Here is a 109754-nt window from a genome sequence, read left to right as displayed (position 1 = left end):
CGCCGCCAGCAACGCCGCTCGCGAACCATGGATCAGCAGGGTGCGCACGTACACGTTGCCCTGTCGGCTGATGTGTCCTAGCTTGCGCCGGTCGCCGCTGCTGAACTCGCGCGGAGTCATGCCCAGCCAGGCGCTCAGTTGGCGACCACTGGCGAAGCGCTCGGGCTGGCCGACCGCGGTTTTCAGCGCGCTGGCGGTCAGCACGCCGATACCGCTGACTTCGTCGAGCTTGCGCACGATGGCATCGTCGGCGTGCCAGCGGGCGAGTTGCTGTTCGCACTCGTCCATGCACTGCTCGTACAGGTTGATCTCCGCCAGGACGATCTGCAGCTGGCCGCGCAGGGCCACCACTTCCGGTTGCTCGACCAGTTCATGAGCGCTACGCAGGAATGCCGCCGTCGCTGCCGGCGCTTCCAGGCCCATCTCCCGAAAGATGCCGCGCAGCAGGTTGATGCGCTGGGTGCGGCTCTTCTTCCAGGTCTTGCGCAGACCGTGCAGTTGCTGGAGCTGTTGCTGCTCGTGAGTCTTCACCGGCACCGGGTGGATGCCCGAGCAGCGTGCGGCTTCGAGGATGGCGTCGCAGTCGTTGCGGTCGGTCTTGTTGCGGCGGCGGTAGGGGCGCACATAGCGCGCGTGCAGCAGCGTCACCTTGTGCCCCAGCGCCTGGGCGAAACGCCCCCAGTAGTGCGCCGTGCCACAGGCTTCCATCAGCCACTCGACCGGCTCGGCCTGCTCCTGTATATATCGGCGAAACGCCTCGCGATTCAGCCGCTTGCGCTGACTCACCTGCCCGGCACGGACGCTCTCGGCAACCTGGTAAACGGACTTGGCCAAATCCACTGCAATCTGCTTGTACATCGCTGGAACCCTCCGAACGCCATTCTCGACACCGCTGGTGCGGGTAAGTGTGGTGCAGGGAGAGTCCATTACAGCACTCGAGCCGACTCGCGTCGGCAAGCCGCCGCTCGCGACTCAGCTTCAATGTTAGGGTCAAAACAAATAACGGAGTACCACGCACATGGAAGTCAGATGCAACTCACTAAATGAAGTCCGTGAAAATGTCGATAGAATTGATCGTGAAATCGTTACGCTACTCGCTAAGCGCGGCAACTTTGTCACTCAAGCAGCATCATTCAAAAAAACAACAGACGAAGTAAAAGCACCCAATCGAGTCGAGCAAGTTATTGCAAAAGTTACAGCGCTTGCACAAGAGCAAGGTGCGAACCCTGTGGTAGTAGAAAGCGTCTATCGCGCTATGATATCGGCGTTCATTGAGGCAGAGTTAAAAGAGCACTCTCTGCTTAACGCACATAGCGGCAACCCTAACTAGTGGTTCAAATCGCTCGCTTCGCTAACTGGAACGGGCTAAAGCCCGCCCCTTAACCAAACCTTAGAGTCACTTCGATGCTTCAGCAGACTGACATCCAGCAGGCGGTTCAGGCGTATCGTGAGACTGTCGCACGAGCAACAGCGGTTGCTAACGGCGCAATACTCCCTGAGCCTGTATTCATTCGGTTTTGTACTCGCGCTATCGCACAGGATTACGTGAAGGAGAAGAGCCAGAAAATCCCGACCGGGAAGCGCCGCGAAGATGAGGGCTCGGAGTTTATCTACGTGTTTTCAATTTCAGAGCAGAGCGATGCCGGAAGCCAGGACATCGCAGCAGCGTTTGAAGCGGGGCGCCAACTGCAAGCTCAGGAAGACTATCCGGGCCAAAAGAACCTTTGCCAGTTGAATGGTGCCACAGCGGAACGTCGGGCGATCTATGTCGGTAGGTCCTACAGCCCAAGAGAACGATTCAAACAGCACCTTCTCGAAAGTGTCGGCGGCACATACGCAATCCACTTCCAATCTTGGAGCAGTGAGCTTCACCTGCACGTGGATTTTTTCTGTTATCAATTTCGCGGCCTAGGCGATCTTGCTGCTCAGGTGCTTGAGGACGGGTTGTGGGATCACCTGAGGCCCATTTTGGGGAAGCGCGGTGCAAGGTGAATCTAACATGGCGTATATGGACTCTCCCCACAAGTAGTGAGTAAAGCCATACCAACCCTGTCGTCAGTGCGGTTGCATTCGTATATCCGGCCTTTGCTGGGCGTTACCGCCCGGGCCACTCTGTAGTTCGCGCAACGGGGGCCAAGCGTTCAATCGATCACGGGGATCATGATTGTTATCGGCCTTGTTCCGCCGCAGGACTCGCCTGTTCCGACAGTGTCGCTTTTCACCACAACCACAAGAAAAACCGCCTCCCGATTACCCGGCCCGCCGTCAGGCGGGCTTGCTGCTCTGCCAGTCGCCGCTGAAACGTCGTTCGTGGCACCACACCGCCCAGCAGATCCGTACCAGTTTGTTAGCCAGCGCCACCGCCGCCTTGTTGTGGCCGATGCAGGCGGCCGTCTCTACTGCCCAGCGTTGCAGCCGGGTCAACCGCTCAGGCGCTCGTCTGTGCAATCGTTGCGCCGCCAGCAACGCCGCTCGCGAACCATGGATCAGCAGGGTGCGCACGTACACGTTGCCCTGCCGGCTGATGTGTCCCAGCTTGCGCCGGTCGCCGCTGCTGAACTCGCGCGGAGTCATGCCCAGCCAGGCGCTCAGTTGGCGACCACTGGCGAAGCGCTCGGGCTGGCCGACCGCGCTTTTCAGCGCGCTGGCGGTCAGCACGCCGATACCGCTGACTTCGTCGAGCTTGCGCACGATGGCATCGTCGGCGTGCCAGCGGGCGAGTTGCTGTTCGCACTCGTCCATGCACTGCTCGTACAGGTTGATCTCCGCCAGGACGATCTGCAGCTGGCCGCGCAGGGCCACCACTTCCGGTTGCTCGACCAGTTCATGAGCGCTACGCAGGAATGCCGCCGTCGCTGCCGGCGCTTCCAGGCCCATCTCCCGAAAGATGCCGCGCAGCAGGTTGATGCGCTGGGTGCGGCTCTTCTTCCAGGTCTTGCGCAGACCGTGCAGTTGCTGGAGCTGTTGCTGCTCGTGAGTCTTCACCGGCACCGGGTGGATGCCCGAGCAGCGTGCGGCTTCGAGGATGGCGTCGCAGTCGTTGCGGTCGGTCTTGTTGCGGCGGCGGTAGGGGCGCACATAGCGCGCGTGCAGCAGCGTCACCTTGTGCCCCAGCGCCTGGGCGAAACGCCCCCAGTAGTGCGCCGTGCCACAGGCTTCCATCAGCCACTCGACCGGCTCGGCCTGCTCCTGTATATATCGGCGAAACGCCTCGCGATTCAGCCGCTTGCGCTGACTCACCTGCCCGGCACGGACGCTCTCGGCAACCTGGTAAACGGACTTGGCCAAATCCACTGCAATCTGCTTGTACATCGCTGGAACCCTCCGAACGCCATTCTCGACACCGCTGGTGCGGGTAAGTGTGGTGCAGGGAGAGTCCATTACAGCACTTAACTTCGCTCACTTCGTTCGCTGGACAGTCAAGCGCTTCGCGTTTGCCTGTCCGTTAGCTTAATCGTTATGCAGCCGGACATGAATAGCGAACAGCTCTACCAGAACGCCATGCAGCTGGACTCGAAAGGGGAGTATCAGAGGTCTATCTCCATCTATAAGGAGCTAGCCAAGATCTCTAACGATCCTCGACACCTCATTGCATATGGTGTTTGTTTGCAGAGGCTGGGTCATTGGAAACAGTCCATCGCACCTCTTGAAAAAGGAATTTCCCTTCGCCCGTATTACTGCGAAGGTGATGCGCGTCTTTTCTTGGCAAAAGCATTTTTCAACTCAGGGAAGAAGAAATTGGCGGCGGTTGCAGGAACTGAGTGCAACACGGTTATTGGAGTGAAGCAGGTGCCTCATGATGCTTGGCCATCAGCTCGGTCATGACCTCGATGGGGCACTTGAAGCCGAAGCGCTTGCGCGGTCGGATGTTCAGTTCGTAGGCAATCGCATCCAGTTGCTCCTGGCTGTATTCCGACAGATCCGTACCCTTGGGCAGGTACTGCCGGATCAATCCGTTGATGTTCTCGTTGCTACCACGCTGCCAGGGACTGTGCGGGTCGCAGAAGTAGATCGCCACGCCGGTCTTCTGGGTGATCTCCGCATGGCGTGCCATCTCCCGTCCCTGGTCGTAGGTCATGCTCTTGCGCGCCGCCAGCGGCATGCGATTCAGCGCCGCGCTGAACCCCTCCACAGCCGAGGTCGCCGTCGCATCGCTCATCTTTACCAGCATCAGGTAGCCGCTGGTGCGCTCCACCAAGGTGCCTACCGCCGAGGCGTTGGCCTTACCCTTGATCAGATCGCCTTCCCAGTGGCCGGGCATCACGCGATCCTCGATCTCCGGTGGGCGCACGTGGATGCTGACCATGTCGGGGATCTGACCACGTCGATCTACCCCGCCAGAGCGCGGACGGCGGGTGGTTTTGCCTTGCCGCAGGCAGATGATCAGCTCCTTGCGCAGCTCGCCGACCGGCAAGGCGTAGATCGCGTTGTAGATCGTTTCGCGGCAGACGTAGGCGTCTTCGAAGTTCGGGAGTTCCATGGCGCGGAGCTTGCCGGCAATCTGCTCGGGAGAAAAGCGTTTTCGCAGCAGGTGGACGACCAGCTCGAACAGCTCGTTGCCGGGCACCAGCTTTTGCCGAGGCCGGCAGGACATGCGGCGTTCACGCATCGCTCGCTGGGCATGCTGGGTGGCGTACTCGCCCTGGGCGCTGCGGTTACGGCGGATCTCGCGACAGATCGTCGAGGGGCTGCGGTTGAGCATTCGGGCAATGGCCCGCTGGCTCATGCCGCGCAGCAGACCGACCTGGATGTTGGAGCGCTCTTCAATGCTGAGTTCGTGGTAAGACATGGCAACACCGTACCGGAAAGGTCAGGTGTTGCACTCAGTTTTTGCCGCCGCCGGCCATAAAGCAGTGGCAGCACGTGGCTGAAATGCAGCCTGAGTATCCAAGCTATGAGTCAGTGCAAAATGAAGCAAAGAATATGCTTTCTGAGTATGCATAACAAACGTATATGGACTCTCCCCACAAGTGGTGAGTAACCTGTTCCAACCCTGTCGTCAGTGCGGTTGCATTCGCATATCCGGCCTTCGCTGGGCGTTGCCGCCCGGGCCACTCTGTAGTTCGCACAACGGGGGCCAAGCGCTCAATCGATCACGGGGATCATGATTGTTATCGGCCTTTTTCCGTTGCAGGACTCGCCTGTTCCGACAGTGTCGCTTTTCACCACAACCACAAGAAAAACCGCCTCCCGATTACCCGGCCCGCCGTCAGGCGGGCTTGCTGCTCTGCCAGTCGCCGCTGAAACGTCGTTCGTGGCACCACACCGCCCAGCAGATCCGTACCAGTTTGTTGGCCAGCGCCACCGCCGCCTTGTTGTGGCCGATGCGCGCGGCCGTCTCCACTGCCCAGCGTTGCAGCCGGGTCAACCGCTCAGGCGCTCGTCTGTGCAATCGTTGCGCCGCCAGCAACGCCGCTCGCGAACCATGGATCAGCAGGGTGCGCACGTACACGTTACCCTGTCGGCTGATGTGTCCTAGCTTGCGCCGGTCGCCGCTGCTGAACTCGCGCGGAGTCATGCCCAGCCAGGCGCTCAGTTGGCGACCGCTGGCGAAACGCTCGGGCTGGCCGACTGCTGTTTTCAGGGCGCTGGCGGTCAGCACGCCGATGCCACTGACTTCGTCGAGCTTGCGCACGATGGCGTCGTCAGCGTGCCAGCGGGCGAGCTGCTGCTCGCATTCGACCATGCACTGCTCGTACAGATTGATCTCGGCTAGGACGATCTGCAGCTGGCCGCGCAGGGCCACCACTTCCGGCCGCTCGACCAGCTCATGAGCGCTACGCAGGAATGCCGCAGTTGCTGCCGGCGCTTCCAGGCCCATCTCTCGGAAGATGCCGCGCAGCAGGTTGATGCGCTGGGTGCGGCTCTTCTTCCAGGTTTCACGAAGACCGTGCAGCTGCTGGAGCTGTTGCTGCTCGTGCGTCTTCACTGGCACCGGGTGGATGCCCGAGCAGCGTGCGGCTTCGAGGATGGCGTCGCAGTCGTTGCGGTCGGTCTTGTTGCGGCGGCGGTAGGGGCGCACATAGCGCGCGTGCAGCAGCGTCACCTTGTGCCCCAGCGCCTGGGCGAAACGCCCCCAGTAGTGCGCCGTGCCGCAGGCTTCCATCAGCCACTCGACCGGCTCGGCCTGCTCCTGTATATATCGGCGAAACGCCTCGCGATTCAGCCGCTTGCGCTGACTCACCTGCCCGGCACGGACGCTTTCGGCAACCTGGTAAACGGACTTGGCCAAACCCACTGCAATCTGCTTGCACATCGCTGAAACCCTCCGAACGCCACTCACGGCACCGCTGGTGCGGGTAAGTGTGGTGCAGGGAGAGTCCATTACAGCACTCAAGTCGTTCGCTTCGCTCACTGGGACGGGCTAAAGCCCGCCCCTTAGCTTATACGTTAGAGGTTTCAATGGCTCGGAGTAAAACCCCTGCTTTCGCCATTGCTCTTTTAGTAGCAACTGCCTGTGCAGTTGTCTTCGCCATTTTCGGCGGGCTGAGTAATGGCTTCACGCCAAAAAACATTGCTGGGTTCGCGGCGTTCGGTGCCATTATTGGCGCTGTTGCAGCCCCCTACATTGAGCCTGAGTCGTTTAAATACCCTATTACTTGGCAGGTATGCTGCTCTGTTCTAGGTTGTCTATTAGTTGCTCTTTACTTGCGTGCAGGCTTGGAAGGGTATGCGCTAGCTGCCATGGTTGGTGTGATTCTTGGCTACACCGCCCCATACTGGGTTAAGCATATTCAGGCACCGTAGAGGTAACCTCTAACAATGTATATGGACTCCTCCCACAAGTGGTGAGTAAAGCCTGCCACCCCTGTCGTCAGTGCGGTTGCACTCGTATATCCGGCCTTCGCTGGGCATTGCCGCCCGGGCCACGCTGTAGTTCGCGCAACGGGAGCCAAGCGCTCAATCGATCACGGGGATCATGATTGTTATCGGCCTTGTTCCGCCGCAGGACTCGCCTGTTCCGACAGTGTCGCTTTTCACCACAACCACAAGAAAAACCGCCTCCCGATTACCCGGCCCGCCGTCAGGCGGGCTTGCTGCTCTGCCAGTCGCCGCTGAAACGTCGTTCGTGGCACCACACCGCCCAGCAGATCCGTACCAGTTTGTTGGCCAGCGCCACCGCCGCCTTGTTGTGGCCGATGCACGCGGCCGTCGGGTGCTCCGCTTTTACTCCAGGGTGATCGCAGCTGCATTCAATCGCTCGGCTTCATGGCCTTCTGCGCCCTGTCTGCCCTGGCCATGTACCCGCTGTTCGTCAGGCTGGCCGGAGGCCGGAAGGATCGGCGAGCGTCGCCGCCCTGAACTTCGGCAGTGCCATGGCGCGGCGTCTGGCCAAACTCCGGCAAACCCCGTACCTTCCCCCTCCCCTTTCCCCGGCCACCGCCGCCAGCCCTTGCCGGAGCCCGCCCGTGCCTGTTTCCGACCCGCTCTCCCCGCCCGCCCCATCGACGACCAACCCGCTTACCGAGATCTACCGCGACGACTGGCTGCTGGCCGTGCACAAGCCGGCCGGGCTGCTGGTGCATCGCAGCCCCATCGACCGCCACGAGACCGAGTTCGCCCTGCAGTACGCCCGTGCGCTGAACGGCGGCGAGCACGTCTACCCGCTGCACCGGCTGGACCGGCCGACCTCCGGGCTGCTGCTGTTCGCCCGCGACCCGGCCACCGCCAGCACGCTGGGCAAGGCGCTGATGGCCGGCGAGATGCAGAAGACCTATCTGGCCATGGTCCGCGGCTGGACCGCCGAGGCGGGGGTGATCGACCATCCGCTGCGCGAGCACGCCACCGACCGCCGCGACAAGGACGAACAGCCGCTGCGCGAGGCGCTGACCCGCTACCGCCGGCTGGCGACCACGGAGATCCCGGTGGCCATCGAGGGCTATCCCGCCAGCCGCTATAGCCTGGTCGAGCTGCAGCCGGAAACCGGCCGCAAGCACCAGCTGCGCCGGCACATGCAGCACATCAGTCACCCGATCATCGGCGACACCAACTACGGGCGCACCCGCCACAACCACTACTTCGCCGAGCGCTTCGGCCACGGCCGGCTGATGCTGGCGGCCACCGGCCTGGCCTTCCGCCACCCAGCCAGCGGCGCGCTGCTGCAGCTGCGCGCGGCGCCGGAAGCGAGCTTCCTCCAGGTGCTGTCGATCTTCGGCGCGGCCCTGCCGGCGCTGGACGGTCGCTGAGCCGCGCACACGCCGGAGCGGCGCGCTTTGCTACGCTCCAAGGCGAAGACCACGGCCGCCCGGACCGGGCGAGGACAAGCGCATGGCCATTTCCCCCATCCCGGTGGACCAGCGGGTGATCGACATCGACTCGCGGCGGTTCGCCTCCATCGAAAAGGCACTGGTCGAGCTGATCACCAACGCCGACGACAGCTACGGCCGGCTGGAAAAGGCCGGCGTGGCGACCAGCGGCCAGGTGCTCGTCCAGTACGAGCGCCACCAGGCCGGCGCGCTGCTGATGGTCACCGACCAGGCCGAGGGCATGGCCTTCGCCCAGGCGCGGGCGATCCTCGCCTACGGCGCGGCGCACAGCACCCTGGCGCGCGGCGAAGGCGGCGGCCGCGGCTATTTCGGCCGCGGCCTGAAACAGGCCATCTACGGCCTGGGCTACGGCTGGATCGAGACCATCCATGCCGGCCGCTACGCGCGCATCGAGCTGTTCCGCGGCGAGAACGGCGGCTACCTGTTCGACGACGGCGACGGCGACCGCCCGGTCCGCGACAAGGACCGCACCCGGCTGGGCATCGCCGGCGACGGCACGCGGGTCGCCATCGTCATCGAGAACTCGCACACCAACATCTCGCAGTTCCGCTCGGTGCTGCAGTCGGTGACCGACAACATCTACCTGCGCGACGTGCTGCGCCGGCGCCAGGTGGAGCTGGTGCACCTGCAGCGCGGCCGGGAGGTCGAGCGCAGCGGCCCGCTGCGCTACGTGGAGCCGCCCGCCGAGCTGCTGCTCGGCCCCGACCTGGCCGGGCAGTTCGTCCACGAGGGACGCGCCTATCCCTTCGCCCTGACCCTCAAGCGCGCCCTCGACGCCGAGCTGAGCAGCCGCGGCGACGAGCGCAGCAACGGGCTGGTGGTGCTGTCCGGCACGGCAGTGCTGGACTGCCAGCTGTTCGACTACGAGAACCAGGTGGGCACCGAGTACCTGTTCGGCAGCGTGGACTGCCCGGCGCTGATCGAGCGACTCGGCGCGGGCGTGGCGGTGATCAGCGACGAGCGCGAGGGAGTGAACCTCAAGGAGCCCCTGGTGGCGGCCTTCGCCCGGGCGGTCAGCGCGCTGCTCGCACCCTGCGTGGAGGCCGAGCGCGAGAAGCTCAGGCACCTCGACCACGCCACCGCCTCGGGGCGCACCAGCCAGATGATCGAGCACCTGCTCGAGCGGATGAGCCGGGCGGCCATCCAGGACATGGGCATCAGCCTGCCGCCCCCTGGCGCGCCGGCCGCCGCGCAGCATCCGGCGCTGCGCTTCTCCACGCCCTTCTACTACCGCCAGAGCGGCCATCCCTTCCACGTCAGCCTGCTGGTCGATGCCGCGCAGCTGGCCGCGGACGAGGTGCTGCAGGTCGCCTACGCCCTGCCGGAGGGCATGCGCATCGACCCGGCGCCGACGCAAATCCCCGCCTCCAGTCTGGGCGGACAGCCGCGCCTGGAGTGGACGGTGGTGGCCGATGCCGCCGGCAGCCGCGGCGAGATCAGCGTGCGCGCCGGCAGCCACTGGGCCTGGTGCGAGCTGGTCGCCGCCGAGCGGGAGGCCGGGCACCGCCCGCATGTCGCCGGCCTGCACGCCGCCCACGCCGCGCCGCCACGCACGCCGCACGACCACGGCGAGCTGATGTTCACCGGCTACGAGTTCCGCCAGCTCGACAACGAGCTGGACCGCGCGGTGTACAGCGTCGCGGAGCGCAAGATCCTGATCAACACCGCGGCGCCGACCGTGCAGCTGTACGTCGACGGCCGCGGGCATTTCCGCGACAGCGCGCGGCTGCTGCTGGCCGAGCTGTTCATGGAGGTGATCGCCGACGAGCTGGCGCGCCGCAGCCTGGCCAGGACCGGCCAGGCCCAGGACGCCGAGGCCCTGCACCGGGCCAAGCTGGACATCGTCCGCCGCTACGGCAGCGAGATCCACCGCTCGTTCCTGGTCGGCTGAGGGCGCTCGCTACAGGCCGCGCGCCAGCGCCTCCTGCAGCGGCATCACGGTGACGCTGACCTCCGGGTCGTGGCTGCCGCCGCCGAGGATCACCCCGCGCAGCGGCGAGACGTCGCCGAAGTCGCGGCCCCAGGCCAGGGTGATGTGCTCGCGGCCGGGGATCAGGTTGTTGGTGGGGTCGAAGTCGACCCAGCCCTGGCGCGGGCACCACACCGAGATCCAGGCGTGCGAGGCGTCGGCGCCGATCAGCCGCGGCTTGCCGGGCGGCGGCTGGGTCAGCAGGTAGCCGCTGACGTAGCGCGCCGCCAGGCCGCGCGAGCGCAGGCAGGCGAGCATCAGGTGGGCGAAGTCCTGGCACACCCCGCGCTTCTCCTCCAGCACCTGCGCCAGCGGGGTCGCCACCTGGGTGGCGGCGGCGTCGTAGGTGAACTCGCGGAAGATCTTCGCCATCAGCGCATCGACCGCCAGCAGCAGCGGCCGGCCGGGCAGGAAGCAGTCGTCGATCCAGTCGCTGAACAGCTGCTTGAGGTTCACGTAGGGCGACTGGAAGCGGTAGCGGGCGGCTTCCAGCTCCTCGCAGGTGAGTTCCTTGCCGGAGTAGCTGAGGCCGAGGCAGACCTCCTCCCAGGGCGGCGAGTCCTGCAGGCGCAGCGCCGGCCGGGCGAGCACCTCGACCTGCAGGCGGGCGCTGACGCGCAGTTCGTCGTGGGGCCGCTCGAAGGCCAGGCGGGTCAGCGGATTGCCGAACACGTCGAGGCCGTCGCTGCGCCGGGTCGGCTCCGGGCTGACCAGCAGCTCGCGGGCGTGGCAGCGCTGCCAGGGGCTCGGCCGCGGCCACAGGTGGGCCAGTTGCTCGGCCAGCGACACCGGCGCGGCGTAGTGGTAGTGGGTGTCGTGGAGGATGAGGTAGTGGGCACTGTTCATAGCGACTGGGTCTGCTGGCTGGCGTCGACGTGGACGAAGAAACGCAGGCCGAGCTGGTCGGACAGCTGGCCGGCGGCGCTGGCGACGGACTGCAGCAGGGCCGCCAGGTCGCCCAGCGCCGCGGCGTCGGCGTCGCTGCAGGCAGCCTCCAGGCGCGCGAGGTCCCAGGCGTTCAGGCGGGCGTCGATCCCGGCCAGGTCGGGCAGGGTCGCCAGCTCGAAGCGTTCGCCTAGGATCTCCAGCGAGCGGTGCAGCTGGCGCAGCTGGAACACCGCAGCGTGCGGGTTCTGGCCGTCGAGCAGGAGCAGGTCGAGCACCGGGATCAGCTGGGCGCTGGCCAGGTAGCGGGTGCGGTAGGTGATGCTGCTGTTGCCCAGCTCGAGCAGCCAGCCCAGCGCCGCCGGGTCGCGCGCCGCCGGGGTGGCGAGCAGACCGGCGATGCTCTCGACGAGGAACTGCAGGCGCTCGATGCGCCGGCCGATCACCAGGAAGCGCCAGCCGTCGTCGCGGGTCATGTCGTCGAGGGCGAAGCCGGACAGCGCGGCCAGCGACATCAGCAGGCGGTCGAGGAACTCCAGCAGGTCGCCGGGATCGACCTCCTCGCGGTCGAGGGCCTGCGCCTCCTTGTGCAGTTCGACCAGCGCCTGCCAGTTCTCCCGCGACAGCTTGCCGCGCACGCTGGCGGCGGCCCACTGCAGGCGCTGCAGGTTGGCGCGCAGGCTGAACGGCCAGTCCTTGCCGACCACCGCCTGCACCAGGCGCTGCTCCAGGCTCAGCTCCTCCTCCGCCTCGCCATCGTCGCCGTCCTCGCCCGGCGGCCGCGCGTCGGGCAGCAGGCCGAGGCCCTGGGCCACGCTCACCGCGGCCTGCAGGGCGGCGGGATCGTCGCCGTCGTCGACGTAGCGGGCCAGCATGATGCGCAGCAGGCGCGCGCTGCCTTCGCAGCGGTCGCAGTAGCGGCCGAACCAGAACAGGTTCTCCACCAGCCGCGACGGCAGGTAGGGGTCGCTGCGCACCACGTCGGCCACGCCGAGCGAACGCACCCACTGCCAGGGCTCGCTGCTGGCGTGGCGAGCGCCGAGCACCCAGGTGTCTTTGCTGGCGCCGCCGCGCTGCATCGACAGGGTGGTGGCGCCGGCGCTGGCGGCCACCCGGGTCAGGCCGCCGGGCATCACCCGGTAGCCGTCCGGGCCGGCTACGGCGAACAGGCGCATGCCGATCGGCCTTGTGCCCAGGCCGCCGTCCGCGGCCTCCCAGACCGGAGCATGGGAGAGCAGCGGGCGTTCCTGGCCGACGTAGGCGTAGGGACGCTGGCGGATGCGCTCGGCCAGTGCGGCGCGCTGCGCGGGCTTGAGGTCGGGACCGAACTGCGGCACGAACTGCTGCGAGGGAAAGGCGCCGCGGAACAGCAGCTGGTCGAGCTTGTCCAGCGCCTCCTCGCACACCGGCGGCTCGCCGCACCACCAGCTGGCGATGGACGGCAGCAGCAGCTCCTCGCCGAACAGCCGCTCGCAGATGCCGGGCAGGAAGCCCGGCAGGCCGGGGGACTCCAGCACGCCGCTGCCCAGGGCGTTGGCCACCAGCACGCGGCCCTGGCGCACCGCCTCGAGCAGGCCGGGGACGCCGAGCGCCGAGTCGCTGCGCAGCTCCAGCGGGTCGCAGAAGTCGTCGTCGAGGCGGCGCAGCAGCGCGTGCACGCGCTTGAGGCCGCCGAGGGTCTTCAGGTAGACGGTGGCGTCGCGCACCGTCAGGTCGCTGCCCTCGACCAGCGGATAGCCGAGCTGGCGCGCTAGGTAGAGGTGCTCGAAGTAGGTCTCGTTGAAGCGTCCGGGGGTGAGCAGCACCACCAGCGGCGTCTCGCCGCCCGCCGGCGCCTGGCGCGCCAGGGTCTCCTGCAGGGTGCGGAAGTAGCCGACCAGATACTGCACGCGCAGGTCGCGGTACAGCTCGGGGAAGGCGCGCGAGACCAGTTGGCGGTTCTCCAGCGCGTAGCCGGCGCCGGAGGGCGCCTGGGTACGGTCGGCGGTGACCCACCAGCGGCCGTCCGCCGAGCGCGCCAGGTCCACCGCGTAGACGTGCAGCCAGGTGCCGCCCGGCGGCTGCAGGCCCTGGCACGGCCACAGGTAGTTGTGGTGGCCGTAGACCAGGTCGGCCGGCAGCAGGCCCTCGGCCAGCAGTCGCTGCGGTCCGTAGATGTCGGCCAGCACGGCATTCAGCAGGCTGGCGCGCTGCGCCACGCCGGCGGCCAGCTGCTGCCATTCCTCGGCCGGAATGATGTTGGGCAGCAGGTCCAGCTCCCAGGGCCGGTCGGTGCCGTCGGGGTCGGCGTAGACGTTGTAGGTGACGCCGTTCTCCAGGATCTGCCGGGCCAGCAGCGCCTGGCGCTGGTCCAGCTGCGCCGGGCTGCAGCGCTGCAGGTGGGCGAGCAGCGCCTCCCAGTGCGGGCGTACCTTGCCCTGGGCATCGAGCAGTTCGTGGTAGACCGCGGCGTTGCGCGGGTAGTCGGCAAGCAGGTGGGGCATGGGGTACTCGATGAACATCCTGTTGTCATGCATCCCCATGCCCCGCTCGCGGGGCTGGGTGGGACGAGGGTAGCAGCCCTCGCGACGCGGCGTCCCGCGACCAACGGCGGAGGGCGGCGAACCGCAGAGCGTAGGGTGGGTCAGCCGCGCAGCGGCGTAACCCACCCTACGTTACTCACACCCTGCGCAGGTCGAGGGTCATCGGCAGCTCGCGGTTCGCCAGCGGCTGCGGCGCCTCGACGCGACCCGGGGTGTGGCCGTGGCGGAAGAAGCGCGCCAGGCGCCGGCTTTCCGCCTCGTAGGCGTTGACCGGCAGGGTCTCGTAGTTGCGCCCGCCCGGGTGGGCGACGTGGTACTGGCAGCCGCCGAGGGAGCGCTGCATCCAGGTGTCGACCAGGTCGAACACCAGCGGCGCGTGCACGCCGATGGTCGGCTGCAGGCAGGAGGCCGGTTGCCAGGCGCGGAAGCGCACGCCGCCGACGAACTCGCCGACCGTGCCGGTGGGCGTCAGCGGCACCGGCGCGCCGTTGCAGGTCAGCACGTAGCGGTCCGGGGCCATGCCATTGATCCGCACCTGCAGGCGCTCCAGCGAGGAGTCGACGTAGCGCACGGTGCCACCGGCAGCGCCCTCCTCGCCCAGCACGTGCCAGGGCTCCAGCGCCTGGCGCAGCTCCAGCTCGATGCCCTGCACGGCGAAGTCGCCGAGCTGCGGGAAGCGGAACTCGAAGTGCGCGGCGAACCACTCGGGGCGGAAGGCATAGCCGGCCGCATTGAGCTCGTGCAGCACGTCGCGGAAATCCTGCTCGACGAAGTGCGGCAGCAGGAAGCGGTCGTGCAGCTCGGTGCCCCAGCGCACCAGGCGCTGCGGCCGGTACGGCTCGTTCCAGAAGCGCGCCACCAGCGCGCGCAGCAGCACCTGCTGGGCCAGGCTCATGCGCGCATGCGGCGGCATCTCGAAGGCGCGCAGCTCGAGCAGGCCGAGGCGGCCGCTGGCCGAATCCGGCGAGTACAGCTTGTCGATGCAGAACTCGGCGCGGTGGGTGTTGCCGCCGACGTCGACCAGCAGGTTGCGCAGCAGGCGGTCGACCAGCCACGGCGGGCAGTCGGCGCCCGGCTCGGGCATCTGCGCGAAGGCGATCTCCAGCTCGTAGAGCGCGTCGTTGCGCGCCTCGTCGACGCGCGGGGCCTGCGAGGTCGGGCCGATGAACAGGCCGCTGAACAGGTAGGACAGCGACGGGTGGTTGTGCCAGTAGCCGATCAGGCTGCGCAGCAGGTCCGGGCGGCGCAGGAACGGCGAGTCGGCCGGGGTGGCGCCGCCGAGCACGAAGTGGTTGCCGCCGCCAGTGCCGGTGTGGCGGCCGTCGATCATGAACTTCTCCGACGACAGCCGGGTCAGGCGCGCCGCCTCGTAGAGGAACTCGGTGCGCTCGACCAGCTCGTCCCAGCTGGCGGCCGGGTGGATGTTGACCTCGATCACCCCCGGGTCGGGGGTGACGCGGAAATGGATGAGGCGCGGGTCGGCCGGCGGCTCGTAGCCTTCCAGCATCACCGGGCAGCGCAGCTCGGCGGCGGTCGCCTCGATGGCGGCGACCAGCTCCAGATAGTCCTCGAGGCGCGCCAGCGGCGGCATGAACAGGTACAGGCGGCCGTCGCGCGGCTCGGCGCACAGTCCGGTGCGCACGATGTGCGCGGCGGACTGGAAGGGTTCCGGCGCGGCCTCGGCGCTGGTGCTGGCGGGGCCGTTCAGGCCACTGGCCGCAGCCGGCGACGCGGCGGCGGCGGTCTGGTGCGGGGCATGGCGCAGCTGCTCGCGGATCGCCGCATGGGCCGGCAGCGGCGGGAAGCTCTGGTTGGGGTCCGGCGCCTGCACGTAGGGGTAGTCGCTGCTGCTCACCCACGGCTGCGAATCCAGCGGCAGGCGGTAGCCGAGCGGCGAGTCGCCGGGGATCAGCCGGCAGTGTTCCTCGCGCAGGAACCAGGGGCCGGACTGCCAGCGCGCAGCGTCGGCGCTGCGCGCCAGCGGCAGGATATGGCCGACCACCTGCTCCAGGCCCTGCTCGAACACCTTGCGCAGGCGCTCGCGCTCCAGCGGGTCGGCGAGACGCGCGTCCTCCGGGGTGACGTTGGCCGGCAGGCGGCGCTCGCGCCACAGGTAGTACAGCCAGTCCTCGTAGGCCGGGAAGGCGTACTCGCCGGACAGGCCGAGGTGGCCGGCCAGGGTGGCGAGGAAGCGCGCGGCGAGGCGCTCGTCGGCGCCGTAGTGCCGGCCCTCGTCGGCGAGCAACTGGCGGTCGCGCCACACCGGCTCGCCGTCCCTGCGCCAGAAGCAGTTGAGCGACCAGCGCGGCAGCTGCTCGCCGGGATACCACTTGCCCTGGCCGAAGTGCACCAGGCCCTGCGGCGCGTAGTGCTCGCGCAGGCGGTGGAACAGCTCGGCGGCCAGGCGGCGCTTGTTGGGGCCGAGCGCGGCGGTGTTCCACTCCTCATCGTCCGGGTAGTCGATGGCCACGAAGGTCGGCTCGCCGCCCATGGTCAGGCGCACGTCGGCGGCCTGCAGGTCGACGTCGACCTGGCGGCCGAGGGCGTCGATGGCCTGCCACTGATCGTCGCTGTACGGCAGGGTCACCCGCGGCGCTTCCCAGATGCGCTCGACGCGCATCTCGTGGGCGAACTCCACCTCGCACTTGTCGACCCCGCCGCTGATCGGCGCCGCCGAGGACGGCTCGGGGCTGCAGGCGACCGGGATGTGCCCCTCGCCGGCGAACAGCCCGGAGGTGGGATCGAGGCCGATCCAGCCGGCGCCCGGCAGGTACACCTCGCACCAGGCGTGCAGGTCGGTGAAGTCCTCCTCGGTGCCGCTCGGGCCGTCGAGGGCCTTGACGTCGGCGGTGAGCTGGATCAGGTAGCCGGAGACGAAGCGCGCGGCCAGGCCCAGGTGGCGCAGCAGCTGCACCAGCAGCCAGGCCGAGTCGCGGCACGAGCCCGAAGCCTTCTCCAGGGTCTGTTCGGGCGTCTGCACGCCCGGCTCCATGCGGATCAGGTAGCGGATGTCGTTGGACAGGCGCTGGTTGAGCGCGACCAGGAAGTTGACGCTGGGCGTGGGCTCACGGTCGATGCCGGCCAGGTAGTCGGCCAGCCGCGGGGTGGCCGGCAGCGCCTGCAGGTAGGGGTCCAGCTCGCGGCGCTCGCCCTCGGTGTAGGCGAAGGGGATCTTCTCGGCATAGGGCTCGAGGAAGAAGTCGAACGGGTTGAACACCGCCATCTCGGCGACCAGGTCGACCTCGATCTTCAGCTCGTCGGTCTTCTCCGGGAACACCAGGCGGGCCAGGTAGTTGCCCTGCGGGTCCTGCTGCCAGTTGATGAAGTGGCCTTCCGGCAGCACCTTCAGCGCATAGGAAAGGACGCGCGTGCGGCTGTGCGGCGCCGGGCGCAGACGGACGATCTGCGGCCCGAGATTGACCGGGCGGTCATAGCGGTAGTGGGTGACGTGATGCAATGCGACATGGATCGACACGACGGCCTCCTGCGTGCCAGAACAGTAACCCGGCTAGGCAAGACTTGTGCCGACATCCGCAAGCTGTCGTTCGCCGGGGCCCGAGGGTTTGGATAAAGCACCAATATGAAGCGAGTTGCAGACCACGAAAAAGAGCGCGCACAACAATAGCGCATTCGGCTCACAGCGCCACGGCCAGCGCCACCAGCACTCCGCACTCCAGCAGCTCGAGCAGCGCCCCGGCGCTGTCGCCGGTGGTGCCGCCGAGGCGCTGCAGCAGGGCGCGGCGGACCAGCACGAACAGCGCCGCCGCCACCGCCACGGCGAGCAGCCCGGCCCAACCGGCCAGCAGGCAGGCCAGCACGCTGGCGAGCAGCACGCGCCAGCCGGCGCGCTGTGGCACATGGGCGGCCAGCGCGCTGCCCAGGCCGCCCTCGCGCACGTAGGGGGTGCCGAGCAGCAGGAGCAGCACGCCGGCGCGGCCGAGCAGCGGCGCCAGCAGCAGCGCCGCCCAGGCGCCGGCCTCCAGCAGCGCCCACAGCGCGGCGAACTTGAGCAGCAGCAGCAGCACCAGCGCGGCGACGGCCATCGGCCCGCAGCACGGGTCCTTCATCAGCGCCAGGGTGCGTTCGCGGTCACCGTAGCCGCCCACCCAGGCATCGACCGTATCGGCCAGGCCGTCCAGGTGCAGGCCGCCGCTGGCCAGCACCCACAGCGCCAGCAGCAGCGCCGCCGCCAGCGGGACAACCACGCCGGACAGCAGCCAGGCGGCGGCGAGCAGCACGGCGCCGAGCAGCAGCCCTACCAGCGGATACCACAGCAGCGAGCGGCCGAGCTGCCGGGGCGCGGGCATGCCGGGCAGGCGGATGGGCAGGCGGGTGAGAAATTGCAGGGCGATCAGCAGGGGCAAGGGCAGGTTCACGGGGACATTCCGCAGGGTGGGTTGGACGAAACGGGCGCCACCTTAACCGCAGCGGCTGCGCAACGCCAAATGCTCCATGCCGGGGCAGCGGCGCACCAGCGGCGTGCCCCGCTGCGAGGCAGCCCGCCGGAGCGGCACCGGCCGTTTCCCGCAATGCCGCGCCACGCGCGGCCTGCGGAAAACTGGCACGCCTTTCGCTAGGAACCTGGCGTGCAGGAGCCACCCGCAGGGGTATGCGGCACCACAATCTGCAAATGGCCGACTAGGGTTCCGGCCCGCGATCCAGGGATCGCGGGCGGCTGGTCCGAGAGTCGGCGACCTCCAGCGAGGTTACACGGCGGGACAAAAGCCCGGGAGACGAACGACGTATCCGTTACGCCGCCCCGCTCCTGCCGCCCCAACCGACCCGGAGGAACACCATGCGCAAGCCCCGCCTTCTCGCTGCCCTCGCCGCCAGCCTCGCCGCCGCCCTCAGCTTCGGCGCCCAGGCCGCCCAGAAAGACCAGTTCAGCGTCTGCTGGACCATCTACGCCGGCTGGATGCCGTGGGAGTACGGCGCCAGCCAGGGCATCGTCGACAAGTGGGCGAAGAAGTACGGCATCGACATCGACGTGGTGCAGCTCAACGACTACGTCGAGTCGATCAACCAGTACACCGCCGGCCAGTTCGACGGCTGCACCATGACCAACATGGACGCACTCACGATTCCCGCTGCGGGCGGCGTCGACTCCACCGCGCTGATCGTCGGCGACTTCTCCAACGGCAACGATGGCATCGTCATCAAGGGCGAGAACAGGAGCCTGGCCGACCTCAAGGGCCAGCCGGTCAACCTGGTCGAGCTGTCGGTGTCGCACTATCTGCTGGCCCGCGGCCTGGAGCGGGTGGGCCTGGCCGAGAAGGACATCCAGGTGGTCAACACCTCCGACGCCGACCTGGTCGGCGCCTTCGCCAGCGACGAGGTCAAGGCGGTGGCCACCTGGAACCCGCTGCTCGCCGAGGTGGCCGCCGCGCCCAAGGTCAGCAAGGTGTTCGACTCCAGCCAGATTCCCGGCGAGATCATCGACCTGATGGTGGTCAACAGCGAGACCCTCAGGGACAACCCGGCGCTGGGCAAGGCGCTGACCGGCGCTTGGTACGAGATCATGGCGACCATGAGCGCCGACACGCCCGCGGGCAAGGCCGCCCGCGAGCACATGGCCAAGGCCTCCGGCACCGACCTGGCCGGCTTCGAGGCGCAGCTGGCCGCCACCCGGATGTTCTATTCGGCCAGGGAGGCCGTGGAGTTCACCACCAGCCCCCGCCTGCGCGAAACCATGGGCAAGGTCGCCGACTTCTCCTTCGCCCACGGCCTGCTCGGCGAGGGCGCACCCAGCGCCGACGCGGTGGGCATGAGCTTCGCCGGCGGCCTGACCCGCGGCGCCGCGGACAACGTCAAGCTGCGCTTCGAGCCCGGCTACATGCAGATGGCGGCGGACGGCCAGCTCTGATCGCCCCGGTAGGGTGCGCCGTGCGCACCAGCCTCTCGACCCGGTGCGCACGGCGCACCCTACCGTCGCTCTCGAACGCCATGAGGTAACCCCATGCGCCTGATCAACCGACAACCCGGCCGCAGCCGCCTGCTGCTGGTGCTTCTGCCCTTCGCCCTGCTGCTGATGGCCTACTTCAGCGGCTCGGCCAGCCGGCTGGCCGACAACCCCAACGACAAGCTGCTGCCCGGCGCCACGCAGATGGCCGCGGCGGTCGAGCGCCTGGCCTTCACCCCGGACAAGCGCAGCGGCGACTACCTGTTCTGGCGGGACACCACCGCCAGCCTGACCCGCCTCGGCCTGGGCATCGGCATCGCCGCACTGGCCGGCCTGTGCCTGGGCATCGCCGCCGGCAGCCTGCCGCTGCTGGGCGCACCGCTCTCGCCCTTGCTCACCGTGCTGTCGATGGTGCCGCCGCTGGCCATCCTGCCGATCCTGTTCATCGCCTTCGGCCTCGGCGAGCTGGCCAAGGTGATGCTGATCGTTATCGGCATCACCCCGGTGCTGGCGCGCGATCTGGAGCAGCGCGCCCGCGAGATTCCCGCCGAGCTACTGATCAAGGCGCAGACCCTCGGCGCCAGCACCTGGACGCTGATCCTGCGCGTGGTGCTGCCGCAGCTGCTGCCGCGCCTCTTGATCGCCCTGCGCCTGGTGCTCGGCTCGGCCTGGCTGTTCCTGATCGCCGCCGAGGCCATCGCCGCCACCGACGGCCTCGGCTACCGGATCTTCCTGGTACGCCGCTACATGGCAATGGACGTGATCCTGCCCTACGTGCTGTGGATCACCCTGCTCGCCTGGCTGACGGATCTGGGCCTGCGCCAGCTCACCCGGCTGGCCTTCCCCTGGTATGAAGGAGCCAAGGCATGAGCTTCATCGAGGTCAAAAACATCTGGCAGGAATACGGTGACCAGGTGGTCATCGAGCGCCTCAACCTGAGCATCCGGGAAGGCGAGTTCTGCACCCTGGTCGGCGCCTCCGGCTGCGGCAAGTCGACCTTCCTGCGCCTGCTGCTCGGCCAGGAGCGCCCGAGCCGCGGCGAGATCCTCCTCGACGGCCAGCCGCTGGCCGGCGAGCCGGACGCCAGCCGCGGCATCGTGTTCCAGCGCTACACGGTGTTCCCGCACCTGTCGGTGCTGGACAACGTCGCCCTCGGCCTGGAGCTGCCGCGCGCGCCGCTGCTCGGCCGGCTGTTCGGCGCTGCCAAGCGCGAGGCGCGCGAGCAGGCCGCGGCGATGCTCAGGAAGGTCGGCCTCGGTCACGCGCTGGACAAGTACGCCACCCAGCTGTCCGGCGGCATGCAGCAGCGCCTGGCCATCGCCCAGGCGCTGGTGATGAGGCCGCGCGTGCTGCTGCTCGACGAGCCGTTCGGCGCCCTCGACCCGGGCATCCGCAAGGACATGCACGCCCTGCTGCTGGAGCTGTGGCGCGAGACCAACCTCACCGTGTTCATGGTCACCCACGACCTGTCCGAGGGCTTCAGCCTCGGCACGCGCCTGCTGGTGTTCGACAAGGTGCGCGTCGACCCGCACGCGCCCGGCGCCTACGGCGCGCGGGTGACCTACGACATCCCCCTCAACGCCGACCGCCGCGCCGCGCGCGCGGCCGTCGACGCCCTGCCCGCGCACATCGGCGCCGGGCTGCAAACCGCGCTGTAAAGGAGCTACCCATGACTGCATCCCTGACCCTGCGCCCGACCCTGTACGAGGAACTCGTCCCCGGCGGCGGCCATACCTCCTTCGTGCTCAAGCGCGGCCAGGTGCTGCGCATCACCGACCTCGAAGGCGGCGCCAACGTCAGCCTGCTGCTGCTCAACGCCTTTGAGAAGAGCGAGCGCCTCAACCTGCCGGACACCCTCAAGTGCCAGCACACCGCCAAACTGACCGCCGGCCACTGCCTGTACTCGGACATGGGCCGCGTGCTGGCGGCGATCACCGCCGACACCTGCGGCTGGCACGACAGCTTCGGCGGCGTGCTGAATGCCGCGGAGACCCGCGAGAAGTACGGCCAGGGCCGCTACCAGGAGCTGCGCAACGCCTTCTACCGCAACGGCACGGACAACCTGCTGGTGGAGATGGGCAAGTGGAACCTCAACCTGCAGGACCTGCTGATGCCTCTCAACCTGTTCAGCAAGGTCACGGTGGACGAAGGCGGCGCCTTCGCCTTCGAAACTGGCAACTCGCGCGCCGGCGACTACGTCGAGCTGTACGCGCCGATGGACAGCCTGGTGGTGCTCACCGCCCTGCAGCATCCGCAGGACCCCAACCCGGTGTACTCGCCCAAGCCGGTGCAACTCACCTGGCACCGGGTGGAGAGCGACGGCATCAGCGTGCTGTGCCGCACCTCGCGCCCGGAGAACGGCCGCGGCTTCCACAACACCGAACGTCTGTATATCTGAGGACCCGACATGAGCCTCGTCGCAAGCTCCCTGCATCCCGAAACCGCCGTGTTCCGCCACGTGATCCCGGCCGGCGAACCCTACCTGTTCGAGGTCAAGGCCGGGCAGACCGTCCGCCTGCTCGACCTGGAAGGCAACCAGGCGGTAGACACCCTGTTCTTCTCGGCGCGCAATCCGCGTGAACGCTACGACCCGCAGCGCACCCTGCGCCGGCAGAACAACATCTACCTGACCACTGGCACGGTGCTGTATTCCAATCTCGGCAATCCGCTGCTGACCATCGTCGCCGACACCTGCGGCCGCCACGACACCCTCGGCGGCGCCTGCGCGCAGGAGAGCAATACGGTCAGATACGCCCTGGACAAGCGCTACATGCACAGCTGCCGCGACAACTTCCTGCGCGCCAGCCTCAGCGACGGCCGCCTGGAGAAACGCGACATCGGCGCGAACATCAACTTCTTCATGAACGTGCCGGTCACCCCCGAAGGCGGCCTGACCTTCGCCGACGGCATCTCCGCGCCGGGCAAGTATGTGGAGCTGAAGGCGCATATGGACGTGATCGTGCTGATCTCCAACTGCCCGCAGCTGAACAACCCGTGCAACGGCTGGAACCCGACGCCGGCCGAGGTGCTGGTGTGGGACTGAGGCGCCCCACAGCGGTGCAAGTCGCCAGCCACGCACAGTCGCAGGGCAGGCAGCCCCCGAAAATGGCCGTCACAGGCCGCTAAACGGGCTGGCCCGCAATTTGCTGTGTTGATTGCACCGTGCTCGCCTCGGCCAGCACGCTCCTGAATCCGCTCGCATCGAGCCTCCAACCACGGACGACCGTGGTGCAGAAGATTTCCGGCGGGACGACCCGCCACTGCATGGGGCTTCCTCCATGTTCGCCAAACTCCTGATCGCCAACCGCGGCGCCATCGCCTGCCGCATCCTGCGTACCCTGCGCGCCCTGAACGTCGAGGGCGTGGCCGTCTACTCCGAAGCCGACGCCGCCAGCCTGCATATCCAGCAGGCCGACGAGGCCTTCTCGCTGGGCGAAGGCCCGGCCTCCGCCACCTACCTGGTGGTGGAGAAGATCCTCGCCGCGGCCAAACAGAGCGGCGCCCAAGCCATCCACCCCGGCTACGGCTTCCTCTCCGAGAACGCCGCCTTCGCCGAAGCCTGCGAGGCCGCCGGCATCGCCTTCGTCGGCCCGACGCCGGAGCAGCTGCGCGTGTTCGGCCTCAAGCACACCGCAAGGGCTCTCGCAAAACAGCACGACGTGCCGCTGCTGGAAGGCACCGAACTGCTGGACAGCCTCGATGCTGCGCTGAAGGCCGGCGAGCAGGTCGGCTACCCGGTGATGCTGAAGAGCACCGCCGGCGGCGGCGGCATCGGCATGCGCGTATGTCGCAGCGCCATGGAGTTGTCCGAAGCCTTCGAGGCGGTCAAGCGCCTGGGGCAGAACAACTTCAGCGACTCGGGCGTGTTCATCGAGAAGTACATCGAGCGCGCCCGCCACCTGGAAGTGCAGGTATTCGGCGACGGCCAGGGCGAGGTTCTGGCCCTCGGCGTGCGCGACTGCTCGGTGCAGCGGCGCAACCAGAAGGTGCTGGAGGAAACCCCGGCGCCCAACCTGCCGGCCGGCATGGCCGAGGAACTGTGCGCCGCGGCGATCAAGCTGGCCAGGGCGGTCAATTACCGCAGCGCCGGCACCGTGGAGTTCGTCTACGACAGCGAGGCCGCACGCTTCTACTTCCTCGAAGTGAACACCCGCCTGCAGGTCGAGCACGGCGTCACCGAGCAGGTGTGGGGCGTCGACCTGGTGCGCTGGATGATCGAGCTGGCCGCCGGCGACCTGCCACCGCTCAGCGAGCTGGCCAAGGGCCTCACGCCCAGCGGCCACGCCATCCAGGCGCGCCTGTACGCCGAGGACCCGGGCCGCGACTTCCAGCCCAGCCCCGGCCTGCTCACCGCGGTCGAGTTCCCGGTGGCCGACGGCCAGCGCCTGCGCATCGACACCTGGGTCGAGGCCGGCTGCGAGATCCCGCCCTACTTCGACCCGATGATCGCCAAGCTGATCGCCTGGGCGCCGAGCCGCACTGAAGCCAGCGCGGCGCTGGACCGCGCGCTGGCCGACTCGCTGCTGTACGGCGTGGAAACCAACCGCGACTACCTGCGCCAGATCATCCAGGATGCCCCGTTCGCCAGCGGCTCGCCCTGGACCCGCTGCCTGGAAGGCCTCGCCTACCGCGCCAGCACCTTCGAGGTGCTTTCCGCCGGCACCCAGACCACGGTGCAGGACTGGCCCGGCCGCCTCGGTTACTGGGCGGTCGGCGTGCCGCCGTCGGGGCCGATGGACGACCGCGCCCTGCGCCTGGGCAACCGCCTGCTCGGCAACCCGGAAGGCGCCGCCGGCCTGGAAATCACCATGAGCGGCCCGCTGCTGCGCTTCAACACCGATGCGGTGGTGGCGGTGACCGGCTCGGCCATTCCCGTCGCCCTCGACGGCGTGGCGCAGCCCATGCACACCGCACTGTTCGTCCCAGCCGGCGGTACCCTCGCCCTCGGCACCATCGCCGGCGCCGGCGCACGCTCTTATCTGACCGTGCGCGGCGGCCTGCAGCTGCCGGACTATCTGGGCAGCAAGAGCACCTTCACCCTCGGCCAGTTCGGCGGTCACGGCGGCCGCGCCCTGCGCGCCGGCGACGTGCTGCACCTGGCGCCGCTGGCCGACGCCAGTGCCGGCGCCGCGCTGCCGGCAGAACTGTGCACGCCGCTGCCGGCGGTGCGCGAAATCCGGGTGATCTACGGCCCGCACGGCGCGCCGGAATACTTCACCCCGGCCTACATCGACACCTTCCTCGCCAGCGACTGGGAGGTGCACTTCAACTCCAGCCGCACCGGCGTGCGCCTGATCGGCCCGAAACCCGAGTGGGTGCGCGACAGCGGCGGCGAGGCCGGCCTGCACCCGTCGAACATCCACGACAACCCGTATGCGATTGGTGCCGTGGACTTTACCGGCGACATGCCGGTGATCCTCGGCCCGGACGGCCCGAGCCTGGGCGGCTTCGTCTGCCCGGTGACGGTGATCGAGGCCGACCTCTGGCAGCTCGGCCAGCTCAAGGCCGGTGACCGGGTGCGTTTCGTGCCGGTGAGCCTCGACAGCGCGCGCGAACTGGCCCGGGCGCGCCGTGAAGAGTGCGTGGATCTCGCGCCGGCGGCGGTCGAGTGGCAGGCAATCGCGCCGCAGTCGCCCATCGTCCTGGATATCGGTGAGGACGACACCCGCCTGGTCGCCCGCCTGTCCGGCGACACCCATCTGCTGCTGGAGATCGGCCAGCCGGAGCTGGACCTGGTGCTGCGCTTTCGCGGCCATGCGCTGATGCAGGCGCTGGAAGCCGAGGCGCTCGCCGGGGTGATCGACCTGACGCCGGGCATCCGCTCGCTGCAGGTCCACTACCAGCCGGAAACCCTGCCGCTGGCCAGCCTGCTGGAAACGGTCGCCGGGCTGTGGGACGCGGTGTGCGCCGCGCAGGATCTCCGGGTGCCGTCGCGCATCGTCCACCTGCCGCTGTCCTGGGACGACCCGGCCTGCCAGCTGGCCATCGACAAGTACATGACCACGGTGCGCAAGGACGCGCCCTGGTGCCCGAGCAACCTGGAGTTCATTCGTAGGATCAACGACCTGCCGAATCTCGACGAGGTCTACAGGACCGTGTTCGACGCCAGCTACCTGGTGATGGGCCTCGGCGACGTGTACCTCGGCGCGCCGGTGGCCACCCCGCTCGACCCGCGCCACCGCCTGGTCACCACCAAGTACAACCCGGCACGCACCTGGACCGCGGAGAACTCGGTGGGTATCGGCGGCGCCTACATGTGCGTGTACGGCATGGAGGGCCCCGGCGGCTACCAGTTCGTCGGCCGCACCCTGCAGATGTGGAACCGCTACCGCGAGGTCGCGGCCTTCCGCGGCAAGCCCTGGCTGCTGCGCTTCTTCGACCAGATCCGCTTCTACCCTGTGTCCGCCGAGGAGCTGCTGCAGATCCGTCGCGACTTCCCGCTCGGCCGCTACGAGCTGCGCATCGAGAACAGCGAACTGGCCCTGGCCGACTACCAGCAGTTCCTCCAGGACGAGGCCGAGGGCATCGCCGCGTTCCGCGCCCAGCAGCGCGGCGCCTTCGCCGCCGAGCGCCAGCGCTGGATCGACTCCGGCCAGGCGCACTTCGAGGTGGAGGAAGTCGGCCCCGACCTCGGCGAGGACTCGCCCCTTGGCGCCGGCCAGCACGGCATCGACAGCCACATCGCCGGCAACCTCTGGCAGGTGCAGGTGAGCGAGGGCGAAACGGTCGCGGCCGGCGACGTGCTGGTGATCCTCGAGTCGATGAAGATGGAGATCCCCCTCACCGCGCCGGTCGGCGGCGTGGTCCGCGAGGTGCGCGTGCAGCCCGGCTCGCCGGTGCGCGCCGGCCAGCGGGTGGTGGTGCTCGAGGAGGCCTGACCCCGCTGATCGTTCCCACGTCGAGGCGTCGAACCGTCCGCGTGGGAACGCAGCCCGGACGCTCCAGCGTCCAGAAGCGGGCCCCCACGCCGGAGCGTGGGAGCCATCGGAAACATTCCCGGTGGAAAAGGCTGCGCCGTTTTCCACCCTACGCCGGCAGGCGCCCCATGCCTCGCCCAGGCCAACAAGGAACCCGACCATGCCCCACGAATTCGACCTGCGCCTCGACGCCCTGTGCGCCGCCTATCTCGATGGCCGCACTACCCCGCGCCAGCTGATCGAAGCGCTGCGCGCCAAGGCCGCGGCGCTCAACCCGGAATTCAAGCTGTTCATCCACCTGCTGACGCCCGAGGAACTGGAGCCCTATCTGGCCGCCCTCGACGGCAAGGCGCCGGGCGAGCTGCCGCTGTACGGCGTGCCCTTCGCCATCAAGGACAATATCGACCTGGCCGGCGTGCCGACCACCGCCGCCTGCCCGGCCTTCGCCTATGTGCCGGAAAGCAGCGCCACCATAGTCACGCAGCTGATCGCCCTCGGCGCCGTGCCGCTGGGCAAGACCAACCTCGACCAGTTCGCCACCGGCCTCAACGGCACCCGCTCGCCGTACGGCGAATGCCGCAACAGCGTGCATCCGGACTACCCGGCCGGCGGCTCCAGCTCGGGCTCCTCGCTGGCCGTGGCCCTCGGCGTGGCCAGCTTCGCCCTCGGCACCGATACCGCAGGCAGTGGCCGGGTGCCGGCGGCGCTGAACAACCTGGTCGGCCTCAAGGCGACCAAGGGGTTGATCTCCACCGCCGGGGTGGCGCCGGCCTGCCGCACGCTGGACTGCGTCACCTTCTTCACCGCCACCGCCCGCGAAGCCAGCCGGTTGCTGGCGCTGACCGCGAAACTCGACCCGCGCGACGAATACAGCCGCGCCAACCCGCTGTGGAACGACGCCTCGGCCTTCGGCACGCCGCGCCCGTTCCGCTTCGGCGTGCCGCGCGCGCAGGACCTGCAGTTCTTCGGCTGCAGCGAAGGCCCGCTGCAGTTCGCCAGCGCCGTGCGCCAGCTCGAAGCCCTCGGCGGCGAGGCGGTGGAGATCGACTTCTCGCCCTTCCTCGAAGCCGCGCGGCTGCTCTACGAGGGGCCGTGGGTGGCCGAGCGCTACAGCGTGGCCAGCGAGCTGCTGGAAACGAATCCCGAGGCGGTGCTGCCGGTGATCCGCGCGGTGCTGGCCCAAGCGCCGAGCGCCACGGCGGTCGAGGCGTTCCGCGCCCAGTACCTCCTGCAGGCGCTCAAGGCGCAGTGCGACCGCATCCTGGCCGGGCTGGACTGCGTGCTCACCCCGACCATCGGCCGCCCGGTGACCCTCGCCGAGCTGCACGCCGAGCCGGTGCTACGCAACTCCGAGCTGGGCTGGTACACCAACTTCATGAACCTGCTGGACTACGCCGCGGTGGCGGTGCCGAGCGGGGTGATGAGCAACGGCCTGCCGTGGGGCGTGACCCTGTTCGGCCGCGCCTTCACCGACCAGTACCTGCTCGGCATGGCCGACGCCGTGCAGCGCCAACACGCCCTGCCGCTGGCAGGCGGCCGGGCCATCGACCTGCCGGCGCCGGCCAGCACCGCGCGCAACGATCTGGCCCGCGTGGTGGTGTGCGGCGCGCACCTGGCCGGCCTGCCGCTCAACTGGCAACTGGTGCAACGTGGCGGCCGGCTGGTCGAGGCCACCCGCAGCGCGCCGGCTTACAGACTGTATGCGCTGGCCGGCGGCCCGCCGCTGCGCCCGGGCATGCTGCGCGTTGCCGAAGGCGGCGCGGCCATCGCGGTGGAGGTCTGGGAACTGCCGAGCGCGGAGCTGGGCTCCTTCCTCACCGGCATCCCGGCGCCGCTGGGCCTGGGCAAGGTCGAGCTGGCGGACGGGCGCTGGGAGACCGGCTTCATCTGCGATGGCTGGGGCCTGGCCGGCGCCGAGGACATCAGCCATTTCGGCGGCTGGAAGGCGTGGTTGCAGACCCGCGGCTGAAGGCTTGCCAGGGCCGGACCAGCACCGCATGCTGGCCGGCCATCTCCGCATAGCTGCCCGCCATGACCGACTCCGACCCTCTGCATTGCCCGCTGTGCGGTCGCCCCAACCGCTGCGGCCAGGCCGATCCGGTCAGCCGCGACCAGCCGTGCTGGTGCTTCTCCGCCGAGATCGCCGCCGAGGCGCTGCAGCGCATTCCACAAGCAGCACGCGGGCGTAGCTGCCTGTGCGCGGACTGCGCGCGCGGCGCCACCCGCGCCACGAGCGACCGGGACGGCTGACGCGGGGCTCAGTCCTCGACCAGCACCAGCCCCGCGCCGACCCGCAGGCGCTGCAGGGCGCCGTGGCCCACCTCCACCTGCAGCAGGTCGCGACGCGGCAAGCCGCGGGCGCGGGCCAGCAGCAGGCGCATCACCCCGCCGTGGGTGACCAGCAGCAGGTGGCGGCTGGCAAAACGCTCATGCAGGCGTTCGACCGCGTCGAGCACCCGCGCCTCGAAGTCGAACAGCGGCTCGCCGTCCGGCGGGGTGAAGGCGTAGGGATCGGCCCAGAAGCGCCCCAGCCCCTCGGCGTCGCTCGCCATCAGCTCGGCGGCGCTGCGCCCGTCCCAGGCGCCGAAGTCCAGTTCGCGCAGGCCGCTCTCCAGCTGCAGCGGCAGGCCGTGGCGCGCGGCCAGCTCGGCGGCGAAGGTGGCGCAGCGCTGCAGCGGCGAGCTGACCACCGCCTGCCAGGGCGTAGCGCCTTCGACCGCGTCGCGCATCTGCGTCCAGCCGCGCGCGGTCAGGGCATCGTCGATGCGCCCGCGCAGGCCGCCGCCCTGCTCGGTCTCTCCGTGGCGCAGCAGGTCGAGGATCATGGCGCGCGGTCGCTGACCTGGGCCTCGGCGAAGGTCGCCATGCCGCCGTGCAGGCTGCAGGCCAGGCGCAGCAGCGGCACTGCCAGCGCCGCGCCGCTGCCCTCGCCCAGGCGCAGGCCGAGATCGAGCAGCGGTTCGGCCTTGAGCGCCTGCAGCACGTGGCTGTGCCCCGGTTCGGCGCTGCGGTGGCCGAACAGCAGCCAGGGCCGGCAGGCGGGATTGAGGCGCACCGCGCACAGCGCGGCGACCGTGGTGATGAAGCCGTCGACCAGCACCGGCAGGCCGTACTGGCCGCAGGCGACGAAGGCGCCGGCCAGCGCGGCGATCTCGAAGCCGCCGAGGCGGCGCAGCGCCTCGAACGGCTCGGCGCAGTCGCGCTGATGCAGCAGCAGGGCGCTGTCGATCACCCGCTGCTTGCGCGCCACGCCGGCCTCGTCGAGGCCGGTGCCGGCGCCGGTCAGCGCCAGCGCCGGCAGGTCGAGCAGCGCGCAGCCGAGCGCCGCCGCCGCGGTGGTGTTGCCGATGCCCATCTCGCCGCCGATGTACAGCCCGGCATGCACCTGGCGCGCGCGCTCGACGCTGGCGCGCCCGGCGGCCAGCGCCGCCAGGCACTGCTCCATGGTCATCGCCGGGCCGTGGGCGAAGTTGGCGGTGCCGGGGCCGAGGGCGTAGCTGTGCACGCCGCCCAGCAGCTCGCCGCCGCCGGCGGTGCCGAGGTCGATCACCTCCAGACGCGCGTGCAGCTGGTGGGCCAGCACGCTGATCGCCGCGCCGCCGGCGACGAAGTTGTGCAGCATCTGCCGGGTCACCGCTTGCGGGTAGGCGGACACCCCCTCCTCGACCACCCCGTGGTCGCCGGCGAACACCGCGATCCACGGCTGTTCGAGGTGCGGGCACTCGCGGCCCTGCAGCGCGGCCAGCTCGATGGCCAGCTGCTCGAGGCGACCGAGGGCGCCGGCCGGCTTGGTCAGCCGCGCCTGACGCTGCTCGGCCTTCTGCCGGGCCACATGGTCGATGGGCTGGCAGGGTGCCTGCCACCAGGGTTCGTTCATGGCGCATCCCCTTTGAGGATCATGGGCAGCCCTGCCACACAGAAGGTCACGCGCTGCGCGCGCTCGGCCAGGGCCTGGTGCAGCCAGCCGGCCTCGTCGACGTAGCGGCGGGTCAGCTCGCCGAGCGGCACCACGCCGAGACCGGTCTCGTTGCTGACCAGGACGATGCGCCCGGGCAGCCCGGCGATGCCGTCGAGCAATGCGTCGCGCTCGCGAGCCAGAGCGGAACTGTCATCAAGCAATAGCAGATTGGTCAGCCACAGGGTCAGGCAGTCGACCAGCAGACAGCGGTTTTCCGCCGCGTGGTCGCGCAGCGCCTGCATCAGCTGGACCGGCTCCTCCACCAGCGCCCAGCCGGCCGGACGGCGCGCCCGGTGGTGGGCGATGCGTGCGGCCATCTCGCCGTCGCCGGGCTGGGCGGTGGCGAGGTAGGTGACCGCCAGGCCGGACTCGATGGCCAGGCGCTCGGCCAGGCGGCTCTTGCCGGAGCGGGCGCCGCCGAGGATCAGTTCAAGCATCGAGGGTCTCTCGGTGGGTTAAGGGTAGGGTGCGCCGTGCGCACCAAGGTGTATTCATGGCGGTGCGCACGGCGCACCCTACGTCAATCCGCACAGCTGGCGCAGCCGCGCGGTGTCCAGATGCATCTCGACCAGGTCGGCCAGGCGCTCGATGTCGCGCTCGCGCAGGGCATGGTAGTCGGGCGTCTCCACCTCGCGCAGACCGGCCCAGCGCAGCAGCGCGCTGCACGCCGCCGGCGACTCGAACAGGCCGTGCAGGTAGGTGCCGAGCACCTGGCCGTCGACGCTCAGCGCACCATCGCCGCGGCCGTCGTCGAGGCGCACGACCGGGTTTTCCAGCCCGGCGCCGCGGCTGACGCCGGCGTGGATCTCGTAGCCGCGGACCGCGGCATCCTCCAGCGCCAGCCAGCCGCGCACGTTGCGCAGCTGCTTCTCGGCCTCCAGCACGGTGTCGATGTCCAGCAGGCCGAGGCCGCGGCTGCTCCCCGGCGCGCCCTCCAGGCCGAGCGGATCGGCGATCTCGCCGCCGAGCATCTGCAGCCCGCCGCAGATGCCGAGGACCTTGCCGCCGTAGCGCAAGTGGCGCCGGATGGCGTCCTCCCAGCCCTGCGCGCGCAGGTGGGCGAGATCGGCGCGCACGCTCTTCGAGCCGGGCAGGATGATCAGGTCGGCCGGCGGGATGGCCTGGCCGGGGCCGACGAAGCTCAGCTCCACCTGCGGGTGCAGGCGCAGCGGGTCGAAGTCGGTGTGGTTGCTGATCCGCGGCAGCACCGGCACCACCACCTTCAGGCGCTCTTCGGCCTTTGCGGCCTGACGCACGTCGATGGCGTCCTCGGCCTCCAGGTGCAGGTCGTGCAGGTAGGGCAGCACGCCGAGCACCGGCTTGCCGGTGCGCTGCTCCAGCCAGTCGAGGCCGGGCTGCAGCAGGGCCAGGTCGCCGCGAAAGCGGTTGATCACGAAGCCCTGCACGCGCGCCTGCTCGGATGGGCTGAGCAGTTCGAGAGTGCCGACCAGATGGGCGAACACGCCGCCCTTGTCGATGTCGGCGATGATGATCACCGGGCAGTCCACCGCCTCGGCGAAGCCCATGTTGGCGATGTCGCCGGCGCGCAGGTTGATCTCCGCCGGCGAGCCGGCGCCCTCGACCATCACCACCGCGTACTGCGCGCCGAGGCGCCGGTGCGAGTCGAGCACCGCCTGCATGGCCACGCGCTTGTAGTGGTGGTAGGCGGCGGCGTCCATGCTGGTGACGGCGCGGCCGTGGATGATCACCTGGGCGCCGATGTCGCTATTGGGCTTGAGCAGTACCGGGTTCATGTCGGTGTGCGGTGCCAGCTTGGCGGCCTGGGCTTGCACCGCCTGGGCGCGGCCGATCTCGCCGCCGTCGGCGGTGACCGCCGAGTTCAGCGCCATGTTCTGCGGCTTGAACGGCACCACCGCCACGCCCTGGCGCGCCAGCCAGCGGCACAGCGCGGTCACCAGGGTGCTCTTGCCGGCGTCGGAGGTGGTGCCCTGCACCATCAGGGTCGCGCCCTGCGCCATCGGGGTGGTCATGTCGTTTCCTTCGGGTAATCGACCAGCGCGCGGGCCAGCCGTTGCCAGCCGGCCTCGCTGGCGGGCAGGCCGAAGCGCAGGCTGGCCGGCTCGCTGAACAGACGCACGAGGATGCCGCGGCGGGCGAGGAAGTCGTGCAGTGCGGCGGCGTCGATGCGCGGCAGCCACTGGAACAGTGCGCAGCCGCCAGCCGGGTGCAGGTCATGCGCGCTGAGCAGTTCGGCCAGCGCCGCGCCCTGGCGCTGCAGTTCGGCGGCACGGCGCCGGCGGGCTCCGGCGTTGGCGCCATCCAGCGCCTGCAGCCCGAGGGCCCGCGCCGGCCCGCTGACTGCCCAGGGCCCCAGGCGCTCGCGCAGGCTGGCCAGCAGGCCGGGCTCGGCCAGCACGAAGCCCAGGCGCACGCCGGCCAGGCCGAAGAACTTGCCGAACGAGCGCAGCACGATCAGCCCGGGGCGGTCGCTGAAGGCGGCCACGCTGAGCTCCGGCGTGCAGTCGATGAACGCCTCGTCGACCAGCAGATGGCCGCCGCGCGCCTGCAGGCGGGCGTGCCAGGCGAGCAGCTGCGCGGGGGCGAAACGCTCGCCGGTGGGGTTGTTGGGGTTGGCCAGCACCAGCGCATCGAGCCTGTCAAGCTGGGCGTCGATGGCCGCGGCGTCCAGGCGCACCAGCCGGTGGCCGACGCGGCGCCAGGCGTGGGCGTGCTCGGCGTAGCTGAGGCCGAGCACGCCGACCCGGCCGGCCGGCAGCAGCTCGGGCAGGGCCTGGATCGCCGCCTGGCTGCCGGCCAGCGCCAGCGCGTGGCGGGCACCGTAGCAGGCGCAGGCGGCCGCCTCCAGGCCGTCGTCCTCCTCCGGCAGGCGTGCCCAGGCCTCGAGCGGGATGGCCGGCAGCGGCCAGGGCTCGGGGGCGATGCCGGTGGACAGATCCAGCCAGTCGGCCAGGGGAATGCCGTAGCGCTGCGCGGCGGCGCGCAGGCGGCCACCGTGCTCAAGCATGCAGCCAGCCTCCGAGCACCATGATGATCAGCCACAGCGCCACGCCGCGGCGCAGCAGGCTGAGCGCCGCGGCGATGCTCTCGGCGTCGGCCGGGGCGCCCTCGCCCAGTGCCGGGCGCTGGTGGACTTCGCCGTGATAGACCGCGGCGCCGCCCAGCTCGACGCCGAGGGCACCGGCGCCGGCGGCCATCACCGGGCCGGCGTTGGGGCTGTCCCACTGCGGCGCCTGGCGGCGCCAGCAGGCCAGCGCGCGGCGGGTCTGGCCGAGCAGCGCGTAGGTCAGCGCGGTGAGGCGCGCCGGCACGTAGTTGAGCGCATCGTCGAGGCGCGCCGCCGCCCAGCCGAAGCGCTCGAAGCGCTCGGTGCGGTAGCCCCACATGGCGTCGAGGGTGTTGGCCAGGCGGTAGAGCACCACGCCCGGCGCGCCGGCCACGGCGAACCAGAACAGCGCGGCGAACACCGCATCGCTGCCGTTCTCCAGCACCGACTCGGTGGCGGCGCGGGCCACGCCGTGCTCATCGAGCGCGGCGGTATCGCGGCTGACCACCCGGGCCACGCCGGCGCGCGCCGCCGGCAGGTCGCCGCGGCGCAGGGCGTCGAGCACCGGCAGGGCGTGCTCGTGCAGGCTGCGCAGGCCGAGCGCGGCGTACAGGGCGAGGATCTCCAGCGCCCCGCCGAGCAGCGGCAGCTGCACCAGCAGCCAGGTCAGCAGGGTGAGCGGCAGCACCGCCAGGCACCAGGCGGTGACGCCGTGGCTGCGCCAGCCGCCGCCGTGGGCGTTGAGGCGCGCCTCGAGACGCTCGGCCAGGCGGCCGAACAGCACCAGCGGATGCCAGCGGCGCGGCTCGCCGAGGGCGACGTCCAGCGCCACGCCGGCGCACAGGGCCAGGCCCAGGCTCATGGCTGCACGCCCCAGCAGTTCTCGAAGAGCATCCCGGCCAGCGGCTGCTCCTCGGCCCAGCCCTCCTCCACCAGCATCGGCCGCGGGTAGAACTCGCGGACCGGGCCGAGGCACAGCAGCGCCAGCGGCTCGGCGCCCTCCGGCAGGCCGAGCAGCTCGGCCAGCGCCATGGGGTCGAACAGCGACACCCAGCCCATGCCCAGCCCTTCGGCGCGGGCGGCCAGCCACAGGTTCTGGATCGCGCAGGACAGCGAGGCCAGGTCCATCTGCGGCAGGGTGCGGCGGCCGAAGATGAAGCGCTCGCGGCCGTCCATCAGGCAGGCCACCAGCAGCTCGGCGCTGTCCTCGACGCCCTCGACCTTGAGGCGCATGAACTCCTCGCTGCGCTCGCCGAGGGCCTCGGCGGTGCGCAGCCGCTCGGCCTCGACCAGCGCGCGGATCTGCCTGCGCAGTTCCACCGAGGTAATGCGGATGAAGCGCCACGGCTGCATCAGGCCGACGCTGGGCGCGTGGTGCGCGGCGTCGAGCAGGCGCGCCAGCAGCTCGGGGGCCACCGTGCCGCCGCTGAAGTGGCGCATGTCGCGGCGCTCGGCGATGGCGCGATAGACCGCGGCGCGCTCGGCCGCGCTGAAGGCGTGGGGGTTGTCAGGGGACGCTGGGGGGGTCTGGTCGGTCATGGGCGGATTGGGCGCCGGCGCCGGGCCGGCAATATCTCCAGGGGGTTCACGGGCGCAGCAGCGCGGCTGCCGCGCGTGGTGCCGAAGGCAGGTAGAAGTGGATGTAGCTGGCGGTCAGCCGGCCACTGCGGTACACCGGCTCGCGGGCGCGCCGGTGGTTGGGGCATTCGCCGTGGGCGACGGGCTCCAGCGTGCACTCCATGCGCGAGTGGTGGTAGCTGTGCCCGCGCAGGCGCTCGCCGTCCAGCTCGACCTCCTGCATGGCCAGGGTCACCAGCTTCGGCTGCATCCGCGCCTCGCCCGGCAGCAGGCCGAGCAGTTCGCCGCGGGTGCCGCCCAGGTCGGTCAGGCCGTCGAGCAGGTAGAGCATGCCGCCGCATTCGGCGAGGATCGGCTTGCCGGCGGCATGGTGGGCGCGGATCGCCACGCGCATCGCCAGGTTGCCGGCCAGCTGCTGCAGGTACAGCTCCGGATAGCCGCCCGGCAGGTACAGGCTGTCCACCGCCGGCAGTTGCCGGTCGTCGAGCGGCGAGAAGAATACCAGCTCGGCCCCCAGCGCGCGCAGCAGGTCGAGGTTGGCCGGGTAGACGAAGGCGAAGGCGGCGTCGCGGGCCACGCCGATGCGCACGCCGCGCAGCAGCGGCGAGTGGCCGAGCGACTCGGGCGCGGCGAGCTCGACCGGTGCCGGCAGCTCGAGAGAAGCGCTGGCCGCTAGGCTGGCGGCGGCGGCGTCCAGACGGGCGTCGAGGTCCTCCAGCTCGGCGGCCTGCACCAGTCCCAGGTGGCGGCTGGGCAGCTCGATGGCGGCGTCGCGCGGCAGCGCGCCGAACCAGCTCAGGTGCGCCGGCAGGCAGTCGCGCAGGATCTCGCCATGGCGCGCGCTGCCGACCCGGTTGGCCAGCACGCCGGCGAACGGCAGGTCGCTCTGGTAGCTGGCCAGGCCGTGGGCGATGGCGGCGAAGGTCTGCGCCATGGCCGAGCCGTCGATCACCGCCAGCACCGGCACGCCGAAGCGCCGCGCCAGGTCGGCGGCCGAGGGCGTGCCGTCGAACAGGCCCATCACCCCCTCGATGAGGAGCAGGTCGGCTTCGCCGGCGGCCTGCCACAGCCGCCGCCGGCACTCCTCCTCGCCGACCAGCCAGAGGTCCAGCGCATCCACCGGCGCGCCGCAGGCGCGGGCGAGAATCATCGGGTCGAGGAAGTCCGGCCCGCACTTGAACACCCGCACGCGCCGGCCCTGGTTGACGTGGTGGCGGGCCAGCGCGGCAGTGACGGTGGTCTTGCCCTGCCCGGAGGCGGGAGCGGCGATCAGCAGCGCGGGACAGTGGCGCACGTCCATCAGAACTCCACTCCCTTCTGCGCCTTCACCCCGGCCTGGAAGGCGTGCTTGACCAGGCCGATCTCGCTGACCGTGTCGGCCGCCTCGATCAGCCCGGCCGGCGCACCGCGGCCGGTGACCACCACGTGCTGCAGCGGCGGGCGCGCGGCGATATCCGCCAGCACGCGCTCCAGCGACAGGTAGCCGTACTTGAGGGCGATGTTCAGCTCGTCGAGCACCACCAGGGCGATCTGCGGGTCCCGCAGCAACGCGCGGGCCACCGCCCAGGCCTCTTCGGCTTTCTCGATGTCGCGCTGGCGGTCCTGGGTCTCCCAGGTGAAGCCCTCGCCCATCACGAAGTAGCGCACCTCCTCGGGGAAGCGGCGGAAGAAGGCTTCCTCGCCGGTGCTCGCCGCGCCCTTGATGAACTGCACCACGCCGGCCCTGAGGCCGTGGCCGAGGGTGCGCGCCAGCATGCCGAAGGCGGCGCTGCTCTTGCCCTTGCCGTTGCCGGTGTTGACCAGCAGCAGGCCGCGCTCGGCACTGGCCTCGGCGATCTTGGCGTCGACCACCGCCTTCTTGCGCTGCATGCGCGCCTTGTGGCGCTCGTCGCGCGCCAGTTCGTCCTGAGTGCTCATCGGCTCGCCTCCACGCCACGGGCCTGCTTCCAGGCATGAGCGGCGGCCAGCAGCAGCGCGGCCGCGCCGACGTACAGGGCCAGCGCCTGCAGCGACTGCGGGTAGTAGGTGGCGATGCGCGGCAGGAAGCCGGCCAGGGTCGCCTCGGGGTAGCGACCGGAGAAGAACCAGAAGCCGCCGCTGGACAGCAGGTGGCAGGCGAAGCTGGAGGCGAGCAGGCAGGACAGCAGGCGCGGCGGCGCCGCGAGGTCGTCGCGGTGCCAGCCGGCATAGACCCGGCCGCCGAACCACAGCGCAGCGTAGGCCGGCAGCAGCAGCCAGTAGGCCGGGGTCACGCACCAGTTGCTCGCCCCGCCCCAGGTCACGGCGACGAGATCGAGGGCAACCGCCTCGAGGAACAGCGCCGGGAAGGCCAGGCGCGCCGGCAGCAGCACGCCGGCGAGGAAGAACACCGCCCAAGAGGCGCTGGGCAGGTTGAGGTCGCCGAAATGGTGGCCGCGGGTCATGGCCAGCAGTGCGGCCAGGACGATGCCGATGGCCAGGCGGCTGCGGGGGGAAAGGTCGAGCATGGTGGAACTCCTCGGGTAGATGGCATCGGATGGTGTAGCTGGCGCTGCAAAATGTCGGCGCCGTGCTGGGTTTACAACAGCTGCGGGGAAAACCTCTGCCCTGCCAGCGCCCCTGTCTCAGAGCGCCTGGTAGCGCACTGTGAAGTACACCGCCTGGCCCGGCTGGTTGTAGCCGGCGGCGGTCTGGTAGTCGGCGTCGAGCAGGTTGCTCACCCGCGCCTGCAGGCGCCACTCGTCGTCGAGGCGGTACTCGCCGCGCAGGTCGAGGCTGGCGTAGCCGGACAGTTCGGTCTGGTTTTCCAGATCGTCGTAGGCCGAGTCCCGCGCGTAGAGCGTGCCGCCCACGCTGAAACGGCCGAAGGCGCGGTCGACGTCGAGGTTGAAGGTCTGCCCGGGGCGCCGGCTGAGATCCTTGCCGTAGTAGGCAATGCCGGAGCGGCTGGAGCGCCTGGAGCGGTTTTCGGCGTCCATCAGGCTGTAACCGGCAGTCCATTCCCAACCGCGCAGGTCGCTGCCGACCTGCAGTTCGAGGCCGCGGATGCGCGCCTCGTCGACCCCTTGCGCCAGGCTTGCACCGTTGACGCGCACGCTGCTGATCAGATCGTCGACACGGGTCCGGTACACGCTGGCCGTCCAGTGCCCCCAGCCGGGGCTGCCGTTCAGCCCCAGCTCGACAGTCCGCGATTTCTCCGCATCCAGCGCGGGGTTGCCGTAGCCGGGGTAGTACAGCTCGTTGAAGGTCGGCGCCTTGAAGGCCGTGCCGTAGCTGGCATGGACGCGCAGCGTCGGGCCCAGGGCGTAACCCCAGGCGGCGCTGCCGGTATCGTGATCGCCGAACTGCTGGTTGTCGTCGCGGCGCAGCGCCAGCTGCCAGTCGTGACGCCCCGACCCGCCGAGGTACTGGGCGAAGTAGCCGTCATTGTCGCGCGAGTCCTCGGCGTAGCGCCTGGTGCTGTCGATCTCGTCGTGCTGATGGTCGACGCCCAGCACCAGGGTATGGCCCGCGGCCAGGGTCACGTCGCTCTGCCAGGACAGTGAGTCGCGACGGGTGTCGTAACGCGAATTGAAGCCACCGTCCTCGAAGGCGTCCGACCGGTCCTCGCTGCGCCCGGCCTGCAGGGTCACCAGCCAGGACTCGAGCGGGGCAAGGCGTGCGCGCAGGCCGGCGACCTTCTGCACCCCCTCGGTATAGGCGTCCTCGCCCGTGGTACTGTCGAAATCGTTGTGCGACTCGGCCTGCAGGAAGCTGCCGTCCAGTTCCAGGCCGTTGGCGAAGCGGTGGCCGGCGCGCAAGGAGCCGGACAGGTTGCGGTAGCCGTCGCTGTCGTCCTCGTAGCCGCTGGCGCCGCGCGGCTTGACGTTGATGCCGTCGGTGTCGCTGGACGAGACGCCGAGGCTGAACCAGCTCGCACCGGAGCGCCCGGACAGCCCGGCGCTGCCGCTGTGACTGTCGTGGGTGCCCGTGCCCGCCGAGAGGAACGGCCGCAGGCCGGCGCCGCCGTCCCGGCGCGTGAAGATCTGGATCACCCCGCCGATGGCTTCCGAACCGTACAGGCTGGAGCGCGGACCTCGGACGATCTCGATGCGCTCGATCAGCTCCACCGGCAGATCCTGGAAGGCGGCACTGCCGCTGGTGGCCGAACCGACCTTGATGCCGTCGATCAGCACCAGCACGTGGTCGGACTCGGTGCCGCGCAGGAACAGCGAGCTGCTCTTGCCCGGGCCGCCGTTGTTGGCCAGCGTCACGCCCGGCACGCCGCGCAGCAGCTCGGGCAGCGAGGCGGCCTGGCGGCGCTCGATTTCGGTGCGCTCGATCACCGTCACGGAGGCCAGTGCGTCGCTGGCCGTCTGCGTCGTGCGGCTGGCAGTCACCAGCAGGGGCTCGACCGACAGCGCTTCGTGCGCCAGGACGGGAATGGAGGAAAGACTACACAGCACGACGATTGTCGGCCGCAGAAGGGCATGTCTCATCGATCACTCTCTGCATCGCGCTCACCCGCGCGATTGGCTTGCGAAGGCATGCAGAGGACCGGACGACGAACGGACAGCAGGACACGCAGGCCGCCCACCCGACGGGTAGCGCCCTCCGCGATACCGTGGATGCGACAGGCCGGTCTCCGGGCTTGCGAGCGGAACCCGAGGGTTCCCGAATCCACGCCTTCCCGTGTCTGGACACAGTGGCCTGGCAGTTGGCGGACGCCTCTGGAGCGTCGCGCATCTGCCGGTGTGGCTTCTCGACTCGCCTACCGTTGCGGGGGCAGCGCCGGCTTGGTATCAAAATTGCAATGAAAAATCATTACATATACGCACCGGCTTCCCTGTTTCACCCCTCCGAGTCTGGACTGGGGGGCACCTGAAGCAGGTGGCGCAGGTTAGAGACTTGCCGGACGGGCGTCAAACTTTCCGCCCCTCCCGCGCGACTCTCCCGGCCTGAAGCGGAATTGCCAAACAGTTCACAAAACCGAGGCTTCGCGACAAAGCCCACAAGCGGACTATGGCCTTTACTGCGACATCGTGATACTGAAAGCCCACGCACCTTCGCGTGGGGCTTACAGAACAAACCACTAAAAGTAAGTCGAAACGTTTACAGCAAGGATAACCTTCATGGGATTCGTCATTTCCTGGTCGCCCGAGTACGCCACGGGCATCGATATCATCGACGAGCAGCACAAGCGCATCTTCGAATATCTGTCCGAGATCGATCACGCCATCAAGGCCCAGTCGACCAGCGAGGTCGAGTACGTGATCAAGGCCCTGCTCGACTACGCCATCTCGCACAACACCTTCGAGGAAAGCCTGATGGAAAAGGCCGGCTATCCGATGCTGGACGCCCACCATCAGGTGCATGAAGCCTTCAAGACCCGCGCCGAAGCCTACGGCCAGCGCCTGAGCAACGGCGAAGACCACTTCCGCCTGGCCCGCGAAGTGCGCACCGACATCGGCCTGTGGCTGACCAACCACATCAAGCGTGACGACAAGCACTACGTGCCCTTCGTCAAGAAGAGCCTGGACGGCGGCTTCGTGTCGCGCATGCTCGGCAAGTTCTTCGGCTGATCGCCTTGGCGGCGATCGACCAGGCCTGCAGGCCGGCTACCAGACCGGACCTGCAGCGCAGGCAGTAGCAGTCCCCGATAACAACAATAAAAGAGACGAACACCCATGCCATCCAGCCAACTCCGGCCTGCCATACACATCCACACCTCCAGGGGAGGCCTGACTCAGGGAACGAGCAACAACCCCAGCACCTGATATCCATCCAACCGCACGGACCACGAGGACGTGCGTGCCCGGTCAGGCTGACGCCTGTCACCGATGGCTACCGGCGAGCAGGACGAGCGCCGGCGGAAGATATGCAGGGCACCACGCCAGCGCGATTCAAACGTTCACAGGACAAGGGATCTACGCCATGAGCTTTGTCATTTCCTGGACAGCAGAATTCGAAACCGGCATCGATATCATCGATGAGCAGCACAAGCGCATCTTCGAGTATCTGGAGGAGATCGACCACGCGATCAAGACGCGCAACGCCGACGAAGTCGAGCACGTCATCAAGTCGCTGATCGACTATGCCATCTCCCACAACACCTTCGAGGAGAGCCTGATGGCCAAGGCCGGCTACCCGATGCTGGAGGCCCATCACCAGGTGCACGAGGCCTTCAAGGCCCGCGCCCACGCCTACCACGAGCGCCTGGGCAAGGGCGAGGAAACCTTCCGGGTGGCCAAGGAAGTGCGCACCGACATCGGCCTGTGGCTGACCAACCACATCAAGCGCGACGACAAGCACTACGTGTCCTTCGTCAAGCGCAACATCGAAGGCGGCTTCGTCGCCCGCATGCTCGGCAAGTTCTTCGGCTGATCGCCACAAAGGTCCAGCAGACAAGAGGGCCGGTCGCGAGACCGGCCCCTTCGTTCAGACAGGCATAGCCTCAGTTGGCGACCAGCCGCTCGCGATTCTTCTCCAGCGTCGCCGCACCGATGCCCTTCACTTCCAGCAACTCGTCCACCGAGGTGAACGCGCCGTTGGCCTCGCGATACTCGACGATGGCGCGGGCCTTGGCCTCGCCGATGCCGTTCAGCTCGCGCGCCAGGGTTTCCGCGTCGGCGCTGTTCAGATCGACCTTGGCCAGCGGCGCTTCGGCCGTCGCCTGAACCGCCACCGACGGGGCGGCAGACGCCGGTGCCTCGGCAGCCGAGGCCAGCGTGGAGAATCCGGTGAGCAGGGCGAACAGCAGGGAGGAAACACGCAGTTTCGACATGATCGACACTCCTTGTGTCAGTGACGGGGTACCGCCGCGATCCTGGCGGCCCATCGACACTAGGCCATGGCAACGCAATCGCCAATAACCCATGCGACATGAAGGGCCTTTTTTTGCAGCGGGGCGACGCAGTCGACATTTGCCGCACACCGCGCGCGTTCAGGAGGCAGGGGAACGCCGCCGGTAGCGCACCTGCGGGTGGTTGCCGACGCGGCGCACCTCGAACAGGTCGATGGCGGCGAACAGGTCGATCAGCCGCGAATAGCCGTAGTTGCGCGGCTCGAAGGAGGCCTGGTTGGCAATGCGCGAGCCGACCAGGCCGAGCGGCGCCCAGCCATCGTCGTCGGCGGCGTACAGCACCGCGTTGCGCAGCAGGTTCATCAGCTTGCTGTCGCCCTTGAGCTGGGGGGCGCTGCGCCGGCTGACCAGCGCCACCGCCGGCGGCACGCAGGCCACCCCCTCCTCCTCGGCCTCGGCGGGGTTGGCGCTGGTGCCCAGCGGCTGGATGGTCACCTCTACCGGCATGTCGTCGAGGTAGACGAAGCGCGAGCAGGCGTTGACGTAGGGTTCCGGCGACTTGCGCTCGCCGAAGCCGATCACCTGCTTGCCGTCGGCGCGTAGGCGGGTGACCAGCGGGGTGAAGTCGCAATCCGAGGACACCAGGCAGAACACCTCGACCGGCTTGCCGTGCAGCACGTCCATGGCGTCGATGGCCATCGCCATGTCGGTGGCATTCTTGCCCTTGACCAGGTCGAACTGCTGGATGGGCTGGATGGCGTGCTCGTGCAGCACCTGCACCCAGGACTCCAGCCGCGGGCTCTTCCAGTTGCCGTAGGCGCGGCGGATGGACACCACGCCGAGCACCGCCAGTTCGGCGAGGATGCCCTCGATCTTGCGGCTCGGCGAGTTGTCGGCATCGATGAACAGCGCTACGCGGACATTCTGCACGGGGCTGCCCTCATCCCGCGGTCGATGCCCTCAGCCTAGCCCTTTAGCGCCTTCTTCGGGTAGATGTCGTAGCGGCTGGACTTGCCCTCCAGCTGGTGGGAGGGCCTGGGGCCGTCGATACACGGCGCCTTGCGCGGGCGCTTGACCACCACCCGGTGGCTGGCCAGCGCCAGCGCCGCCGCGAGCAGCGCCGGGGCGTCGAGGTCGTCGCCGACCAAGGGGCGGAACAGGCGCATTTCCTTCTTCACCAGCGCGCTCTTGTCGCGGTGCGGGAACATCGGGTCGAGGTAGATCACCTGCGGCGGCTCGCCGGCCCAGCCCTGCATCAGCTCCACCGCGTTGCCGGTCAGCAGCTGCATCTGCGCGACGATCGGCGCCACCTCGGGGTCGCGGGCGGCGCGCGCCAGGCCGTCCTCGAGCAGCGCGGCGACCAGCGGCTGGCGCTCGATCAGGGTCAGCGCGCAGCCGAGGCTGGCCAGCACGAAGGCGTCGCGCCCCAGGCCGGCGGTGGCGTCGAGGATGCGCGGACGCACGCCGCTCTGGATGCCGACTGCCTTGGCGATCATCTGCCCGCTGCCGCCGCCGAACAGGCGCCGATGGGCGCTGGCGCCCTCGACGAAGTCGACGCGCACCGGCCCCGGCGCATCTGGACCGAGGTCGACCAGTTGCAGGCCGGCGTCGCCCAGCTGCAGGGCGAATTCGGCATCGCCCTCCTCCGCCAGTCCGAGACGGGTCGCCCACTGATGGGCGGCCGCGACATGGGCGGGACTCAGAGCTTCGACGCGGACACGGACGGGGCTGACGGACATCGGGGCTACCGGGCAGGAGAAAGGGGGCGCCATTCTGCCAAAGATCGCCTCAGCGCGCAGGCGCGCGGCCGAGCAGCACCCAGGCCACGCCGCCGAGCAGCAGCGCCGCGGCCAGCAGCAGGCGCGCCCCGAAGGGCTCGCCGAGCAGCAGCACGCCGAGCAGCGCGGTGATCAACGGCACGCTGAGCTGCACGGTGGCCGCCTGGGTGGCGCGCAGCGCCGGCAGCACCGCGTACCACAGGGCGTAGCCGACGCCCGAGGCCAGCGCGCCGGAGAGCAGCGCGTAGAGCACCCCGGCGCCGTCCAGCTGCGCCCAGGGCAGGCCGGCGAGGCCGAGCAGCAGGGCCAGCGGCAGGCAGCGCAGGAAGTTGCCGGCGGTGCTGCCCGTGGCGTCGCCGACGCCGCGGCCGCGCAGCGAGTAGACGCCCCAGGCCACCCCCGCCAGCAGCATGGCCAGCGCCGGCAGCGCCGCCGGCGCGCTGGCGCCGGGCAGCAGCAGCACGGCCAGCCCGGCGCCGGCCAGCAGCAGGCCGCAGCCCTGTCCCGCCGTCAGCCGCTCGCCGCGCCACAGTCCCCAGAGGATCATGCTGGCCTGCACCGCGCCGAACAGCAGCAGCGCGCCGGTGGCGGCGGACAGCTGCAGGTAGGCCCAGGAGAAGCCCGCCGCATAGGCGAACAGCGCCAGCGCCGACGGCCAGCTGCCGCCCAGCACTGCGCGCGCCGCCCGCTGACGCAGGCGCACGATCAGCCACAGCGCCAGGGCGCCGGAGGCGAGGCGGATGGCGGTGAAGCTGGCGGCGTCGATATGGCCGTCGCGCAGGGCGATGCGGCACAGCAGCGAGTTGGCGGCGAAGGCCAGCATGGCCAGGGCGACGAGCAGCGCCAGGCGCGGCAGGGGCATGGCAGACAATCCAGTCCGTGGTGGTGCGGCGAGGGTAGCGCGAAAGAGCCGGGCAGGCGATGGACGCGGGAATGCGCTAGTGATCGGGGAGGCGCCACCATCCACTCGATCGAGTTGGCACGGCTGACCGGCTGACCTGTAGGGGCGAATTCATTCGCCGGCACGGCCCCGTCGGGCGAATGAATTCGCCCCTACAAGAGACCGAGCTGTTCGCCGCTGCTGCTCTCGGCCAGCGCCGGCAGGCCGGGCAGGCGCGCCATCAGCTGCGCATGGAAGCGCCGCGCCAGCTCGGGCGCGCGGTGGTTGTCGGGGGTGTGCAGGTAGACGTGCGGCGCGCGGCCTTCCTCGATCCAGGCGGCGACCTTGTCCAGCCAGGGGGCGAGGAAGGCGTCGTTGGCTGCGAGATCGGGATGGCCGATGAAGCGCACCTGCGGCTGGCGGGTGAAGGCCGCCGGGCGCGGCGGCACGCGCGGTTTCTTGCTCTGCGCATGGAGCACCGCCGGACTGCGCTCGGTGCAGCTGAACAGCGCGCGCGAGTCGAGGCCGATGCGCTCCACGCCGCGCTCCAGCAGCAGGCGGTTGAGCGCCTTCTCCTCGTCGCCGCGGGCGAAGAACGCCGGGTGGCGCACCTCGACCGCCAGGCCATGCGGCGCGGCCAGTCCGTCGATGAAGGCGGCCAGTTCGGCGAGCCGCGGCGGGCCGAAGCTGGCCGGCAGCTGCAGCCACAGCGGTGCGACCCGCGCGCCCAGCGGCGCCAGCAGCTCGAGAAAGTCGCCGGCGGCGGCGAGATTGGCGCGCAGGTCACCCTCGTGGCTGATGTCGCGCGGCAGCTTGGCACAGAAGCGGAAGCCTTCCGGCATGGTCTGCGCCCAGCGCGCCAGGGTGGCAGCGGCGGGCCGGGCGTAGAAGGTGGTGTTGCCTTCCACCGTATTGAACACCCGGCAGTAGGCGGCGAGGAAGTCGCGGCTGGCGCTGCCGGCCGGATACAGGCCACCGCGCCAGGCCGGCTCGTTCCACGACGGACAGCCGAGGAAGTACGGCAGCACGGGCCTCAGCCCTTTTTCGGCGTGGCCACGTTGTCGCGCAGGTAGACCGGCTGGGCCTGCTCGGCCGGCACGGCCTCGCCGCGCGCCCAGGCGAAGGTCGCCAGCTGCAGCAGATCCTCGGCGTGCGGCAGCAGGCCGGCATCCATGGCGCTGACCGCCAGCGGGATGCGCGCCGCATAGCCCCAGCCGGTGCCGGCGCCGAACCACTCGCCGTCGGTGCCGCGCGGCAGGGCGGCCTGCTCCGGCGGCAACACCGCTTCGACGCCGGCCAGGCGCATCTCGCCGCCCTCCAGCTGGTAGCAGCCCCAGTAGACCTCGTCCATGCGCGCGTCGATGGCGGCCGCCACCCGGCTCGCGCCCTGCTCGCGGTGGGCGCGCTGGGCGAGCACGGCGAGGTTGGAGACCGGCAGCACCGGCCGGTCGAGGGCGAAGGCCAGGCCCTGGACCACGCCGACGGCGATGCGCACGCCGGTGAAGGCGCCCGGGCCGCGGCCGAAGGCGATGGCGTCGACCGCCGCCAGGGCGATGCCGGCCTCGGCCAGCACCTCCTGGACCATCGGCAGCACGCGCTGGGCATGCAGGCGCGGGATCACCTCGTAGCGGCTGAGCACGCGGCCCTCGTGCAGCAGGGCGACGGAACAGGCTTCGGTGGCGGTATCCAGGGCCAGCAGGGTGGTCATGACGGTATCCGGTGTGATGGCAAACGGGCGGGCATTGTAAATGCAAACGGCCCGCACAGGGCGGGCCGCTTGGCACAGCAGGCGAGCGATCAGCTCAGCGCGGCGAGCACCTTGGCGGTGATCTCTTCGACGCTGCCGACACCCTCGACGCGCGAGTACTTCGGCTTGCCGGCGGTCTGCGCCAGGTCCTGGTAGAAGCCGACCAGCGGCAGGGTCTGGGCGTGGTACACGTCCAGGCGCTTGCGCACGGTCTCTTCCTGGTCGTCCTCGCGCTGGATCAGGTCCTCGCCGGTCTCGTCGTCCTTGCCAGCCACCTTCGGCGGGTTGTACTGCAGGTGGTAGGTGCGGCCGGAGGCCGGGTGCACGCGGCGACCGGACATGCGGCTGATGATCTCCTGGTCTTCCACGGCGATCTCCAGCACGTGGTCGATGTCCACACCGGCGTCGCGCAGGGCTTCGGCCTGCGGGATGGTGCGCGGGAAGCCGTCGAACAGGAAGCCGTTGACGCAGTCGGCAGCGGCGATGCGCTCCTTGATCAGGCCGATGATGATCTCGTCGGAGACCAGGCCACCGCTGGCCATCACGTCCTTGACCTGCAGGCCCAGCGGGCTCTCGGCCTTGATCGCGGCACGCAGCATGTCGCCGGTGGAGATCTGCGGAATGCCGAACTTCTCGGTGATGAAGCGAGCCTGAGTACCTTTGCCGGCACCCGGTGCCCCCAGCAGAATCACACGCATCGTATTGCTCCTGAAAGGATGTAGAAAACCCTGGATTCGCCTCGCGGGGCCAATCTCGAAATTCTTGTCTTCGCCCCTAGCATGAAATGGGGCGGCGAAAAAGCAGACCAAAATACACAGCCGGCCAGCCGGACACAAGATGCCGGCTGTCCTAGTATTGATCGTTTCACCCGGTGTTGCGCAAGCCGGCGGCGATGCCCGCGACGCTGACCAGCAGGGCCCGTTCCAGCGGTGTTTCGCCATGCTCGGCGAGGCGCCGCGAGCGGGCGAGAAGCTCGACCTGAAGCAGGTGCAGCGGATCGAGGTAGGTGTCGCGCACGCTGATCGACTCGCGCAGCACAGGGTCACTGCCGAGCAGCTGCGCCTGGCCGGTCAGCGCCAGCACCATGCGCTCAGCCTGCGACAACAGGTCGCGCAGTTGCTCGCCCAGCGGACGCAGCTCGTCGCTCACCAGGCGCTCGTCGTACAGCCGGGCGATGCCAGCGTCGGCCTTGACCAGCACCATCTCCAGCATGTCGATGCGCGTGCGGAAGAACGGCCAGTGTTCGCGCATCTGCTGCAGCAGCGCCGCCTCGCCGCGCGCCACCGCCGCGGCCAGCGCGGTCTCCCAGCCCAGCCAGGCCGGCAGCATCAGCCGCGTCTGGGTCCAGGCGAAGATCCACGGGATCGCCCGCAGGCTCTCCACCCCGCCGCTGCGCCGGCGCGCCGGGCGGCTGCCCAGCGGCAGGCGGCCGAGCTCCTGCTCGGGGGTGGCCTGGGCGAAGTAGTCGACGAACTGCGGATGCTCACGCACCACCGCGCGGTAGGCCGCCACGCCGTCGGCGGCCAGGCGCTCCATCAGCGCCCGCCACTCGGCCGTGGGCGCCGGCGGCGGCAGCAGGGTGGCCTCCAGCACGGCGGCCAGATAAAGGTTGAGGTTCTGCTCGGCCAGCCGCGGCAGGCCGAACTTGAAGCGGATCACCTCACCCTGCTCGGTGACGCGGAAACGCCCGGCCACCGAGCCCGGCGGCTGCGAGAGGATGGCCGCGTGGGCCGGACCGCCGCCGCGGCCGACGGTGCCGCCGCGGCCGTGGAACAGCAGCAGCTCGACGCCGTGACGCGCGCACACCGCGACCAGCGCCTCCTGGGCGCGGTACTGGGCCCAGGCCGCCGCCACGGTGCCGGCGTCCTTGGCCGAGTCGGAATAGCCGATCATCACCTCCTGCGGCCCGGCCAGGCGCTCGCGGTAGGTCGGCAGCGCCAGCAGGCTGTCGATCACCGCGCCGGCGTGCTCCAGGTCGGCCAGGGTCTCGAACAGCGGCACCACGCGGATCGGCCGGCGCAGCCCGGCTTCCTTGAGCAGCAGCTGCACCGCCAGCACATCGCTGGCGGCGCCGGCCATGGAGATCACGTAGGAGCCCAGCGCCGCCGCCGGCGCCTGGGCCACCACCCTGCAGGTGGCCAGCACCTCGGCAGTGTCGGCCGCAGGCCGGTGGTCGGCCGGCAGCAGCGGGCGCGGGCTGGCCAGTTCGCGCTGCAGGAAGTCGAGACGCTGCGCCTCGTCCCACTCGGCATAGCGGCCGAGGCCCAGGTAGGTGGTGATCTCGTCGAGGGCAGCACGGTGGCGGCCGGCGTCCTGGCGGATGTCCAGGCGCACCAGGCACAGACCGAAGCAGTGGGCACGGCGCAGGCTGTCGAGCAGCGGGCCGTCGGCGATGGCACCCATGCCGCAGGCGCTCAGCGAGTCGTGGCAGAGCAGCAGCGGCTCGAGCAGCTCGCCGATGTCCTGCAGCACCAGCGGGCCCGGCGCCAGGCCGGGGCTCTCCAGGGCGGCGACGGCCCAGTCGCGGGTGGCGAACAGCCGCGTGCGCAGCTGGCGCAGCAGCGCGCGGTAGGGCTCGGGCGCCTCGCCGACCCGCGCGCGCAGCGCCGGGCTGGCCTGATGCATGGACAGGTCGGTGATCAGCCGTTCGAGGTCGCGCAGGTGCAGCTCGGCGGCCAGCCGCCGCGCCAGCAGCAGCACCTCGGCGGTGACCGCGGCGGTGACGTTGGGGTTGCCGTCGCGGTCGCCGCCCATCCACGAGGCGAAGCGCACCGGCGTGGCGTCCAGCGGCAGGCGCGCATTGCAGCAGGCGCCGAGCAGCTCGTCGACGCCGCGCAGGAACTCCGGCAGCGCCCGCCACAGCGAGTGCTCGACCACCGCCAGGCCCCACTTGGCCTCGTCCAGCGGGGTCGGCTTGCTGCGGCGGATCTCCTCGGTATGCCAGACCTCGGCCAACAGCCGGCACAGCTCGCGGCGCACCCGCGCCTGCTCGCGTGGCGCCAGGTCGGCGTGGTCGCGCGCGGCCAGGCAGGCGGCGATGTCGTCGTACTTCTGGATCAGCGTGCGCCGCGCCACCTCGGTGGGGTGGGCGGTGAGCACCAGCTCGATGTCCAGCGCGGCGATCTGCCGGGCCAGGCTCTGCGGCGCATGGCCGGCGGCCTGCAGGCGGCCGAGCAGCTCGCCGAGCACGCGCTCCTCGAAGGGCGGCGCCTCGTCCGCCCGCCGGCGGCGGATGCGGTGGTACTGCTCGGCGATGTTGGCCAGGTTGAGGAACTGGTTGAAGGCCCGCGCCACCGGCAGCAGCTCGTCCTCGGCGAGGGCGTCGAGGGTCTCGCCGAGCTGGCGCGCGCCCTCGGCCGAGCCGCGGCGCGCCGCCTTGGCGCCCTGGCGGATGCGCTCGATCTTGGCCAGGAAGTCCGCGCCGCGCTCGGCCCGGAAGGTGTGGCCGAGCAGCTCGCCCAGCAGGTGGACGTCCTCGCGCAGCCGTGGATCGATCTCCGCCATGCCCGCCTCCTCCGTCCTCGCCAGTGCCGCCCCGTGCGGCAGGAGCCTCAACTGCAGTCTAGGCTTTTTATCACTACACCCCCGTGACGGGCAGTCCGCGCAGGCCGGGAGGCAGGCATGAAGATCCGCGATCTGGTCAACGACTGGGAACTCAGCGCCAAGGGCCGGCTGAGCAAGACCACCTACAGCATTCCGCTCGACCTGGAGTCGGCGGCCCGCCTGGCGGCGCTCAGCGAGATGTACCCGAGGCGCCACGCCGAGGAACTGCTCGGCGATCTGGTCGGCGCCGCGCTGCAGGAGCTGGAGGAAAGCTTTCCCTACGTGAAGGGCACCCGGGTGGTGGCCACCGACGAACAGGGCGATCCGCTGTACGAGGACATCGGCCTGACGCCGCGCTTCCTGGCCCTGGCGCGCAAGCATCTGGAGGTACTGAGAAAGCAGGACGACGACAACGACTTCTGACCGTCCCACGGTTGCCAGCAACAGTCCCGAAACGGGATTGTCGCCGGAACGGACTTCTCCGCTCCGGCCAAAGGTCGTGCCCGCCATTTCGCCTGCTTTTCTGGGAAAATGCCCCGGCGCCGCTTGCGGGCCGGCGAGCGGATGCCGCGCCCGCCGGTCGATCCGGCGCAACTCGCGGCCCGCCCACGAGTCTGACCCTGTCCTAGCCCCGACCCGCCCAAGGCGGAAGGTTGCCGAATGCCCCGAGTTTCCCACCTGCTGTTGCTGCTCGCCGCGCTCTGGCTCGGCGGCGCCCAGGCGGCCGTCAACGAGATCGCCGGCGAGGCCTACGGCTTCCCCCTGACCAATCCCTTCGAGGCGACCATCGCCACCACCCCGCCGGAGCTGCGCCCCGCCCTGCCCGAGCTCGCCGACATCGACCAGGCCGACTACAGCCTGCGCCTGCGGCCACGCCGCGAGCTGCCGGACAACTTCTGGGCGGTGAAGAAGCTGCGCTACCGCCTGGCCCGCCAGGCCGGCCCGGCACCGCTGGTGTTCATCATTTCCGGCACCGGCGCGCACTACGCCAACGGCAAGACCGAGGAACTCAAGCGCCTGTACTACGGCGCGGGCTACCACGTGGTGCAGCTGTCCTCGCCGACCAGCTACGACTTCATGGCCGCCGCCTCGCGCCACGCCACGCCGGGCATCTCCGACCGCGACGCCATCGACCTGTACCGGGTGATGGAGAGGATCCGCGAGCAGCAGCGGGACCTGCCGGTGACCGACTGGTACCTGACCGGCTACAGCCTCGGCGGCCTGCACGCCGCCTTCGTCAGCCGGCTCGACGAAGAGCGCCAGGCGTTCAACTTCCGCCGCGTGCTGCTGATCAACCCGCCGGTCAACCTGTACACCTCGGTGAGCAACCTCGACCGCCTGGTGCAGACCGAGGTGCGCGGCATCGACAGCACCCGCACCTTCTACGACCTGGTGCTCGGCAAGCTGGCGCGCTACTTCGAGGAGCGCGGCGCGGTGGAGATCGACGCGGCCATGCTCTACGACTTCCAGCAGTCGAGGCAGCGCCTCTCCGACGAGGAAATGGCCATGCTGATCGGCGCCGCCTTCCGCTTCGCCGCCGCCGACATCGCCTTCACCTCGGACCTGATCAACCGCCGCGGCGTGGTCCTGCCGCCGACCTACCCGATGGACGAGGGCACCAGCCTGACGCCCTTCTTCAAGCGCGCCCTGCTCTGCGACTTCGAGTGCTACATCCGCGAGCAGCTGCTGCCCTACTGGCGCGCCCAAGGCGACGGCAACAGCCTGCTGCAGCTGATCGACCAGGTCAGCCTCTATTCGCTGCAGGGCTACCTGGCCGGCAGCGACAAGATCGCCGTGTTCCACAACCGCGACGACCTGATCCTCGGCCCCGGCGACCTCGGTTTCCTGCGCCGCACCCTCGGCGCGCGCCTGACCCTGTTCCCGCGCGGCGGGCACTGCGGCAACATGAACTACCGGGTCAACACCCAGGCCATGCTGGAGTTCTTCCGTGACTGAATCCCTGCGCCGCCTGCTGCCGACCCTGCTGCTCGCCGCCAGCGCCGGCGCCCTGGCCGGGCAGCCCGCCGACGCCGATGGCTTCACCCAGCCGCTGGAGCGCCTGAAGTTCAACCCGCGCCTGGACCAGCGCGAGTTCGAGCGCGCCACCCTGGTGGCGCTGGTCAACAACGACCCCTGGGAGGAGTGGAACCGCCGCGTCTACCACTTCAATCAGCGCTTCGACGAGTGGGTCTACCTGCCGGCGGTCAACGGCTACCGCCTGGTCACCCCGCGCCTGGTGCGCAGCGGCGTCAGCCACTTCTTCGCCAACCTCGGCGAGATCCCCAGCCTGGCCAACCACCTGCTGCAGCTGCAGGGCCGCGACGCCATGACCACCACCGCGCGCCTGCTGTTCAACACCACCCTCGGCGTCGGCGGCCTGTGGGACCCGGCCACGCGCATGGGCCTGGAGCGGCGCAGCGAGGACTTCGGCCAGACCCTCGGCTACTGGGGCGCCGAGGAAGGCCCCTACCTGGTGCTGCCGCTGCTCGGCCCGTCCAACCTGCGCGACACCGGCGGCCTGCTGTTCGACACTGCCGTGGTCGGCGGCGCGGCCAATCCCGCCGCAGCGGCCGGCCTGACCGAACAGGCCACCCCCTACTACGGGCTGATGGCCATCGACCGCCGCCACATCAACGAATTCCGCTACGGCCAGCTCAACTCGCCGTTCGAGTACGAAAAGGTGCGCTACGTCTACACCGAGGCGCGGCGCCTGCAGATCCGCGAGTGAAGCGCAGACCCATCGAGCAGATCGATGGATTGGGTGCAAAAACAGCACCCATCCATCCGGCGGATTGAACCAGAATGGCGGCATGTCCCGACGCAAGGAGTCCGCCATGAGCTATCCCCACTACCGCGACGTCCTCGACCTGCACCAGGGCCGCGCTACCAGCGACGGCGACGGCGTGCGCCTGACCCGCCTCATCGGCGGCCCCGGCCTGGAGCGCTTCGATCCGTTCCTGATGCTGGACGCCTTCGACTCCGTGGATGCCCGCGACTACCTCGGCGGCTTCCCGGCGCACCCGCACCGCGGCTTCGAGACAGTGACCCTGATGCTCGAGGGACGCATGCGCCACGAGGACCACCTCGGCAACCGCGGCCTGCTGGTGCCCGGCGGCGTACAGTGGATGACCGCCGCAGGCGGCATCGTGCACAGCGAGATGCCCGAGCAGGAGCAGGGCCGCCTGTTCGGCTTCCAGCTGTGGCTGAACCTGCCGGCCGCCGACAAGCTGGGCCCGGCGAGCTACCGCGACTTCGCGCCGGAGGAGATCCCGCAGCTGACCAGCGCGCGCGGCGTCGGCGTGCGGGTGATCGCCGGGCGCTTCAGGGAGGGCGAGCAGGAGCAGGCCGGCGCCGTGCAGCGCCCGCACACCGAGCCGCAGCTGTACCAGCTGGACTTTCCCGCCGGCGCCTGCCTGATGCCCGAACTGCCGCGCGGCCACAACGTGCTGCTGCACGTGTTCGCCGGCGAGCTGACCGTGCGCGGCCAGCGCGACCGGAGCATCCAGGCCGGCCAGCTGGCACGCCTCACCGACGGCGACAGCCTGCACCTGACCAGCGCCAACGGTGCGCGCGCCCTGCTGATCGCCGGCAAGCCGCTCGGCGAGCCGATCGTGCAGTACGGCCCCTTCGTGATGAACAGCCGCGAGCAGATCGAGCAGGCGCTGGCCGACTATCGCAGCGGCCGCTTCGGCTGATCGCGCCTCAGCCCGCCACCAGCTCGGCGCGCCGCACCGCCAGGCCGAGGAAGGCCTGCAGCTCGGCACGGCGGGCCATGGCGTCCCGGTAGCCCAGTTCGATCAGCTCGCTGCAGTAGCCGGACTCGAACAGCAGGTAGCTGAGCACCGCGGCGCCGCTGGCGCGGGTCGCCCCGGGGCCGTGGAGGAACAGCCGCAGCGCGCGCGGCAGCTGGCCGCGGTGGCGCGCGGCGATCTCGTCGAGCGGCCGGCTCGGCGCCACCACCAGCACCTCCACCGGCTGCAGGCGCGGGCCGCGCTGCTCCGCCGGCAGCAGGCGGCTGAGCTGATTGAGGCGCTCGAGCAGCTCGATGTCAGCCTCCAGGTTGTCGATGAAGGTGCTGTTGAGCAGGTGGCCGCCCATCTGCGCGAGGCTCGGCGGACAGTCCGCCGGCGGCCGTGGCGTTCCGCCGGGCGAGCCGGGCAAAAGGTTGCCGCCCAGCGGACTGCCGCCCAGCGGATTGCCGCTGACGCCGATCACCAGCACCCGCCGCGCCCCCAGGTGCAGCGCCGGGCTGATCGGCGCGGTCTGGCGCACCGCGCCGTCGCCAAAGAATTCGGCGCCGATCCGCACCGGCGGAAACAGCAGCGGGATCGCCGCGCTGGCCAGCAGATGGGCATGGTCGAGCTGCGCCGCCACACCGATGCGCCGGTGGCGGTGCCAGGGGGCGATCGGCTCGGCGGCCTCATAGAAGGTCACCGCCTGCCCGCTGCCGTAGCCGAAAGCGGTCACCGCCAGCGCGCGCAGGTGGCCGCCGGTCAGCGCGCGGCGAATGCCGGCGAGGTCAATCTCCTCCTGCAGCAGGCGAGCCAGCGGCCGGTTGTCGAGCAGCGCCACCGGCACGTCGCGGCCGAGGCCGAGCAGGCTGTTGCCCACGAAGCAGGCCGCCTGGCGGACCACGCCGGGCAGATCGCTGCGGTAGATGCTCCCGGTGCTGAAGCCGCGCCAGATGCGGGTCAGCCGGGCGATGCCGGCGCGCAGGTGCGGCGCGGCGCTGGCCAGCGCCGCGGCATTGATGGCGCCGGCCGAGGTGCCGACGATCACCGGGAACGGATTGCCGGCGTCATCGTCGAGCAGGTCGCGGAGCGCGCCGAGCACGCCGACCTGGTAGGCGGCGCGCGCGCCGCCGCCGGAGAGGATCAGCGCGGTGTCGCCCGCCGCCTGGCCGGCGCTGCCGTCGGCCACGCTCAGTCCTCCCGGCCGTAGAGCTTGGGCGCTCCCTCCGGGCGCGTCTTGAAGCGCCGATGGGCCCACAGGTACTGCTCGGGGCAGGCGCGCACCGCCTGCTCGATCCACTGGTTGATGCGCAGGCAGTCGGCTTCCTCGCTGTCGCCGGGGAAGTCGGCCAGCGGCGGGTGCACCACCAGGCGGTAGCCGGAGCCGTCGGCCAGGCGCTGCTGGGTGAAGGGCACCACCCGCGCCTTGCCCAGGCGGGCGAATTTCGTGGTGGCGGTGACGGTGGCGGCAGGGATGCCGAACAGCGGCACGAAGATGCTCTGCTTGCGCCCGTAGTCCTGGTCCGGCGCGTACCAGATGGCGCGCCCGGCGCGCAGCACCTTGAGCATGGCGCGCACGTCCTCGCGCTCGATGGCGCTGGCGTCCGGGTTGTGGCGCTCGCGGCCGCGGCGCTGGACGTAGTCGAACACCGGGTTCTTGTGCTCGCGGTACATGCCGTCGATGGTGTGGCGCTGGCCGAGCAGCGCGGCGCCGATCTCCAGGGTGGTGAAGTGCAGCGACATCAGGATCACCCCCTGCCCCTCGCGCTGGGCGGCCTGCAGGTGTTCCAGGCCCTCGACGTGGGCCAGGCGCGCCAGACGCGCGCGCGGCCACCACCAGCTCATCGCCATCTCGAAGAAGGCGATGCCGCTGGAGGCGAAGTTGTCGCGCAGCAGGCGGGCGCGCTCGGCGGCGGACAGCCCGGGGAAGCACAGCTCGAGGTTGCGCGCGGCGATGCGCCGGCGCGACCCGGCGCCCAGCAGCATCAGCGCGCCGAGGCCGCGCCCGAGGCGCAGCAGGACCGCATAGGGCAGCTGCACCACCAGCCACAGCAGCCCCAGCCCGAACCACAGCGGCCAGAAGCGCGGATGAAGAAAGGCGGCACGAAAGCGGGGACGATCCATCAGCACATCCAGTCGGGCAAACGAGCCCGACATTCTACCCCGTCACGCCTTGGCGAATCAGCCATGCGTGCAACTTGCGACCCCATGGGCTTGTCGTTATAAGCTCCCGCCATCTCCCAGACAGCCATCGACATGACTCAAGCTGATCCGACCCCCCAAGAACCCGTGTTCCGGCTCAAGGGCAACCTGCTCGCCGTCACCGTGCTGGAGCTGGCCCGCAACGACCTGGCGCGCCTCGATCGGCAGCTGGCCGACAAGGTCGCCCAGGCGCCCAACTTCTTCACCGCCGCGCCGGTGGTGCTCGGCCTCGAGCAGCTGCCCGCCGAGGACGGCGAGCTCGACCTCGGCGCCCTGCTCGACATCTGCCAGCGCCACGGCCTGGTGGCCCTCGGCGTGCGCGCCAGCCGCCCCGGCGACCTCGCCGCCGCCGAGGCCCTCGGCCTGCCGCTGCTGCCACCCGCCGCCGGTCGCGAGCGGCCGCCGAGCGAGCCCGCCGCGGCCGAGCCCGCAGCGCCTGCCGCCGAACCGGCCGCGGAACCCGCGGCAGAGCCGGCCCCCAGCGAGCCCGAGGTGCGTCCGACCCTGGTAATCACCCGCCCAGTGCGCGGCGGCCAGCAGGTCTATGCCGAGGGCGGCGACCTGGTCGTGCTGTCGGCGGTCAGCCCGGGGGCGGAACTTATCGCCGACGGCAATATCCATGTGTACGGTCCGCTGCGCGGGCGGGTTCTGGCAGGCGCCAAGGGCAATACGGAGGCGCGCATCTTCTGCCAGCAACTGACCGCCGAACTGCTGTCCATCGCCGGCCGCTACAAGGTCGCCGAGGACCTGCGACGCAGTCCGCAATGGGGCAAACCGGTACACGTCAGCCTGTCGGGAGATGTGTTGAACATCACCCGCCTTTAACGGATACTGCCGCCAAATTCAGGGACCTGAACCTTTTCATCTGGGGTAATCACCTTGGCCAAAATCATAGTTGTCACTTCCGGCAAGGGTGGCGTCGGCAAGACCACGTCCAGCGCCGCCATCGGCACCGGCCTCGCCCTGCGCGGTCACAAGACCGTGATCGTCGACTTCGATGTCGGCCTGCGCAATCTCGACCTGATCATGGGCTGCGAACGCCGCGTGGTGTACGACTTCGTCAACGTGATCCACAAGGAGGCGACCCTCGGCCAGGCCCTGATCAAGGACAAGCGCCTGGACAACCTCTACGTGCTGGCCGCCAGCCAGACCCGCGACAAGGAAGCGCTGACCAAGGAGGGCGTGGAGCGGGTCATGGAAGAGCTGAAGAAGGACTTCGAGTACATCCTCTGCGACTCCCCCGCCGGCATCGAGACGGGCGCGCACATGGCGATGTACTTCGCCGACACCGCCATCGTGGTGACCAACCCGGAGGTCTCGTCGGTGCGCGACTCCGACCGCATCCTCGGCCTGCTGGCGAGCAAGTCGCAGCGCGCCGAGAAGGGCGAGGAGCCGATCAAGGAACACCTGCTGCTGACCCGCTACAACCCCGAGCGCGTGGCCAAGGGCGAGATGCTCAGCGTCGACGACGTCGAGGAGATCCTCTCCATCGGCCTGATCGGCGTGATCCCCGAATCCCAGGCGGTGCTCAAGGCCTCCAACCAGGGCGTGCCGGTGATCCTCGACGAGCAGAGCGATGCCGGCCAGGCCTATGGCGACGCGGTCGACCGTCTGCTGGGCAAGGACGTCCCGCACCGCTTCCTCGAAGTGCAGAAGAAGGGATTCCTGCAACGTCTGTTCGGAGGTCGTGAATGAGCCTCTTCGACTTCCTCCTCTCGCGCAAGAAACCCAGTTCTGCTTCGATCGCCAAGGAACGCCTGCAGATCATCGTCGCCCACGAGCGCGGGAACCGCGGCCAGCCCGACTATCTGCCGGCCCTGCAGGAGGAGTTGATCGCGGTGATCCGCAAGTACGTGCACATCGACCAGGACCAGGTGCAGGTGGCGCTGGAAAACCAGGGCACCTGCTCGATCCTCGAGCTCAACATCACCCTGCCCGAGCGCTGATCCGCGCCGGGTGAACCATGCGGCGGCCTCGGGCCGCCGCAGTCATTTGTGGAACCGCCATGCCGCTGTCGAACATCGAAATCGTCCACCAGGACGCCGCCCTGCTGGTGATCAACAAGCCGACCCTGCTGCTCTCGGTGCCCGGCCGCGCCGAGGACAACCGCGACTGCCTGGTCAGCCGCCTGCAGGACAACGGCTATCCCGAGGCGCGCATCGTCCACCGCCTGGACTGGGAAACCTCCGGGCTGATCGTGCTGGCCCGCGATGCCGACAGCCACCGCGAGCTGTCCCGGCAGTTCCACGACCGCGAGACCGAGAAGGCCTACACCGCGCTGTGCTGGGGCCAGCCGGGAACCGACAGCGGGCGCATCGAGCTGCCGCTGCGCTACGACCCGCCGACCAAGCCGCGCCACGTGGTCGACCACGAGCAGGGCAAGCACGCGCTGACCTTCTGGCGCATCGTCGAGCGCTGCGGCGACTGGTGCCGGGTCGAGCTGACGCCGATCACCGGTCGTTCCCACCAGCTGCGCGTGCACATGCTGGCCATCGGCCACCCGCTGCTGGGCGACCGCCTGTACGCCCACGAGCAGGCGCTGGCCGCCCACGAGCGCCTGTGCCTGCACGCCAGCCTGCTGTGTCTGACCCACCCGCAGAGCGGCGAGCGCCTGCGCTTCGAGAGCCCGGCGCCGTTCTGAGCGTCCCGCGTGCGCGGCGCCGACGGCCTGCGCACGCCGGATTCCGGTAAACTGCGCGCATCACCGCCGCCGGAGCCGTCATGCGCGAAGCACTCAACCAGGGCCTGATCGATTTCCTCAAGGCCTCGCCGACCCCCTTCCATGCCACCGCCAGCCTGGCCGCCCGCCTCGAGGCCGCCGGCTACCAGCGCCTCGACGAGCGCGCCCCATGGCAGGCGCAGCCCGGCGGGCGCTACTACGTCACCCGCAACGACTCCTCGCTGATCGCCGTGCAGCTCGGCCGGCGCACCCCGCCGGACGGCGGCCTGCGCCTGGTCGGCGCGCACACCGACAGCCCCTGCCTGCGCGTCAAGCCGCAGCCGGAGCTGGCGCGCCAGGGCTACTGGCAGCTGGGCGTCGAGGTCTACGGCGGCGTGCTGCTGGCGCCCTGGTTCGACCGCGACCTGTCGCTGGCCGGTCGCGTCACCTTCCGCCATGAGGGCCGCCTGGAAAGCCGCCTGATCGACTTCAAGGCGCCGATCGCCACCATCCCCAACCTGGCCATCCACCTCAACCGCGAGGCCAACCAGGGCTGGGCGATCAACCAGCAGAACGAGCTGCCGCCGCTGCTCGCCCAACTGGCCGCCGGCGAGAGCCGCGACTTCCGCGCCCTGCTCGCCGCCCAGCTGCTGCGCGAGCACGGCCTGTACGTCGACGAGGTGCTCGACTTCGAGCTGAGCTTCTACGACACCCAGGCCGCGGCCGTGGTCGGCCTCGACCAGGACTTCATCGCCGGCGCGCGCCTCGACAACCTGCTGTCCTGCTACGCCGGCCTCGAGGCCCTGCTCGCCGCCGGCGACGCCGAGAACTGCGTGCTGGTGTGCACCGACCATGAGGAGATCGGCTCCTGCTCGGCCTGCGGCGCCGACGGCCCGTTCCTCGAGCAGGTGCTGCGCCGCCTGCTCGGCGACGAAGAGACCTTCGTGCGCGCCATCCAGCGCTCGCTGCTGGTGTCGGCCGACAACGCCCACGGCGTGCACCCCAACTACGCCGACAAGCATGACGGCAACCACGGCCCGCGCCTCAACGGCGGCCCGGTGATCAAGGTCAACAGCAACCAGCGCTACGCCAGCAACAGCGAGACCGCCGGCTTCTTCCGCCACCTGTGCCAGCAGCACGAGGTGCCGGTGCAGTGCTTCGTCACCCGCAGCGACCTGGGCTGCGGCTCGACCATCGGCCCGATCACCGCCAGCAAGCTCGGCGTGCGCACCGTCGACATCGGCCTGCCGACCTTCGCCATGCACTCGATCCGCGAGCTGGCCGGCAGCCACGACCTCGACCATCTGGTGAGGGTGCTGAGCGCCTTCTACCAGAGCGCCGAACTGGTCTGAGGCGCGCACGGTGGCCCTGGCGCTCTTCGACCTCGACGACACCCTGATCGGCGGCAACAGCCCCAGCCTGTGGACGGCGCATCTGGCCGACCTCGGCTGGGTCGACCGCGAGTCCTTCCTCGCCCGCGAGCAGGCGCTGGTGGCGCAGTACGCCGCCCTGCAGGCGACCCTCGAGGACTATCTGGCCTTCAGCGTGCAGCCGCTGGTCGGCCGCACCCCGGCGGAAATCGACTGTGTCGCCGACGCCTTCGTCGAGGCAGTCATCGAGCCGCTGATCCTCACCGACGCCATGCGCGCCGTCGCCGCGCACCGCGCCGCCGGCGACCGCGTGCTGATCGTCTCCGCCTCGCCGACCTTCCTGGTCGCGGCCATCGCCGCCCGCCTCGGCATCGCCGAGCTGCTGGCCACCGAGCTGGAACTGCAGCACGGCGGCTACAGCGGGCGGATCGTCGGCATCCCCTGCGCCCGCGAGGGCAAGATCGCCCGTCTCGAGCAGTGGCGCCGCGAGCAGGGCGAGACGCTGGCCGGCGCGCACTTCTATTCCGACTCGCGCAACGACCTGCCGCTGCTCGCCCACGTCGACCATCCGCATGCGGTGAATCCCGACGCCGCGCTGCGCGCGCACGCCGAGCGCCACGGCTGGGACATCCTCGACTGGCGCTGAGGCGGACACGACAGGGGGCGCCGCAGCGCCCCCTGTCGTTCCCGTCCGGGCAGTCAGACCAGGCTGGCGTCCACCACCAGCACCACCTTGCCCTGCACCTGATTGCTGGCCAGCGCGGCGAAGGCCGCCTCGGCGTCGGCGATCGGGTAGCTGCGCTCGAGCTGCGGCTTCAGGCGCCCCTCGGCGAACAGCGGCCACACCTGCTGCTCCAGTTCGGCGAGCAGCTGCGCCTTGGACTCGGCGTCGCGGCTGCGCAGGGTCGAGCCGATCAGCTGGATGCGCTTGCCGAGCAGCAGGGCCAGGTCGAGCTCGGCCTTGCGCCCGCCCATCAGGCCGATGATCACCCAGCGGCCGTCCTGGGCGAGCAGCTTCAGGTTGTGCGCGGCGTAGCTGGCGCCCACCGGATCGAGGACCACGTCGAAGGGGCCGAAGTCGCGCAGGCCGTCGAGGCCGTCGCCGCGCAGCACGCCGCCCTGGGCGCCCAGACCCTCGCAGTAGGCCAACCGTTCGGCGGAGCCGACGCTGACCCAGCACGGGCTGCCGAAGGCCTTGCACAGCTGGATGGCCGCCGAACCGACGCCGCTGGCGCCGGCGTGCAGCAGCACCTTCTCGCCCGGCTGCAGGCGCGCCAGCTGGAACAGGTTGAGCCAGGCAGTGGCGTAGACCTCCGGCAGCGCCGCCGCCTCGACAAGGCTCAGGCCCTCGGGTACCGGCAGCGCATGGCGGGCGTCCACCACCACCTCCTCGGCCATGCCGCCGCCGGCCAGCAGGGCGCACACCCGGTCGCCGACCCGCCAGCGGCTGCCGGCACCGGCCTCGATCACCACCCCGGCGCACTCCAGGCCGAGCACCTCGCTCGCCCCGGGCGGCGGCGGATACAGGCCGTTGCGCTGCAGCAGGTCGGCCCGGTTGAGGCCGGCGGCCGCCACGCGGATGCGGACCTGCCCCACATCACAGTCCGGGCGCGGCTGCGCCGACCATTCCAGCTGTCCGTCGATACCTTGCAATGCGTTCACGCTACCTCCATATTGTCAAAGGCCCGGCGCTTCGTTCGCGCCGGCATCTGCCCCCGGATTGTGACCCGGAACCTGACCGCACGTCAGCTCCCTGGCCTCCGGGCGCCAGCCCATGATGGCACCATGGAACCAGGTGCCCCTTACGCTGCCTAACGGGCGTAACCCTCTGCGACGCATAGAACCCATGAAACGCACTCTGTCCTGCACCGCCCTCGCCCTTGTTCTGGCCGCCAGCGCCCTGCCGCTGGCAGCCATGGCCACGCCCAGCAATCCGTGGGACGGCCTGCAGCCCGACCGAGAGCAGACCATCGCCAGCCTGAACGTGGTCGAGCTGCTCAAGCGCCACCACTACAACAAGCCGCCGCTGGACGACGCGCGCTCGTCGCAGATCTTCGACGACTACCTGAAGAGCCTCGACCCGGCGCGCAGCTACTTCACCGCCAAGGACATCGCCGACTTCGAGGCCTGGCGCTACCGCCTGGACGACTACCTGAAGAGCGGCGAGCTGCAGCCGGGCTTCGTGATCTACAAGCGCCACCTCGAGCGCATGCAGGAGCGCCTGCAGTTCGCCCTCGGCCTGCTCGACAAGGGCACCGACCAATTCGACTTCAGCCAGGACGAGAGCCTCGACACCGACCGCGAGAAGGCGCCCTGGGCCGCCGACAACAAGGCGCTCGACGACCTGTGGCGCAAGCGCGTGAAGGACGAGGTGCTGCGCCTGAAGATCGCCGGCAAGGAGCCCAAGGCCATCCAGGAGCTGCTCACCAAGCGCTACCGCAACCAGCTCAAGCGCTTGGCGCAGACCCGCAGCGAGGACATCTTCCAGGCCTATATCAACGCCTTCGCGCAGACCTACGACCCGCACACCAACTACCTGTCGCCGGAAAACGCCGAGAACTTCGACATCAACATGAGCCTGTCGCTGGAAGGCATCGGTGCGGTGCTGCAGAGCGACAACGAGCACGTCAAGATCGTCCGCCTGGTCCCCGCCGGCCCGGCGGAGAAGAGCAAGCAGCTGCATCCGGCCGACCGCATCATCGGCGTCGCCCAGGGCGACAAGGAGATGGTCGACGTGATCGGCTGGCGCCTCGACGAGGTGGTCAAGCTGATCCGCGGGCCCAAGGGCTCGCAGGTGCGCCTGGAAGTGATTCCGGCCAGCAACGCACCGAACGACCAGAGCAGCAAGGTGCTGTCGATCACCCGCGAGGCGGTCAAGCTCGAGGAGCAGGCGGCGAAGAAGTCGGTGCTCAAGCTCGAGCACGAGGGCCGCGACTACAAGCTCGGGGTGATCGAGATCCCGGCCTTCTACCTGGACTTCAAGGCCTATCGCAGCGGCGACCCGGAATACAAGAGCACCACCCGCGACGTGCGCAAGCTGCTCGCCGAACTCAAGGCGGAGAAGGTCGACGGCGTGGTCATCGACCTGCGTAACAATGGCGGCGGCTCCCTGCAGGAGGCCACCGAGCTGACCGGCCTGTTCATCGACAAGGGCCCGACCGTGCTGGTGCGCAACAGCGACGGCCGCGTCGACGTGCTCGCCGACGAGGACAGCGGCACCTACTACAACGGTCCGCTGGCCGTGCTGGTCAACCGCCTGTCGGCCTCCGCCTCGGAGATCTTCGCCGGCGCCATGCAGGACTACCACCGCGCGCTGATCCTCGGCGGGCAGACCTTCGGCAAGGGCACCGTGCAGACCATCCAGCCGCTCAACCACGGCGAACTGAAGCTGACCCTGGCCAAGTTCTACCGGGTTTCCGGGCAGAGCACCCAGCATCAGGGCGTGCTGCCGGACATCCCCTACCCGGCGGTGGTCGACGTCAAGGAGATCGGCGAGAGCGCCCTGCCGGCGGCCATGCCGTGGGACCGCATCGCGCCGGCGGTCGAGCCGGACAACAACCCGTTCCGCCCCTTCCTCGCCGAGCTGCAGGCGCGCCACGCCGCGCGCATCGCCCAGGACCCGGACTTCGTGTTCACCCGCCAGCGCCTGGAGCTGAGCCAGCAGCTGATGGGCGAGACCGTGGTCAGCCTCAACGAGCAGAAGCGCCGCGCCCAGCAGAGCGCCATCGAGAGCCGTCAGCTGGCCCTGGAGAATGCCCGCCGCAGCGCCAAGGGCGAGCCCCTGCTCAAGGAGCTCAAGGACGAGGAGGAGGACGTGGCCGCCAGTGAGGAGGACAAGCTGCCGCCGGAGCAGGATGCCTTCCTCGCCGAGTCGGGACGCATCCTGCTCGACTACCTCAATCTCGACTCGGCCATCGCCCACCACTGAGGATTGCGCCGGACGAGGCGCCCTGTCATCAGGCAGTCACAATTTAGTCGTGAAATCTGAGCGCCCCGGTTACCGCCGGGGCGCTTTTTTCATTGCCTGCCGAGCCCTGCATGACCACCACCGAACAGTTGAGCGAACTGGAGCGAATCCTCGCCCACGACCTGCTCAACAGCCTGTTCCAGCCCATCTATTCGCTCGCCTGCGGGCGCATCCAGGGCCACGAGGCCCTCACCCGCGGCCCCTCCAACAGCCCGCTGCATGCGCCGCTGGCGCTGTTCGCCGTGGCCCGCAACGCCGGCCGCCTCAGCGAGCTGGAGATCGCCAGTCGCGCCCGCGCCTGCAGCCGCTTCAGCCAGTGCACCGGTCGCGGCATGCTCTACCTCAACGTCTCGCCGGAAACCCTGGTCGAGCCCGGCCACCAGTCCGGGCGTACCCTGCAGATCCTGCGCCAGTGCGGCATCGCCCCGGAGCGGGTAGTGATCGAGCTGACCGAACAGACCCCGATCGAGGATTTCGACCTGCTCGACCGCGCCCTGCACCACTACCGCGCCATGGGCTTCTCCATCGCCCTCGACGACCTCGGCGCCGGCTACTCCAGCCTGCGCCTGTGGTCGGAACTGCGTCCGGACATCGTCAAGATCGACCGCCACTTCATCGACGGCATCCATCTCGACCCGCTCAAGCGCGAGTTCGTCGGCTCCATCCTGCAGATGGCCCGGGCCGCCCGCGCGCGGGTGATCGCCGAAGGCGTGGAACAGCAAGAGGAACTGCAGCAGCTGGCGCGGATGGGCGTGGACCTGGTCCAGGGCTACCTGATCGGCCGCCCTCAGGAGCGGCCACTGCGAGCGCCGGCGCAGGAGCTGTGCGCCAGCGCCTGAGAGCGCATCAGAGGCCGAGCTGGCGGGCGCGCTCGGCCATCCGCTCGGCAGCCGACGGATCGGCCGACACCCCGGGCGCGCCTTCGCGCAGCAGTTCGGCGAGCTTGAGCGCAGCCAGCGGATGACCGCCCTCGGCGGCCTGTCGCCACCAGCGCAGCGCCTCGGCGGCATCCGGCGCCTGCCGCGGACTGCCCTTGAGCGCCTGCACGCCGAGCTGGAAGGCCGCCTTGAGCCGGCCCTGGCCCGCCGCCTGGCGCAGCAGGCGCAGTCCTTCTTCGCGCGCTCCCAGGCCCTCGCCACGGAACAGCAGCAGGTGGCCGTAGAACTCCTGGGCGCCGGCATCGCCCATGCCGGCCATGCGCGCGAACTGCCCTTCCATCCAGCGCCAGGCGCGCGGCTGGCGCACCAGCCACTGCCAACGGAACAGCCACCGGGCCAGCCGATAGCCGCAGAAGGTGCGCAACCACCACAGCGGATGCCTCATGGCGTGCCCCCCGGGAAATCGTGCGCGAACACCCGCGCCACCTCCGCGGCGTGCCAGGCGGCGGCGGCGACGCCATCCGGCGGGCCGCTGAAGCGGCCGAGCCGGTTGGCGTGCTCGAAGAAGCCCGGCCTGGGCAGGCGGCTGGCGCCCTGGCTGATCACCAGAGCGCTGCGCAGCGGCTGTCCGGCCTGGGCATCGAGCATGGCCAGGTGCTCGAGAGCGGCGGTCAGGGTGGTCATCGCCGGGGTCGGCAATTGCAGACGCTCGATCAGCGAGCGGTAGGTCAACAGGTGGCGCTGGCGGCGCGCCTCGTCGAGTTCGTCGAGCAGCGCCTGCCAGTGCTGGCGACTGATGCGCAGGATCAACCCGCGCTCCCGTCGTCCGGCGTGGCGAATAGCCGCGCCAGCGCCCGGACGATCGCCTGGTCAGGCTGGCGCTCGCCGCTCTCGATCAGCGCCAGATAGTGCGGACTGATGCCGACGGCCCGCGCCAGTTGCTCCGGCGCCAGCCGGCGCGCCTCGCGCAGGCTGCGCAGGCTCTCCAGGGAAAAGACCGGCTCCTGCGGCAGCGGCGGCGTGCAGGCGGCGCTGGCGGGCAGACGCCCGGCCGCGCGCAACAGCTCCTGATAGTCGGCCCACGCCAGCACGGCGTACTCGGGCTGCCCTTCCCGCTCGATCACCTGAACGTTCATGCGCTTGTCGCTCCATCACACTTGTATTTCATTTTATCAGGCCCCGGACGGCACGCTGCACGCCCGGATCCCCCGCCAGGCCCCGTGGTTGCTGGGCTTGGCGGCGTTACCCACAAAAGCTGTGGATAAACTTGTGAACAATATCTGGAAGAGTCCCCCCGATGCCCGTGCAGCGAGGCTTCCAGACAGATCGGACGTTTTTTGCTCAACAAAAAAAGTCTTTACAAATCATACTCTTAAAATTTGCAACCGGGGATGCGAGAGAGGGCTTGACAGGGCCGCGAGAAATATTACCGATGTGCATAACAAGCCTGCGCCACAGCGAGCGCCAAGCTTTTCCGGCGCCAGCCCGTCAAGAGTGTTACCAGCGGAAACACAAACGCCCCGACCAGCGGGGCGTTTGCGAAAGCCTTGGAACTACCGTCACTCGGCCTTGTTCTGGATCCCCAGCAGCTCCAGCTCGAACACCAGCACCGAGTTGGCCGGAATGGTCGGGCTCGGGCTCTGCGCGCCGTAGGCCAGCTCGCTGGGGATGTACAGCTTGTACTTCTCGCCGACGTGCATCAGCTGCAGACCCTCGACCCAGCCCGGAATCACGCCGCCGACCGGCAGGTCGATGGGCGCGCCGCGCTGTACCGAGCTGTCGAACACGGTGCCGTCGATCAGCTTGCCCTCGTAGTGGACGCTGACCACATCGTCGGCCTTGGGCTGGGCGCCGTCGGCCTTCTTCAGCACCTCGTACTGCAGGCCGGAGGCGGTGGTGACCACGCCCTCGCGCTTGCCGTTGTCCTCGAGGAACTTCTTGCCGGCCTTGGCGTTCTCGTCAGCCAGGGCGGTCATGCGCTCCTCGGAGCGCTTCTGCAGGAAGCTGAAGGCCTCCATGAGCTGCTCGTCGGTGAGACGCTGCTCCTTCTTCGCCAGGGCGTCCTCGATGCCCAGAGCCACCGCCTTGGAGTCGAGGTCGTCCATGCCTTCCTGGACAAGGCTGCGCCCCATGTTCAGACCGATGCCATAGGAGGCCTTCTGCGCCGGCGACTTGAGCTCCAGCTCCTTCTCCGCGGCCTGCTTGTCGCAACCGGCGAGGACGAGACCGACCAGGGCCACAGCAGCGGCCAACCGATGATGTTTCATGCTTGTTCCTTAGTGATGGATACCACAGCGGCAGGCTGGGAATAGGCGCGAGCTTATCAGGCTGCCGCCCACGCTGCCACGGTTGGAAAAGTTGGAATGCAGAAACGACGAAAAGTTCAAGCTGCGGAATCCGCACTGAACTTTGGGGGGGAGGAAAATCTGGATTTGCCACTTCGGGGAGGGATAAAATGGCGCAGCGGACGGGACTCGAACCCGCGACCCCCGGCGTGACAGGCCGGTATTCTAACCGACTGAACTACCGCTGCGCGTAACCTCGAGAGTGGTGGGTGATGACGGGATCGAACCGCCGACCCTCTGCTTGTAAGGCAGATGCTCTCCCAGCTGAGCTAATCACCCATTCAGTTGCATTCGCATGTTTGCGTTTGCTCTCGAAGTGGTGCGCATTCTAGGGATGCCGCTCTCCCTTGGCAAGGCTTTTTTCAAAAAAAATTTCGAGCCAAACCAGACACTTGGCGCAATCGGCGGTGGCCGACGAAAGCCCGAGGGGGAATAATGCGCTCCTTTGCTTGAGGAGTGTCCCGCCGCCATGTGGTTCCGCAACCTGCTCGTCTATCGCCTCACCCAGGATCTGCAACTGGACGCCGAGAAACTCGAGGCGGCCCTGGCCAGCAAGCCGGCCCGCCCCTGCGCCAGCCAGGAACTGGCCACCTACGGCTTCGTCGCCCCGCTGGGCAAGGGCGCCGACGCGCCACTGGTGCATGCCAGCCAGGGCTTCTTCCTGATCGCCGCGCGCAAGGAGGAACGCATCCTGCCCGGCAGCGTGGTGCGCGATGCGCTGAAGGAGAAGATCGAGGAGATCGAGGCGCAGCAGATGCGCAAGGTCTACAAGAAGGAGCGCGACCAGCTCAAGGACGAGATCGTGCAGAGCTTCCTGCCGCGCGCCTTCATCCGCCGGCAGAGCACCTTCGCCGCCATCGCCCCGCAGCAGGGCCTGATCCTGGTCGACGCGTCCAGCCCGAAGAAGGCCGAGGACCTGCTGTCCACCCTGCGCGAGGCGCTCGGTTCGCTGCCGGTACGCCCGCTGAGCGTCAAGGTCGCGCCCACCGCCACCTTCACCGAGTGGATGAAGAGCCAGCACGCCAGCAACGGCCTCGTCCTGCTCGACGAGTGCGAGCTGCGCGACACCCACGAGGATGGCGGCATCGTGCGCTGCAAGCGCCAGGATCTGGGCAGCGACGAGGTGCAGAACCACCTGGCGGCCGGCAAGCTGGTGACCAAGCTGAGCCTGGCCTGGTCGGACAAGCTGTCGCTGCTGATCGACGACAAGCTGGCGCTCAAGCGCCTGCGCTTCGAGGACCTGCTGCAGGAACAGGCCGAGCAGGACGGCGGCGACGACGCCCTGGCCCAGCAGGACGCCAGCTTCACCCTGATGATGCTGACCTTCGTCGAGTTCCTGCCGCAGCTGATCGAGGCCCTCGGCGGCGAGGAAATCCCCCAGGGCATCTGAGCCGCCAGCGCCGGACAGAAAAAAGGCGACCCGCAGGTCGCCTTTTTTCATTCAGCCACGCTTACTTGCGGCGAAAGCCGGGACGCTGCCCGTCGCCCGCCGGCTGCGGACGGCGCTTGGCCGGCTGGCCGGCGGCGGGCTTGCGCGACGGGCGCTCGCTCAGGTTCGGCGTGCCGCGCTCGTCGCGAGCCTTGGCCGGACGCTTGCCGCGCACCTCGGCCGGACGCTCGGCCAGCTCGCTGCCCTGGCCACGCCCGCGACCTTCGTCGCGCTCGCCGCGCGCACCGCGACCGCGCTCGGGCACCGGCTTGGCCGACTTGCGCTGCAGGCGGTCGAGCTTCTCGCGCAGCTTGCCCTTCATCCCCGGCAGGGCCATCGGCTTGAGGCCGACCTCAGCGGCGAGGATGTCCACCTCGCCCTGCTCCATCTCGCGCCAGCGGCCGACCGACAGGTCGGCGGTGAGGAACACCGGACCGAAGCGCACGCGCTTGAGGCGGCTGACCACCAGCCCCTGGGACTCCCACAGGCGGCGCACCTCGCGGTTGCGCCCTTCCATCACCACGCAGTGGAACCAGCGGTTGAAGCCGTCGCCCTGCGGGGCTTCCTTGATGTCGGTGAAGCGCGCCGGACCGTCCTCGAGCATCACGCCGTTCTTGAGGTTCTCGAGCATCTCGTCGGTGACCTCGCCACGCACGCGCACCGCGTACTCGCGGTCCATCTCGTAGGAGGGATGCATCAGGCGGTTGGCCAGCTCGCCGTCGGTGGTGAACAGCAAAAGGCCCGTGGTGTTGATGTCGAGGCGGCCGATGTTGATCCAACGGCCGTTCTTCGGCCGCGGCAGGCGGTCGAACACGGTGGGGCGGCCTTCCGGGTCGGAACGGGTGCACACCTCGCCTTCGGGCTTGTTGTAGATCAGCACGCGGCGCACCACCTCGTCCTCCTCGCGGCGCAGCAGGCGGCCGTCGAGGGCGATGGCGTCGCTGGCGCCGATGCGCTGGCCGAGGGTGGCCTGGGCGCCGTTGACCTTGATGCGGCCCTGGCTGATCCACTCCTCGACGTCGCGGCGGGAACCGACGCCCATGCGCGCCAGCACCTTCTGCAGTTTCTCGCCGACGGGGCGCTGTTCTTCGGCGGGATTCAGTTCTTCATTCATTCTGGGCACCTCCCGGTGTAACCGGATGCTGTGAGCGGTCCCTGCAAATCAGGGGGGCAGGCATGATACGCCGATGACCGGGCGCGCGCACCCGGCATGCGACCGGCGCCGCCCTCAGTCGCCGGCTGGCGCGGCCTCGCCCGGCTCGCCGGCCTCTTCCGCCGGCAGCAGATCGTCGAAGTCGCTCTTCAGCCCCTGCTCCATGGCGTCCAGCTCGGCCAGCAGGCTGCGGAAGCTGGTTTCGCCGCGCGCCTCCGGCGCATCGTCCTCGTCGGCATCGGCCAGGGCCAGGTCGGCGCGCGCCTGCAGGTCGGCCGGCACCTCGGGATCGAGGTCATCGACCGGCGGCTGCGGCTCCAGCTCGCGCAGCACCGCCAGGGGCGGCAGCTCGTCGAGGCTTCTCAGGTTGAAGTGGTCGAGGAAGGCGCGGGTGGTGGCGAACATCGCCGGCCGGCCGGGCACCTCGCGGTAGCCGACCACGCGGATCCAGTCGCGCTCCTGCAGGGTCCGGATGATGTTGCTGTTGACCGCCACGCCGCGCACCTCCTCGATCTCGCCGCGGGTGATCGGCTGGCGGTAGGCGATCAGCGCCAGGGTCTCCAGCAGCGCCCGCGAGTAGCGCTGCGGACGCTCATCCCACAGCCGGCTCACCCAGGGCGCGAAGCGCTCGCGCACCTGCAGGCGGTAGCCCGAGGCCACCTCGCTGAGCTCGAAGCCGCGCCCCAGGCAGGAGCCGCCGAGCACCGCCAGCGCCTCGCGCAGCAGCTTCGGCGAGGGCCGCTCGTGCGCGTCGAACAGCTCGGCCAGGCGCTCCAGCGCCAGCGGCTTGCCGGCCGCCAGCAGGATGGCTTCGAGCACCGTCGCCAGCTGGCGCGGATCGGCAAGGTTCATTCGGCAACCTCCTCCAGCAACAGACTTTCTTCCGCCACGGCGCCGCGCAGGCGCACGTGGATGGGCGCGAACGGCTCGTTCTGCACCAGCTCGACCAGCCTCTCCTTGATCAGCTCGAGGACGGCCATGAAGGTCACCACCACGCCGAGCTTGCCCTCCTCGGCGGCGAACAGCGTGGCGAAGGGCACGAAGGCGCCGCCCTGCAGGCGTTCGAGTACCTCGCTCATGCGCTCGCGGGTCGACAGCAGTTCGCGGGTGACCTGGTGGCTCTCGAACAGTTCGGCGCGACGCAGCACCTCGGCCATCGCCAGCAGCACCTCGTCCAGACTCACTTCCGGCAGCAGGGTGCGCGCCCGCGCCTGCGGCGCCGGCAGCAGCGGCACCTGCAGGTCGCGGCCGACCCGCGGCAGGTCGTCCAGCTCCTCGGCGGCCTGCTTGAAGCGCTCGTACTCCTGCAGGCGACGGATCAGTTCGGCGCGCGGGTCCTCTTCCTCTTCCGCGGCCTCGCTGGAGCGCGGCAGCAGCATGCGCGACTTGATCTCAGCGAGCATCGCCGCCATCACCAGGTACTCGGCGGCCAGCTCCAGGCGCACCGCCTTCATCAGCTCGACGTAGCCCATGTACTGGCGGGTGATCTCCGCCACCGGAATGTCGAGGATGTCGATGTTCTGCTTGCGGATCAGGTAGAGCAGCAGGTCGAGCGGCCCCTCGAAGGCGTCGAGGAACACCTCCAAGGCATCCGGGGGAATGTACAGGTCCTGCGGCAGCTCGGTGAAGGCCTCGCCGTAGACCAGCGCCAGCGGCAGCTGCTCGGGCGCCTCGCTCGGCAGTTGCGGATCAGTCACCGGAAACCCTCGCCGCCATCAGGCCGGCACCAGGAACGGCTCGGGATCGCCGCAGCCCTCGCGCAGCACCTCGGGCTCGCCGCCCAGCAGGCTGATCACCGTGGACGCCTCCAGGCTGCCGTAGCCGCCGTCGATGATCAGGTCGACCAGCTTCTCCAGGCGGTCGCGGATCTCGTAGGGATCGCTCATCGGGTGCTCGTCGCCGGGCAGGATCAGGCTCACGCTCATCAGCGGCTCGCCCAGCTCGGCCAGCAGGTCGTGGGCGATCGGGTTGCCCGGCACGCGCAGGCCGATGGTGCGCCGCTTGGGATGCAGCAGCATGCGCGGCACCTCGCGGGTGGCGTCGAGGATGAAGGTGTAGGGGCCCGGGGTGTGCGCCTTGAGCAGGCGGAAGGCGCTGGTGTCGACCTTGGCGTACTCGCCGAGCTGCGACAGGTCGCGGCACACCAGGGTGAAGTTGTGCTTGTCGTCCAGGCGACGCAGGTGGCGGATGCGATCCAGCGCCGCCTTGTCGCCAATCCGGCAGCCCAGGGCATAGGCCGAGTCGGTCGGGTAGACGATCACGCCGCCCTGGCGAACGATTTCCACGGCCTGCTTGATCAGCCGCGCTTGCGGGTTTTCCGCGTGTATCTGGAAGAATTGGCTCATGACTGTTCCTTGGACTTCGGGTGTTCCATCCTGGTCAGGCGCGGCCAGAGCAGCGGCAGGTCGTCGGGCAGCGCCCGGTAGCTGCCCACCTCGGACCACTGGCGCGGCCCGTGGAAATCGCTGCCGGCGCTGGCCAGCAGGCCGAACTCGCGGGCGGTGTTGGCCAGCATGCCGACCTGGCTGTCCACCTGCGGGCCGTTGGACACCTCCAGCGCGTGGCCGCCTCCCTCGACGAAGGCCATCACCAGCTTGCGCCTCTTGGTTCGAGTAAAGTCGTAGTGGCAGGGATGCGCCAGACTGATCCAGGCGCCGGCCTCGCGCAGGGTCGCCAGGGTGCTCTCCAGGGTCGGCCAGTGCTGCTTGACGTCGCCCAGCTTGCCGGCGCCCAGCCAGCGCTGGAAGGCCTGGGCGTGATCCCTGACGTAGCCGGCGCGGACCATGAATTCGGCGAAGTGCGGCCGCGACGGCGCGTTGCCGCTCTCCCCGCGTTCCTGCTGCACCGCCCGCGCGCCCTCCAGGCAGCCCGGCATGCCCTTGGCCGCCAGGCGCCGGGCGATCTCCTCGGCGCGCGCCCAGCGCCCCCCGTGCAGGGCATCGATGGCGCTCGCCAGCGGCGCCACCTCCGCCTCGAAGCCGTAGCCGAGCACATGGATGGTCGCCCCTGCCCAGGTGCAAGACAGCTCGATGCCGCTGACCAGCTCGATGCCCAGCCGCCCGGCCGCGGCGCGCGCCTCGGCCAGGCCGTCGAGGGTGTCGTGGTCGGTCAGCGCCAGCACCCCGACGCCCTGCGCGTGGGCCCGCTCGACCAGGGCGGCAGGCGCGAGCATGCCGTCGGAGGCGGTACTGTGGCAGTGCAGGTCGGCGTACATGGGCAATGGTTTTCCGTGTTTTGCGGTCTGTTATTATGCCCCCTTCGCATCGCCTCTGGCGCACGCCGCACGACAATTCGCCGCCAGGCGCGCCCCCTGCCCCCTGCTGCGCCCGCCAAACACTCAAGGACCGCCATGCTCTACGCCATCATCGCCAGCGACGTCGCCAACTCCCTCGAGGCCCGCCTGGCCGCCCGCCCGGCCCACCTCGAGCGCCTCAACGCCCTGAAGGACGCCGGCCGCCTGGTGCTCGCCGGCCCGCACCCGGCCATCGACAGCAACGACCCGGGCCCGGCCGGCTTCACCGGCAGCCTGATCGTCGCCGAGTTCGACTCGCTGGAAGCCGCCCGTGCCTGGGCCGAGGCCGACCCCTTCTGCGCCGCCGGCGTGTACGCCGAGGTAGTGGTCAAGCCGTTCCGCCAGACCCTGCCCTGAGTCGCCATGAGCCAGCTGCTGCTGATCGACGACGACCACGAGCTGACCGACCTGCTGGCCGCCTGGCTGGGCCAGGAGGGCTTCCAGGTGCGCGCCTGCCACGACGGCGGCAGCGCCCGCCAGGCGCTGGCCGAACAGGCGCCGGATGCCGTGGTGCTGGACGTCATGCTGCCCGACGGCAGCGGCCTGGAGCTGCTCAGGCAACTGCGCGGCGAGCACCCCGAGCTGCCGGTGCTGATGCTCTCGGCGCGCGGCGAGCCGCTCGACCGCATCCTCGGCCTGGAACTGGGCGCCGACGACTACCTGGCCAAGCCGTGCGACCCGCGCGAGCTGACCGCCCGGCTGCGCGCCGTGCTGCGCCGCGTGCAGCCGGGCGGCGGCAGCCCGAGCGCGAACACCCGCCTGGAACTGGGCGACCTCAGCTACAGCCCGAGCCGCGGCGTGGCCATGCTCGGCGAACAGGAAATCGCCCTCACCGTGTCGGAAAGCCACATCCTCGAGGCGCTGCTCAAGCAGCCTGGCGAGCCGCTGGACAAGCAGGTCCTGGCCCAGCTCGCCCTCGGCCGCCGGCTGACCCTCTACGACCGCAGCCTGGACATGCACGTCAGCAACCTGCGCAAGAAGCTCGGCCCGCACGCCGACGGCCGCCCGCGCATCCTCGCCAGCCGCGGTCGCGGCTACTACTACGCGCCCTGAGCGGACAGCCCCGCATCTTTACCCAGCCTTTACCCACGGCTGACCGCCATTGACCTTGCGCGCCCTAGACTGAGCTCATCCGGCAAGCCAAGCCGCCCACGAGAAGGAAACAGACAATGCGCAAGACCCTGACCGCCCTGCTCCTCGCCGCCGCCCTGCCCACCCTGGCCGTCGCCGGCCCCGGCATGGGCGATGACCACGGCGCCTACCACAAGCGCGGCGACGGCCACCACGGCCACATGCTGCGCGGCCTCGACCTCACTCCCGAACAGCGCCAGAAGGTCGGCGAGGCCATGCGCGAGAACATGCAGACCCAGCGCGAGATCAACCAGCGCTACCTGGACAAGCTGCCGGCCGCCGACAAGGCCGCCATGGCCAAGGAGCAGGAAGCCAGCCGCGCCAAGCAGCAGAAGACCATCCGCGACACCCTGACGCCCGAGCAGCAGAAGAAGTTCGACGAACTGCAGGTCGAGATGGAGAAGCGCCGCGCCGAACGCGCCGAGTTCGAAGCCTGGAAGGCCGAGCGCGACAAGAAGGCCGAGTAATCCCGCACGGGGCGTCCACGCTGGACGCCCCTTCCCTCATTTCCGACCACGGACCCGCGCATGCGCACCCTGTTCTGGCGCATCTTCGCCTCGTTCTGGCTGGCCATCGCCCTGGTGGCCGGCCTGTCGCTGCTGCTCGGCCACGCGCTGAACCAGGACGCCTGGATTTTGGCCCGCCACCCCGGCGTGCGCGACCTGGCCAGCCGCTGGATCGAGCGCTACGAACAGAGGGGCCCGCAGGCGGCGCAGGAGCTCCTCGAGCGCCACAAACACCGCCGGCATGTCGACGTGCAGGTGCTCGACGAAGCCGGCCAGCCGCTGGTGCGCGGCACCTTCCCGCCCCGCGCGGCGGCCTTCGAGGCGCGCCGCGAAGGCCACCGCCTGCCCTGGCGGCGGCTGACCGAGGACCAGACCAGCGCCGCCAGCGGGCAGACCTACCTGTTCATCTACCGCATCCCGCACGCCGAGCTGGCCGGCTGGCAGCGCGACAGCCTGCTGTGGCCGGTCAGCGCGCTGGCCATCGCCGTGGTGGTGCTGACCCTGTTCAGCGCGCTGCTCACCCTGTCGATCACCCGCCCGCTCAACCGCCTGCGCGGCGCGGTGCACGACCTCGGCCAGACCACCTACCAGCAGCACAGCCTGGCGCGCCTGGCCCGGCGGCGCGACGAGCTGGGCACCCTGGCGCGCGACTTCAACCGCATGGGCGCGCGCCTGCAGGACCTGATCGGCAGCCAGCGCCAGCTGCTGCGCGACGTCTCCCACGAGCTGCGCTCGCCACTGGCGCGCCTGCGCATCGCCCTGGCGCTGGCCGAGCGCGCCAGCGACGCCGAGCGCACGCGCCTGTGGCCGCGGCTGGTGCAGGAATGCGACCGCCTGGAGGCGCTGATCAGCGAGATCCTGGTGCTGGCGCGGGTCGACGCCGAGAGCAGCCAGCCGCAGACGGTGGACCTCGCCGCCCTGCTCGGCAAGCTGCGCGAGGATGCGGGCCTGCTGGCGCCGCAGCAGGAGATCCGCCTGGAGATGGAGCCGGGACTGCAGCTGACCGGCTGGCCGGAGCTGCTCGAGCGCGCGCTGGACAACCTGCTGCGCAACGCCCTGCGCTTCAACCCGCCCGACCAGCCGCTGGAAATCGGCGCGCGCCGCGACGGCGAACGCCTGATACTGGAAGTCCGCGACCATGGCCCGGGGGTGGCCGGGGAACACCTCGCGCAACTGGGCGAGCCGTTCTTCCGCGCCCCCGGCCAGACCAGCGCCGGCCACGGCCTGGGCCTGGCCATCGCCCGCCGCGCGGCACAGCGCCATGGCGGCCAGCTGGTGCTGGCCAACCACCCCGGCGGAGGCTTCGTCGCCCGCCTCGAACTACCCCTGGGCGGCGACGGAAAGGTCTGAGTTCCAGGCGGCGACGAACTCCGCCGGCTCCAGCGGCTGCGGCTTGCGCAGCTCGCCCTGCGGCGTGCCCAGATAGAGGAAGCCGAGCAGCTGCTCGTTGCCGGCCAGGCCGAGGCCGGCATGCACGGTGGCGTCGTGGGACAGCTCGCCGGTGCGCCAGATCGCGCCCAGCCCCAGGGCGTGGGCGGCGAGCAGGATACCGTGCGCCGCGCAGCCGGCGGCCAGCAACTGCTCGGACGCCGGCACCTTGGGATGCTCCCTGACGCAGGCGATCACCACCATCAGCAGCGGGGCGCGCAGCGGCATGGCGCGCACCTTGTCGAGCACCGCCGTCGGCACCTGGGCATCGCGCGCCAGTTCGGCGCGGGCGAACAGCTCGCCGAGCGCCTCGCGGGCCTCGCCCTCGATGGTCAGGAAGCGCCACGGCCGCAGCTGGCCGTGATCCGGCGCGCGCAGGGCGGCGCGCAGCAGCAGCTCGCGCTGCTCGGGCGTGGGCGCCGGCTCGCCCAGGCGGGCCACCGAGACACGGTTGAACAGCGCATCGAGCGCATCCATGGACATTCTCCTTGAAGGGTCGGAGCCGGCATTCTAGCCGGGATCTCAGGCCGCGCGGTCGGGCGACAGGTCAGGCTGCAGCGGCGGAGTCAGCGGCGGCAGGCCGTGGGCGGCGCGGGCGGCGTCGCAGCGCGGGTTGTGCTCGCCGTGTTCCCAGGACGCCTCGAACTCGCGGCACGCCGAGGAGCGCTGCTCGTACATGGTGCAGCGCACGCCGCAGCCGACCTCGCCCATCAGGCTGACGCAGCGCGCCGGCTTGCTGGTGGTGCCACGCATGGCGGCGTGGTGGGGACTGATCTGCTCGACCAGCTCGTCCGGAACCAGGCCACCGGCCGACCGGCACTCGCCCCAATAGAAGGACACACGAAAATACGCGCAGCAGGCGCCGCACGTCAGGCAGGGATTGTTTTCGGACATCGGTGCAACACCGCAGGAACCGGCGACTGCCGGCGGGAGCCGCGGATTCTAGCGAGCGCCGAATCGGCCTGAAAAGGCCGTCCGGCAGAAAAATTCGCGGCCGTTTACAGCTCTGGCGGACGAGCGCAGAATGCCGCCCGCCCCGGCCAGTGATACTCCGCCATGACCCTGTCGACCCTACGCATGATCGCCTTCCTTCTGGGCATCTTCCTCATCACGCTGGCCGCCAGCATGGTCATCCCCATCCTCACCCAGCTGACCATGAAGGGCGCCGAGGAGCGGCTCTCCGACTTCGTCTGGCCCGCCCTGATCACCTTCGGCTGCGGCCTGGCCATGGTCCTCCCCGGCCAGCCCAAGCACCTGCAGCTGCGCCCGCGCGACATGTACATGCTGACCACCTCGAGCTGGGTGGTGGTGTGCGGGTTCGCCGCCCTGCCGATGGTGTTCATCCAGCACATCAGCTACACCGACGCCTTCTTCGAGACCATGTCGGGGATCACCACCACCGGCTCGACCATCCTCAGCGGCCTCGACAACGCCTCGCCCGCCCTGCTGATCTGGCGCTCGATGCTGCACTGGCTGGGCGGCATCGGCTTCATCGGCATGGCGGTGGCGGTGCTGCCGCTGCTGCGCGTCGGCGGCATGCGCCTGTTCCAGACCGAGTCCTCCGACTGGTCGGAGAAGGTCATGCCGCGCTCGCACATGGTGGCCAAATACATCCTCGCCATCTACGTCGCCTTCACCGCCCTCGGCTTCTTCGCCTTCTGGTGGGCCGGCATGACGCCGTTCGAGGCGATCAACCACTCCATGGCCTCGATCTCCACAGGCGGCTTCTCCACCTCCGACTCCTCGCTGGCGCACTGGACGCAGCCGGCAGTGCACTGGGTCGCCGTGGTGTTCATGCTGCTCGGCAGCCTGCCGTTCACCCTCTACGTGGCCTTCCTGCGCGGCAACCGCAAGGCGATCGTCCGCGACCATCAGGTGCGCGGCTTCCTCGGCTTCCTGCTGGTCACCTGCCTGGGCTTCGCCACCTGGCTGTGGTTCAACTCCGAGCACGCCTGGCTGGATGCCCTGCGCATCGTCACCGTCAACGTGGTCTCGGTGGTCACCACCACCGGCTTCGCCCTCGGCGACTACACCCTGTGGGGCGGCTTCGCCGTGCTGATGTTCTTCTACCTGACCTTCATCGGCGGCTGCTCCGGCTCCACCGCCGGCGGCCTGAAGATCTTCCGCTTCCAGGTCGCCTACGTGATGCTCAAGGCCAACCTGCAGCAGATGATCCACCCGCGCGCGGTGATCAAGCAGCAGTACAACAACCACCCGATCGACGAGGACATCGTCCGCTCGCTGATCACCCTGTCGTTCTTCTTCACCATCACCATCGGCGTGATCGCCCTCGGCCTCGCCCTGCTCGGCCTCGACTGGGTCACTGCGCTGACCGGCGCCGCCACCGCGGTGTGCAACGTCGGCCCGGGCCTGGGCCCGATCATCGGCCCGGCCGGCAACTTCGCCAGCCTGCCGGACAGCGCCAAGTGGCTGCTGTCGGTCGGCATGCTGCTCGGCCGCCTGGAGATCGTCACCATCCTGGTGGTGCTGACCCCGGCGTTCTGGCGCCACTGAGGCCGGAGCGCAGGACGCACGCCTCCTTTGCGCCCGGCGGGCGGCTCGGCTAATATCCGGCGTCCGCCATGCCCTTGCCCGCATGGCCTGTCCAGCCCGCAGCACCCAGCAGAGGTGCGGGCCCCTGTCAGGGAAGTCCCCGACCCGATGAAGTTCACCATTCTCGGGCGTTCGGTCAACAAGTTGCCGGACCCCCACCTGCGCGAATACCAGTCACGCACCCTGGCTTACCTGGCCGCCGCCGCCAGCATCGCCGCCGGCACCTACAGCCAGTTCTTCGGCTACGACATCCTCTGGCTGGTGCCCTACACCCTGCTCTACCCGCACCTGGCCCACCACCTCAGCCGGCGCTTCAGGCACAGCCATCCCGAGCAGACCGACCAGACCCTGCTGCTGATCGACGCCGCCCATGCCGGCATCGGCATGAGCCTGCTCGGCTACGCACTGGTGCCGAGCCTGATGTTCGCCCTGACCCTGACCTTCACCGCGCTGATCGTCGGCGGCCTGCGCTCGCTGGTCATCGCCGTGCTCGCCGCGCTGATCGGCGCGGTGCTCTCGGGCGTGGCCATCGGCCCGGAACTCAAGCTGGACACCCCGCCGCTGGTGGCCGGGGTCAGCATCCTGTTCACCCTCCTCTATGTCTGCATCGCCGCCTTCCTCGTCCACGAGCAGGGCCAGCGCCTGGCCCAGGCGCGCGAGGAGATCAAGAAGGAACAGGAGAAGGCCGCGGGGCTGGCGCGCAACCTGGCCAAGTACCTGTCGCCGCAGGTGTGGGAATCGATCTTCAGCGGCAAGAAGAGCGTGCGCCTGGAGACCCAGCGCAAGAAGCTCACCGTGTTCTTCTCCGACATCAAGGGCTTCACCGAGCTGTCCGAGGAACTCGAGGCCGAGGCACTGACCGACCTGCTCAACACCTACCTCAACGAGATGTCGAAGATCGCCCTCAAGTACGGCGGCACCATCGACAAGTTCATCGGCGACGCGGTGATGGTGTTCTTCGGCGACCCCACCACCCAGGGCGCCAAGAAGGACGCCGTGGCCGCGGTGTCCATGGCCATCGCCATGCGCAAGCACATGAAGGTGCTGCGCCAGCAGTGGCGCAGCCAGGGCATCACCAAGCCGCTGGAGATCCGCATGGGCATCAACACCGGCTACTGCACCGTGGGCAACTTCGGCGCCGACACGCGCATGGACTACACCATCATCGGCCGCGAGGTGAACCTCGCCAGCCGCCTGGAAAGCGCCTCCGAGTCCGGCGAGATCCTCATCTCCCACGAGACCTACTCGATGATCAAGGACGTGATCATGTGCCGCGACAAGGGCCAGATCAGCGTCAAGGGCTTCTCCCGCCCGGTGCAGATCTACCAGGTGGTCGACTTCCGCCGCGACCTCGGCGCCAGCTCCAGCTACCTGGAGCACGAGCTGCCCGGCTTCTCCATGTACCTGGACACCAACAGCATCCAGAACTACGACAAGGAGCGGGTCATCCTCGCCCTGCAGCAGGCCGCCGAGAAGCTGCGCGACAAGGTCATCTTCTGATCGACGCGCGCCTGCGCCATACTGCGCGCATGCCTGCCCCACTCCCCCTGCCCGCCTGCTGCAGCGCCCCGGTCACCGACTGGGTGCTGCCGCAGGCGCTGCCCGGCCTGCACCTGCACAGCTGCCGCTTCGACCCGGCGCAGCTCGCCGCGGACGACTTCGCCCGCTGCGCCCTCGCCGCGCCGGCCGGCATCGCCAGCGCCGCGCGCAAGCGCCAGAGCGAGTTCCTCGCCGGCCGCCTGTGCGCCGCCAGCGCCCTGCAGGCCCTCAGCGGCCAGCCCAGCTACCCCGCCCGCGGCGCCGACAACGCGCCCTGCTGGCCGGTCGGCGTCACCGGCAGCATCACCCACAGCCACGGCTGGGCCGCCGCCCTGGTCGGCGCCCGGAGCGCCTGGCGCGGCCTCGGCCTGGACGCCGAGCGCCTGCTGGGCAGCGACCGCGCCGAGCGCCTGGCCGGCGAGATCCTCACCGCCGACGAACTGGCGCACTTCCGCCGCCTGCCCGAGGCCGAGCGCGGCCTGCACCTGACCCTGTGCTTCTCGCTCAAGGAAAGCCTGTTCAAGGCCCTCTACCCGCTGGTCGGCCGGCGCTTCTGGTTCCACGCCGCCGCGCTGGTCGAGCAGGACGGCGACGGCCGGGTGCGCCTGCAGCTGCGCGAGGACCTGGACGGCGAATGGCGCCAGGGACGCTGCCTGGATGGCCAGTTCGCCGTCCGCGAAGAGCGCCTGCTGAGCCTGGTGGCGGTCGCCGCCGACTGAGGCGCATCGCACAATCGGGGCATTTTTCCAAGCCTGCCCACATACTAGATATTGTGTTAATTTGCGCGCCCTTCGCCACCTGAGCCGGCCTGCAGGACGGTCCACGGCAGGCGACGAACGGCGCAGAGACAGCACTGCCGCGGCCTGCACCGCAGGGCCTGGAGAAGCGCACAACAGCCCCACAGCTTATCCACAGCACTATCCACAGCTGCGATTTGCACCCTCGTAACGAGCGCACTATGCTGTGCCGCAGGCACACGAAGGACACTACATCTAGTGTCCTTTGGCTTTTTCAGGCACCACCAGGCGCCAGCTCTTTGACCCTCGTCACAGCCGCAGTGAGACAAAACCGCAGCCGCCCGGACGGCCGCTCTGCTAGCCTCACTGCCGCGCGCCGGATCGACGCCCCAAGGGGCGCTGGCAGACGAAGACGAAACACAAGATGTAGTAGTTGCAACAGCCTGCAGACAGACCGGCGCACCGCTCTGTCGCAGCCGGAACAGAGTCATTAACTGACGCTCGCCCCGTGCCGCCTGCCCGCCTGCCCACCGTGGTGTTGCGGCAGGTCGACCCGCCAAGGCGCACCGCGCGAGCGTCCGGTCCGAAACCCAAACTGCGGAGTCCCCGATGCACACCGACACCACTCGCGAGAACGCCCAGGCCGACGCCGGCCAGGATCTGGCCGCCACCGCTCCCGGCCAGCTGCGCGTGATCAAGCGCAACGGCACCGTCGTGCCCTACACCGACGACAAGATCACCGTTGCCATCACCAAGGCCTTCCTCGCGGTGGAGGGCAGCTCCGCTGCCACCTCGTCGCGCATCCACGACACCGTGGCGCGTCTGACCGAGCAGGTCAGCGCCACCTTCAAGCGCCGCATGCCGTCCGGCGGCACCATCCACATCGAGGAGATCCAGGACCAGGTCGAACTGGCCCTGATGCGCGCCGGCGAGCACAAGGTCGCCCGCGACTACGTGATCTACCGCGAAGCCCGCGCCCAGGAGCGCAAGCGCGCCGCCGCGACCAGCGAAGTGGCCCAGCCGCACCCGAGCATCCGCGTCACCCTGGCCAACGGCGAGAAGACCCCGCTGGATCTGGGCCGCCTGCAGACCATCATCGCCGAGGCCTGCGAAGGCCTGGCCGAGGTCGATGGCGCGCTGATCCAGCGCGAGACCCTGAAGAACCTCTACGACGGCGTGTCCGAGAAGGACGTCAACACCGCCCTGGTGATGACCGCGCGCACCCTGGTCGAGCGCGAGCCGAACTACAGCTACGTCACCGCCCGCCTGCTGATGGACACCCTGCGCGCCGAAGCCCTCGGCTTCCTCGGCATCGCCGAGCGCGCCACCCACCACGAGATGGCCGACTTCTACGCCAAGGCGCTGGCCGTCTACGTCGACAAGGGCATCGAGTTCGAGCTGCTCGATCCCAAGCTGCGCGAGTTCGACCTGGCCAAGCTGGGCGCCGCGCTGGATCACGAGCGCGACCAGCAGTTCACCTACCTCGGCCTGCAGACCCTCTACGACCGCTACTTCCTGCACAAGAACGACATCCGCTTCGAGCTGCCGCAGGTGTTCTTCATGCGCGTCGCCATGGGCCTGGCCATCGAGGAGCAGGACCGCGAGGCGCGCGCCATCGAGTTCTACAACCTGCTGTCGTCGTTCGACTACATGGCCTCGACCCCGACCCTGTTCAACGCCGGCACCCTGCGTCCGCAGCTGTCCAGCTGCTACCTGACCACCGTTCCGGACGACCTGTCGGGCATCTACAACGCCATCCACGACAACGCCATGCTGTCAAAGTTCGCCGGCGGTCTGGGCAACGACTGGACCCCGGTGCGCGCGCTGGGCTCCTACATCAAGGGCACCAACGGCAAGAGCCAGGGCGTCGTGCCCTTCCTCAAGGTGGTCAACGACACCGCCGTGGCGGTCAACCAGGGCGGCAAGCGCAAGGGCGCGGTGTGCGCCTACCTGGAAACCTGGCACCTGGACATCGAGGAATTCCTCGAGCTGCGCAAGAACACCGGTGACGACCGTCGCCGCACCCACGACATGAACACCGCGAACTGGATTCCCGACCTGTTCATGAAGCGCGTGTTCGAGGACGGCGACTGGACCCTGTTCTCCCCGTCCGACGTGCCGGACCTGCACGACCTGACCGGCCGCGCCTTCGAGGAGCGCTACGAGTACTACGAAGCCCTGACCCAGTACGGCAAGCTCAAGCTGCACAAGACCATCAAGGCCAAGGACCTGTGGCGCAAGATGCTGTCGATGCTGTTCGAGACCGGCCACCCGTGGCTGACCTTCAAGGACCCGTGCAACCTGCGCAGCCCGCAGCAGCACGTCGGTGTCGTGCACAGCTCCAACCTGTGCACCGAGATCACCCTCAACACCAACGCCGACGAGATCGCGGTGTGCAACCTGGGTTCGATCAACCTGGTCAACCACATCGTCGATGGCAAGCTGGACACCGCCAAACTCGAGCGCACCGTGAAGACCGCCGTGCGCATGCTGGATAACGTCATCGACATCAACTACTACAGCGTGCCGCAGGCGCAGAACGCCAACTTCAAGCACCGCCCGGTGGGCCTGGGCATCATGGGCTTCCAGGACGCCCTGTACCTGCAGCACATCGCCTACGGTTCCGAAGACGCCATCGCCTTCGCCGACCAGTCGATGGAAGCCATCAGCTACTTCGCCATCCAGGCCTCCTGTGACCTGGCCGACGAGCGCGGCGCCTACTCGACCTTCGACGGCTCGCTGTGGAGCCAGGGCATCCTGCCGATCGACTCGCTGGACATCCTCGCCGAGCAGCGTGGCGCCAAGTACATCGAGGTCGACCGCTCCAGCACCCTGGACTGGGCGCCGATCCGCGCCCGCGTGCAGAAGGGCATGCGCAACTCCAACATCATGGCCATCGCGCCGACCGCGACCATCTCCAACATCGTTGGCGTGTCGCAGTCGATCGAGCCGACCTACCAGAACCTCTACGTGAAGTCGAACCTGTCCGGCGAGTTCACCGTGATCAACCCCTACCTGGTCCACGACCTCAAGGCCCGCGGCCTGTGGGACCCGGTGATGGTCAACGACCTCAAGTACTACGACGGCTCCGTGCAGCAGATCGAACGCATCCCGGCCGACCTCAAGGCGATGTACGCCACCGCCTTCGAAGTCGAGACCAAGTGGATCGTCGAGGCCGCCAGCCGCCGTCAGAAGTGGATCGACCAGGCCCAGTCGCTGAACCTGTACATCGCCGGCGCCTCGGGCAAGAAGCTCGACGTGACCTACCGCATGGCCTGGTTCCGCGGCCTGAAGACCACCTACTACCTCCGCGCGCTGGCCGCCACCAGCACCGAGAAGTCGACCATCACCACCGGCAAGCTCAACGCCGTGTCCGCAGGTGTGGACGAAAGCCTGCCGGCCGCCGAGCCGAAGCCGGCTCCAGTGCCGCAGGCGTGCAGCATCGACAACCCGGATTGCGAAGCCTGCCAGTAAGCCGCACGCCCCTCTCCCGCCGGGAGAGGGGCTACCGAACACCTTCGACCGGCCTGCCCCGGTCCCCCAATCAGGAGCAAGCACCATGCTGAGCTGGGATGAATTCGATACCGAGGAAACCGTAGCCGCCAAGCCGGCCGCTGCCGCCAGCGAGAGCGCTGCGCCGATGACCCTCGACAAGCTGGACAGCGCCGGCGACGCCTTCGCCCACGACGCCCGCGCCGTCACCGCCGACGACTCCGCCGCCGTGGCCCGCGCCAAGGCCGCGCTCAACGAGCTGGACATCCGCGAAGGCCTGGAAGACCTCGAAGGCGCCGCCGCCCGCGTGCGCGTCGACGAGAAGCGCATGATCAACTGCCGCGCCGACCTCAACCAGCTCGTGCCGTTCAAGTACGACTGGGCCTGGCAGAAGTACCTCGACGGCTGCGCCAACCACTGGATGCCGCAAGAGGTCAACATGAACGCGGACATCGCCCTGTGGAAGAGCCAGGACGGCCTCACCGAGGACGAGCGGCGCATCGTCATGCGCAACCTCGGCTTCTTCTCCACCGCCGACTCGCTGGTCGCCAACAACCTGGCGCTGGCCGTGTACCGCCTGATCACCAACCCCGAGTGCCGCCAGTACATCCTGCGCCAGGCCTTCGAGGAAGCGATCCACACCCACGCCTACCAGTACTGCATCGAGTCGCTGGGCATGGACGAGGGCGAGATCTTCAACATGTACCACGAGATCCCGAGCGTCGCGAAGAAGGCGTCCTGGGGCCTCAAGTACACCCGCTCGATCTCCGACCCGCAGTTCAACACCGGCACCGTCGAGACCGACAAGCAGTTCCTCAAGAACCTGATCGCCTACTACTGCGTGCTGGAAGGCATCTTCTTCTACTGCGGCTTCACCCAGATCCTCTCCATGGGCCGCCGCAACAAGATGACCGGCACCGCCGAGCAGTTCCAGTACATCCTGCGCGACGAATCCATGCATCTGAACTTCGGCATCGACATGATCAACCAGATCAAGATCGAGAACCCGCACCTGTGGGACGCCGAGATGAAGGACGAGGCGACCCAGATGATCCTGCAGGGCACCCAGCTGGAGATCGAATACGCCCGCGACACCATGCCCCGCGGCGTGCTGGGCATGAACGCGGCGATGATGGAGGACTACCTCAAGTTCATCGCCAACCGCCGCCTGACCCAGATCGGCCTGCCGGAACAGTACCCGGGCACCACCAACCCGTTCCCGTGGATGAGCGAGATCATGGACCTGAAGAAGGAGAAGAACTTCTTCGAGACTCGCGTGACCGAGTATCAGACGGGTGGGGCGTTGGCCTGGGATTGATTCCCAAGAAAGAAAAGCCGCTGTCTGAGGGGTCAGCCTGGAAACTCCCCCTCAGACAGCGTTCACCCTCGGTGAGACGAGGGATGGGCGCGGATTCTATAGAATTTCTGCGTGCGAAGCTCGGCTGCTCGGAAAAATTCCGACGTTCTGCGCCTCCGTCCGTCTTCCTTCTCACCGTTTCCAACCTGCCTATACGGAGCTAATCCCATGGCAAACGGCAAGAAGCCCGGTGAAAACACCGGTAATAAAGGCGGTATTTTTCAAGAGCATGGCCCTCGAGGTGGTGCGAAAGACAATTTCGCAACAGTGGCTGACAACAAGGCTCTCCCACCAACGAGTCGACCCGGAAATGTTTGGGTTCCGGTAAAAACGACTCCCGACAGCTCTCGAAAATAAGGATTCCCCATGACAGCGTTCAACGCAGGTGACTTGGTCAAATTGAAGTCCGGTGGCCCCAGAATGACAGTGGAGCAAGTTGGCCAGAATGCCATGACAGGAGAAAACTCTGTGTGGTGTGTCTGGTTTGAGACTGTAGGTAACCGCCAGACGGTGAAGCGAGAGGTTTTCCTTCCTCTTGTTTTGGAAAAAACTCAGAAACTTGCTGTCTGACTCTGATCGCTCCCACGCTCCGCGCTCGTCGTTATACACAAGTTCAGTCACCATCTTAGGTTTTCCGAGGGAGTACAGGGATGTCATCCGCGAGCTGGGCTGAGGAAGAGATGCGCACGGCAAACCTGGGCGATGAGCGATTGAATGCGCGTGTCGCCAAGCTGCTGGAGCAGTTGGGTGCAGATCCACGCAACAGCATTCCTACCGCTTGCCGGAGCTGGGCGGAGACGATGGCGGCCTACCGTTTCTTCGATAACGAGAAGGCCACTTTCGAAACAGTTTTGGCCCCCCATCGGGATGCCACCTTGCAGCGCATGGAGTGCTGCCCCGTGGTGCTGTTAGCCCAGGACACGACCGAGCTAGACAAGTGGGTGAATCTGGGCCCCAAGGGAGTGGGCACCATCAAGGAGAGGCAGAAGCATCCCCGCCGACTCCATCCGACCGTGGCATTCACACCGGAGCGGGTTTGTCTGGGCGTGGTGGCGGCCGAGTGGTGGCAGCGTGATGAGCCAAGCCCACGCAAGGAGCGGCGCGGAAAAGGAGTGGACGAGAAGGAAAGTCGACGCTGGATCGACAGCTACCAGAGCAGTTGTGCGCTACAGGGGCAGCTCCCGCAAAGCCAGGTCGTCAATCTCGCCGACGCCGAAGGTGATCTGTACGAGTGGTTCGTCGAGTATGAAGACGTCGCTGCGACGACACGGGCGCAATGGATTGTGCGCGCAGCACAGGATCGCCGCGTGCTGGGCGGTGCTGCCGACAAGCTGTGGGCCTCTGTGGCGGCGACGCCAAGCCTGGGGCAAGTCGAGGTTGAGGTACGGGCGCGCCCGAAACGTCCCGCCCGCCTGGCGCAGGTCACTCTGCGCTCTGCCAGTCTCACGCTGCAACCACCGTCCCGCGTCGGGCATCGCTTGCCTGAGGTCATGATCAATGCCGTCCTGGCTTGCGAGGAGCACCCGCCGGAGGGCGTCGAGCCGTTGGAGTGGTTGCTGCTGACAAGCCTGCCGGTGGAAGGCCTGGCCCAAGCCGTTACAGTCGTCGAATGGTATGCCGTGCGCTGGTGTATCGAGGTTTACTTCCACGTTCTGAAGAATGGTTGCCAGATCAATCGACTGCAGCTGGAGACCGAAGAGCGACTACTGCCCTGCATCGGGCTTTACCTGGTCGTGACATGGCGGGTGCTGTACAGCCTGATGTTGGGGCGAAGCTGTCCAGGTCTGAGCTGCGAGCTGGTGTTCGAGGCTCGGGAGTGGCGGGCCGCCTACATGGTGGCCAAGCGTTGCATGCCGCCACAGACTCCCCCCTCGCTGGGTGAGGTCGTGATGCTGATAGCCAGCCTGGGCGGCTATTTGGGGCGCAAGCACGATGGGCCACCCGGGCCCAAGGCAATGTGGACCGGGCTGCAGCGGTTGCGGGACTTTGTCATCGCTTTTGAGGCCCGCGACGCGCTCACCGGGACTTGTGTATAACGACGAGCGCTCCGCGTGGGAGCGCATCCCTCGACGCTCCGCGTCCACCTCGAAGTCCTGCGCACAACCGCAGCCCCGTAGCGACGCGGAGCGTCGCCGGCTAGGCTCCCACGCAGAGCGTGGGAGCCATCAGCCAAGTACCACGCCAGCCCCACTAACCGATTCACGGACGAATCCCATGGGCCGCAGCCGCTACGTCATTACCGATCCCGCGCAACCGCACTTCCTCACCTGCACGGTGATGGAGTGGCTACCACTGTTCAGCCGCCCCGCCCTGGTCGACATCCTGCTCGACTGCTGGCGTTACCAGCAGGCACATCAGGGGCTGCGACTGTATGGCTACGTGGTGATGGAAAACCACCTGCACTATCTGGCGCAGGCTCCCGACTTGGGCCGATGTGTCAGCAGCTTCAAGTCCTACACGGCCCGCCGGATACTCGACGACCTACAGCAACGCGGTGCGGAGTCGGTCCTGCAGCGGCTGAGTTTCAGCAAGCGAGCGCACAAGCAGGATCGGGAATACCAGCTCTGGCAGGAGGGCAGCCATGCCGAGCTGGTCTGCAGCGAGGACGTCATGCGCCAGAAGCTGGATTACATCCACCAGAATCCGCTGCGGCGCGGTTATGTGGATCGGCCCGAGCACTGGCGCTACTCCAGTGCCCGTGACTATCAGGGACAGACTGGACTGATCGGTATCGACCGTTGGATCTGAGCTGACGCGGAGCATTGAGGGATGCGTTCCCACGCAAGAGCGTGGGAACTATCAGGACTGCCGCAATCAATGCGGAAAACAGCAGCGGCACGAAAATCTCAACCTCTTGGCTGAGCACCCCGCCGCCTTCGTGGATCGGCAGCGGCACTCAGCAAATCCCCCCTCCGAGGCGATTCAGGCCGTTACCTGGCGGCGCGTCTACCATCAACACAAGCCCGCCAGCCACGACCTGAACCTGCGAAGGTACGCCATGAGCCAGAAGATCGACCTGACGATCCAGCACGACTACCTGAATCCCTTTGCCTCGCCAGACAACCCCAGACTGTGCCCCGAACTGGCGGACTACCTGTCGGACAGCGCCTGGTATCACTCCGAACTGGAGCTGAAAATCAGCTGCCCGCAAGACGAGCGCGAGCGCCTGCAGCAGGCCATCGGCAATACCTTTACGGAAAAGAGCGAACAGCTCAGAGGCAATATCAGAGCCCAGCGGCTGGGCGGGGTGGTGCTGGCAGGGCTGGCGATCACCCTGGTGCTGGCGGCCACGGCGCTGGGCGTCGAGGGCACCATCCCCGTGGGGGTAGTCACCGTCACCGCGTGGATGATGATCTGGCGCACCTCGGAGATATTCCTGCTGGATATCCGCAACGGCCGACGGGAGCTGCGCAAGTACCAGCGCATCATCAACGCGCCCAAACACTTCGTCTGAGGCCATGCGCTTGCAGGACTCCGATCGTTACCACGCTCCGCGTGGGAATGCAGCCCTCGACACTCCGCGTTCACCCGCAGCGCCGCATGCTCCAGCGAAGTAGCCTGCACCTCGCTTGGTGGAAAATCGCTGCGCGAGTTTTCCACGGGGTGGCCATCCACCCTACGCCGGGCGATGCGGCGGCGAAAAGCGCCCCTACCTGGCTTGGAAAGCCTCAGTGCTTCACACAGGCAAACAGCGCATTCCCGGAACTGCCGTCCCAAGGAATCAGCTTCTGGTAATCATGCTCGAACACATGCACCTCGAAGTACGGCTCCAGCAGCGCCTGCAGCTCGTCGAAGTTCACCGCGACCATCGGGTGTTCGTCGTGCCAGACCTGGGTCTCGTCCGCCACGCGGCGTTCGATGCGCAGCCGCAGCGACTGGCGCTCGCCCTCGCCGGGGTAGTTCCAGCCGGAGCTGAAGTTGAACAGGCCGTCGGCATGCTGGGCGCTGTGGCTCACGCAGGAGGCGTTGTCGATCCGGCGCTTGTCGACCGCGTTGAAGCAGAACAGCCCGTCGCTGGCCAGCGCGCGGTGCGCGGTGGCGATGCAGGCCTGCAGGCGGTCGAGGCCGCCGCTGTAGTGGATCGAGTAGAGGAAGCAGGTGATCAGGTCCTGCGGCTCGTCCGCGGTGAAGGCGCACATGTCCTGGCGGGAGAACTGCGCCTCCGGGCAGCGCAGGGCGGCGCGGTCGAGCATCGGCTGGTTGATGTCGAGGCCGCTGCTGGCGTAGCCGGCGTCGATGAAGTGGCGGACATGCGGTCCGGTGCCGCAGGCCAGGTCGAGATGCCGGCGCCCGCCATTGCCGAACAGCTGCTGCAGCCGGTGCACGCAGTGGCTCTGCGCCGGGTAGTTGATATCGGCGCACATCAGGTCGTAATAACCGGACAGGTCGTTGTAGAGGGTATTGCCGGCCATGATGGTCTGATGTTCCAGGCGGAGCGTGGGGGCGCGCATCATAGCCCAAGCCGGGGATGGGGGCATGAAAAGCACGCCCGGCGGCGGGGCAGCCGCAGGGCAGACAACGGCGCAGGGCGGGGTGACGGGGAGCTGCCGCGCGCTCGGTCGGCGCCGCCCGGTGGAGGATCGCTGCGCGAGTCCTCCACCCTACGGAATCGGCCTGCCGCTCAGACGCAGTTGCCGGCGCAGCCGCCGCGGGCGCAGGCCGGGGGCTCGGGGTTCTTCAGGGCGCGGCTGCTGACCACGCCGGAGGCGCCGAGCAGCTTGGTCACCGGGGCGTCGTCTGGGATCGAGGCATCTTCCGCCAGGCTGCAGGCGGCGCGCAGTTCGCCCCAGGTCTTCGGGCTCAGGGCCATGGGGTGCTGGACTTCGTACACCTGGCCGTTGGCTTCGCAGCGGTAGTCGTAGGTCGGCATGGGGAATCCTCTCGCGGTGGTTGCGGGTGGCGATACTCTACCCGTTCCTATCGCCACGGAAAGAGGCCACGCGGCAGCGCGGCATGGCGCAGTTCGCAGGTTGCGCCATGGAACCCCGGCACGCCGGGCCGGTCAGTCTGTTACCGTGATGCGGCTCACCCGCAACGCCCCAGCGCAAGGAACTTGCCCATGATCGTTCGCCACCCCGCCCTGTTCGCCCTCGCCATCGGCTTGCCGCTGGCGGCCTGCGCCGCTACGCCCGAGGCACTCAAGCCGTTCCCGGCCGCCGCCGCGGGTTACCAGCGCCACGTGATCGACCTGCCGGCCCAGCCGGACGAGGCTGACTACAAGGTGGAGCTGATCGCCGGCAAGACCATGGAGGTGGACTGCAACCAGCGCCGCCTGGGCGGCCAGTGGCAGGAGAAGACGGTGGAAGGCTGGGGCTACGGCTACTACGAGCTGGAGAAGGTCGGCCCGGCGTTCGGCACCCTGATGGCCTGCCCGGACGACAGCCGCAAGCAGGCCTTCGTGCCGGTCGGTGGCGAGCCGATGCTGGTGCGCTACAACAGCAGGCTACCGCTGGTGATCTACGCCCCCGCCGACGTGGAGGTGCGCTACCGCATCTGGTCGGCCGGCAAGGACAGCAGGCCTGCGTTGCAGCAGTAGAGGGAATCCCCCCTAGCCCCCCTTTTGCAAAGGGGGGGATGGCTCGGTGGTGGACTGGAGAATGGTGTTCTGTGCCTGAACACCTGGAGCCCATACAGACCTACGCCCTCTTTGCCAATGCAGAGATGGTTCGGCAGCGTGTTGGCGAATGGCGTTCTGTGCCTGAACATCAGGAATCGCACCGCTCCACTCCCCCCTTTGCAAAAGGGGGGCCGGGGGGGATTCCGCCGCTGCGGGTGACGCCCCCGACCATCAGACCTCGCACCGTCCCACTCCCCCCTTTGCAAAAGGGGGGGCCGGGGGGATTCCGCCGCTGCGGGTGACGCCCCCGACCATCAGACCTCGCACCGTCCCACTCCCCCCTTTGCAAAAGGGGGGCCGGGGGGGATTCCCAGCACCTCCCGAATCACCTCCAGCACCCCCTCCAGCTCCCGCAGCACCTGCCGGTTGTCGAAGCGGATCACCCGCAGCCCCAGCGCCTCCAGCGTTCGGGTGCGCTGGCGGTCGTATTCGATGGCCTCCGGCGCATGGTGCTGGGAACCGTCCAGCTCGATGACCAGTTGCGCCGCGGCACAGTAGAAATCGACGATGTAGCCAGCCAGCGGTTTCTGCCGGTAGAACTGCAGACCGCCCAGCTGCTTGCGGCGCAGGCAGGCCCACAGGCGCCGCTCGGCGTCGGTCATGTCGTTGCGCAGCTGGCGCGAAAGCGGTTTCAGACGACGATCATAGGGCAGCATGATGGGACGCCTCCTTGCGTGCCTGCCGTGGGGCGCTCGGCGCCTTGTCAGCCCTGCCTCAGCGCCACCAGCGCGAAGCCGCAGACGATGCCGGCCAGGGCGATCAGCCAGCCGATCCGGTAGCCACGGTTCTTGTTCGCCTGGCGAACGGGGTCCACGGGTTTCTTCTTTCTCACAAGTCCACCTGTCTCTCGATCCGATCTGGGCGCCCGGCCGGCAGCCGGCCCGCGCGAGGCCGTCTTTGTAGGGGCCGCGAGCGCGCTTGTCCAGCCCGACGCGCCGGGCTGCATTATGATTGCCCGCCCCACTCTGCACAGGAACGCGCTCATGGCCAGATGGCTGGTGAAAACCGAACCCTCCGAATGCGGCATCGACGACTTCGCCCGCGCGCCGCAGACGCCGATCCGCTGGGACGGGGTGCGCAACTACCAGGCGCGCAACTTCCTCAGGGCCATGGCCGAGGGCGACGAGGTGTTCGTCTACCACGCGAGCTGCAAGGACATCGGCATCGCCGGCGTGGTACGGGTGGCGCGCACGGCCTACGTCGACCCGACCCAGTTCGATCCGCAGTCGCCCTACTTCGACGCCAAAAGCACGCCGGACAAGCCGCGCTGGGATGCGGTGGACATGGTGTTCGGGCGCAAGCTGGCGCGGCTGATCTCCCTCGACCGCCTCAAGGCCCTGCCCGGCCTGGAGAACCTGCCGCTGGTGCAGCGCGGCAGCCGGCTGTCGGTGATGCCGATCGGCGAGGAGGAATGGCGGATCATTCTGGGCGAGCGGCAGTAGGCGGGACGGACCCGCCTGGCAGGAGCACAGGCAGAATCAGGAAGGCAGACAGCACAAGGGGGAGCCCATGGGCTCCCCCTTCGAATCGGTCATGCTTTGTTCTTGTTGTGCTGACGGGCTTGTTGTTGTTTTTGGCAACCCGCCCGGCCGGAGGCCGGTGGTAGTCCCAAGTCGGGACCGCAAGAACAAACGTATTCCTTTGGACGCTGATGTTGCCGCTACCCTTGCGGGTCCTACCGGTGCTGGCCGCTGCCTCGGGGCAGTTTTATCGTTCTCGGTCCGGTCGGGGGGAGATCCCTGACGGGCAACTCCTCTCCAAAAGAATCTGTTTGTTGCGCCTCCACCCTGTTGTTCTTGTTGTTATGGAGTCGTTACGTCTTGTTTTTGTTGTGTTGGTTCAGCGTTGTTGTTTTTGTTGTGCCAGAGATAAAGCAGGTGCCGTGCCAACTCTTGAAATCCCTTTAAAATCAATGACTTATCCATTTAAGGCGCACCCGCGGGGCTGCCGGTGACGGCCAATCGGTTACCCGCCGACCCAGATGGCGTTACACCGGCACCGGTGCGGTAACACCCGCGCCCCACCTTCCCCAGCCGCGTCCGTGGCCGGCTCGCTACATCAGCGCGTCGATCAGCACCGCGTTGCTATAGATCAGGCTGCCGTCGCTGGCGCGATGGCCGACCAGGTGGAACTGGCCGCGCTGGTCCTCCTTGCGCAGGTAGACGCGCAGCTGGCAGTCGGACAGCGGCCCGCATTCCGGTGGGGTGACCAGCTCCAGGGTGCCGAGGTCGACGTCCAGCAGCTCCTCGGCTGCGCCGCTGCGCTGCAGGCGCTCTTCGGCCTGCTCGAGCTTCACGCGCTGGTCGCCGCCGATGTAGAAGTGGATCAGCCCCATGGGCACGGATTTCTCGGCGGGACTGGGCTTACACCAGCTCTCGATCTCGAAACTGCTCATCGCGGTTCCTCCCCTGTGGTGTGGAAGTCCGCCCTTGAGCATAGCCAAGCGGACGGCATTCTCCCGCCCGCTCGACGGCGCGCCGCTCAGGGCGCGCCGAACAGCGCGGTCCAGTAGATTCCCGCATCGCTCTTCGGGTCGATCGCATAGGCCGCGCCCAGTTCGCGGTACTGCGGGTTCATCAGGGTGGCGCAGTGGCCGGGGCTGGCCAGCCAGCCGTCGACCACCTTGCGCGCGCTGTCCTGCGCGGCGGCGATGTTCTCGCCGATCAGCCCGCCGCCGTAGCCGGCCAGCTCGGCACGATCGCTCGGGGTGCGGCCGTCACGGTCGCGGTGGGCGAAGAAGTTGCCGTTGGCCATCGCCCGGCTGTGGGTTTCCGCCACGCTGCCCAGGGTGGCGTTCCAGGCCAGCGGCGGCGCCGCGGCGAAGGCCTGGCCGCCGCACTGGCGGGCCTGGGCGCGGGCAGCGTTGATGCCGTCGAGCAGCTTCTGCCCTTCCGCCTGCCAGTCGCCCATGCGCCCGGCCAGCAGCGGCCGCGCCAGCACGATGCGCCAGTCACGCCCCGCGCGGCTGACGCCGATATCGACGAACTGCGGGTCCAGCAGCACCTGGCAGTAGCTGGCCTGCAGCGCCGTCATGACCGCCTGGGCGTCGCGCGGCCCGGACAGGCTGATGGCCTGGGCGGTCACCATCTGGTAGTCGGTGCGGGTCAGCGCCTGCTGCAGGTCGCCCACGGCGCCGGCCGGCAGGATCAGCCGCGGATCGGCCGCCAGCGGCGGCAGCTCCTCGGACACCTGGTTGGCACAGCGCTGCACCTGGCCGCGGTAGGCGTTGATCGACTCGAGCAACTGCGACTCTTCGCTCGCCCCGGCAGCGGCGGCGAACAGCACTCCCAGCGGCACCGCGGCAAGCCGCAGCACGGACGAAGCAATGGGCATGGAAACCTCCTTGGTCGGACTGCCGCCATGATGCGCGATTGCAGCCCTGTTGGGCACGCCCGCCAGCCCGGAAAGGCGGCTGGACGGGGCGCGCAGGGCGCGGCAGCTGTGCGCCTGCCGGCGGCGCGGCTATGATCGGACTCATGAGCACTCCGCCGCCACTCCGCCAGCCCTGCCCGCCCGGTGTCTGCATCTGCAGGCACCGAGAGCTGCTGGACGATCCGCACGGCGACCTGCGCATCCTGCTGCTGACCCGCCACGAGGAAAGGCGCCTGCTGGAGCGGCTGGAGAACATCCAGGAACTGGCCGACCTGGAGCGCCTGCAGCGGCGCATGTACGAGCAGCTGGGCATCCGCCTGACCGTCGCGCCCGGCCACAACGAGGTGCGCAGCATGCGCGGCATCACCATCCGCCTCGCCGAACAGGCGGGGCTGTGCCGCAGGACCCGCCGCGCCATTCCAGCGGCGATCCGCCGCGCCCTGGAGGCGCGCCCGGAAATCGCCTTCCGCCTGCTCGACTCCTTCGACCTGCTGGGTGACGCCTGACGGCCGCCGCCCCGGCCATCACGCCAGCGATCCAAACGCGTCCCGGCCCGCTACAATGCACGGCTTGTTTCGTTGCGCTCGCGAGCCCGCCCCATGTCCCTGCCCAAACACCACCTGGAACTGCTCAGCCCCGCGCGGGATGTCACCATCGCCCGGGAGGCCATCCTGCACGGCGCCGACGCCGTGTACATCGGCGGCCCCAGTTTCGGTGCGCGGCACAATGCCGAGAACAGCGTGGCGGATATCGCCGAGCTGGTGAAGTTCGCCCACCTGTTCCATGCGCGGGTGTTCGTCACCCTCAACACCATCCTCCACGACGACGAGCTGGAGCCGGCGCGCAAGCTGATCTGGGAGTTCTACGAGGCCGGCGTCGACGCGCTGATCGTGCAGGACATGGGCATCATGGAGCTGGACATCCCGCCCATCGAGATCCACGCCAGCACGCAGACCGACATCCGCAGCCTGGAGAAGGCCAAATTCCTCGCCGACGCCGGCTTCTCCCAGCTGGTGCTGGCCCGCGAGCTGAACCTGCAGGAAATCCGCCAGATCAGCGACAGCGTCGACGCCACGGTGGAGTTCTTCATCCACGGCGCGCTGTGCGTGGCCTTCTCCGGGCAGTGCTACATCTCCCACGCGCAGACCGGACGCAGCGCCAACCGCGGCGACTGCTCGCAGGCCTGCCGCCTGCCCTACACCCTCAAGGACGAGAGCGGCGCGGTGGTGGCCTACGAGAAGCACCTGCTGTCGATGAAGGACAACAACCAGAGCGCCAACCTGCGCGCGCTGATCGACGCCGGGGTGCGCTCGTTCAAGATCGAGGGGCGCTACAAGGACGTCAGCTACGTCAAGAACATCACCGCCTACTACCGCCAGCGCCTCGACGAGATCCTCGAGGAGCGCGGCGACCTGGCGCGCGCCTCCAGCGGCCGCACCGAGCACTTCTTCGTGCCTGATCCGGAGCGCACCTTCCACCGCGGCAGCACCGACTACTTCGTCAACGACCGCCTGGCCGACATCGGCGCCTTCGACTCGCCGAAGTTCACCGGCCTGCCGGTCGGCGAGGTGCTCAAGGTCGGCAAGCGCGACCTGATCGCCAGCACCACCGATCCGCTGTCCAACGGCGACGGCCTCAACGTGCTGGTAAAGCGCGAGGTGGTGGGCTTCCGCGCCAGCGTGGTCGAGCTGCTCAGGCAGTTCGAGGAAAACGGCGAGCCGCGCTGGCAGTACCGCGTCGAGCCCAACGAGATGCCGGAAGAGCTCAAGCGCCTGCGTCCCAACCATCCGCTCAACCGCAACCTCGACCACAACTGGCAGCAGGCCCTGCTGAAGACCTCCGCCGAGCGGCGCGTCGGCGTCAGCTGGCAGGCCGCGCTGAGTGCCGAGCGCGTCACCCTGACCGCCACCAGCGAGGAAGGCGTGAGCGCCTCGGCCAGCCTCGACGGCGCCTTTGGCGCAGCCAACAAGCCGGAGCAGGCGCTGGAGCAGCTGCGCGACCTGCTCGGCCAGCTGGGCACCACCATCTACCACGCCGATGCCGTGGAGATCGACGCGCCGCAGATGCCGTTCGTGCCCAACTCGCAGCTCAAGGCGCTGCGCCGCGAGGTGATCGAGGCGCTGACCAGCGCGCGCGTCGCCGCCCACCGCAAGGGCTGGCGCAAGCCGGTCAGCGTGCCGCCGCCGGTCTACCCGGAGTCGCACCTGAGCTTCCTCGCCAACGTCTACAACGAGAAGGCGCGCGCCTTCTACCAGCGCTTCGGCGTGCAGCTGATCGACGCGGCTTACGAGGCCCACGAGGAGACCGGCGAGGTGCCGGTGATGATCACCAAGCACTGCCTGCGCTTCTCCTTCAACCTGTGCCCGAAGCAGGCCAAGGGCTACACCGGGGTGCGCAACAAGGTCGCGCCGATGCAGCTGGTGCACGGCGACGAGGTGCTGACCCTGAAGTTCGACTGCAAGCCGTGCGAGATGCACGTGATCGGCAAGATCAAGGGCCACATCCTCAACCTGCCGCAGCCGGGCAGCCAGGCGAGCATCGTCGCCGAGATCAGCCCCGAGGACCTGCTGAAGACCATCAGGCGGCAGCCGCTGCACTGACCCCGGCAACGACCCGCGCCGCTATCGGCGTGGGGCATGACGAACGGTGGGCAAGCCTGGCTTGTCCACCGTTCGTCGTTTCTGGCCCGCGATCTGGCGCCGCGGGACTGCTGGCCGCGCCGGCTACCCGGCAGCCGGCGCATCCGCGCACTAGACTTGAGACGTCACTCCCCGGAGATCGCCGTCATGAGCAAGAGTCACGAAACCCACAAGGAAGGCCGCAAGAAGCCGCAGAAGAGCGCCCAGGAAAAACGCCAGGCCAAGCGCGTCAAGAAGTCCGGCGGCACCCTGCTGGGCAGCCACGCGGCGCCCTGAGCCATGCCATGCCCCGGCGTCGCACGCCGGGGCCGCTTGCATGCGCGCCGCGATCCGGTAGGCTGGACGGCCAATCACTGGAGGAATCCCCATGGCCCGAGCCACTGCCCGTCACATCCTGGTTTCCAGCGAAGCCAAGTGCCTTGAACTGAAAGCCGCCATCGAAGCCGGCGCCGACTTCGCCCAGGTCGCCCGCGACAACTCCACCTGCCCGTCCGGCCGCGACGGCGGCAACCTCGGCTCGTTCGGCCGCGGCCAGATGGTCAAGGAGTTCGACAGCGTGGTGTTCAGCGCACCGCTCAACGTCGTGCAGGGTCCGGTGAAGACCCAGTTCGGCTACCACCTGCTGGAAGTCACCAGCCGCCAGGACTGATCCCGGCGCACAAGCAAAAGGGGCTGCCCGATGGCAGCCCCTTTTGCATTGTCCGGCGTAAATCAGGCCGTACCGTCGCCCTGCAGCTGCCGGGCGATGCGTTGCGCCAGCGCGGCGAGGCGTTCCTCGGCCTCGCGCTGCTCCGCCTCCTGTCTGAGCAGCGGCACGCACAGGTTCAGCGCCGTGAGCACCAGCAGCTCGTGGCTGCCGGCGCGCGGGAAGCGCTGCTGGTTCTGGTCGAGCTGCTCCTGCAGCCTGGCCGCAGCCTGCTCGAGGATCGCCTCCTCGCCGGCCGGCGCCCTGACCGGGTAGCCGATCCCGAGGATCTTCAGGACACGGACGCCACTCTCGCTCATGCGGCGCTACTGGCACCGGCGCGCTGGATCAGCGCCTGCAGGCGGGCCAGGGTGGCGGCCTGCTGCTCTTCCTGCTCCAGCGCGGCCATCTGCAGGTTCTCGTTTTCTTCGCGGGCCTGGCGCAGCTGCTGCTCGAGCTGCTGGCAGCTGGCGCTCAGGGTCTGGTTCTGTTGCAGCAGATCGGCCACAAGGCCTTCGAGTTGCGCAAGGGTGGTTTCAAGCATGGGAACGCTCCGAGGGCTCGTGAATGGCGGCAGAGGATAGTTAAAAGCCCCGCCCCCCACAACCGCCGGACGCTGTGCGACAGGTGCCGGCGAGCGCCCGAGCCGCTAGAATCGGCCACTCCCCGTTCCCGGGCCGGCCCGGGGACCCAACCCTCGCAGCGAGAGAACCGACATGGGCGCCCAGTGGAAAGCCAAACCGAAAGAAGCCGCCGCCAACGCCAGGGGCAAGATCTTCGGCAAGCTGGTGAAGGAAATCATGATTGCCGCGCGCAACGGCGCCGACCCGGACATGAACCCCAAGCTGCGCCTGGCCGTGTATCAGGCCAAGAAGGCGTCGATGCCCAAGGACACCCTGGAGCGCGCGATCAAGAAGGGCGCCGGCCTGTCCGGCGAGGTGGTCAACTACGAGCGCACCGTCTATGAAGGCTTCGCCCCGCACCGCGTGCCGGTGATCGTCGAGTGCCTGACCGACAACCTCAACCGCACCGTGGCGGAAATCCGCGTGCTGTTCCGCAAGGGCCAGCTGGGCACCACCGGTTCGGTGAGCTGGGACTTCGACTACCTGGGCATGATCGAGGCGACCCCGGAAGGCGACGCCGACCCGGAGCTGGCCGCCATCGAGGCCGGCGCCCAGGACTTCGAGGCGGCCGAGGAAGGCGCCACCCTGTTCTACACCGAACCGACCGACCTCGACGCGGTGTGCAAGGCGCTGCCGGAGTTCGGTTTCACCGTGCAGTCGGCCAACCTCGGCTACAAGGCGAAGAACCCGGTGAGCCTGTCCGGCGCCGAGCTGGAGGAAGTCGAGGCCTTCCTCGAGGCGCTCGACAACCACGACGACGTGCAGAACGTCTACGTCGGCCTCAACGCCGAGTGACGCCCTGCCAGCAGTGTACCGCCGCCCGGCGGTGCACTCCGTCGCCATGACCGAACTGCAGTTCGCGCCGCTGGCGCCGCCGCTCAAGCCGCTGCTGGACAAGTTCTACCGCGCCCATCGCTCGTCGATGCGCGCCCCCAACGGCGCCCGGGTATGGGTGGCGCGCCGCCAGGAAATCCTCGCCGCGCTGTGCCTGACCGCCGTCGACGACGGGCACTGGCTGACCGGACTGCTGGTGGCGCCGGGCGAGCGCCGCCATGGCCTGGCCAGCCGGCTGGTCGAGCAGGCACTGGCGCGCACCCCGGGGCCGGTGTGGCTGTTCTGCCACCCGGATCTGGTCGGCTTCTACCAACGCCTGGACTTCGCACCGGCAACCCGGCTGCCAGCGGCTCTGGCCGAGCGCCTGGCGCGCTACCAGCGCAGCAAGGCGCTGGTGGCCCTGGCGTCCCCCGACGCGAGGACCTGACCGGGAAAAGGCACGCGACGGGCGGAGTCCGGCTCAGTACCTGCCCATCTCGATGCTCTGCTCGCCAAGCAGGCGCGACTCCTCGCCGGCCGCCCTGGCCTTGTACACGGCCTTCACCGTGGCGTAATAGCTGTGTCCACGCCCGCCCGAACAGGGCGGCAGGTAGGCGCCACCCTTGCCACGCAGCCAGCCCTGGTGCTTCTGCTCGACGAACATGCCGGCCGGCAGGTCGAGGCTTTCCCCGGCGACCGAGGGGATGGTCGCACTCGTCTGCCCCGGAGACAGCCACAAGCCCAGCTTGCCGTGGCCACCGTGATCCATCAGGAAATAACTGCGGTCGCTGAACTCGACGATCAGCGCATTGGCGCCGGCCGGAATGTTGCCGACCCGCAACAGCGGAGTCGAACCGTGGCCACCAGCCCACCGGCAGCGCTGTCCGGCTGGGACCGTCTGGCCATCCCACAGCGGGTCAGCCAAGGCCGCCTGCAACCTGGCCGGACGTTCCACCGGCGCATAGCCCGACGACGCGCAACCGCCCAGCAGGCTCAGGCCAGCCAGCACCAGCAGGATCGACTTCTTCATTGGCATTCCTCGCATGCTCGCCCCGGACGGCCGACAGCCGGACCACCGCAGCGGGGCAGCCAAGGCAGCAGCGGACCGACTGTTTTTACCACTTGGGACAAGGTCTCTGCAGCTGGCGCCAGGGGGGATCGGCGCCGTGCACGATCGGGGGAGTCATGCGCAAGGATTGCATACGGGTTTCCCGCGCCGCAGCACGGGAAACCTCAGGCAGGGAAAGCCGGCAGGATCAGACGAAATCCTCGTCGTCGCCACCACCGAAGAAGTCGCCACCGAAGAAACCGCCATCGGCTTCTTCCGCGGCCGGGGCTTCTTCCGCCACCTGCGGCTGCTCGGCCGGCGCCGCCTCGGCAACCTTCTCCGCCTCGTCGCCCTGGAACATGTCCATCAGCATGTTGCCCAGCACCATGCCGCCGGCCACGCCGGCCGCGGTCTGCAGGGCGCCGGACATGAAGCCGCCGCCCTGCGCCGGCATGCCGCGCTGGCCGAAGGCGGACTGCTGGGCAAAGCCCGGCTGCTGGCCGAAACGGCTGGCACCGGCCGGCTCGTGCCAGCCGGAGCGCGCCGGCTGGGCGCTGACCGGGGCACTGGCCGCCGGCTGCTGCGGCTGGGAGCGACCGCCGAACAGGCCGGAGAGGAAACCGCCGCTGCTCTGCTGCGGCTGGCTCTGGACCTGCCTGAGGCTCTCGACCTGTGCCTCCAGCTCCTTGACGCGAGCGTCGAGCTGCTGGATGGCGTTCTCCTGCACGATGATCGCCTGCGCCATGTAATAGGGTGCCGCCGGCTGGCGGGCGATGTGCTCGGTGATCAGCGCCTCGGCCTGGGCTTCGCGCGGGGCGGATTGCCCCTCCACGGTACGCAGGCGGGTGAACAGACCGTCGATCAGGTTCTTCTCTTCAGCGTGCATGCTTGTCTCTTCAGTGGTTGCAGCAAGATAGGCGCATCTTCTGAATCGCCCCGGACGATGTCAAAAGCGAGCTATTGCAAGAGTTTTCCTCACCGCCGCCACTGCGTTGCCGGCGACGCCTGCATGACCAGAGGTCATGCGCGAGGCGAGCCGCCGCGGCCGGCCAGGCGGGGCTCGGATCGGCGCCATCTGCCACACGGTTTACCGCCGCGGGAGCAAAACCTTATATAATCCACGGCCTTTCACTGTCCGAACATGAGGATCATTCATGAGCACTCTGCCGCCCTGCCCCAAATGCAGCTCCGAATACACCTACGAGGACGGTCCGTCGCTGATCTGCCCGGAGTGCGGCCACGAGTGGTCCGCGCTGGCCGGCGGCGAAGCCCAGGCCGAGGGCGAGAAGGTGATCCGCGACTCGGTGGGCAACGTCCTCGCCGACGGCGACACCGTCACCGTGATCAAGGACCTCAAGGTCAAGGGCTCCTCGCTGGTGGTCAAGGTCGGCACCAAGGTCAAGGGCATCCGCCTGTGCGACGGCGACCACGACATCGACTGCAAGATCGACGGCATCGGCGCCATGAAGCTGAAGTCCGAGTTCGTCAAGAAAGTCTGACCCCTGCGGTTTCCCGCGCTCCGGCGCGGGCCTCCCGCCCCGGCCACAGCGGGGCCGGCATGGGCGAGATGCGCAGGCACCGTCGGCCGGCGCCCATCGAGGATGCCGGCCTGCGGTTCCGAGGCGTGCCCTGCCGGCGCGCGCGGAGGTCGTGGTCTATGCTCCCTGCGCCCCTTCCCCACAGCAGGAGAGCACCGCCATGGGTCTGTTCAGCACGATTCTGGAAAAGCTCGGCCTTGGCGCCAAGGCGCAGGCCGCACCGGCACAGCCAGGCGCACCGGCAGGCGGAACCGCCCCCGGTCCGGTAGCCGAAGGCGGCGCGACGCCGGCCATGCCGCTGGTCGATGTGGTGGCCCGACTGGAAGGTCTGGCCGCCGCCCATCCGGAAAGGCTCGACTGGAAGGTCTCCATCGTCGACCTGCTCAAGCTGCTCGGCCTCGACAGCAGCCTGGCCGCGCGCAAGGAACTGGCCAGCGAACTGGGCTGCCCGGCGGACAAGATGGGCGACTCGGCGCAGATGAACATGTGGCTGCACAAGACCGTGCTGCAGAAGCTGGCCGCCAACGGCGGCAACGTGCCGAAGGAACTGCTGGACTGAAGCACCGTGCGTCGACCTGCCGCCGCACGGCGGCGGGCGACCGCAGCGGAGGGCACGGCAGACGCATCACGACCGGGTATAATGCGTGCCGCACCGAGGCCTGGCCGACCAGAGCCTCCCCAACGCCGAACCGGATACACCATGTCGAAGACCAACACCCCCGACACCCATGCACCCTGCGAAGCCCAGCCGACCGGCACCGAAGCCGGCCAGAGCGGCGGCATCCCCGCCTTCCGCTTCCCCTTCTCGCCGGAAACCTACGCGCCGAAGCAGGACGACGGTCAGCCCTGGCACCAGCGCAACAACAAGTGCAACCACGACAAACGCCCGGGCATGGCCCCGCGCGGTACGCGGCGGTCGATGGGGAAGAGGTGAGCAGCCCACTTGTCGGCGGCAGGCGGTGCAACTGTTCCCAGTTTGCATGGAATCCATCCCCTGCCCCGCAAGATCGACTCGAACCACCGAGTAACTCAGCCGTTCACCCACGAAAAGCACAGTAGTTCACTCCAGAAACCCACGCCTGATGGCCAGCCCTGATCGACCTTGCCGAGATACTTGCCAGCCGGTTCATCCTCACGGGCGTGGGTAACGCGGGTGAGGATCGAAAGGCGCTTGCGCCCGCCCCGGTTCATCCCCGCGAGCGCGGGGAACGCTTCTCAGCGGGATTCCTCGGCGTTGACATTTTCGGTTCATCCCCGCGAGCGCGGGGAACGCACGATCCAGAACGGAACGCCGGGCGGAACATCCGGTTCATCCCCGCGAGCGCGGGGAACGCTTTTGCATTAACTTGGCGAGAATCTCCTCAGGCGGTTCATCCCCGCGAGCGCGGGGAACGCGCTGCCCTGGGCGTGCTGATTGTGGCCGCCGGCGGTTCATCCCCGCGAGCGCGGGGAACGCGATACCCTGGCGCTTAAACTGGCGGTCGACGACGGTTCATCCCCGCGAGCGCGGGGAACGCAACGCCGTGCAAACTCTGTCGACTCTGGCCAACGGTTCATCCCCGCGAGCGCGGGGAACGCCAGCCGGTGGCCACGGGCGAAAGCGAAATCCGCGGTTCATCCCCGCGAGCGCGGGGAACGCGCGCGCCATGTCGATTAAACCCCACCCACTTTCGGTTCATCCCCGCGAGCGCGGGGAACGCTCGTAGTAGTAGAACACCGTGCCGGACGACTTCGGTTCATCCCCGCGAGCGCGGGGAACGCGCGGCATAACCGCCGAAGAACAGGGTGCCCGGCGGTTCATCCCCGCGAGCGCGGGGAACGCTCCAGCAGCAACTGTCCAAGTTGTCGACAAGCCGGTTCATCCCCGCGAGCGCGGGGAACGCCAGACTACGAGCGCGCTCATCCCGCTCTGACCCGGTTCATCCCCGCGAGCGCGGGGAACGCGCCGCCGCCCACTCGTTGTCGAACTCGCGGCCCGGTTCATCCCCGCGAGCGCGGGGAACGCTCGGCCAGCTGTGCGATGGTCGGCTCGGCCTTCGGTTCATCCCCGCGAGCGCGGGGAACGCCAGCCGTCGAGGTTCTTCCTCGCGTTGGCAGGCGGTTCATCCCCGCGAGCGCGGGGAACGCCTCAACTCCGCAGCACAGGCACTCGCTTCTGTCGGTTCATCCCCGCGAGCGCGGGGAACGCATCATTCGACCGCTTCCGGCGCGACCTGACGATCGGTTCATCCCCGCGAGCGCGGGGAACGCCCGGAAGGCGGCCGAAGTGGAAGGAATGAACAGCGGTTCATCCCCGCGAGCGCGGGGAACGCGCCACCGGCTCCTGCGCTACCTGCGCAGCAGGCGGTTCATCCCCGCGAGCGCGGGGAACGCATCGCGCGGTCGAGGTCCTCAAGGGCTGCCAGCGGTTCATCCCCGCGAGCGCGGGGAACGCGCTGGCGATGTTGAGCTGGGCGGCCCAGTCCACGGTTCATCCCCGCGAGCGCGGGGAACGCCTCCTGGTCGACGACGGACCTGGTGGAGTTCAGGGTTCATCCCCGCGAGCGCGGGGAACGCATCATCCCGAAAAATCGCGCGACTGCCCTTCACGGTTCATCCCCGCGAGCGCGGGGAACGCGCGATGCCCGCGCGCTCCAGAAGTGCTTTCATCGGTTCATCCCCGCGAGCGCGGGGAACGCCGCTCCATCTGCCACGGCCCCGGCGTTGCCGCCGGTTCATCCCCGCGAGCGCGGGGAACGCGTCATGCTGCCGTCGCTGCTCATGTGGTCTACCGGTTCATCCCCGCGAGCGCGGGGAACGCCTGTCTGTACGCGGGCGACTTCGGCCAGCAGGCGGTTCATCCCCGCGAGCGCGGGGAACGCGCCGTTCTGGCCGATCACGTCGATGCGCTGATCGGTTCATCCCCGCGAGCGCGGGGAACGCGCAGTCCATGCCGCGCGCGCTCTCGCGGAGCTTCGGTTCATCCCCGCGAGCGCGGGGAACGCGCCCGCAACGCTGCGGCGCGACTGGAGCGCAAGCGGTTCATCCCCGCGAGCGCGGGGAACGCCGCCTCTTGGGTCACGCCTTCCTTCAGCCTAGCCGGTTCATCCCCGCGAGCGCGGGGAACGCCCTTAGCGTAACCAATTGATCCAGAAAGGAAAAATCGACCGCTAAAAACCTACCAATTTTTTCTTGTTAAAGATCGGAGCTTTCCTGCGGATGGAAAGCGACCAGGTGCAGGCCATCAAACTCGACTGGCAGGCGTCGGTTAGCGCCGAGTGTCTGGAACTCATATCCAGACTCATGGTTGCTGGCCCAAGCCATGACCACATTGCCATCCTCATAGCCTTCGGCCAGTTGCTGCCAGATCATTTCTCGCGTGCGTCGGGAGACGTCGCCGATATACACACCGGCGCGCACCTCCAGCAGCCAGATGGCCATCCGGCCGCGCAGGCGCGGCGGAACGTTTTCCGTGACCACGACGACGAAGGCCATCACTGTGTCCTGTGTCCGGCTTCGCCGATGCTTTCGGGGTTGGGAATGGCTGGCAGAACCGACTCGGGAGGCGCTTCGGGCGGGGAGATGCCACCTGCGGACAGCACCTCCTCGATGGTCGGGATGATTTTTCCGAGCAATTTGCTGGAGCGGAAAATATCCCGGCAGGCCAGCCGCACCTCCCGCTCCGGCTGCCTCGGCGACTTGGCAGCGATGCGGAAGGCAACCGGCACCACAGTGTCGAACTTGAACAGATCGGCCACGTCGTAGACGAACGACAGCGGCTTGCCGGTATGGATGAAGCCCACCGCCGGCGCATAACCGGCGGCCAGCACTGCCGCCTCGGTGATGCCGTACAGGCAACTGGTGGCCGCCGACAGACAGCGGTTCGGCACGTCGGCGGCATCCCACTCCTGGCGGTCGTAGTTGCGCGCCCGCCAGTCGACGCCGTATTGCTTGGCCAGCAGCTTGTAGGTTTCCCTTACCCGGGCGCCCTCGATGCCGCGCAGTTGCTCCACGCTGCGCCGCTCGGGTGCCTTCTCCTGGAAGCGCAGCTCATACATCTTGCGCACCACCTTCAGGCGCAAGTCGTCGTCCAGTGCCAGCTTGGCCTGATACAGCAGACGATCCGCCCGGGCACCGCCGGGTTGACCGCTGGCGTACAGCCGCACGCCAGCCTCGCCCACCCAGACCAGCAGAGTGCCCACGGTCGAGGCCAGATGCACGGCGGCATGGGAAACCCGTGTGCCCGGCTCGAGCATGATGCAGGCCACCGAGCCGACCGGGATGTGCATGCGCACGCCGTTCTGGTCGATCACCACGAAGGCGCCGTCCAGCACGTCGATCTGACCGTACTGGACGAACACCATCGACACCCGGTCCTTCATCGGCAAGGGCTTTAGGGGCGGGAGCATCAGTTGCGCGCCACGCTGAGCAGACCGCAGCCGAAGGCTTTGGCCGGGCCGATGCCCGTTGTCAGCGCACGGCTGAAGGACTCCAGGCACTGCACCTTGAGCACGCCCTCGAAACAGGCCCGTTGCACACTGATGCGTCCCTCGCCCTTGCGACTGGTCAGCAGGTCGCTGGCCGTTACCAAGGCCGCCTCGACACTGAAGCCATGACGCTCGCCCTGCCGACCGAGCCAGGCCAACTGCTCGGCTTCCCCAGCCAAGCCGTAGCGCTTGCCATTGCGGGCAACGGTGGGATTGGCCTGCAGGCGGAAGCGGTAACGGCTGCCGCCCTCGATCCACTCCTCGAGCGCCAGCCGCTTGTTCTCGACAGGCCGCTGCAGGTAGTTGGGCAGTGCCTGCAATGCCGACCAGTCAGCCTCGGCAGCCGCCTGCACCAGTACCACTGGTGCAGTCCAGGCGTTGCTACCCGCCTCCAGTCGCCAGAGAAAACGTGCGGGCTGGCTCTGCGCATCCGTAACGAAGGCACGCGCCAGGGTGCGGTGCATTTCATAGGCATCGCTCAGGTCGCGACGGGCTTGGGCACTGCGTGGATCAAGCGTCAGTCTGGTCAGGTGCATGCAGCACTCCCGATTTCACGAAACGTGGGCCAAAGCGCCGTTCGGCGAAAGGCGCCACCGGTTGATCCAGGCGAATGGCGCCCTCCCCGTCGTCCTCGAGCAGGCAACGCAGCGGCAGCCCCTGGTCGGCCCACTGTGCCGACGCCAAGCGCGGGTAGCTGGCCAGAGCCTGTTCCAGGGACAAGGGCGAGAGGCCGTCCGCCAGCCAGACCGGCAGGCCCGGGACAAAACTCTTGCGCCCCAGGGCCAGGGGCCAGACCGGCACGCGCAGGGCGGCATGGATGCGCGCCAGCAGGCTTTCGTCTTCACCCTCCAGCCCGACCAGAAAAGCCGCATCCGCCAGGTAAAAGCGTGGGCTGACCACGGTACGGCGCAGATCGGCCTTGCCGGTCGAGATCAACACGCCGGTGGCAGTCTGGTAATCGCGCATCGGTACACCTTCGCGGTCGACGCGCACGCCCATGCGCAAGGCCGCCAGATCCTCCACCGGCTCGCTGCGATCACGTCCCAAGGCCGCGCAAACCAGGCCCAACACGCCGGACTTGGACGGCTCCAGTTGCGTATCCCGTTCGTCGAAACGGCTGGTGGTCCCCCAGGACTGCAGCGGCCCTTGCAGGCGCATCAGCAGGGTGGCCATGCTCAAGCCTCCAGCCGGGACGCAGCCTGCTCGCGCACCCAGGCCGCCAGCTCGCTCAGGTTCATCGCCCGCCGGCCCTTTTGCGCCGGCCAGGCTTCGCTCAGGTCGAGGTAGGCCCACTGGTCGCGGCTGTCGGCATAGACGGCCGCCAGCCTGTCTTCATGGCTGGCGAGCAGCTCGACCGACTGGCTGCTCAGCGACTTGTCGGCCCGCGGACTCACCGGCTTCTCGAAAGCGTTGGCCAGGCTCAGCGGACCGCCATGGCGCAGGCAGACTCCGACGAAGCTGGGCAGGTTGTGCGCGGCGAAGCTGTTCTGCTTACCCGTGGGAATGGCGCGCACCACGGCCTGGGTAAAGGCTTCCAGCGCCGACAGGGCCAGCTCGCGGTCCTGCTGCAGGTTGCCCAGCAGCTTGCGCGCATCAACCACCGCATAGCGGTAGAGGGTCGCGGAGTTGAACTCCACCTGGCCGATCATGCCGGCGCCGGTTTCGTCCGCACCACCCTTGTCGTCGACGGCGGTGAAGTAGTCGAACTCGCGCTCGACGCGGTGAGTGCTGATGGCATGCGCTACCTGGCAGGCCGCATCCTGGTTGACCTCCGGCAGGTCGGCCAGCATGCGGCCGAACAGCGCCACATCCACGGCCTTGCCGCCATCGAGCAAGGCCTTGGCCTTCTTCACCACCTCGGCCGGCGCACTGGCCTTGGCCTCCTTCTTGCCTTTCTTCTCCCCACCGACGGGCGCACCGGCCAGTTCGTCCCAGTGCTGCTCGATCAGCGCGGCGAAGCCGGCGATTTCCGCTTCGCCGAGGAACAGCAGATATTCGGTCTTGCCGTCATCCTTGAGTTTGAGGCCGGCTGCGGCCAGGGCGGTTTCGATCTTGCTCTTGGCTTCATCCAAGTCTCGACCTGGCAACTTTGCCAACAACAGATCACGCAGCTTTTTGGTACGGACGCCACGGTGCTCCAGAGCCACCAGTTCATGCTCCTGAGCGGTCAGGCGGATGGCGCGCTTGAAGCACTGGCTGCTCACCCGCGCCCGGCGATGGCCGCCGAATAATGCGTCCTTGGGCGCGCCGGTATCGTCGCGGTTGAGGTTGGACGGCGCGAAGTTCTGGATCAGGTGGAATTCGATAAACAGACTCATGATGTCCCTCTCAATCGTTGGCAGGTGTCGGCATTTTTTCGCTGGTGGCGGGCACCAGCGCCCGGTAGAAATCCCGCGCCCAGCGCTGGCGCACGGCGTCGCGCCGCTCGGGGTCGATCCGCGGGTTGAGCCAGAGGCTCAGATCCTTGAGCAAGCCGCCGTAGTCCAGCGGCAGGTCGCCGGCCGCCAGCAGGCTGACGATCTGGCGCAGGTAAACCGCCAGGTTCTCGGCGTCGGCGCCCAACAGGGCGACGAAGCGCTGCTCGATGCTGGCGCTGTCGCGTTGGCGCATCAGTTCGCCCAGGCTGCTGGCCAGGCTTTTCCCGCCCTGCCTGGGGTGCGTGGCGTAAAGGCCGGCCACCACATAGAGCGCCAGGCGAGAGGCGTCCTGAGCGTGCCGCTCGGCCGCGACAAAACGCTCCACGTAGGGGTAGGCCGGCGCATAGGCGCCGGGGGCGAAGCCCTGGCTGCGCCGCAGCACCGCCAGGGCACCACGGTCGCGCTCATGCAAAGATTCCAGGTACGCGATAAAGCTCTGCGCGTAGTCGCTCATGCTCGGGCCTCCTTGTCGGCGACGGCGGGGGTGTTCTCCGGGGGACGTAGCGGGCGCAGGCGTGCCAGCAGACGTGGATAAAAGCGGGCGTCGGCACGCAGCGCCTTGGGCGAGCGGCCCAAACCGTCGCGGACAACCTGCCAGGCAGACAGGGCTGCTGCCAGCAGGGTGCGCCGCCACAGGGCATCGGCCATGTCCAGATCGTCCGGGTTGCCGCTGCCGAGCAGGGCCATCACCTGGCCCAGGGCGCGCTCGGCCGAGGCGAAATAAAGCGCCGGCGCCGGTCCCGCATCGAACTGGCTGCGCGCCCTGGCCCAGGTGTCCTTGCTGGCGGGATCAGGCAGGGTGTCGGCCAGCATGCCGGAGGCGAGCTTGCGGATATCGCCGAACAGCTCTTCGGCCTCGCGCACCTGCCGGCGCAGTTCGTTCGCGCAGTCCGGCGCGGCCAGCAGTGCCGCCGGCAAGGTGATGCGCTCGGAGCGCCAGCGCAGCAACTTGGCTTGGTCGCTGGCCAACCCGGCCACCAGCAACGGCTGCTCGCTGCCACCCAACAGAAACTGCAGGTTGGCCGCCCAGCCCAGGACT

General features: G+C 68.9%; 109 protein-coding genes, 2 tRNA genes, 2 pseudogenes, 1 CRISPR repeat array and 2 riboswitches (2 of these 116 running past the window's edge). Of the genes and pseudogenes, 53 read left to right on the top strand and 60 right to left on the bottom strand.

Going from position 1 to position 109754, the window contains the following annotated elements; genetic code table 11:
* Positions 1-858 carry the 5' portion of an IS110 family transposase gene (locus tag SK095_RS21670; RefSeq protein ID WP_320547485.1) on the bottom strand. 189 nt of this gene lie to the left of the window's left edge, so the window shows 858 of its 1047 coding nt (coding positions 1-858); it begins with the start codon at positions 856-858; its stop codon lies off the left edge, out of view.
* A gap of 160 nt (positions 859-1018) precedes the next feature.
* Here SK095_RS21670 and SK095_RS21665 point away from each other — a divergent pair, with 160 nt between their 5' ends.
* A complete protein-coding gene (locus SK095_RS21665) occupies positions 1019-1330 on the top strand; it encodes a chorismate mutase (protein WP_320547484.1) in 312 nt (103 codons plus the stop codon).
* Positions 1331-1404: 74 nt separating this feature from the next.
* Positions 1405-1992 carry a hypothetical protein gene (locus SK095_RS21660; protein WP_320547483.1) on the top strand — a complete coding sequence of 196 codons (588 nt, stop codon included), beginning with the start codon at positions 1405-1407 and terminating at the stop codon, positions 1990-1992.
* Between the two features lie 273 nt (positions 1993-2265).
* Here SK095_RS21660 and SK095_RS21655 read toward each other — a convergent pair whose 3' ends face one another.
* On the bottom strand, positions 2266-3312 hold the full coding sequence (locus tag SK095_RS21655; RefSeq protein WP_320547482.1) for an IS110 family transposase: 1047 nt from the start codon (positions 3310-3312) through the stop codon (positions 2266-2268).
* A 159-nt stretch (positions 3313-3471) separates the two neighbouring features.
* Between SK095_RS21655 and SK095_RS21650 the strand changes: the two genes are divergently transcribed.
* Positions 3472-3825, top strand: a complete 354-nt coding sequence (locus tag SK095_RS21650; RefSeq protein WP_320547481.1) for a hypothetical protein — start codon at positions 3472-3474, stop codon at positions 3823-3825.
* Here SK095_RS21650 and SK095_RS21645 read toward each other — a convergent pair.
* Complete coding sequence (locus SK095_RS21645) at positions 3773-4789, bottom strand: IS30 family transposase (RefSeq protein ID WP_320547480.1); 1017 nt, start codon at positions 4787-4789, stop codon at positions 3773-3775. The genes SK095_RS21650 and SK095_RS21645 overlap by 53 nt on opposite strands.
* A gap of 420 nt (positions 4790-5209) precedes the next feature.
* The gene (locus SK095_RS21640; protein WP_320547479.1) at positions 5210-6256 is read right to left on the bottom strand and encodes an IS110 family transposase; all 1047 of its coding nucleotides are present in this window, start codon (positions 6254-6256) and stop codon (positions 5210-5212) included.
* 146 nt (positions 6257-6402) lie between these two features.
* Here SK095_RS21640 and SK095_RS21635 point away from each other — a divergent pair, with 146 nt between their 5' ends.
* A complete protein-coding gene (locus tag SK095_RS21635; protein WP_136490613.1) occupies positions 6403-6747 on the top strand; it encodes a hypothetical protein in 345 nt (114 codons plus the stop codon).
* A 277-nt stretch (positions 6748-7024) separates the two neighbouring features.
* Here SK095_RS21635 and SK095_RS21630 read toward each other — a convergent pair.
* Positions 7025-7153 (bottom strand): annotated as a pseudogene (locus SK095_RS21630) (IS110 family transposase); the annotation flags it as partial.
* A 256-nt stretch (positions 7154-7409) separates the two neighbouring features.
* On the opposite strand from SK095_RS21630, the gene SK095_RS21625 reads away from it, so the two are divergent.
* Together SK095_RS21625 and SK095_RS21620 are read left to right on the top strand one after the other, a co-directional pair.
* Complete coding sequence (locus tag SK095_RS21625) at positions 7410-8186, top strand: pseudouridine synthase (protein WP_320547478.1); 777 nt, start codon at positions 7410-7412, stop codon at positions 8184-8186.
* Between the two features lie 82 nt (positions 8187-8268).
* Positions 8269-10158 carry an ATP-binding protein gene (locus tag SK095_RS21620; RefSeq protein WP_320547477.1) on the top strand — a complete coding sequence of 630 codons (1890 nt, stop codon included), beginning with the start codon at positions 8269-8271 and terminating at the stop codon, positions 10156-10158.
* Between the two features lie 9 nt (positions 10159-10167).
* Here the strand turns inward: SK095_RS21620 and SK095_RS21615 are convergent, their stop codons facing one another.
* The 4 genes from SK095_RS21615 to SK095_RS21600 all read right to left on the bottom strand — a co-directional run bounded on the left by SK095_RS21615 (position 10168) and on the right by SK095_RS21600 (position 18019).
* Positions 10168-11082, bottom strand: a complete 915-nt coding sequence (locus SK095_RS21615) for a transglutaminase family protein (RefSeq protein ID WP_201485914.1) — start codon at positions 11080-11082, stop codon at positions 10168-10170.
* The gene (locus SK095_RS21610; RefSeq protein ID WP_320547476.1) at positions 11079-13604 is read right to left on the bottom strand and encodes a circularly permuted type 2 ATP-grasp protein; all 2526 of its coding nucleotides are present in this window, start codon (positions 13602-13604) and stop codon (positions 11079-11081) included. The genes SK095_RS21615 and SK095_RS21610 overlap by 4 nt, the downstream gene beginning before the upstream one ends.
* A gap of 175 nt (positions 13605-13779) precedes the next feature.
* Positions 13780-17118 (bottom strand): transglutaminase family protein, encoded by a 3339-nt coding sequence (locus tag SK095_RS21605; protein WP_320547475.1) that lies wholly within the window; start codon positions 17116-17118, stop codon positions 13780-13782.
* 160 nt (positions 17119-17278) lie between these two features.
* Positions 17279-18019, bottom strand: coding sequence for an adenosylcobinamide-GDP ribazoletransferase (locus SK095_RS21600; RefSeq protein ID WP_320547474.1), 741 nt, complete (start codon positions 18017-18019; stop codon positions 17279-17281).
* Positions 18020-18270: 251 nt separating this feature from the next.
* Positions 18271-18378, top strand: a riboswitch (guanidine-I (ykkC/yxkD leader).
* A gap of 60 nt (positions 18379-18438) precedes the next feature.
* Here SK095_RS21600 and SK095_RS21595 point away from each other — a divergent pair.
* The 8 genes from SK095_RS21595 (at position 18439) to SK095_RS21560 (ending at position 28709) form a co-directional block, all read left to right on the top strand.
* Entirely contained in the window at positions 18439-19506 is a 1068-nt protein-coding gene (locus SK095_RS21595) for a putative urea ABC transporter substrate-binding protein (RefSeq protein ID WP_320547473.1), read from the top strand.
* Positions 19507-19599: 93 nt separating this feature from the next.
* Positions 19600-20412 (top strand): ABC transporter permease, encoded by an 813-nt coding sequence (locus tag SK095_RS21590; RefSeq protein ID WP_320547472.1) that lies wholly within the window; start codon positions 19600-19602, stop codon positions 20410-20412.
* Positions 20409-21200, top strand: a complete 792-nt coding sequence (locus SK095_RS21585) for an ABC transporter ATP-binding protein (RefSeq protein ID WP_320547471.1) — start codon at positions 20409-20411, stop codon at positions 21198-21200. The genes SK095_RS21590 and SK095_RS21585 overlap by 4 nt, the downstream gene beginning before the upstream one ends.
* Positions 21201-21211: 11 nt before the next feature.
* Entirely contained in the window at positions 21212-21940 is a 729-nt protein-coding gene (locus tag SK095_RS21580) for an urea amidolyase associated protein UAAP1 (RefSeq protein ID WP_320547470.1), read from the top strand.
* A gap of 9 nt (positions 21941-21949) precedes the next feature.
* Positions 21950-22585, top strand: a complete 636-nt coding sequence (locus SK095_RS21575) for an urea amidolyase associated protein UAAP2 (RefSeq protein WP_320547469.1) — start codon at positions 21950-21952, stop codon at positions 22583-22585.
* Positions 22586-22820: 235 nt separating this feature from the next.
* A complete protein-coding gene (gene uca, locus SK095_RS21570; RefSeq protein ID WP_320547468.1) occupies positions 22821-26420 on the top strand; it encodes an urea carboxylase in 3600 nt (1199 codons plus the stop codon).
* Between the two features lie 199 nt (positions 26421-26619).
* Positions 26620-28428, top strand: a complete 1809-nt coding sequence (atzF, locus tag SK095_RS21565) for an allophanate hydrolase (protein WP_320547467.1) — start codon at positions 26620-26622, stop codon at positions 28426-28428.
* A gap of 62 nt (positions 28429-28490) precedes the next feature.
* Positions 28491-28709 carry a cysteine-rich CWC family protein gene (locus SK095_RS21560; RefSeq protein ID WP_320547466.1) on the top strand — a complete coding sequence of 73 codons (219 nt, stop codon included), beginning with the start codon at positions 28491-28493 and terminating at the stop codon, positions 28707-28709.
* An 8-nt stretch (positions 28710-28717) separates the two neighbouring features.
* Here the strand turns inward: SK095_RS21560 and cobC are convergent, their stop codons facing one another.
* The 11 genes from cobC to btuB form a co-directional block, all read right to left on the bottom strand.
* Complete coding sequence (cobC, locus tag SK095_RS21555; RefSeq protein WP_320547465.1) at positions 28718-29284, bottom strand: alpha-ribazole phosphatase family protein; 567 nt, start codon at positions 29282-29284, stop codon at positions 28718-28720.
* Positions 29281-30336, bottom strand: a complete 1056-nt coding sequence (cobT, locus tag SK095_RS21550) for a nicotinate-nucleotide--dimethylbenzimidazole phosphoribosyltransferase (protein ID WP_320547464.1) — start codon at positions 30334-30336, stop codon at positions 29281-29283. Before cobT ends, cobC begins: the two co-directional genes overlap by 4 nt.
* Positions 30333-30854: a bifunctional adenosylcobinamide kinase/adenosylcobinamide-phosphate guanylyltransferase gene (gene cobU, locus SK095_RS21545; RefSeq protein ID WP_320547463.1), complete on the bottom strand. Its 522-nt coding sequence runs from the start codon at positions 30852-30854 to the stop codon at positions 30333-30335. The genes cobT and cobU overlap by 4 nt, the downstream gene beginning before the upstream one ends.
* 78 nt (positions 30855-30932) lie before the next feature.
* Positions 30933-32396 (bottom strand): cobyric acid synthase, encoded by a 1464-nt coding sequence (locus tag SK095_RS21540; RefSeq protein ID WP_320548937.1) that lies wholly within the window; start codon positions 32394-32396, stop codon positions 30933-30935.
* An 8-nt stretch (positions 32397-32404) separates the two neighbouring features.
* Positions 32405-33403, bottom strand: a complete 999-nt coding sequence (gene cobD, locus SK095_RS21535; RefSeq protein WP_320547462.1) for a threonine-phosphate decarboxylase CobD — start codon at positions 33401-33403, stop codon at positions 32405-32407.
* Positions 33396-34304: an adenosylcobinamide-phosphate synthase CbiB gene (gene cbiB / locus SK095_RS21530; RefSeq protein ID WP_320547461.1), complete on the bottom strand. Its 909-nt coding sequence runs from the start codon at positions 34302-34304 to the stop codon at positions 33396-33398. The genes cobD and cbiB overlap by 8 nt, the downstream gene beginning before the upstream one ends.
* A complete protein-coding gene (gene bluB, locus SK095_RS21525) occupies positions 34301-34981 on the bottom strand; it encodes a 5,6-dimethylbenzimidazole synthase (RefSeq protein ID WP_320547460.1) in 681 nt (226 codons plus the stop codon). Before bluB ends, cbiB begins: the two co-directional genes overlap by 4 nt.
* A gap of 46 nt (positions 34982-35027) precedes the next feature.
* Complete coding sequence (locus SK095_RS21520) at positions 35028-36320, bottom strand: cobyrinate a,c-diamide synthase (protein WP_320547459.1); 1293 nt, start codon at positions 36318-36320, stop codon at positions 35028-35030.
* Positions 36320-36937 (bottom strand): cob(I)yrinic acid a,c-diamide adenosyltransferase, encoded by a 618-nt coding sequence (cobO, locus tag SK095_RS21515; protein WP_320547458.1) that lies wholly within the window; start codon positions 36935-36937, stop codon positions 36320-36322. Before cobO ends, SK095_RS21520 begins: the two co-directional genes overlap by 1 nt.
* A complete protein-coding gene (locus tag SK095_RS21510) occupies positions 36934-37506 on the bottom strand; it encodes a hypothetical protein (protein ID WP_320547457.1) in 573 nt (190 codons plus the stop codon). The genes cobO and SK095_RS21510 overlap by 4 nt, the downstream gene beginning before the upstream one ends.
* A 117-nt stretch (positions 37507-37623) precedes the next feature.
* The gene (gene btuB, locus SK095_RS21505) at positions 37624-39477 is read right to left on the bottom strand and encodes a TonB-dependent vitamin B12 receptor (protein WP_320547456.1); all 1854 of its coding nucleotides are present in this window, start codon (positions 39475-39477) and stop codon (positions 37624-37626) included.
* Between the two features lie 119 nt (positions 39478-39596).
* A riboswitch (cobalamin riboswitch) is annotated at positions 39597-39878 on the bottom strand.
* Between the two features lie 232 nt (positions 39879-40110).
* On the opposite strand from btuB, the gene SK095_RS21500 reads away from it, so the two are divergent.
* Positions 40111-40560, top strand: a complete 450-nt coding sequence (locus tag SK095_RS21500; protein ID WP_136490909.1) for a bacteriohemerythrin — start codon at positions 40111-40113, stop codon at positions 40558-40560.
* A 352-nt stretch (positions 40561-40912) separates the two neighbouring features.
* The gene (locus SK095_RS21495) at positions 40913-41362 is read left to right on the top strand and encodes a bacteriohemerythrin (RefSeq protein ID WP_136490908.1); all 450 of its coding nucleotides are present in this window, start codon (positions 40913-40915) and stop codon (positions 41360-41362) included.
* A gap of 70 nt (positions 41363-41432) precedes the next feature.
* Here the strand turns inward: SK095_RS21495 and SK095_RS21490 are convergent, their stop codons facing one another.
* The 8 genes from SK095_RS21490 to ppc form a co-directional block, all read right to left on the bottom strand.
* Positions 41433-41762: a ComEA family DNA-binding protein gene (locus SK095_RS21490; RefSeq protein ID WP_320547455.1), complete on the bottom strand. Its 330-nt coding sequence runs from the start codon at positions 41760-41762 to the stop codon at positions 41433-41435.
* 159 nt (positions 41763-41921) lie between these two features.
* Positions 41922-42710 carry an NYN domain-containing protein gene (locus tag SK095_RS21485; RefSeq protein ID WP_320547454.1) on the bottom strand — a complete coding sequence of 263 codons (789 nt, stop codon included), beginning with the start codon at positions 42708-42710 and terminating at the stop codon, positions 41922-41924.
* Positions 42711-42745: 35 nt separating this feature from the next.
* Positions 42746-43519 carry a class I SAM-dependent methyltransferase gene (locus SK095_RS21480; protein WP_320547453.1) on the bottom strand — a complete coding sequence of 258 codons (774 nt, stop codon included), beginning with the start codon at positions 43517-43519 and terminating at the stop codon, positions 42746-42748.
* A gap of 49 nt (positions 43520-43568) precedes the next feature.
* Positions 43569-44420, bottom strand: coding sequence for a DMT family transporter (locus tag SK095_RS21475; protein WP_320547452.1), 852 nt, complete (start codon positions 44418-44420; stop codon positions 43569-43571).
* Between the two features lie 191 nt (positions 44421-44611).
* Positions 44612-45466, bottom strand: coding sequence for a DUF72 domain-containing protein (locus tag SK095_RS21470; RefSeq protein ID WP_320547451.1), 855 nt, complete (start codon positions 45464-45466; stop codon positions 44612-44614).
* Positions 45467-45471: 5 nt separating this feature from the next.
* A complete protein-coding gene (tsaB, locus tag SK095_RS21465) occupies positions 45472-46146 on the bottom strand; it encodes a tRNA (adenosine(37)-N6)-threonylcarbamoyltransferase complex dimerization subunit type 1 TsaB (protein ID WP_320547450.1) in 675 nt (224 codons plus the stop codon).
* Between the two features lie 89 nt (positions 46147-46235).
* Positions 46236-46883 (bottom strand): adenylate kinase, encoded by a 648-nt coding sequence (gene adk, locus SK095_RS21460; RefSeq protein ID WP_136490901.1) that lies wholly within the window; start codon positions 46881-46883, stop codon positions 46236-46238.
* A gap of 166 nt (positions 46884-47049) precedes the next feature.
* Complete coding sequence (gene ppc, locus SK095_RS21455) at positions 47050-49689, bottom strand: phosphoenolpyruvate carboxylase (protein WP_320547449.1); 2640 nt, start codon at positions 49687-49689, stop codon at positions 47050-47052.
* A gap of 117 nt (positions 49690-49806) precedes the next feature.
* Here ppc and SK095_RS21450 point away from each other — a divergent pair, with 117 nt between their 5' ends.
* From SK095_RS21450 to SK095_RS21435, 4 genes are all read left to right on the top strand, one after another.
* On the top strand, positions 49807-50151 hold the full coding sequence (locus tag SK095_RS21450; RefSeq protein ID WP_320547448.1) for a pilin assembly protein: 345 nt from the start codon (positions 49807-49809) through the stop codon (positions 50149-50151).
* Positions 50152-50388: 237 nt separating this feature from the next.
* Positions 50389-51684, top strand: coding sequence for a serine/threonine protein kinase (locus SK095_RS21445; protein WP_320547447.1), 1296 nt, complete (start codon positions 50389-50391; stop codon positions 51682-51684).
* Between the two features lie 13 nt (positions 51685-51697).
* The gene (locus SK095_RS21440; protein ID WP_414153899.1) at positions 51698-52456 is read left to right on the top strand and encodes a VacJ family lipoprotein; all 759 of its coding nucleotides are present in this window, start codon (positions 51698-51700) and stop codon (positions 52454-52456) included.
* Between the two features lie 106 nt (positions 52457-52562).
* The gene (locus SK095_RS21435) at positions 52563-53423 is read left to right on the top strand and encodes a pirin family protein (RefSeq protein ID WP_320547446.1); all 861 of its coding nucleotides are present in this window, start codon (positions 52563-52565) and stop codon (positions 53421-53423) included.
* Between the two features lie 7 nt (positions 53424-53430).
* Here the strand turns inward: SK095_RS21435 and SK095_RS21430 are convergent, their stop codons facing one another.
* On the bottom strand, positions 53431-54648 hold the full coding sequence (locus SK095_RS21430) for a patatin-like phospholipase family protein (RefSeq protein ID WP_320547445.1): 1218 nt from the start codon (positions 54646-54648) through the stop codon (positions 53431-53433).
* A gap of 2 nt (positions 54649-54650) precedes the next feature.
* Entirely contained in the window at positions 54651-55583 is a 933-nt protein-coding gene (locus SK095_RS21425) for a lipid A biosynthesis lauroyl acyltransferase (protein ID WP_320547444.1), read from the bottom strand.
* A gap of 132 nt (positions 55584-55715) precedes the next feature.
* Here SK095_RS21425 and minC point away from each other — a divergent pair, with 132 nt between their 5' ends.
* The 6 genes from minC (at position 55716) to SK095_RS21395 (ending at position 60336) form a co-directional block, all read left to right on the top strand.
* Positions 55716-56486: a septum site-determining protein MinC gene (gene minC / locus SK095_RS21420; RefSeq protein ID WP_320547443.1), complete on the top strand. Its 771-nt coding sequence runs from the start codon at positions 55716-55718 to the stop codon at positions 56484-56486.
* Positions 56487-56540: 54 nt separating this feature from the next.
* Positions 56541-57356, top strand: coding sequence for a septum site-determining protein MinD (minD, locus tag SK095_RS21415; RefSeq protein ID WP_136490832.1), 816 nt, complete (start codon positions 56541-56543; stop codon positions 57354-57356).
* Positions 57353-57607, top strand: a complete 255-nt coding sequence (minE, locus tag SK095_RS21410; protein ID WP_136490831.1) for a cell division topological specificity factor MinE — start codon at positions 57353-57355, stop codon at positions 57605-57607. Before minD ends, minE begins: the two co-directional genes overlap by 4 nt.
* 59 nt (positions 57608-57666) lie before the next feature.
* Positions 57667-58302, top strand: coding sequence for an RluA family pseudouridine synthase (locus tag SK095_RS21405; RefSeq protein ID WP_136490830.1), 636 nt, complete (start codon positions 57667-57669; stop codon positions 58300-58302).
* 80 nt (positions 58303-58382) lie between these two features.
* Positions 58383-59672 (top strand): M18 family aminopeptidase, encoded by a 1290-nt coding sequence (locus SK095_RS21400; protein WP_320547442.1) that lies wholly within the window; start codon positions 58383-58385, stop codon positions 59670-59672.
* Between the two features lie 10 nt (positions 59673-59682).
* Positions 59683-60336 carry an HAD family hydrolase gene (locus SK095_RS21395; protein ID WP_320547441.1) on the top strand — a complete coding sequence of 218 codons (654 nt, stop codon included), beginning with the start codon at positions 59683-59685 and terminating at the stop codon, positions 60334-60336.
* A 53-nt stretch (positions 60337-60389) separates the two neighbouring features.
* Here SK095_RS21395 and SK095_RS21390 read toward each other — a convergent pair whose 3' ends face one another.
* Positions 60390-61352: an NAD(P)H-quinone oxidoreductase gene (locus tag SK095_RS21390; RefSeq protein ID WP_320547440.1), complete on the bottom strand. Its 963-nt coding sequence runs from the start codon at positions 61350-61352 to the stop codon at positions 60390-60392.
* Between the two features lie 184 nt (positions 61353-61536).
* Here SK095_RS21390 and SK095_RS21385 point away from each other — a divergent pair, with 184 nt between their 5' ends.
* Positions 61537-63618, top strand: a complete 2082-nt coding sequence (locus SK095_RS21385) for a carboxy terminal-processing peptidase (RefSeq protein ID WP_136490826.1) — start codon at positions 61537-61539, stop codon at positions 63616-63618.
* Between the two features lie 110 nt (positions 63619-63728).
* Positions 63729-64463: pseudogene (locus SK095_RS21380) on the top strand (EAL domain-containing protein); the annotation flags it as partial.
* Positions 64464-64503: 40 nt separating this feature from the next.
* Here SK095_RS21380 and SK095_RS21375 read toward each other — a convergent pair.
* The 6 genes from SK095_RS21375 to SK095_RS21350 form a co-directional block, all read right to left on the bottom strand.
* The gene (locus SK095_RS21375; protein WP_136490824.1) at positions 64504-64980 is read right to left on the bottom strand and encodes a sel1 repeat family protein; all 477 of its coding nucleotides are present in this window, start codon (positions 64978-64980) and stop codon (positions 64504-64506) included.
* Positions 64977-65345: a hypothetical protein gene (locus SK095_RS21370; protein WP_168772540.1), complete on the bottom strand. Its 369-nt coding sequence runs from the start codon at positions 65343-65345 to the stop codon at positions 64977-64979. The genes SK095_RS21375 and SK095_RS21370 overlap by 4 nt, the downstream gene beginning before the upstream one ends.
* Entirely contained in the window at positions 65342-65671 is a 330-nt protein-coding gene (locus tag SK095_RS21365; protein ID WP_320547439.1) for a helix-turn-helix transcriptional regulator, read from the bottom strand. The genes SK095_RS21370 and SK095_RS21365 overlap by 4 nt, the downstream gene beginning before the upstream one ends.
* Positions 65672-66094: 423 nt before the next feature.
* On the bottom strand, positions 66095-66802 hold the full coding sequence (locus SK095_RS21360) for an FKBP-type peptidyl-prolyl cis-trans isomerase (RefSeq protein WP_136490822.1): 708 nt from the start codon (positions 66800-66802) through the stop codon (positions 66095-66097).
* 189 nt (positions 66803-66991) lie between these two features.
* A tRNA-Asp gene (locus SK095_RS21355) sits at positions 66992-67068 on the bottom strand.
* Between the two features lie 15 nt (positions 67069-67083).
* Positions 67084-67159, bottom strand: a tRNA-Val gene (locus SK095_RS21350).
* Between the two features lie 190 nt (positions 67160-67349).
* Here SK095_RS21350 and rdgC point away from each other — a divergent pair.
* The gene (gene rdgC / locus SK095_RS21345) at positions 67350-68270 is read left to right on the top strand and encodes a recombination-associated protein RdgC (protein WP_201485948.1); all 921 of its coding nucleotides are present in this window, start codon (positions 67350-67352) and stop codon (positions 68268-68270) included.
* Positions 68271-68331: 61 nt separating this feature from the next.
* Here rdgC and rluB read toward each other — a convergent pair whose 3' ends face one another.
* From rluB to SK095_RS21320, 5 genes are all read right to left on the bottom strand, one after another.
* Positions 68332-69423 (bottom strand): 23S rRNA pseudouridine(2605) synthase RluB, encoded by a 1092-nt coding sequence (rluB, locus tag SK095_RS21340; protein WP_136490820.1) that lies wholly within the window; start codon positions 69421-69423, stop codon positions 68332-68334.
* A 114-nt stretch (positions 69424-69537) separates the two neighbouring features.
* The gene (gene scpB / locus SK095_RS21335) at positions 69538-70314 is read right to left on the bottom strand and encodes an SMC-Scp complex subunit ScpB (protein ID WP_136490819.1); all 777 of its coding nucleotides are present in this window, start codon (positions 70312-70314) and stop codon (positions 69538-69540) included.
* Positions 70311-71048 (bottom strand): segregation and condensation protein A, encoded by a 738-nt coding sequence (locus SK095_RS21330; protein WP_168772541.1) that lies wholly within the window; start codon positions 71046-71048, stop codon positions 70311-70313. Before SK095_RS21330 ends, scpB begins: the two co-directional genes overlap by 4 nt.
* 129 nt (positions 71049-71177) lie before the next feature.
* Entirely contained in the window at positions 71178-71807 is a 630-nt protein-coding gene (locus SK095_RS21325; protein WP_136490817.1) for an L-threonylcarbamoyladenylate synthase, read from the bottom strand.
* A complete protein-coding gene (locus tag SK095_RS21320; protein ID WP_136490816.1) occupies positions 71804-72676 on the bottom strand; it encodes a PHP domain-containing protein in 873 nt (290 codons plus the stop codon). Before SK095_RS21320 ends, SK095_RS21325 begins: the two co-directional genes overlap by 4 nt.
* A 135-nt stretch (positions 72677-72811) precedes the next feature.
* Between SK095_RS21320 and SK095_RS21315 the strand changes: the two genes are divergently transcribed.
* The 4 genes from SK095_RS21315 (at position 72812) to SK095_RS21300 (ending at position 75741) form a co-directional block, all read left to right on the top strand.
* Positions 72812-73111, top strand: coding sequence for a YciI family protein (locus SK095_RS21315; protein WP_136490815.1), 300 nt, complete (start codon positions 72812-72814; stop codon positions 73109-73111).
* Positions 73112-73117: 6 nt separating this feature from the next.
* A complete protein-coding gene (locus tag SK095_RS21310) occupies positions 73118-73807 on the top strand; it encodes a response regulator transcription factor (RefSeq protein ID WP_136490814.1) in 690 nt (229 codons plus the stop codon).
* 116 nt (positions 73808-73923) lie between these two features.
* Entirely contained in the window at positions 73924-74352 is a 429-nt protein-coding gene (locus SK095_RS21305; RefSeq protein WP_136490813.1) for a Spy/CpxP family protein refolding chaperone, read from the top strand.
* 60 nt (positions 74353-74412) lie between these two features.
* Positions 74413-75741, top strand: a complete 1329-nt coding sequence (locus SK095_RS21300; protein WP_136490812.1) for a sensor histidine kinase — start codon at positions 74413-74415, stop codon at positions 75739-75741.
* On the opposite strand, the gene SK095_RS21295 is transcribed toward SK095_RS21300, so the two are convergent.
* Positions 75712-76296 (bottom strand): nitroreductase family protein, encoded by a 585-nt coding sequence (locus tag SK095_RS21295; RefSeq protein ID WP_136490811.1) that lies wholly within the window; start codon positions 76294-76296, stop codon positions 75712-75714. The two genes, SK095_RS21300 and SK095_RS21295, sit on opposite strands and share 30 nt — an antisense overlap.
* A 45-nt stretch (positions 76297-76341) precedes the next feature.
* Complete coding sequence (locus tag SK095_RS21290) at positions 76342-76713, bottom strand: YkgJ family cysteine cluster protein (protein ID WP_136490810.1); 372 nt, start codon at positions 76711-76713, stop codon at positions 76342-76344.
* Positions 76714-76875: 162 nt separating this feature from the next.
* On the opposite strand from SK095_RS21290, the gene SK095_RS21285 reads away from it, so the two are divergent.
* From SK095_RS21285 to SK095_RS21245, 9 genes are all read left to right on the top strand, one after another.
* Complete coding sequence (locus tag SK095_RS21285; protein ID WP_136490809.1) at positions 76876-78333, top strand: TrkH family potassium uptake protein; 1458 nt, start codon at positions 76876-76878, stop codon at positions 78331-78333.
* Positions 78334-78480: 147 nt separating this feature from the next.
* A complete protein-coding gene (locus SK095_RS21280; RefSeq protein ID WP_136490808.1) occupies positions 78481-79872 on the top strand; it encodes an adenylate/guanylate cyclase domain-containing protein in 1392 nt (463 codons plus the stop codon).
* Positions 79873-79901: 29 nt separating this feature from the next.
* Positions 79902-80630: a 4'-phosphopantetheinyl transferase family protein gene (locus SK095_RS21275; RefSeq protein ID WP_320547438.1), complete on the top strand. Its 729-nt coding sequence runs from the start codon at positions 79902-79904 to the stop codon at positions 80628-80630.
* A 627-nt stretch (positions 80631-81257) separates the two neighbouring features.
* Positions 81258-84122: a ribonucleoside-diphosphate reductase subunit alpha gene (locus tag SK095_RS21270; protein ID WP_320547437.1), complete on the top strand. Its 2865-nt coding sequence runs from the start codon at positions 81258-81260 to the stop codon at positions 84120-84122.
* A gap of 85 nt (positions 84123-84207) precedes the next feature.
* Positions 84208-85458 (top strand): ribonucleotide-diphosphate reductase subunit beta, encoded by a 1251-nt coding sequence (locus tag SK095_RS21265; protein ID WP_136489187.1) that lies wholly within the window; start codon positions 84208-84210, stop codon positions 85456-85458.
* Positions 85459-85863: 405 nt separating this feature from the next.
* Positions 85864-86067: a YodC family protein gene (locus tag SK095_RS21260; protein ID WP_320547436.1), complete on the top strand. Its 204-nt coding sequence runs from the start codon at positions 85864-85866 to the stop codon at positions 86065-86067.
* Between the two features lie 80 nt (positions 86068-86147).
* The gene (locus SK095_RS21255) at positions 86148-87533 is read left to right on the top strand and encodes an IS4 family transposase (RefSeq protein WP_320546382.1); all 1386 of its coding nucleotides are present in this window, start codon (positions 86148-86150) and stop codon (positions 87531-87533) included.
* 178 nt (positions 87534-87711) lie between these two features.
* A complete protein-coding gene (locus SK095_RS21250; protein ID WP_320547435.1) occupies positions 87712-88245 on the top strand; it encodes an REP-associated tyrosine transposase in 534 nt (177 codons plus the stop codon).
* A 250-nt stretch (positions 88246-88495) separates the two neighbouring features.
* Positions 88496-88951, top strand: coding sequence for a hypothetical protein (locus tag SK095_RS21245; RefSeq protein ID WP_320547434.1), 456 nt, complete (start codon positions 88496-88498; stop codon positions 88949-88951).
* Positions 88952-89165: 214 nt separating this feature from the next.
* Here the strand turns inward: SK095_RS21245 and SK095_RS21240 are convergent, their stop codons facing one another.
* Positions 89166-89909 carry a class I SAM-dependent methyltransferase gene (locus SK095_RS21240; protein WP_320547433.1) on the bottom strand — a complete coding sequence of 248 codons (744 nt, stop codon included), beginning with the start codon at positions 89907-89909 and terminating at the stop codon, positions 89166-89168.
* 209 nt (positions 89910-90118) lie between these two features.
* The gene (locus tag SK095_RS21235) at positions 90119-90367 is read right to left on the bottom strand and encodes a zinc ribbon domain-containing protein (protein ID WP_136489190.1); all 249 of its coding nucleotides are present in this window, start codon (positions 90365-90367) and stop codon (positions 90119-90121) included.
* Between the two features lie 189 nt (positions 90368-90556).
* On the opposite strand from SK095_RS21235, the gene eco reads away from it, so the two are divergent.
* Positions 90557-91033 (top strand): serine protease inhibitor ecotin, encoded by a 477-nt coding sequence (eco, locus tag SK095_RS21230; protein ID WP_320547432.1) that lies wholly within the window; start codon positions 90557-90559, stop codon positions 91031-91033.
* Positions 91034-91368: 335 nt separating this feature from the next.
* On the opposite strand, the gene SK095_RS21225 is transcribed toward eco, so the two are convergent.
* Positions 91369-91770 (bottom strand): endonuclease domain-containing protein, encoded by a 402-nt coding sequence (locus SK095_RS21225; protein WP_320547431.1) that lies wholly within the window; start codon positions 91768-91770, stop codon positions 91369-91371.
* A 327-nt stretch (positions 91771-92097) separates the two neighbouring features.
* On the opposite strand from SK095_RS21225, the gene SK095_RS21220 reads away from it, so the two are divergent.
* Positions 92098-92556: an EVE domain-containing protein gene (locus tag SK095_RS21220; RefSeq protein WP_320547430.1), complete on the top strand. Its 459-nt coding sequence runs from the start codon at positions 92098-92100 to the stop codon at positions 92554-92556.
* Positions 92557-93167: 611 nt separating this feature from the next.
* Here the strand turns inward: SK095_RS21220 and SK095_RS21215 are convergent.
* Complete coding sequence (locus SK095_RS21215; RefSeq protein ID WP_320547429.1) at positions 93168-93509, bottom strand: hypothetical protein; 342 nt, start codon at positions 93507-93509, stop codon at positions 93168-93170.
* Between the two features lie 86 nt (positions 93510-93595).
* Positions 93596-94447 (bottom strand): CAP domain-containing protein, encoded by an 852-nt coding sequence (locus tag SK095_RS21210; protein ID WP_320547428.1) that lies wholly within the window; start codon positions 94445-94447, stop codon positions 93596-93598.
* A 143-nt stretch (positions 94448-94590) separates the two neighbouring features.
* Between SK095_RS21210 and SK095_RS21205 the strand changes: the two genes are divergently transcribed.
* The 4 genes from SK095_RS21205 to SK095_RS21190 all read left to right on the top strand — a co-directional run bounded on the left by SK095_RS21205 (position 94591) and on the right by SK095_RS21190 (position 97774).
* Positions 94591-94992: a hypothetical protein gene (locus SK095_RS21205; protein ID WP_320547427.1), complete on the top strand. Its 402-nt coding sequence runs from the start codon at positions 94591-94593 to the stop codon at positions 94990-94992.
* Positions 94993-95085: 93 nt separating this feature from the next.
* Positions 95086-97086: a U32 family peptidase gene (locus SK095_RS21200; protein ID WP_320547426.1), complete on the top strand. Its 2001-nt coding sequence runs from the start codon at positions 95086-95088 to the stop codon at positions 97084-97086.
* A 186-nt stretch (positions 97087-97272) separates the two neighbouring features.
* A complete protein-coding gene (locus SK095_RS21195; protein WP_256659003.1) occupies positions 97273-97401 on the top strand; it encodes a hypothetical protein in 129 nt (42 codons plus the stop codon).
* A 91-nt stretch (positions 97402-97492) separates the two neighbouring features.
* On the top strand, positions 97493-97774 hold the full coding sequence (locus tag SK095_RS21190) for a peptidylprolyl isomerase (protein WP_136489198.1): 282 nt from the start codon (positions 97493-97495) through the stop codon (positions 97772-97774).
* 62 nt (positions 97775-97836) lie between these two features.
* Here the strand turns inward: SK095_RS21190 and SK095_RS21185 are convergent, their stop codons facing one another.
* Entirely contained in the window at positions 97837-98130 is a 294-nt protein-coding gene (locus SK095_RS21185; RefSeq protein WP_136489199.1) for a cell division protein ZapA, read from the bottom strand.
* Positions 98127-98354: a hypothetical protein gene (locus SK095_RS21180; RefSeq protein ID WP_136489200.1), complete on the bottom strand. Its 228-nt coding sequence runs from the start codon at positions 98352-98354 to the stop codon at positions 98127-98129. The genes SK095_RS21185 and SK095_RS21180 overlap by 4 nt, the downstream gene beginning before the upstream one ends.
* A 172-nt stretch (positions 98355-98526) precedes the next feature.
* On the opposite strand from SK095_RS21180, the gene SK095_RS21175 reads away from it, so the two are divergent.
* Positions 98527-99228, top strand: coding sequence for a YebC/PmpR family DNA-binding transcriptional regulator (locus tag SK095_RS21175; RefSeq protein WP_136489201.1), 702 nt, complete (start codon positions 98527-98529; stop codon positions 99226-99228).
* 46 nt (positions 99229-99274) lie between these two features.
* Complete coding sequence (locus tag SK095_RS21170; RefSeq protein WP_320547425.1) at positions 99275-99694, top strand: GNAT family N-acetyltransferase; 420 nt, start codon at positions 99275-99277, stop codon at positions 99692-99694.
* A 33-nt stretch (positions 99695-99727) separates the two neighbouring features.
* Here the strand turns inward: SK095_RS21170 and SK095_RS21165 are convergent, their stop codons facing one another.
* Positions 99728-100276: a hypothetical protein gene (locus SK095_RS21165; protein WP_320547424.1), complete on the bottom strand. Its 549-nt coding sequence runs from the start codon at positions 100274-100276 to the stop codon at positions 99728-99730.
* A 226-nt stretch (positions 100277-100502) separates the two neighbouring features.
* Positions 100503-101180, bottom strand: a complete 678-nt coding sequence (locus tag SK095_RS21160) for a DUF2076 domain-containing protein (RefSeq protein WP_320547423.1) — start codon at positions 101178-101180, stop codon at positions 100503-100505.
* Between the two features lie 268 nt (positions 101181-101448).
* Here SK095_RS21160 and SK095_RS21155 point away from each other — a divergent pair, with 268 nt between their 5' ends.
* The 3 genes from SK095_RS21155 to SK095_RS21145 all read left to right on the top strand — a co-directional run bounded on the left by SK095_RS21155 (position 101449) and on the right by SK095_RS21145 (position 102766).
* The gene (locus tag SK095_RS21155) at positions 101449-101793 is read left to right on the top strand and encodes a zinc ribbon domain-containing protein YjdM (protein ID WP_136489205.1); all 345 of its coding nucleotides are present in this window, start codon (positions 101449-101451) and stop codon (positions 101791-101793) included.
* A 199-nt stretch (positions 101794-101992) separates the two neighbouring features.
* Positions 101993-102391, top strand: a complete 399-nt coding sequence (locus SK095_RS21150) for a DUF3597 domain-containing protein (protein WP_320547422.1) — start codon at positions 101993-101995, stop codon at positions 102389-102391.
* A gap of 141 nt (positions 102392-102532) precedes the next feature.
* The gene (locus SK095_RS21145; RefSeq protein WP_136489207.1) at positions 102533-102766 is read left to right on the top strand and encodes a hypothetical protein; all 234 of its coding nucleotides are present in this window, start codon (positions 102533-102535) and stop codon (positions 102764-102766) included.
* A gap of 188 nt (positions 102767-102954) precedes the next feature.
* A CRISPR array of direct repeats spans positions 102955-104940; the repeat unit is 29 nt; unit sequence CGGTTCATCCCCGCGAGCGCGGGGAACGC.
* Between the two features lie 66 nt (positions 104941-105006).
* On the opposite strand, the gene cas2e is transcribed toward SK095_RS21145, so the two are convergent.
* The 7 genes in view from cas2e to casA are tightly spaced (at most 10 nt apart) and all read right to left on the bottom strand, a layout consistent with a single transcriptional unit that may run on beyond the window.
* A complete protein-coding gene (gene cas2e / locus SK095_RS21140; RefSeq protein ID WP_320547421.1) occupies positions 105007-105306 on the bottom strand; it encodes a type I-E CRISPR-associated endoribonuclease Cas2e in 300 nt (99 codons plus the stop codon).
* Positions 105306-106220 (bottom strand): type I-E CRISPR-associated endonuclease Cas1e, encoded by a 915-nt coding sequence (cas1e, locus tag SK095_RS21135; RefSeq protein ID WP_320547420.1) that lies wholly within the window; start codon positions 106218-106220, stop codon positions 105306-105308. Before cas1e ends, cas2e begins: the two co-directional genes overlap by 1 nt.
* A complete protein-coding gene (gene cas6e, locus SK095_RS21130; RefSeq protein ID WP_320547419.1) occupies positions 106220-106834 on the bottom strand; it encodes a type I-E CRISPR-associated protein Cas6/Cse3/CasE in 615 nt (204 codons plus the stop codon). The genes cas1e and cas6e overlap by 1 nt, the downstream gene beginning before the upstream one ends.
* Positions 106809-107471 (bottom strand): type I-E CRISPR-associated protein Cas5/CasD, encoded by a 663-nt coding sequence (gene cas5e, locus SK095_RS21125; RefSeq protein WP_320547418.1) that lies wholly within the window; start codon positions 107469-107471, stop codon positions 106809-106811. Before cas5e ends, cas6e begins: the two co-directional genes overlap by 26 nt.
* 2 nt (positions 107472-107473) lie before the next feature.
* A complete protein-coding gene (gene cas7e / locus SK095_RS21120) occupies positions 107474-108616 on the bottom strand; it encodes a type I-E CRISPR-associated protein Cas7/Cse4/CasC (protein WP_320547417.1) in 1143 nt (380 codons plus the stop codon).
* Between the two features lie 10 nt (positions 108617-108626).
* Positions 108627-109169, bottom strand: a complete 543-nt coding sequence (gene casB, locus SK095_RS21115; protein WP_320547416.1) for a type I-E CRISPR-associated protein Cse2/CasB — start codon at positions 109167-109169, stop codon at positions 108627-108629.
* Positions 109166-109754, bottom strand: the end of a protein-coding gene (gene casA, locus SK095_RS21110) for a type I-E CRISPR-associated protein Cse1/CasA (protein ID WP_320547415.1). It continues 974 nt past the right edge of the window; 589 of the gene's 1563 nt are visible here — the last part of the coding sequence; its start codon lies off the right edge, out of view — the gene reads right to left on this strand; it ends in the stop codon at positions 109166-109168. The genes casB and casA overlap by 4 nt, the downstream gene beginning before the upstream one ends.

The sequence above is a fragment of the Pseudomonas sp. AN-1 genome (assembly GCF_034057115.1).
Taxonomy (GTDB): domain Bacteria; phylum Pseudomonadota; class Gammaproteobacteria; order Pseudomonadales; family Pseudomonadaceae; genus Geopseudomonas.
The sequence above is the reverse complement of the archived record's forward strand: the minus strand, read 5'-3'. Positions and strand labels throughout refer to the sequence as shown.

What these genes read in the sequence shown, in the direction of transcription:
- SK095_RS21665 (WP_320547484.1), top strand. Translation starts at nt 1,019, where the DNA reads ATGGAAGTCAGATGCAACTCACTAAATGAAGTCCGTGAAAATGTCGAT.
- SK095_RS21660 (WP_320547483.1), top strand. Translation starts at nt 1,405, where the DNA reads ATGCTTCAGCAGACTGACATCCAGCAGGCGGTTCAGGCGTATCGTGAG.
- SK095_RS21655 (WP_320547482.1), bottom strand. Translation starts at nt 3,312, where the DNA reads ATGTACAAGCAGATTGCAGTGGATTTGGCCAAGTCCGTTTACCAGGTT.
- SK095_RS21650 (WP_320547481.1), top strand. Translation starts at nt 3,472, where the DNA reads ATGAATAGCGAACAGCTCTACCAGAACGCCATGCAGCTGGACTCGAAA.
- SK095_RS21645 (WP_320547480.1), bottom strand. Translation starts at nt 4,789, where the DNA reads ATGTCTTACCACGAACTCAGCATTGAAGAGCGCTCCAACATCCAGGTC.
- SK095_RS21640 (WP_320547479.1), bottom strand. Translation starts at nt 6,256, where the DNA reads ATGTGCAAGCAGATTGCAGTGGGTTTGGCCAAGTCCGTTTACCAGGTT.
- SK095_RS21635 (WP_136490613.1), top strand. Translation starts at nt 6,403, where the DNA reads ATGGCTCGGAGTAAAACCCCTGCTTTCGCCATTGCTCTTTTAGTAGCA.
- SK095_RS21620 (WP_320547477.1), top strand. Translation starts at nt 8,269, where the DNA reads ATGGCCATTTCCCCCATCCCGGTGGACCAGCGGGTGATCGACATCGAC.
- SK095_RS21615 (WP_201485914.1), bottom strand. Translation starts at nt 11,082, where the DNA reads ATGAACAGTGCCCACTACCTCATCCTCCACGACACCCACTACCACTAC.
- SK095_RS21610 (WP_320547476.1), bottom strand. Translation starts at nt 13,604, where the DNA reads ATGCCCCACCTGCTTGCCGACTACCCGCGCAACGCCGCGGTCTACCAC.
- SK095_RS21595 (WP_320547473.1), top strand. Translation starts at nt 18,439, where the DNA reads ATGCGCAAGCCCCGCCTTCTCGCTGCCCTCGCCGCCAGCCTCGCCGCC.
- SK095_RS21590 (WP_320547472.1), top strand. Translation starts at nt 19,600, where the DNA reads ATGCGCCTGATCAACCGACAACCCGGCCGCAGCCGCCTGCTGCTGGTG.
- SK095_RS21585 (WP_320547471.1), top strand. Translation starts at nt 20,409, where the DNA reads ATGAGCTTCATCGAGGTCAAAAACATCTGGCAGGAATACGGTGACCAG.
- SK095_RS21580 (WP_320547470.1), top strand. Translation starts at nt 21,212, where the DNA reads ATGACTGCATCCCTGACCCTGCGCCCGACCCTGTACGAGGAACTCGTC.
- SK095_RS21575 (WP_320547469.1), top strand. Translation starts at nt 21,950, where the DNA reads ATGAGCCTCGTCGCAAGCTCCCTGCATCCCGAAACCGCCGTGTTCCGC.
- uca (WP_320547468.1), top strand. Translation starts at nt 22,821, where the DNA reads ATGTTCGCCAAACTCCTGATCGCCAACCGCGGCGCCATCGCCTGCCGC.
- atzF (WP_320547467.1), top strand. Translation starts at nt 26,620, where the DNA reads ATGCCCCACGAATTCGACCTGCGCCTCGACGCCCTGTGCGCCGCCTAT.
- SK095_RS21560 (WP_320547466.1), top strand. Translation starts at nt 28,491, where the DNA reads ATGACCGACTCCGACCCTCTGCATTGCCCGCTGTGCGGTCGCCCCAAC.
- cobC (WP_320547465.1), bottom strand. Translation starts at nt 29,284, where the DNA reads ATGATCCTCGACCTGCTGCGCCACGGAGAGACCGAGCAGGGCGGCGGC.
- cobT (WP_320547464.1), bottom strand. Translation starts at nt 30,336, where the DNA reads ATGAACGAACCCTGGTGGCAGGCACCCTGCCAGCCCATCGACCATGTG.
- cobU (WP_320547463.1), bottom strand. Translation starts at nt 30,854, where the DNA reads ATGCTTGAACTGATCCTCGGCGGCGCCCGCTCCGGCAAGAGCCGCCTG.
- SK095_RS21540 (WP_320548937.1), bottom strand. Translation starts at nt 32,396, where the DNA reads ATGGCGCAGGGCGCGACCCTGATGGTGCAGGGCACCACCTCCGACGCC.
- cobD (WP_320547462.1), bottom strand. Translation starts at nt 33,403, where the DNA reads ATGCTTGAGCACGGTGGCCGCCTGCGCGCCGCCGCGCAGCGCTACGGC.
- cbiB (WP_320547461.1), bottom strand. Translation starts at nt 34,304, where the DNA reads ATGAGCCTGGGCCTGGCCCTGTGCGCCGGCGTGGCGCTGGACGTCGCC.
- bluB (WP_320547460.1), bottom strand. Translation starts at nt 34,981, where the DNA reads ATGACCGACCAGACCCCCCCAGCGTCCCCTGACAACCCCCACGCCTTC.
- SK095_RS21520 (WP_320547459.1), bottom strand. Translation starts at nt 36,320, where the DNA reads ATGGACGTGCGCCACTGTCCCGCGCTGCTGATCGCCGCTCCCGCCTCC.
- cobO (WP_320547458.1), bottom strand. Translation starts at nt 36,937, where the DNA reads ATGAGCACTCAGGACGAACTGGCGCGCGACGAGCGCCACAAGGCGCGC.
- SK095_RS21510 (WP_320547457.1), bottom strand. Translation starts at nt 37,506, where the DNA reads ATGCTCGACCTTTCCCCCCGCAGCCGCCTGGCCATCGGCATCGTCCTG.
- btuB (WP_320547456.1), bottom strand. Translation starts at nt 39,477, where the DNA reads ATGAGACATGCCCTTCTGCGGCCGACAATCGTCGTGCTGTGTAGTCTT.
- SK095_RS21500 (WP_136490909.1), top strand. Translation starts at nt 40,111, where the DNA reads ATGGGATTCGTCATTTCCTGGTCGCCCGAGTACGCCACGGGCATCGAT.
- SK095_RS21495 (WP_136490908.1), top strand. Translation starts at nt 40,913, where the DNA reads ATGAGCTTTGTCATTTCCTGGACAGCAGAATTCGAAACCGGCATCGAT.
- SK095_RS21490 (WP_320547455.1), bottom strand. Translation starts at nt 41,762, where the DNA reads ATGTCGAAACTGCGTGTTTCCTCCCTGCTGTTCGCCCTGCTCACCGGA.
- SK095_RS21480 (WP_320547453.1), bottom strand. Translation starts at nt 43,519, where the DNA reads ATGTCCGTCAGCCCCGTCCGTGTCCGCGTCGAAGCTCTGAGTCCCGCC.
- SK095_RS21475 (WP_320547452.1), bottom strand. Translation starts at nt 44,420, where the DNA reads ATGCCCCTGCCGCGCCTGGCGCTGCTCGTCGCCCTGGCCATGCTGGCC.
- tsaB (WP_320547450.1), bottom strand. Translation starts at nt 46,146, where the DNA reads ATGACCACCCTGCTGGCCCTGGATACCGCCACCGAAGCCTGTTCCGTC.
- adk (WP_136490901.1), bottom strand. Translation starts at nt 46,883, where the DNA reads ATGCGTGTGATTCTGCTGGGGGCACCGGGTGCCGGCAAAGGTACTCAG.
- ppc (WP_320547449.1), bottom strand. Translation starts at nt 49,689, where the DNA reads ATGGCGGAGATCGATCCACGGCTGCGCGAGGACGTCCACCTGCTGGGC.
- SK095_RS21450 (WP_320547448.1), top strand. Translation starts at nt 49,807, where the DNA reads ATGAAGATCCGCGATCTGGTCAACGACTGGGAACTCAGCGCCAAGGGC.
- SK095_RS21445 (WP_320547447.1), top strand. Translation starts at nt 50,389, where the DNA reads ATGCCCCGAGTTTCCCACCTGCTGTTGCTGCTCGCCGCGCTCTGGCTC.
- SK095_RS21435 (WP_320547446.1), top strand. Translation starts at nt 52,563, where the DNA reads ATGAGCTATCCCCACTACCGCGACGTCCTCGACCTGCACCAGGGCCGC.
- SK095_RS21425 (WP_320547444.1), bottom strand. Translation starts at nt 55,583, where the DNA reads ATGGATCGTCCCCGCTTTCGTGCCGCCTTTCTTCATCCGCGCTTCTGG.
- minC (WP_320547443.1), top strand. Translation starts at nt 55,716, where the DNA reads ATGACTCAAGCTGATCCGACCCCCCAAGAACCCGTGTTCCGGCTCAAG.
- minE (WP_136490831.1), top strand. Translation starts at nt 57,353, where the DNA reads ATGAGCCTCTTCGACTTCCTCCTCTCGCGCAAGAAACCCAGTTCTGCT.
- SK095_RS21405 (WP_136490830.1), top strand. Translation starts at nt 57,667, where the DNA reads ATGCCGCTGTCGAACATCGAAATCGTCCACCAGGACGCCGCCCTGCTG.
- SK095_RS21400 (WP_320547442.1), top strand. Translation starts at nt 58,383, where the DNA reads ATGCGCGAAGCACTCAACCAGGGCCTGATCGATTTCCTCAAGGCCTCG.
- SK095_RS21385 (WP_136490826.1), top strand. Translation starts at nt 61,537, where the DNA reads ATGAAACGCACTCTGTCCTGCACCGCCCTCGCCCTTGTTCTGGCCGCC.
- SK095_RS21375 (WP_136490824.1), bottom strand. Translation starts at nt 64,980, where the DNA reads ATGAGGCATCCGCTGTGGTGGTTGCGCACCTTCTGCGGCTATCGGCTG.
- SK095_RS21365 (WP_320547439.1), bottom strand. Translation starts at nt 65,671, where the DNA reads ATGAACGTTCAGGTGATCGAGCGGGAAGGGCAGCCCGAGTACGCCGTG.
- SK095_RS21360 (WP_136490822.1), bottom strand. Translation starts at nt 66,802, where the DNA reads ATGAAACATCATCGGTTGGCCGCTGCTGTGGCCCTGGTCGGTCTCGTC.
- rdgC (WP_201485948.1), top strand. Translation starts at nt 67,350, where the DNA reads ATGTGGTTCCGCAACCTGCTCGTCTATCGCCTCACCCAGGATCTGCAA.
- rluB (WP_136490820.1), bottom strand. Translation starts at nt 69,423, where the DNA reads ATGAATGAAGAACTGAATCCCGCCGAAGAACAGCGCCCCGTCGGCGAG.
- scpB (WP_136490819.1), bottom strand. Translation starts at nt 70,314, where the DNA reads ATGAACCTTGCCGATCCGCGCCAGCTGGCGACGGTGCTCGAAGCCATC.
- SK095_RS21325 (WP_136490817.1), bottom strand. Translation starts at nt 71,807, where the DNA reads ATGAGCCAATTCTTCCAGATACACGCGGAAAACCCGCAAGCGCGGCTG.
- SK095_RS21320 (WP_136490816.1), bottom strand. Translation starts at nt 72,676, where the DNA reads ATGTACGCCGACCTGCACTGCCACAGTACCGCCTCCGACGGCATGCTC.
- SK095_RS21315 (WP_136490815.1), top strand. Translation starts at nt 72,812, where the DNA reads ATGCTCTACGCCATCATCGCCAGCGACGTCGCCAACTCCCTCGAGGCC.
- SK095_RS21310 (WP_136490814.1), top strand. Translation starts at nt 73,118, where the DNA reads ATGAGCCAGCTGCTGCTGATCGACGACGACCACGAGCTGACCGACCTG.
- SK095_RS21305 (WP_136490813.1), top strand. Translation starts at nt 73,924, where the DNA reads ATGCGCAAGACCCTGACCGCCCTGCTCCTCGCCGCCGCCCTGCCCACC.
- SK095_RS21300 (WP_136490812.1), top strand. Translation starts at nt 74,413, where the DNA reads ATGCGCACCCTGTTCTGGCGCATCTTCGCCTCGTTCTGGCTGGCCATC.
- SK095_RS21295 (WP_136490811.1), bottom strand. Translation starts at nt 76,296, where the DNA reads ATGGATGCGCTCGATGCGCTGTTCAACCGTGTCTCGGTGGCCCGCCTG.
- SK095_RS21290 (WP_136490810.1), bottom strand. Translation starts at nt 76,713, where the DNA reads ATGTCCGAAAACAATCCCTGCCTGACGTGCGGCGCCTGCTGCGCGTAT.
- SK095_RS21285 (WP_136490809.1), top strand. Translation starts at nt 76,876, where the DNA reads ATGACCCTGTCGACCCTACGCATGATCGCCTTCCTTCTGGGCATCTTC.
- SK095_RS21280 (WP_136490808.1), top strand. Translation starts at nt 78,481, where the DNA reads ATGAAGTTCACCATTCTCGGGCGTTCGGTCAACAAGTTGCCGGACCCC.
- SK095_RS21275 (WP_320547438.1), top strand. Translation starts at nt 79,902, where the DNA reads ATGCCTGCCCCACTCCCCCTGCCCGCCTGCTGCAGCGCCCCGGTCACC.
- SK095_RS21270 (WP_320547437.1), top strand. Translation starts at nt 81,258, where the DNA reads ATGCACACCGACACCACTCGCGAGAACGCCCAGGCCGACGCCGGCCAG.
- SK095_RS21265 (WP_136489187.1), top strand. Translation starts at nt 84,208, where the DNA reads ATGCTGAGCTGGGATGAATTCGATACCGAGGAAACCGTAGCCGCCAAG.
- SK095_RS21260 (WP_320547436.1), top strand. Translation starts at nt 85,864, where the DNA reads ATGACAGCGTTCAACGCAGGTGACTTGGTCAAATTGAAGTCCGGTGGC.
- SK095_RS21255 (WP_320546382.1), top strand. Translation starts at nt 86,148, where the DNA reads ATGTCATCCGCGAGCTGGGCTGAGGAAGAGATGCGCACGGCAAACCTG.
- SK095_RS21250 (WP_320547435.1), top strand. Translation starts at nt 87,712, where the DNA reads ATGGGCCGCAGCCGCTACGTCATTACCGATCCCGCGCAACCGCACTTC.
- SK095_RS21245 (WP_320547434.1), top strand. Translation starts at nt 88,496, where the DNA reads ATGAGCCAGAAGATCGACCTGACGATCCAGCACGACTACCTGAATCCC.
- SK095_RS21240 (WP_320547433.1), bottom strand. Translation starts at nt 89,909, where the DNA reads ATGGCCGGCAATACCCTCTACAACGACCTGTCCGGTTATTACGACCTG.
- SK095_RS21235 (WP_136489190.1), bottom strand. Translation starts at nt 90,367, where the DNA reads ATGCCGACCTACGACTACCGCTGCGAAGCCAACGGCCAGGTGTACGAA.
- eco (WP_320547432.1), top strand. Translation starts at nt 90,557, where the DNA reads ATGATCGTTCGCCACCCCGCCCTGTTCGCCCTCGCCATCGGCTTGCCG.
- SK095_RS21225 (WP_320547431.1), bottom strand. Translation starts at nt 91,770, where the DNA reads ATGCTGCCCTATGATCGTCGTCTGAAACCGCTTTCGCGCCAGCTGCGC.
- SK095_RS21220 (WP_320547430.1), top strand. Translation starts at nt 92,098, where the DNA reads ATGGCCAGATGGCTGGTGAAAACCGAACCCTCCGAATGCGGCATCGAC.
- SK095_RS21215 (WP_320547429.1), bottom strand. Translation starts at nt 93,509, where the DNA reads ATGAGCAGTTTCGAGATCGAGAGCTGGTGTAAGCCCAGTCCCGCCGAG.
- SK095_RS21210 (WP_320547428.1), bottom strand. Translation starts at nt 94,447, where the DNA reads ATGCCCATTGCTTCGTCCGTGCTGCGGCTTGCCGCGGTGCCGCTGGGA.
- SK095_RS21205 (WP_320547427.1), top strand. Translation starts at nt 94,591, where the DNA reads ATGAGCACTCCGCCGCCACTCCGCCAGCCCTGCCCGCCCGGTGTCTGC.
- SK095_RS21200 (WP_320547426.1), top strand. Translation starts at nt 95,086, where the DNA reads ATGTCCCTGCCCAAACACCACCTGGAACTGCTCAGCCCCGCGCGGGAT.
- SK095_RS21195 (WP_256659003.1), top strand. Translation starts at nt 97,273, where the DNA reads ATGAGCAAGAGTCACGAAACCCACAAGGAAGGCCGCAAGAAGCCGCAG.
- SK095_RS21190 (WP_136489198.1), top strand. Translation starts at nt 97,493, where the DNA reads ATGGCCCGAGCCACTGCCCGTCACATCCTGGTTTCCAGCGAAGCCAAG.
- SK095_RS21185 (WP_136489199.1), bottom strand. Translation starts at nt 98,130, where the DNA reads ATGAGCGAGAGTGGCGTCCGTGTCCTGAAGATCCTCGGGATCGGCTAC.
- SK095_RS21180 (WP_136489200.1), bottom strand. Translation starts at nt 98,354, where the DNA reads ATGCTTGAAACCACCCTTGCGCAACTCGAAGGCCTTGTGGCCGATCTG.
- SK095_RS21175 (WP_136489201.1), top strand. Translation starts at nt 98,527, where the DNA reads ATGGGCGCCCAGTGGAAAGCCAAACCGAAAGAAGCCGCCGCCAACGCC.
- SK095_RS21170 (WP_320547425.1), top strand. Translation starts at nt 99,275, where the DNA reads ATGACCGAACTGCAGTTCGCGCCGCTGGCGCCGCCGCTCAAGCCGCTG.
- SK095_RS21165 (WP_320547424.1), bottom strand. Translation starts at nt 100,276, where the DNA reads ATGAAGAAGTCGATCCTGCTGGTGCTGGCTGGCCTGAGCCTGCTGGGC.
- SK095_RS21160 (WP_320547423.1), bottom strand. Translation starts at nt 101,180, where the DNA reads ATGCACGCTGAAGAGAAGAACCTGATCGACGGTCTGTTCACCCGCCTG.
- SK095_RS21155 (WP_136489205.1), top strand. Translation starts at nt 101,449, where the DNA reads ATGAGCACTCTGCCGCCCTGCCCCAAATGCAGCTCCGAATACACCTAC.
- SK095_RS21150 (WP_320547422.1), top strand. Translation starts at nt 101,993, where the DNA reads ATGGGTCTGTTCAGCACGATTCTGGAAAAGCTCGGCCTTGGCGCCAAG.
- SK095_RS21145 (WP_136489207.1), top strand. Translation starts at nt 102,533, where the DNA reads ATGTCGAAGACCAACACCCCCGACACCCATGCACCCTGCGAAGCCCAG.
- cas2e (WP_320547421.1), bottom strand. Translation starts at nt 105,306, where the DNA reads ATGGCCTTCGTCGTCGTGGTCACGGAAAACGTTCCGCCGCGCCTGCGC.
- cas1e (WP_320547420.1), bottom strand. Translation starts at nt 106,220, where the DNA reads ATGCTCCCGCCCCTAAAGCCCTTGCCGATGAAGGACCGGGTGTCGATG.
- cas6e (WP_320547419.1), bottom strand. Translation starts at nt 106,834, where the DNA reads ATGCACCTGACCAGACTGACGCTTGATCCACGCAGTGCCCAAGCCCGT.
- cas5e (WP_320547418.1), bottom strand. Translation starts at nt 107,471, where the DNA reads ATGGCCACCCTGCTGATGCGCCTGCAAGGGCCGCTGCAGTCCTGGGGG.
- cas7e (WP_320547417.1), bottom strand. Translation starts at nt 108,616, where the DNA reads ATGAGTCTGTTTATCGAATTCCACCTGATCCAGAACTTCGCGCCGTCC.
- casB (WP_320547416.1), bottom strand. Translation starts at nt 109,169, where the DNA reads ATGAGCGACTACGCGCAGAGCTTTATCGCGTACCTGGAATCTTTGCAT.